General features: G+C 51.0%; 110 protein-coding genes and 3 tRNA genes. 52 read left to right on the forward strand and 61 right to left on the reverse strand.

Annotated features, from left to right (window positions below):
* Nucleotides 1–567 precede the first annotated feature (567 nt).
* Nucleotides 568–2,526 (forward strand): M23 family metallopeptidase, encoded by a 1,959-nt coding sequence (locus tag PsAD26_RS00005; RefSeq protein ID WP_063308777.1) that lies wholly within the window; start codon nt 568–570, stop codon nt 2,524–2,526.
* 44 nt (nt 2,527–2,570) lie between these two features.
* Here PsAD26_RS00005 and PsAD26_RS00010 read toward each other — a convergent pair whose 3' ends face one another.
* Together PsAD26_RS00010 and clpB are read right to left on the reverse strand one after the other, a co-directional pair.
* Nucleotides 2,571–3,173 (reverse strand): DUF998 domain-containing protein, encoded by a 603-nt coding sequence (locus tag PsAD26_RS00010; RefSeq protein ID WP_063308778.1) that lies wholly within the window; start codon nt 3,171–3,173, stop codon nt 2,571–2,573.
* A 146-nt stretch (nt 3,174–3,319) separates the two neighbouring features.
* Nucleotides 3,320–5,899, reverse strand: a complete 2,580-nt coding sequence (gene clpB, locus PsAD26_RS00015) for an ATP-dependent chaperone ClpB (protein ID WP_063308779.1) — start codon at nt 5,897–5,899, stop codon at nt 3,320–3,322.
* A gap of 207 nt (nt 5,900–6,106) precedes the next feature.
* On the opposite strand from clpB, the gene PsAD26_RS00020 reads away from it, so the two are divergent.
* On the forward strand, nt 6,107–6,877 hold the full coding sequence (locus PsAD26_RS00020; protein ID WP_063308780.1) for an MOSC domain-containing protein: 771 nt from the start codon (nt 6,107–6,109) through the stop codon (nt 6,875–6,877).
* 119 nt (nt 6,878–6,996) lie between these two features.
* Here the strand turns inward: PsAD26_RS00020 and PsAD26_RS00025 are convergent, their stop codons facing one another.
* From PsAD26_RS00025 to PsAD26_RS00045, 5 genes are all read right to left on the reverse strand, one after another.
* Entirely contained in the window at nt 6,997–7,743 is a 747-nt protein-coding gene (locus tag PsAD26_RS00025; protein WP_208985424.1) for a DUF4167 domain-containing protein, read from the reverse strand.
* Between the two features lie 410 nt (nt 7,744–8,153).
* Complete coding sequence (gene prmC, locus PsAD26_RS00030; RefSeq protein WP_063308781.1) at nt 8,154–9,038, reverse strand: peptide chain release factor N(5)-glutamine methyltransferase; 885 nt, start codon at nt 9,036–9,038, stop codon at nt 8,154–8,156.
* On the reverse strand, nt 9,038–10,111 hold the full coding sequence (gene prfA / locus PsAD26_RS00035) for a peptide chain release factor 1 (protein WP_057463460.1): 1,074 nt from the start codon (nt 10,109–10,111) through the stop codon (nt 9,038–9,040). The genes prmC and prfA overlap by 1 nt, the downstream gene beginning before the upstream one ends.
* An 84-nt stretch (nt 10,112–10,195) precedes the next feature.
* Nucleotides 10,196–12,460: a phosphoenolpyruvate--protein phosphotransferase gene (gene ptsP / locus PsAD26_RS00040; RefSeq protein WP_063286038.1), complete on the reverse strand. Its 2,265-nt coding sequence runs from the start codon at nt 12,458–12,460 to the stop codon at nt 10,196–10,198.
* 96 nt (nt 12,461–12,556) lie between these two features.
* A complete protein-coding gene (locus PsAD26_RS00045; protein ID WP_057463461.1) occupies nt 12,557–13,807 on the reverse strand; it encodes an aspartate kinase in 1,251 nt (416 codons plus the stop codon).
* A gap of 156 nt (nt 13,808–13,963) precedes the next feature.
* Here PsAD26_RS00045 and ubiG point away from each other — a divergent pair, with 156 nt between their 5' ends.
* The 3 genes from ubiG (at nt 13,964) to PsAD26_RS00060 (ending at nt 16,271) form a co-directional block, all read left to right on the forward strand.
* Entirely contained in the window at nt 13,964–14,740 is a 777-nt protein-coding gene (ubiG, locus tag PsAD26_RS00050) for a bifunctional 2-polyprenyl-6-hydroxyphenol methylase/3-demethylubiquinol 3-O-methyltransferase UbiG (protein ID WP_063308782.1), read from the forward strand.
* 32 nt (nt 14,741–14,772) lie between these two features.
* Nucleotides 14,773–15,480 carry an alpha/beta hydrolase gene (locus tag PsAD26_RS00055; RefSeq protein WP_208985425.1) on the forward strand — a complete coding sequence of 236 codons (708 nt, stop codon included), beginning with the start codon at nt 14,773–14,775 and terminating at the stop codon, nt 15,478–15,480.
* 221 nt (nt 15,481–15,701) lie between these two features.
* Nucleotides 15,702–16,271, forward strand: coding sequence for a phasin family protein (locus tag PsAD26_RS00060; RefSeq protein ID WP_063308784.1), 570 nt, complete (start codon nt 15,702–15,704; stop codon nt 16,269–16,271).
* A gap of 74 nt (nt 16,272–16,345) precedes the next feature.
* Here the strand turns inward: PsAD26_RS00060 and PsAD26_RS00065 are convergent, their stop codons facing one another.
* From PsAD26_RS00065 to PsAD26_RS00080, 4 genes are all read right to left on the reverse strand, one after another.
* Entirely contained in the window at nt 16,346–16,915 is a 570-nt protein-coding gene (locus tag PsAD26_RS00065) for a DUF1178 family protein (RefSeq protein WP_063308785.1), read from the reverse strand.
* Nucleotides 16,912–17,766 carry a carbon-nitrogen hydrolase family protein gene (locus PsAD26_RS00070; protein ID WP_063301622.1) on the reverse strand — a complete coding sequence of 285 codons (855 nt, stop codon included), beginning with the start codon at nt 17,764–17,766 and terminating at the stop codon, nt 16,912–16,914. The genes PsAD26_RS00065 and PsAD26_RS00070 overlap by 4 nt, the downstream gene beginning before the upstream one ends.
* A gap of 48 nt (nt 17,767–17,814) precedes the next feature.
* On the reverse strand, nt 17,815–18,078 hold the full coding sequence (grxC, locus tag PsAD26_RS00075; protein WP_057463560.1) for a glutaredoxin 3: 264 nt from the start codon (nt 18,076–18,078) through the stop codon (nt 17,815–17,817).
* A gap of 156 nt (nt 18,079–18,234) precedes the next feature.
* Nucleotides 18,235–19,080 (reverse strand): ComF family protein, encoded by an 846-nt coding sequence (locus PsAD26_RS00080; protein ID WP_063308786.1) that lies wholly within the window; start codon nt 19,078–19,080, stop codon nt 18,235–18,237.
* Between the two features lie 128 nt (nt 19,081–19,208).
* Here PsAD26_RS00080 and PsAD26_RS00085 point away from each other — a divergent pair, with 128 nt between their 5' ends.
* The gene (locus PsAD26_RS00085; protein ID WP_063308878.1) at nt 19,209–20,093 is read left to right on the forward strand and encodes a methyltransferase domain-containing protein; all 885 of its coding nucleotides are present in this window, start codon (nt 19,209–19,211) and stop codon (nt 20,091–20,093) included.
* On the opposite strand, the gene PsAD26_RS00090 is transcribed toward PsAD26_RS00085, so the two are convergent.
* The 5 genes from PsAD26_RS00090 to PsAD26_RS00110 form a co-directional block, all read right to left on the reverse strand.
* Nucleotides 20,094–20,309: a Flp family type IVb pilin gene (locus PsAD26_RS00090; protein WP_063308787.1), complete on the reverse strand. Its 216-nt coding sequence runs from the start codon at nt 20,307–20,309 to the stop codon at nt 20,094–20,096.
* A gap of 29 nt (nt 20,310–20,338) precedes the next feature.
* Complete coding sequence (mutT, locus tag PsAD26_RS00095) at nt 20,339–20,743, reverse strand: 8-oxo-dGTP diphosphatase MutT (RefSeq protein ID WP_063308788.1); 405 nt, start codon at nt 20,741–20,743, stop codon at nt 20,339–20,341.
* A gap of 84 nt (nt 20,744–20,827) precedes the next feature.
* Nucleotides 20,828–21,649 carry a GNAT family N-acetyltransferase gene (locus PsAD26_RS00100; protein ID WP_063308789.1) on the reverse strand — a complete coding sequence of 274 codons (822 nt, stop codon included), beginning with the start codon at nt 21,647–21,649 and terminating at the stop codon, nt 20,828–20,830.
* The gene (gene argJ / locus PsAD26_RS00105; RefSeq protein ID WP_063308790.1) at nt 21,630–22,862 is read right to left on the reverse strand and encodes a bifunctional glutamate N-acetyltransferase/amino-acid acetyltransferase ArgJ; all 1,233 of its coding nucleotides are present in this window, start codon (nt 22,860–22,862) and stop codon (nt 21,630–21,632) included. The genes PsAD26_RS00100 and argJ overlap by 20 nt, the downstream gene beginning before the upstream one ends.
* 127 nt (nt 22,863–22,989) lie before the next feature.
* Nucleotides 22,990–23,859 carry a peptidylprolyl isomerase gene (locus PsAD26_RS00110; protein WP_063308791.1) on the reverse strand — a complete coding sequence of 290 codons (870 nt, stop codon included), beginning with the start codon at nt 23,857–23,859 and terminating at the stop codon, nt 22,990–22,992.
* 266 nt (nt 23,860–24,125) lie between these two features.
* Between PsAD26_RS00110 and secA the strand changes: the two genes are divergently transcribed.
* The 5 genes from secA (at nt 24,126) to PsAD26_RS00135 (ending at nt 30,059) form a co-directional block, all read left to right on the forward strand.
* Entirely contained in the window at nt 24,126–26,918 is a 2,793-nt protein-coding gene (secA, locus tag PsAD26_RS00115) for a preprotein translocase subunit SecA (RefSeq protein ID WP_063308792.1), read from the forward strand.
* Between the two features lie 172 nt (nt 26,919–27,090).
* Nucleotides 27,091–27,858, forward strand: coding sequence for a class I SAM-dependent methyltransferase (locus tag PsAD26_RS00120; RefSeq protein ID WP_208985426.1), 768 nt, complete (start codon nt 27,091–27,093; stop codon nt 27,856–27,858).
* Nucleotides 27,859–27,956: 98 nt separating this feature from the next.
* A complete protein-coding gene (locus PsAD26_RS00125; protein ID WP_063308793.1) occupies nt 27,957–28,499 on the forward strand; it encodes a PadR family transcriptional regulator in 543 nt (180 codons plus the stop codon).
* 10 nt (nt 28,500–28,509) lie between these two features.
* Nucleotides 28,510–29,115, forward strand: coding sequence for a GyrI-like domain-containing protein (locus PsAD26_RS00130; RefSeq protein WP_063308794.1), 606 nt, complete (start codon nt 28,510–28,512; stop codon nt 29,113–29,115).
* Between the two features lie 251 nt (nt 29,116–29,366).
* On the forward strand, nt 29,367–30,059 hold the full coding sequence (locus tag PsAD26_RS00135; RefSeq protein ID WP_208985427.1) for a hypothetical protein: 693 nt from the start codon (nt 29,367–29,369) through the stop codon (nt 30,057–30,059).
* A 72-nt stretch (nt 30,060–30,131) separates the two neighbouring features.
* On the opposite strand, the gene PsAD26_RS00140 is transcribed toward PsAD26_RS00135, so the two are convergent.
* Nucleotides 30,132–30,743 carry a L,D-transpeptidase gene (locus PsAD26_RS00140; RefSeq protein ID WP_063308796.1) on the reverse strand — a complete coding sequence of 204 codons (612 nt, stop codon included), beginning with the start codon at nt 30,741–30,743 and terminating at the stop codon, nt 30,132–30,134.
* A 349-nt stretch (nt 30,744–31,092) separates the two neighbouring features.
* Here PsAD26_RS00140 and PsAD26_RS00145 point away from each other — a divergent pair, with 349 nt between their 5' ends.
* A complete protein-coding gene (locus PsAD26_RS00145; RefSeq protein ID WP_063308797.1) occupies nt 31,093–31,875 on the forward strand; it encodes an alpha/beta fold hydrolase in 783 nt (260 codons plus the stop codon).
* A gap of 82 nt (nt 31,876–31,957) precedes the next feature.
* Here PsAD26_RS00145 and PsAD26_RS00150 read toward each other — a convergent pair whose 3' ends face one another.
* On the reverse strand, nt 31,958–33,157 hold the full coding sequence (locus PsAD26_RS00150; RefSeq protein WP_063308798.1) for an FAD-dependent oxidoreductase: 1,200 nt from the start codon (nt 33,155–33,157) through the stop codon (nt 31,958–31,960).
* 250 nt (nt 33,158–33,407) lie between these two features.
* A complete protein-coding gene (locus PsAD26_RS00155) occupies nt 33,408–35,438 on the reverse strand; it encodes a HAMP domain-containing methyl-accepting chemotaxis protein (protein WP_063308799.1) in 2,031 nt (676 codons plus the stop codon).
* 165 nt (nt 35,439–35,603) lie between these two features.
* On the opposite strand from PsAD26_RS00155, the gene PsAD26_RS00160 reads away from it, so the two are divergent.
* Nucleotides 35,604–36,476, forward strand: a complete 873-nt coding sequence (locus tag PsAD26_RS00160; RefSeq protein ID WP_208985428.1) for a DMT family transporter — start codon at nt 35,604–35,606, stop codon at nt 36,474–36,476.
* 2 nt (nt 36,477–36,478) lie between these two features.
* Here PsAD26_RS00160 and PsAD26_RS00165 read toward each other — a convergent pair whose 3' ends face one another.
* Nucleotides 36,479–37,363, reverse strand: a complete 885-nt coding sequence (locus PsAD26_RS00165) for a YihY/virulence factor BrkB family protein (protein WP_063308800.1) — start codon at nt 37,361–37,363, stop codon at nt 36,479–36,481.
* 163 nt (nt 37,364–37,526) lie between these two features.
* Here PsAD26_RS00165 and PsAD26_RS00170 point away from each other — a divergent pair, with 163 nt between their 5' ends.
* Nucleotides 37,527–39,212: an acyl-CoA dehydrogenase family protein gene (locus tag PsAD26_RS00170; protein ID WP_206599978.1), complete on the forward strand. Its 1,686-nt coding sequence runs from the start codon at nt 37,527–37,529 to the stop codon at nt 39,210–39,212.
* 31 nt (nt 39,213–39,243) lie between these two features.
* Here the strand turns inward: PsAD26_RS00170 and PsAD26_RS28670 are convergent, their stop codons facing one another.
* Nucleotides 39,244–39,555 (reverse strand): DnaJ family domain-containing protein, encoded by a 312-nt coding sequence (locus PsAD26_RS28670; RefSeq protein WP_208985429.1) that lies wholly within the window; start codon nt 39,553–39,555, stop codon nt 39,244–39,246.
* 236 nt (nt 39,556–39,791) lie between these two features.
* Here PsAD26_RS28670 and PsAD26_RS00180 point away from each other — a divergent pair, with 236 nt between their 5' ends.
* Nucleotides 39,792–40,289 (forward strand): hypothetical protein, encoded by a 498-nt coding sequence (locus tag PsAD26_RS00180; RefSeq protein WP_063308801.1) that lies wholly within the window; start codon nt 39,792–39,794, stop codon nt 40,287–40,289.
* Between the two features lie 60 nt (nt 40,290–40,349).
* Here PsAD26_RS00180 and thpR read toward each other — a convergent pair whose 3' ends face one another.
* The 3 genes from thpR to PsAD26_RS00195 form a co-directional block, all read right to left on the reverse strand.
* Entirely contained in the window at nt 40,350–40,886 is a 537-nt protein-coding gene (gene thpR, locus PsAD26_RS00185; protein ID WP_063308802.1) for an RNA 2',3'-cyclic phosphodiesterase, read from the reverse strand.
* Nucleotides 40,887–41,072: 186 nt separating this feature from the next.
* Nucleotides 41,073–42,125 carry an aldo/keto reductase gene (locus PsAD26_RS00190; protein ID WP_063305058.1) on the reverse strand — a complete coding sequence of 351 codons (1,053 nt, stop codon included), beginning with the start codon at nt 42,123–42,125 and terminating at the stop codon, nt 41,073–41,075.
* A 278-nt stretch (nt 42,126–42,403) separates the two neighbouring features.
* A complete protein-coding gene (locus tag PsAD26_RS00195) occupies nt 42,404–42,982 on the reverse strand; it encodes an arylesterase (protein ID WP_208980975.1) in 579 nt (192 codons plus the stop codon).
* Between the two features lie 253 nt (nt 42,983–43,235).
* Here PsAD26_RS00195 and PsAD26_RS00200 point away from each other — a divergent pair, with 253 nt between their 5' ends.
* The 6 genes from PsAD26_RS00200 (at nt 43,236) to PsAD26_RS00230 (ending at nt 49,254) form a co-directional block, all read left to right on the forward strand.
* Entirely contained in the window at nt 43,236–43,943 is a 708-nt protein-coding gene (locus PsAD26_RS00200; protein WP_063308804.1) for an ABC transporter ATP-binding protein, read from the forward strand.
* Nucleotides 43,940–46,513: an ABC transporter permease gene (locus PsAD26_RS00205; RefSeq protein WP_063308805.1), complete on the forward strand. Its 2,574-nt coding sequence runs from the start codon at nt 43,940–43,942 to the stop codon at nt 46,511–46,513. The genes PsAD26_RS00200 and PsAD26_RS00205 overlap by 4 nt, the downstream gene beginning before the upstream one ends.
* A gap of 335 nt (nt 46,514–46,848) precedes the next feature.
* Entirely contained in the window at nt 46,849–47,631 is a 783-nt protein-coding gene (locus PsAD26_RS00215; protein WP_057463488.1) for a Bax inhibitor-1/YccA family protein, read from the forward strand.
* Nucleotides 47,632–47,765: 134 nt separating this feature from the next.
* Nucleotides 47,766–48,116, forward strand: a complete 351-nt coding sequence (locus PsAD26_RS00220; protein ID WP_063308807.1) for a hypothetical protein — start codon at nt 47,766–47,768, stop codon at nt 48,114–48,116.
* A gap of 177 nt (nt 48,117–48,293) precedes the next feature.
* Nucleotides 48,294–48,821, forward strand: a complete 528-nt coding sequence (locus PsAD26_RS00225) for a Panacea domain-containing protein (RefSeq protein WP_208859952.1) — start codon at nt 48,294–48,296, stop codon at nt 48,819–48,821.
* A complete protein-coding gene (locus PsAD26_RS00230; protein ID WP_063308809.1) occupies nt 48,811–49,254 on the forward strand; it encodes a hypothetical protein in 444 nt (147 codons plus the stop codon). Before PsAD26_RS00225 ends, PsAD26_RS00230 begins: the two co-directional genes overlap by 11 nt.
* A gap of 13 nt (nt 49,255–49,267) precedes the next feature.
* Here PsAD26_RS00230 and PsAD26_RS00235 read toward each other — a convergent pair whose 3' ends face one another.
* From PsAD26_RS00235 to PsAD26_RS00250, 4 genes are all read right to left on the reverse strand, one after another.
* Nucleotides 49,268–50,500 carry a biotin/lipoyl-binding protein gene (locus PsAD26_RS00235; RefSeq protein WP_063308810.1) on the reverse strand — a complete coding sequence of 411 codons (1,233 nt, stop codon included), beginning with the start codon at nt 50,498–50,500 and terminating at the stop codon, nt 49,268–49,270.
* A complete protein-coding gene (locus PsAD26_RS00240; protein ID WP_208985430.1) occupies nt 50,493–50,921 on the reverse strand; it encodes a hypothetical protein in 429 nt (142 codons plus the stop codon). The genes PsAD26_RS00235 and PsAD26_RS00240 overlap by 8 nt, the downstream gene beginning before the upstream one ends.
* Before the next feature lie 117 nt (nt 50,922–51,038).
* Entirely contained in the window at nt 51,039–51,533 is a 495-nt protein-coding gene (locus PsAD26_RS00245) for a GAF domain-containing protein (RefSeq protein ID WP_208985431.1), read from the reverse strand.
* Between the two features lie 91 nt (nt 51,534–51,624).
* Complete coding sequence (locus PsAD26_RS00250; protein ID WP_063308881.1) at nt 51,625–51,957, reverse strand: metalloregulator ArsR/SmtB family transcription factor; 333 nt, start codon at nt 51,955–51,957, stop codon at nt 51,625–51,627.
* Between the two features lie 113 nt (nt 51,958–52,070).
* Here PsAD26_RS00250 and PsAD26_RS00255 point away from each other — a divergent pair, with 113 nt between their 5' ends.
* Nucleotides 52,071–52,985, forward strand: a complete 915-nt coding sequence (locus PsAD26_RS00255; protein WP_063308813.1) for a permease — start codon at nt 52,071–52,073, stop codon at nt 52,983–52,985.
* Nucleotides 52,986–53,063: 78 nt separating this feature from the next.
* Here the strand turns inward: PsAD26_RS00255 and recQ are convergent, their stop codons facing one another.
* Nucleotides 53,064–54,890, reverse strand: a complete 1,827-nt coding sequence (gene recQ / locus PsAD26_RS00260; RefSeq protein ID WP_208985432.1) for a DNA helicase RecQ — start codon at nt 54,888–54,890, stop codon at nt 53,064–53,066.
* 113 nt (nt 54,891–55,003) lie between these two features.
* Nucleotides 55,004–55,474, reverse strand: a complete 471-nt coding sequence (locus PsAD26_RS00265; RefSeq protein ID WP_063308815.1) for a DM13 domain-containing protein — start codon at nt 55,472–55,474, stop codon at nt 55,004–55,006.
* Between the two features lie 371 nt (nt 55,475–55,845).
* On the opposite strand from PsAD26_RS00265, the gene PsAD26_RS00270 reads away from it, so the two are divergent.
* The 4 genes from PsAD26_RS00270 (at nt 55,846) to PsAD26_RS00285 (ending at nt 59,990) form a co-directional block, all read left to right on the forward strand.
* Entirely contained in the window at nt 55,846–56,214 is a 369-nt protein-coding gene (locus PsAD26_RS00270; RefSeq protein ID WP_063286064.1) for a group 1 truncated hemoglobin, read from the forward strand.
* A 183-nt stretch (nt 56,215–56,397) separates the two neighbouring features.
* Complete coding sequence (locus PsAD26_RS00275) at nt 56,398–57,255, forward strand: CPBP family intramembrane glutamic endopeptidase (RefSeq protein ID WP_063308816.1); 858 nt, start codon at nt 56,398–56,400, stop codon at nt 57,253–57,255.
* A gap of 109 nt (nt 57,256–57,364) precedes the next feature.
* A complete protein-coding gene (locus tag PsAD26_RS00280; RefSeq protein ID WP_063286066.1) occupies nt 57,365–58,645 on the forward strand; it encodes an MFS transporter in 1,281 nt (426 codons plus the stop codon).
* Between the two features lie 232 nt (nt 58,646–58,877).
* Nucleotides 58,878–59,990 carry a cystathionine gamma-lyase gene (locus PsAD26_RS00285; RefSeq protein ID WP_063308817.1) on the forward strand — a complete coding sequence of 371 codons (1,113 nt, stop codon included), beginning with the start codon at nt 58,878–58,880 and terminating at the stop codon, nt 59,988–59,990.
* A gap of 101 nt (nt 59,991–60,091) precedes the next feature.
* Here PsAD26_RS00285 and PsAD26_RS00290 read toward each other — a convergent pair whose 3' ends face one another.
* The 3 genes from PsAD26_RS00290 to PsAD26_RS00300 all read right to left on the reverse strand — a co-directional run bounded on the left by PsAD26_RS00290 (nt 60,092) and on the right by PsAD26_RS00300 (nt 62,899).
* A complete protein-coding gene (locus tag PsAD26_RS00290; protein WP_063308882.1) occupies nt 60,092–61,327 on the reverse strand; it encodes an MFS transporter in 1,236 nt (411 codons plus the stop codon).
* A 99-nt stretch (nt 61,328–61,426) separates the two neighbouring features.
* Nucleotides 61,427–61,831, reverse strand: a complete 405-nt coding sequence (locus PsAD26_RS00295; RefSeq protein ID WP_057463503.1) for a DUF2794 domain-containing protein — start codon at nt 61,829–61,831, stop codon at nt 61,427–61,429.
* 471 nt (nt 61,832–62,302) lie between these two features.
* On the reverse strand, nt 62,303–62,899 hold the full coding sequence (locus tag PsAD26_RS00300) for a hypothetical protein (protein ID WP_063308818.1): 597 nt from the start codon (nt 62,897–62,899) through the stop codon (nt 62,303–62,305).
* Between the two features lie 135 nt (nt 62,900–63,034).
* On the opposite strand from PsAD26_RS00300, the gene ppa reads away from it, so the two are divergent.
* Nucleotides 63,035–63,571, forward strand: coding sequence for an inorganic diphosphatase (ppa, locus tag PsAD26_RS00305; RefSeq protein ID WP_057463505.1), 537 nt, complete (start codon nt 63,035–63,037; stop codon nt 63,569–63,571).
* An 85-nt stretch (nt 63,572–63,656) separates the two neighbouring features.
* Here the strand turns inward: ppa and PsAD26_RS00310 are convergent, their stop codons facing one another.
* Both PsAD26_RS00310 and PsAD26_RS00315 read right to left on the reverse strand, forming a co-directional pair.
* Nucleotides 63,657–64,184, reverse strand: coding sequence for a disulfide bond formation protein B (locus tag PsAD26_RS00310; RefSeq protein WP_057463506.1), 528 nt, complete (start codon nt 64,182–64,184; stop codon nt 63,657–63,659).
* A gap of 113 nt (nt 64,185–64,297) precedes the next feature.
* Entirely contained in the window at nt 64,298–64,876 is a 579-nt protein-coding gene (locus PsAD26_RS00315; protein ID WP_057463507.1) for a VTT domain-containing protein, read from the reverse strand.
* A 263-nt stretch (nt 64,877–65,139) separates the two neighbouring features.
* Between PsAD26_RS00315 and PsAD26_RS00320 the strand changes: the two genes are divergently transcribed.
* Nucleotides 65,140–65,224 (forward strand) — tRNA-Leu (locus tag PsAD26_RS00320).
* A 69-nt stretch (nt 65,225–65,293) separates the two neighbouring features.
* Here the strand turns inward: PsAD26_RS00320 and PsAD26_RS00325 are convergent.
* Together PsAD26_RS00325 and PsAD26_RS29575 are read right to left on the reverse strand one after the other, a co-directional pair.
* On the reverse strand, nt 65,294–66,217 hold the full coding sequence (locus PsAD26_RS00325) for a site-specific tyrosine recombinase XerD (protein ID WP_057463508.1): 924 nt from the start codon (nt 66,215–66,217) through the stop codon (nt 65,294–65,296).
* 7 nt (nt 66,218–66,224) lie between these two features.
* On the reverse strand, nt 66,225–66,365 hold the full coding sequence (locus PsAD26_RS29575) for a hypothetical protein (RefSeq protein WP_167550253.1): 141 nt from the start codon (nt 66,363–66,365) through the stop codon (nt 66,225–66,227).
* Between the two features lie 299 nt (nt 66,366–66,664).
* On the opposite strand from PsAD26_RS29575, the gene PsAD26_RS00330 reads away from it, so the two are divergent.
* Genes PsAD26_RS00330 through PsAD26_RS00340 form a run of 3 tightly spaced genes read left to right on the forward strand, consistent with a single transcriptional unit; the run spans nt 66,665 to nt 69,704 of the window.
* Nucleotides 66,665–67,288 carry a shikimate kinase gene (locus tag PsAD26_RS00330; RefSeq protein WP_057463564.1) on the forward strand — a complete coding sequence of 208 codons (624 nt, stop codon included), beginning with the start codon at nt 66,665–66,667 and terminating at the stop codon, nt 67,286–67,288.
* A complete protein-coding gene (gene aroB / locus PsAD26_RS00335; protein ID WP_063308819.1) occupies nt 67,285–68,409 on the forward strand; it encodes a 3-dehydroquinate synthase in 1,125 nt (374 codons plus the stop codon). Before PsAD26_RS00330 ends, aroB begins: the two co-directional genes overlap by 4 nt.
* Nucleotides 68,406–69,704: an HlyC/CorC family transporter gene (locus tag PsAD26_RS00340; protein ID WP_057463510.1), complete on the forward strand. Its 1,299-nt coding sequence runs from the start codon at nt 68,406–68,408 to the stop codon at nt 69,702–69,704. Before aroB ends, PsAD26_RS00340 begins: the two co-directional genes overlap by 4 nt.
* A gap of 182 nt (nt 69,705–69,886) precedes the next feature.
* Here PsAD26_RS00340 and PsAD26_RS00345 read toward each other — a convergent pair whose 3' ends face one another.
* Nucleotides 69,887–70,150: a BolA family protein gene (locus tag PsAD26_RS00345; RefSeq protein WP_057463511.1), complete on the reverse strand. Its 264-nt coding sequence runs from the start codon at nt 70,148–70,150 to the stop codon at nt 69,887–69,889.
* 131 nt (nt 70,151–70,281) lie between these two features.
* Between PsAD26_RS00345 and PsAD26_RS00350 the strand changes: the two genes are divergently transcribed.
* The 4 genes from PsAD26_RS00350 to PsAD26_RS00365 all read left to right on the forward strand — a co-directional run bounded on the left by PsAD26_RS00350 (nt 70,282) and on the right by PsAD26_RS00365 (nt 74,992).
* Nucleotides 70,282–70,902 carry a DnaJ domain-containing protein gene (locus PsAD26_RS00350; RefSeq protein WP_063308820.1) on the forward strand — a complete coding sequence of 207 codons (621 nt, stop codon included), beginning with the start codon at nt 70,282–70,284 and terminating at the stop codon, nt 70,900–70,902.
* A gap of 85 nt (nt 70,903–70,987) precedes the next feature.
* Nucleotides 70,988–71,974 (forward strand): cobaltochelatase subunit CobS, encoded by a 987-nt coding sequence (gene cobS / locus PsAD26_RS00355; protein ID WP_063308821.1) that lies wholly within the window; start codon nt 70,988–70,990, stop codon nt 71,972–71,974.
* A 10-nt stretch (nt 71,975–71,984) separates the two neighbouring features.
* The gene (gene cobT, locus PsAD26_RS00360) at nt 71,985–73,874 is read left to right on the forward strand and encodes a cobaltochelatase subunit CobT (protein ID WP_063308822.1); all 1,890 of its coding nucleotides are present in this window, start codon (nt 71,985–71,987) and stop codon (nt 73,872–73,874) included.
* Nucleotides 73,871–74,992, forward strand: a complete 1,122-nt coding sequence (locus PsAD26_RS00365) for an esterase-like activity of phytase family protein (RefSeq protein ID WP_063308823.1) — start codon at nt 73,871–73,873, stop codon at nt 74,990–74,992. The genes cobT and PsAD26_RS00365 overlap by 4 nt, the downstream gene beginning before the upstream one ends.
* A gap of 105 nt (nt 74,993–75,097) precedes the next feature.
* Here the strand turns inward: PsAD26_RS00365 and PsAD26_RS00370 are convergent, their stop codons facing one another.
* Both PsAD26_RS00370 and rpmB read right to left on the reverse strand, forming a co-directional pair.
* Nucleotides 75,098–75,700, reverse strand: coding sequence for a VUT family protein (locus tag PsAD26_RS00370; protein WP_063308883.1), 603 nt, complete (start codon nt 75,698–75,700; stop codon nt 75,098–75,100).
* Nucleotides 75,701–75,769: 69 nt separating this feature from the next.
* Complete coding sequence (rpmB, locus tag PsAD26_RS00375; protein ID WP_057463517.1) at nt 75,770–76,057, reverse strand: 50S ribosomal protein L28; 288 nt, start codon at nt 76,055–76,057, stop codon at nt 75,770–75,772.
* Between the two features lie 339 nt (nt 76,058–76,396).
* Between rpmB and PsAD26_RS00380 the strand changes: the two genes are divergently transcribed.
* From PsAD26_RS00380 to PsAD26_RS00395, 4 genes are all read left to right on the forward strand, one after another.
* Nucleotides 76,397–77,260: a DUF3108 domain-containing protein gene (locus PsAD26_RS00380; RefSeq protein WP_084403514.1), complete on the forward strand. Its 864-nt coding sequence runs from the start codon at nt 76,397–76,399 to the stop codon at nt 77,258–77,260.
* 177 nt (nt 77,261–77,437) lie between these two features.
* Nucleotides 77,438–78,394: an acetyl-CoA carboxylase carboxyltransferase subunit alpha gene (locus PsAD26_RS00385; RefSeq protein WP_063308824.1), complete on the forward strand. Its 957-nt coding sequence runs from the start codon at nt 77,438–77,440 to the stop codon at nt 78,392–78,394.
* Nucleotides 78,395–78,637: 243 nt separating this feature from the next.
* Nucleotides 78,638–79,807 carry a murein L,D-transpeptidase family protein gene (locus tag PsAD26_RS00390; RefSeq protein WP_063308825.1) on the forward strand — a complete coding sequence of 390 codons (1,170 nt, stop codon included), beginning with the start codon at nt 78,638–78,640 and terminating at the stop codon, nt 79,805–79,807.
* Between the two features lie 74 nt (nt 79,808–79,881).
* A complete protein-coding gene (locus PsAD26_RS00395) occupies nt 79,882–80,706 on the forward strand; it encodes an FkbM family methyltransferase (RefSeq protein WP_063308826.1) in 825 nt (274 codons plus the stop codon).
* On the opposite strand, the gene PsAD26_RS00400 is transcribed toward PsAD26_RS00395, so the two are convergent.
* From PsAD26_RS00400 to ispG, 3 genes are read right to left on the reverse strand one after another with little or no spacing between them, the layout of a single operon-like run.
* Nucleotides 80,703–81,449 (reverse strand): DUF429 domain-containing protein, encoded by a 747-nt coding sequence (locus tag PsAD26_RS00400; RefSeq protein WP_063308827.1) that lies wholly within the window; start codon nt 81,447–81,449, stop codon nt 80,703–80,705. The two genes, PsAD26_RS00395 and PsAD26_RS00400, sit on opposite strands and share 4 nt — an antisense overlap.
* Nucleotides 81,442–82,359: a pyridoxal kinase gene (gene pdxY / locus PsAD26_RS00405; RefSeq protein ID WP_063308828.1), complete on the reverse strand. Its 918-nt coding sequence runs from the start codon at nt 82,357–82,359 to the stop codon at nt 81,442–81,444. Before pdxY ends, PsAD26_RS00400 begins: the two co-directional genes overlap by 8 nt.
* The gene (ispG, locus tag PsAD26_RS00410; RefSeq protein ID WP_193758227.1) at nt 82,360–83,631 is read right to left on the reverse strand and encodes a flavodoxin-dependent (E)-4-hydroxy-3-methylbut-2-enyl-diphosphate synthase; all 1,272 of its coding nucleotides are present in this window, start codon (nt 83,629–83,631) and stop codon (nt 82,360–82,362) included.
* A gap of 377 nt (nt 83,632–84,008) precedes the next feature.
* Between ispG and PsAD26_RS00415 the strand changes: the two genes are divergently transcribed.
* Nucleotides 84,009–84,791, forward strand: a complete 783-nt coding sequence (locus PsAD26_RS00415; RefSeq protein ID WP_063308830.1) for a 3-hydroxybutyrate dehydrogenase — start codon at nt 84,009–84,011, stop codon at nt 84,789–84,791.
* Between the two features lie 53 nt (nt 84,792–84,844).
* A complete protein-coding gene (locus PsAD26_RS00420) occupies nt 84,845–85,885 on the forward strand; it encodes a patatin-like phospholipase family protein (protein WP_063308831.1) in 1,041 nt (346 codons plus the stop codon).
* A 571-nt stretch (nt 85,886–86,456) separates the two neighbouring features.
* Here the strand turns inward: PsAD26_RS00420 and PsAD26_RS00430 are convergent.
* Together PsAD26_RS00430 and PsAD26_RS00435 are read right to left on the reverse strand one after the other, a co-directional pair.
* Complete coding sequence (locus PsAD26_RS00430; protein ID WP_057463526.1) at nt 86,457–86,891, reverse strand: L,D-transpeptidase; 435 nt, start codon at nt 86,889–86,891, stop codon at nt 86,457–86,459.
* A 312-nt stretch (nt 86,892–87,203) separates the two neighbouring features.
* Nucleotides 87,204–87,986, reverse strand: coding sequence for a MipA/OmpV family protein (locus PsAD26_RS00435; RefSeq protein WP_063308833.1), 783 nt, complete (start codon nt 87,984–87,986; stop codon nt 87,204–87,206).
* A gap of 441 nt (nt 87,987–88,427) precedes the next feature.
* Between PsAD26_RS00435 and PsAD26_RS00440 the strand changes: the two genes are divergently transcribed.
* A complete protein-coding gene (locus PsAD26_RS00440; protein WP_063308885.1) occupies nt 88,428–89,843 on the forward strand; it encodes an L-serine ammonia-lyase in 1,416 nt (471 codons plus the stop codon).
* Nucleotides 89,844–89,847: 4 nt separating this feature from the next.
* Here PsAD26_RS00440 and mnmD read toward each other — a convergent pair whose 3' ends face one another.
* Nucleotides 89,848–90,549 carry a tRNA (5-methylaminomethyl-2-thiouridine)(34)-methyltransferase MnmD gene (mnmD, locus tag PsAD26_RS00445; protein ID WP_063308834.1) on the reverse strand — a complete coding sequence of 234 codons (702 nt, stop codon included), beginning with the start codon at nt 90,547–90,549 and terminating at the stop codon, nt 89,848–89,850.
* Between the two features lie 69 nt (nt 90,550–90,618).
* Between mnmD and PsAD26_RS00450 the strand changes: the two genes are divergently transcribed.
* From PsAD26_RS00450 to PsAD26_RS00460, 3 genes are all read left to right on the forward strand, one after another.
* Nucleotides 90,619–91,737: an FAD-dependent oxidoreductase gene (locus PsAD26_RS00450; RefSeq protein WP_063308835.1), complete on the forward strand. Its 1,119-nt coding sequence runs from the start codon at nt 90,619–90,621 to the stop codon at nt 91,735–91,737.
* A gap of 245 nt (nt 91,738–91,982) precedes the next feature.
* Complete coding sequence (locus tag PsAD26_RS00455) at nt 91,983–92,273, forward strand: YggT family protein (protein WP_063308836.1); 291 nt, start codon at nt 91,983–91,985, stop codon at nt 92,271–92,273.
* A 3-nt stretch (nt 92,274–92,276) separates the two neighbouring features.
* Nucleotides 92,277–92,597 (forward strand): DUF167 family protein, encoded by a 321-nt coding sequence (locus tag PsAD26_RS00460; RefSeq protein ID WP_063308837.1) that lies wholly within the window; start codon nt 92,277–92,279, stop codon nt 92,595–92,597.
* Between the two features lie 65 nt (nt 92,598–92,662).
* On the opposite strand, the gene PsAD26_RS00465 is transcribed toward PsAD26_RS00460, so the two are convergent.
* From PsAD26_RS00465 to PsAD26_RS00485, 5 genes are all read right to left on the reverse strand, one after another.
* Complete coding sequence (locus PsAD26_RS00465) at nt 92,663–92,854, reverse strand: Trm112 family protein (RefSeq protein WP_057463533.1); 192 nt, start codon at nt 92,852–92,854, stop codon at nt 92,663–92,665.
* A gap of 33 nt (nt 92,855–92,887) precedes the next feature.
* A complete protein-coding gene (locus tag PsAD26_RS00470) occupies nt 92,888–93,568 on the reverse strand; it encodes an LON peptidase substrate-binding domain-containing protein (RefSeq protein WP_063308838.1) in 681 nt (226 codons plus the stop codon).
* A gap of 43 nt (nt 93,569–93,611) precedes the next feature.
* Complete coding sequence (gene trxA, locus PsAD26_RS00475) at nt 93,612–94,610, reverse strand: thioredoxin (protein WP_063308839.1); 999 nt, start codon at nt 94,608–94,610, stop codon at nt 93,612–93,614.
* Nucleotides 94,611–94,730: 120 nt separating this feature from the next.
* The gene (locus tag PsAD26_RS00480; RefSeq protein ID WP_063308840.1) at nt 94,731–95,258 is read right to left on the reverse strand and encodes a prolyl-tRNA synthetase associated domain-containing protein; all 528 of its coding nucleotides are present in this window, start codon (nt 95,256–95,258) and stop codon (nt 94,731–94,733) included.
* 141 nt (nt 95,259–95,399) lie between these two features.
* Nucleotides 95,400–96,419: a cytochrome-c peroxidase gene (locus PsAD26_RS00485; RefSeq protein ID WP_208860047.1), complete on the reverse strand. Its 1,020-nt coding sequence runs from the start codon at nt 96,417–96,419 to the stop codon at nt 95,400–95,402.
* Nucleotides 96,420–97,239: 820 nt separating this feature from the next.
* On the opposite strand from PsAD26_RS00485, the gene PsAD26_RS00490 reads away from it, so the two are divergent.
* A tRNA-Gly gene (locus tag PsAD26_RS00490) sits at nt 97,240–97,314 on the forward strand.
* A gap of 48 nt (nt 97,315–97,362) precedes the next feature.
* Nucleotides 97,363–97,437 (forward strand) — tRNA-Gly (locus PsAD26_RS00495).
* 77 nt (nt 97,438–97,514) lie between these two features.
* Here PsAD26_RS00495 and PsAD26_RS00500 read toward each other — a convergent pair.
* The gene (locus PsAD26_RS00500) at nt 97,515–98,627 is read right to left on the reverse strand and encodes an NAD(P)/FAD-dependent oxidoreductase (protein WP_063308886.1); all 1,113 of its coding nucleotides are present in this window, start codon (nt 98,625–98,627) and stop codon (nt 97,515–97,517) included.
* Nucleotides 98,628–98,801: 174 nt separating this feature from the next.
* Here PsAD26_RS00500 and PsAD26_RS00505 point away from each other — a divergent pair, with 174 nt between their 5' ends.
* Entirely contained in the window at nt 98,802–99,209 is a 408-nt protein-coding gene (locus tag PsAD26_RS00505; protein ID WP_063308842.1) for a YchJ family metal-binding protein, read from the forward strand.
* A 573-nt stretch (nt 99,210–99,782) separates the two neighbouring features.
* Entirely contained in the window at nt 99,783–100,211 is a 429-nt protein-coding gene (locus tag PsAD26_RS00515; protein ID WP_063308844.1) for a hypothetical protein, read from the forward strand.
* 77 nt (nt 100,212–100,288) lie between these two features.
* Here PsAD26_RS00515 and PsAD26_RS00520 read toward each other — a convergent pair whose 3' ends face one another.
* On the reverse strand, nt 100,289–100,648 hold the full coding sequence (locus PsAD26_RS00520) for a TfoX/Sxy family protein (protein ID WP_063308845.1): 360 nt from the start codon (nt 100,646–100,648) through the stop codon (nt 100,289–100,291).
* Entirely contained in the window at nt 100,638–100,865 is a 228-nt protein-coding gene (locus tag PsAD26_RS00525) for a hypothetical protein (RefSeq protein WP_063308846.1), read from the reverse strand. The genes PsAD26_RS00520 and PsAD26_RS00525 overlap by 11 nt, the downstream gene beginning before the upstream one ends.
* A gap of 224 nt (nt 100,866–101,089) precedes the next feature.
* Between PsAD26_RS00525 and PsAD26_RS00530 the strand changes: the two genes are divergently transcribed.
* Nucleotides 101,090–102,511, forward strand: coding sequence for a lipopolysaccharide biosynthesis protein (locus PsAD26_RS00530; RefSeq protein ID WP_063308847.1), 1,422 nt, complete (start codon nt 101,090–101,092; stop codon nt 102,509–102,511).
* A complete protein-coding gene (locus tag PsAD26_RS00535) occupies nt 102,498–103,625 on the forward strand; it encodes a GNAT family N-acetyltransferase (RefSeq protein WP_063308848.1) in 1,128 nt (375 codons plus the stop codon). Before PsAD26_RS00530 ends, PsAD26_RS00535 begins: the two co-directional genes overlap by 14 nt.
* Before the next feature lie 4 nt (nt 103,626–103,629).
* On the opposite strand, the gene PsAD26_RS00540 is transcribed toward PsAD26_RS00535, so the two are convergent.
* The 6 genes from PsAD26_RS00540 to ccrA form a co-directional block, all read right to left on the reverse strand.
* Nucleotides 103,630–105,273: an AMP-binding protein gene (locus PsAD26_RS00540; protein WP_063308849.1), complete on the reverse strand. Its 1,644-nt coding sequence runs from the start codon at nt 105,271–105,273 to the stop codon at nt 103,630–103,632.
* A 108-nt stretch (nt 105,274–105,381) separates the two neighbouring features.
* Entirely contained in the window at nt 105,382–105,894 is a 513-nt protein-coding gene (locus PsAD26_RS00545) for a CAP domain-containing protein (RefSeq protein ID WP_063308850.1), read from the reverse strand.
* Between the two features lie 144 nt (nt 105,895–106,038).
* On the reverse strand, nt 106,039–107,295 hold the full coding sequence (locus PsAD26_RS00550) for a glycine betaine/L-proline ABC transporter ATP-binding protein (RefSeq protein ID WP_063308851.1): 1,257 nt from the start codon (nt 107,293–107,295) through the stop codon (nt 106,039–106,041).
* A gap of 11 nt (nt 107,296–107,306) precedes the next feature.
* Complete coding sequence (locus PsAD26_RS00555) at nt 107,307–108,176, reverse strand: proline/glycine betaine ABC transporter permease (RefSeq protein WP_153041429.1); 870 nt, start codon at nt 108,174–108,176, stop codon at nt 107,307–107,309.
* 96 nt (nt 108,177–108,272) lie between these two features.
* Nucleotides 108,273–109,298 carry an ABC transporter substrate-binding protein gene (locus PsAD26_RS00560; protein ID WP_063308852.1) on the reverse strand — a complete coding sequence of 342 codons (1,026 nt, stop codon included), beginning with the start codon at nt 109,296–109,298 and terminating at the stop codon, nt 108,273–108,275.
* Between the two features lie 577 nt (nt 109,299–109,875).
* Nucleotides 109,876–111,171 (reverse strand): crotonyl-CoA carboxylase/reductase, encoded by a 1,296-nt coding sequence (ccrA, locus tag PsAD26_RS00565; protein WP_063308888.1) that lies wholly within the window; start codon nt 111,169–111,171, stop codon nt 109,876–109,878.
* A 299-nt stretch (nt 111,172–111,470) separates the two neighbouring features.
* On the opposite strand from ccrA, the gene PsAD26_RS00570 reads away from it, so the two are divergent.
* On the forward strand, nt 111,471–113,468 hold the full coding sequence (locus PsAD26_RS00570) for a protein meaA (protein ID WP_063308853.1): 1,998 nt from the start codon (nt 111,471–111,473) through the stop codon (nt 113,466–113,468).
* A gap of 11 nt (nt 113,469–113,479) precedes the next feature.
* Here PsAD26_RS00570 and PsAD26_RS00575 read toward each other — a convergent pair whose 3' ends face one another.
* Nucleotides 113,480–114,418, reverse strand: coding sequence for a LysR family transcriptional regulator (locus tag PsAD26_RS00575; protein ID WP_063308854.1), 939 nt, complete (start codon nt 114,416–114,418; stop codon nt 113,480–113,482).
* Between the last annotated feature and the right edge of the window lie 13 nt (nt 114,419–114,431).

Below are 114,431 nucleotides of genomic sequence, written 5' to 3' on the forward strand. Positions count from 1 at the left end.
CAATCTTTGGTGTTCTGAAAAACGTAAACTAAGTCAGTTATTCCGTAACAGTGGCTTGTTACCAAACCACTCGCGAATAACCGCCGTCCACGTTTCTCTTTCTTCTTCCGTATTCAATTGTCAATGAGCGGAGACTTGCGCCTCAATATCCAGACTTACCTGATCTCTTAAAAACCCCGTAAATCCTTCTGTTTTTGTGCCTCCGAACCGGCGCCTCACTGGCCCGCCCCGGTGGCGTGAAGCGGGTTATAGGGATATGAGCTGACCCTGTCAACGAGCCCTGAGAGAAAACTTCAAAATTTTCACAGGACTGGGGAAACTTTTTCAATAATCGCAAACCCTGTATTTATATGGTGCTTAAAATCGTGGTTTGCCAGCCAAATTCATTATTTTCTCGCCAAATCCATTTTTTCTATAATTTTTCATAGTATCAGCGACAAAATCCAGCCGTATTTGTCTTTCATCAGTTGTTCCCATCTTCAGCATTGTCTATCAATCGTAAACACGTGATGCAGAACTCTGCTGCAGATGGCATCTCTGCCGATTTGGGGAAAGATAAGTAGCTCGATGAATTCTGGTAGGTTCCATACTAATGGAAGGCCTTCCGTCAATCTTGGCAATGAACCTGCTTTGATGGTGGATAGCCTTGCAAGTTCGTCTGACCAGCCCGCACGGCTTAATGGCCGCTGGTTGATCGGGACGATCCTGACCGGCATGACCTCCATTGTATTAATGGGTGGTGCGTTGATGGCCGCGCTAGATGGCCAGTACACCTATAAGACAGCGAAAGCCCCCGCAAGCAATTCAGCAGACCTGGCACCACAGCGTAATTCCAGCGGAAAAGGTGACCGCCTGAGTTCCGCAACCGACGGCTTCTCCAACCGGCAGATCATTGAAGTGAATACAGTGACCCGCAGCGAAGGCCGTGACCACGTAAAAGCCAAGCCATATGCGCTCGTCAGCGCAAGCCTTGAGAACATCAAGAAACAGGAAACAGCTGCAGACATTCCACCGTTCGACCCGATCACTATGTATCAGGGAGAACAGGTCGCTCCGCTACAGGTCGCCAGTGATGCGATCTATGGTGCCGACATTGAAGGTGAAGTATCCATTTCTCAACGCGACTTCCCACTGGAAGCTATGAGCATGGTGGCCCTTCCTGATCATAAAGAAGAAGCTGTTCAGGAACAGGTTAAAAAAGCAGCGATGTTCATGTTGGACAATTCCACCGACATTGCAGCCATCCCGAGCCTCGAAGACTTCAATGCAGGCTTTGCTCCTCTTTCAGAACAGTCATTTGAAAACATCGAAGTCCGCATCACAGAAGAAAACGTTTCCTTCCAGCCCAAATCTCGTAAAATCTCTCAGGCCAATCAGATTGAAGAACGCATTGTTCCGATCCTGACTCAGACTGACTTTATTGACATTCTGCTGGATGGGGAGGCTTCAGAGAAAGAAGCAGAAGGCTATATCAAAGCGTTTACCGAAAACTTTGGTATCGACACGATCAAAGCTGGTCAGATTTTCCGCCTGTCCCTCAACACGGACAAAATTGAAGACGACGACGGAATCCTTGTCCGCGTTAGCATCTATGAAGATCAGCGCCATGTGGGAACCATCGCTCCAAACGATGAAGGCGAATTTGTTGTAGCACCAGAGCCATCTACGCAGATGGCCGCAGATGCATTCACATCACAGCAGCAGAATTCCGTTGGTCCTCGTGCCACCTATTATGACTCGATCTACCAGACTGGTCTTGATAACGACGTCCCAACATCTCTCATAAAAGAACTCGTTCGCATCTACTCTTATAGCGTTGACTTCAATGCCTCCGTAAAAAGCGGTGATGAGATGAGCGTCTTCTATGGCCTTGATGCAGACCAGACCACTGGCGCCTCCGAAATTCTTTATACATCCATCACCGTGAATGGTCGCTCTCACCGCTTCTACCGTTTCCGCACACCGGACGATGGTGTCGTCGATTATTATGATGAGAACGGCCAGAGCGCGAAGCAGTTCTTGCTCCGTAAACCAATCGCGGCAGGCCGCTTTACATCTGGCTTCGGCATGCGCCGCCATCCAGTGCTGAAAACCCGCCGTTTGCACACTGGCACAGACTGGGCAGCTCCTCGCGGCACCGCAATCTTTGCAGCTGGCGATGGTGTAATCCAAAAAGCAGCTTGGTCTGGCGGATACGGCAAACGCGTCGAGATCAAACACGCCAATGGCTATGTCACCACATATAACCACATGACCCGCTTTGGTTCTGGCATTCAAAAAGGCCAGAAGATCAGACAGGGTTCCGTTATTGGCTATGTAGGAACAACCGGTCTTTCAACGGGTAACCACCTCCACTATGAAGTGAAGGTGAATGGCCGCTTCGTGAACTCCCTGAAGATCAAAGTACCGCAAGGCCGCATCCTCGAAGCTCAGGTTCTTGAGAACTTCAAGCGCGAACGCGACCGCATCAATGCTCTGATGGAAACAGGCCGCCCAAGTCAACGCATCGCTTCACTACGGAACTGACTTCAGTTCACCAAAAGCCTCTCGCTATTAAAGAGCAAGTAACGTCAAGCTGCTTGCTCTTTTTTATGATGACGCTTGCGCATCAGGATCACGAAAAACCCAAGATAAATGCCAGTCTCCAACGCACGTTGCATGAGACCACTGAAAGCGGTTTCAATAGAGAGACTGAAGAGCATCGCCATTAAAATCAGGCAGGGCAAAATCCAAAAAGGCCTCTCGTAGACTGCTCCAGACAATATACTAAGACCAACAACAGCACAGAAGTAGGCGAAAAAACTAGCAGCCATGTGAATGAGCTGACTTTGGGTTGGATCAGCAGCACTGCATTCAAAATCACACGGAAAGAAAGCAGCAACAGCAATCAGTATTGGATAGCCCGCAAAAATCACCAAACCAAAACGTTCAGCGCGACAACGCATAAGGTGAGAAAAGCAAATCACAAGGCAGGGTAAAAGAAGCAGCTCAACCATCGCGAAACCCCAAAGGTTCACAGCAGCTCCAAAAGGAGCACCAGTTGCCCCAAGCTCACTCATGAACTGAGAACTATGGCTGTAATCTGGATAGGTTGCCCCGCCAATTGCAACGGCTGCCGCAAGCCAGAGATAGCTTAGGGCCACACACGAAATCGCAAAACCAGTTTTACTCATAGCCACCACCAACCAAGAAATTTAGTGCCCCAACTTCAATCTACAGAACTAAGCACAAAAAGCATGCGTTAGAAAAGCCTCTATGGAATGCCCAACAAAAAGGGCCGGAAAATCCGGCCCTCTTCTTTAACTCATGATCAAACCTGTCAGGCCGTTTCAAAAAGTAGCCTGTCTGTTCCTGCAGAGACTCTGATGCTCTGACCGTCAGAAATTGTACCAGCCAAAAGCATCTCTGCCAGCGGATCCTGAACCTGCTTTTGAATCACGCGCTTCAAGGGGCGTGCACCATAAGCCGGATCATACCCTTTTTCGGCAAGCCAACCCATAGCACCATCATCCAGTTCAAGTTCCATTTTCCGGTCGTCCAGCAACTTCTGCAAACGGGCCAGCTGAATTTCAACGATCCGGGACATCTGAGTCCGTTGCAAGCGATGGAACAGAATAATCTCATCCAGACGGTTCAGGAATTCAGGGCGGAAGTGCGCTTTCACGGCATCCATCACCGGACCACGAACAGCCTCAGCATCTTCACCTTCTCCCTGGGACGCCAAAAATTCTGAACCAAGGTTTGATGTCATGATGATCAGCGTATTGCGGAAGTCCACAGTACGGCCTTGCCCGTCCGTCAAACGGCCATCATCCAGTACCTGAAGCAGAACATTGAACACATCGCCATGTGCTTTTTCTACTTCATCAAACAGCACTACCTGATATGGCCGGCGGCGCACAGCTTCTGTCAGAACACCACCTTCCTCATAACCAACATAGCCCGGAGGCGCTCCGATCAAGCGAGCAACACTGTGCTTTTCCATGAACTCAGACATGTCCACGCGCACCATGGCTGTCTCATCATCAAAGAGATAGCTGGCAAGCGCTTTGGTCAGCTCGGTTTTACCAACACCAGTTGGGCCGAGGAACATGAAAGAGCCAATTGGCCTGTGCGGGTCTTGCAAACCGGCACGAGACCGGCGCACAGCAGTGGAAACTGCATGAACGGCTTCCTGCTGTCCAACAACACGTTTGGCCAACTCATCTTCCATACGAAGCAGCTTCTCTCGTTCGCCTTCCAGCATCTTATCGACGGGAATTCCGGTCCAGCGAGACACGATCTGGGCAATGCTTTCACTGCTTACAGTCTCGTTGAGTATGGTGTTGTCGACATCTTCAGCTGTCTGGGCATTCAAAAGCTTCTTTTCCAGATCAGGGATAACGCCGTAAGCAAGCTCGCCCGCTTTAGCCAGATTGCCAATACGCTGCGCCTGCTCCAGCTCCGTGCGCGCTTCATCTAGCTGCTCTTTGATTTTCTGCTCACCGCTCAGCTTATCTTTTTCAGATTGCCAGCGTTGTGTCAGCGCATTGGATTCCTCTTCCAGATCAACCAGTTCTTTTTCGAGACGCTGAAGCCGATCCTTCGTGGCATTATCATCTTCTTTCTTGAGTGCTTCCCGCTCGATTTTCAGCTGAATGATCCGGCGATCCAACTCATCCAGCTCTTCTGGCTTGGAATCCACCTGCATGCGCAAGCGACTGGCAGCTTCGTCAACAAGGTCAATTGCCTTATCCGGCAGGAAACGGTCCGTGATGTAACGGTTAGACAGCGTTGCCGCAGAAACAATCGCACTATCTGAAATGCGAACACCATGGTGAAGTTCATACTTCTCCTTGATGCCACGTAAAATAGAGATCGTATCTTCAACCGTTGGCTCACTTACAAACACAGGCTGGAACCGACGAGCCAACGCCGCGTCCTTTTCAACGTGCTTGCGGTATTCATCAAGCGTAGTCGCACCAACACAGTGCAGCTCACCACGCGCCAGCGCAGGTTTGAGAAGGTTGGAAGCATCCATCGCTCCATCTGTCTTCCCTGCCCCAACCAGCGTATGCATTTCATCAATAAAGAGGATCACACCACCCGCAGCGGCTTGCACCTCATTCAAAACACCCTTCAGGCGTTCTTCAAATTCACCGCGATATTTCGCGCCAGCGATCAATGCGCCCATATCAAGAGCAAGTAGCTCTTTGTCTTTCAGGCTTTCCGGGACGTCGCCATTGACGATGCGCAGTGCAAGACCTTCAGCAATTGCGGTTTTACCAACGCCCGGTTCACCAATCAGAACCGGATTGTTCTTGGTACGGCGGGAAAGAACCTGAATGGCACGGCGGATTTCTTCATCACGCCCAATCACAGGGTCGAGCTTACCTTCACGGGCAGCTTCAGTCAGATCCTGAGCAAATTTCTTCAAAGCGTCATACTGGTTTTCAGCGGATGCAGAATCCGCAGTCCGGCCCTTGCGTACTTCGTTGACAGCCTCGTTCAGTGCGTTTGGCGTGACGCCACCTTGCGCAAGTGCCTTCCCTGCTTTGCTGTCTTTATCCATGGCAAGCGCAAGCAGCAGCCGCTCAACAGTGACATAACTGTCGCCTGCTTTCTCCGCTATTTTCTGAGCTTGCTCAAAAAGACGGGCCGTTTCAGGCGCCAGGTACAGCTGCCCGTTACCACCACTCACTTTAGGAAGCGCGGCGAGATCAGTCTCAATCTGTAGACGGACATCCTGCACACGTCCTCCGGCCCGTTCAATAAGACCAGCAGACATGCCCTCACTGTCATCCAGTAAGACCTTTAAAATATGTGCGGGAGTAAACTGTTGATGCCCTTGTCCTAGAGCGTATGTTTGCGCAGACTGAATGAACCCACGCGCACGGTCGGTGTATTTCTCAAAGTCCATATATAACTCCTATGTGCCGTGTCACCCGAAGCATGACGAAGCATTTTGGGAGGATCCGAGCCTCATAAAGAGCACCCGAAGCAGGAGACTTCCCCCTGCACTCTTCATATAGTAGTTCAAACTGCCGACAAAAGAGGGTCCTCGCAAGATCTTGCCACAATCCTTTGTTCCTCATAGTTTCGAATAGCTTAAACAACGGAATTTAATATGACTTTTTCGCCTGCGCATATCACCGCACTCGCAACACATCCAGTTAAAGGCCTTACGGCTCATCCACTTCAGACCACCACAGTAGAAGCCGGAGCTGTCTTCCCGCTGGATCGTGCCTATGCGATTGAAAATGGTCCATGCGGTTTCGATCCAGCAGCTCCTCAGCACATTTCAAAGAGCAAATTTCTAGTGCTGGTTCGTTATGAAGACGTGGCGCAGGTCAAATGCACATACGATCTGGAAAACAAAAGCATCACTCTGTCCAAGCCAGAGAGTGAAGACATCACGTTACCGCTGGAAACAGCTGAAGGACAGGATGCACTCGCAGCCTACTTCACAGCACACATGGGTGAAAAAGCCACTGGCCCGCTCAAAGTCCGCCACGCAGACGACCATGCTTTCACGGATACCGCTGAGAATTTCGTACATGTCGTGAATTTGGCCAGCGTGAAAGCGCTTTCTGAGACTTTGGGCGTGGAGATTGATCCAAGACGCTTCCGCGCAAACATCTATGTTGAAGGCTTGGCAGCCTATGAGGAGTTTGACTGGGCCGACAAGAAAATCCGTTCCAGTTCAGGCGTAGAGTTCAAATTCGCGAAACGCACCCGCCGCTGCGCTGCCGTAGATGTAAATCCAGTCACAGCCGAGCGCGACACCAACATCAACAAGGCGCTTCATGGTTCACTGGGGCATATGGATGTTGGTATTTATCTGGAAGTGCTCAACAACGGCACACTTTCCGTCGGTGACACACTCATCATTGAGTAAGCCAGCACCCACAACGAACTATTTGCCAGTCAGCAAAAAAGAAAACCCCGCCTTTTGAGCGGGGTTTTTCATAGATCTCCGGCAAACCAGTGAGCCAGCAAGCACATCATCAGACGTGCTTAGCTTTCACCGTCTCCGGTTGTTTCCAAAGCCGCAGGTGCTGGTGCAGATGCAGGTGCATCCTCAGCAGGAACACGAGCTGTACGGGTACGCTGTGAACGAGCTGCACGAGGTGTGCGAGCACGAGGCGTACGACGTGGCTTCGTAGAAGCTGCATCATCTTCACCACCTTCAGGTGCCTCAGCTGGCGCTGCTGCACTTGCGGAGGATGAGGAAGGTGTACGACGAACACCACGACCACGAGTGCCACGAACACGACGGCGTGCTTTGCCATCATCTTCGTCAGCTGGTGCAGATGCGTCTCCCGAAGCCTCTGCATTCTCGTCAGCCGCTGGAGCTGTTTCGATAAACGGCTGAGGCGTATCCAGACCGATCACAGGCTGAGGGGTTGCAACCGCAACCTCTTGCTCTTCAGTCGCTGCCACAGCGTTTGGTGTTTCAACAGCAGCAGGTGCAGCTTCATCTTCTGTACGCGCAGAAGGAGCAGCAGTCTGTGTGCTTTGGGGTTGAGCCGCAGCGACGATGCGCTGGTAATGCTCTGCATGCTGATAGTAGTTCTCGGAGGTTACACGGTCCCCGGAGGCCTGAGCATCACGCGCAAGTTGCTGATACTTTTCAGCAACATGCAATGCGGTACCTCGGATCTTAACGTCCGGTCCATTTGACTCAAAAGTACGTGTCAATGGATTTGGAGCTTTACGCCCCCGTCCACGCATGCGCTTGTTATTCTGATTTCCTGGTCTCATTCTGCCGTTAACTTTCCGGAATAGCAATCGAACCTAACTGTGAGGTTCATGGGAGTAAGATCTCCCGGATTCCAAATGCCGTTAATAAGCCTGCGTGTTGATGAGCACAAAGGCTATCAACATCGAAATGCAATCGCATTCGATCGTATAACTGCTTCAATGCGATATCCGACATCTGATCGCAGCAATACAAATGCATTGCTCTCTCAGTTCAACGATACGAGGGGTTGCTCAACTATCTGCTTTGAAACTATCAACCGACGTCTCTGCCAGGCTCGTCTCACAGTCAGTGAGTGCCCATCCCCATCGTTTTCAGCTTTTAGCTGGTATCGCTTGTCGGCGAGATGAAACTATCTCGTTCCGACGTATTTTCCAAGGGCTTTTTTCCAGATAATTGAATTCTTCGCCAATCATGGAAAAACTACAACAATCACCCTTGGTTGACCGGCCAGATCATGTTCACAACAAGCCTCCAATCCTACGAGTTCCCTCGCAAGAGTTGAAAGTTCATCGGCTTGATCAAACCCGATCTCCATAAGAAGTCCACTATTTCTCTTAAGAACTCGTTTAGCGTTGCCTATCAATTCTTTATAGGCAGTAAGACCATCCACTCCACCATCAAGCGCCAACATAGGGTCGTGCTGCTTAACTTCATGGCTTAGTCCTTCAATAACAGAGCTGCGAATGTACGGCGGGTTACTCACAACAAAATCATAAGATCCACTCAACGCATCCAGATATGAACCGCGAACTGGGATAAAGCGGTCACGAACCTTGTTGTTTGCTGCGTTTCGTTGCGCAGTCTCCAAAGCCTCTTCACTGATATCAACAGCAAGACAAATTGCATTGGGCAATTCAGTCAGGAGCGCAATCGCAACCGCTCCTGTGCCAGTTCCAATATCTGCAAAAACCCATTCTTTTTCCAAGTCGCCATGGGCCTGACAAAACGCAATCGCAGTTTCAACCAGCGTTTCCGTGTCCGGCCGCGGCTCCAATGTTGCCGAAGACAACGAAAACTCCAGCCCCCAAAACTCCCGCTTCCCTAGAACACGTCCTACCGGCTTTCCAGCAAGGCGTTCTTCCACATATCGGGAAACAACCACCAGCGTCTCAGGCTTGATCACCTGATCATATTCCAGAATCAGGTTTCTCGGCTCAATTCTAAGGGCTTCTGCAACAAGGACACGTGCATCCAGATCAGCTTCAATCAGACCTGCATCACGAAACAGGCTCCGCACCGCTAGATACAAAGCCTGCACATTTTTGAGGTCGAAATTATCGAAGAGGCCGGACATTAAAGTCCTTCATCGGCGAGCAAGTTCGCTTGATGATCCATAATCAGAGCATCAATCACTTCACCCGTAGCTTCGCCTGCGATCATCTGGTCAAGCTTATACAGCGTCAAACCAATACGATGATCAGTCACACGACCCTGAGGGAAGTTGTAGGTACGGATACGCTCAGAACGATCACCGGAACCAACCTGAACACGGCGGGCCTCGGTCCGCTCATTCGCAGCACGCTCACGCTCAACATCGTAGATCTTCGCCCGCAGCAACTTCATCGCGCGGTCTTTGTTCTTATGCTGAGAGCGCTCATCCTGCACGGCAACCACAATCCCGGTTGGATTGTGCACAATACGAACAGCGGAGTCAGTCGTGTTCACGTGCTGACCACCTGCACCAGATGCACGGTATGTATCGATGCGCAAATCAGCAGGGTTGATCTCAACGTCCACTTCTTCAGCCTGCGGAAGAACAGCAACGGTCGCCGCGGACGTATGAATACGACCACCAGATTCGGTCTCAGGCACTCGCTGTACACGGTGAACGCCAGACTCAAACTTCAGCTTACCAAACACTTCCTGACCAGTCACAGCAGCAACGATTTCTTTGAAACCGCCCATGTCCCCCTCAGAAGAGGACATCACTTCAACTTTCCAGCCATTATTGTCTGCAAAGCGCTGATACATACGGAAAAGATCACCCGCAAACAGCGCAGCCTCGTCACCACCTGTACCGGCACGCACTTCAAGAATAACATCGTGAGAGTCAGCTTTGTCTTTTGGCAAAAGCCCAATGCGAACTTGCTGGGTTAGCTCTTCAACAACACCAGTCAGCTCATCACGCTCAAGCTGTGCAAGCTCTTTCATCTCCGCATCGCTTTCAGGGTCTGCCAACAGTGCTTCCGCACCTTCCAGATCACCCTCGGCTTTGCGAAGTTCACGAATGGATTTCACAATTGGATCGAGTTCCGCATAATCCCTTGAAAGCTTGATATATACATCCGGCGCAGGACCAGATGCCATCTCGGCCTCAATACCTTCAAAGCGTGCTAGCAGTGTGTCTAGTTTTTCTGGTGCCAGCATTTCGCGGCAACTCCTCAAGCGTTAGGCAGCTAATCTAAAAGCGCGACAGCCTCTCGGGTCTGCGGCAATCGAAATATACGCTGCTTATACCGGAATATTATTTTCGGATGCAAAGTTCGCCAGGAACTCGCGAATGTCGTCCGTCCCTTTACCCGCTTCCAATTGTTTCAGCAACTCTTCTGAAAGTGCTGATAGATCCAAAGAGCGTAACATCGCCTTAACAGGACCAATAGAAGCCGGAGACATAGAGAGATTTCTATATCCGATCGCCAGCAAAGCCATCGCAGCAAGAGGTTGGCCGCCAAGCTCACCGCAAAGGGTGACGGGCGTATCCATCTTATCGCCAATAACAACGATCTTACGCAATGCGCGTAGGAAACTAGGAGACAGAGCTTCAAATCGCTCCGCAACCAGCGTGTTGCCTCGATCAACCGCATAGAAGAACTGGAACAGATCGTTGGAGCCAACAGAGACGAAATCCACTTCCTTGTAGATCTCTTCAAGCTGGTAAAGCAGCGCCGGAACTTCCAGCATAACACCAAGTTTCAGCTCTTTAGGCGTATCATGACCGTGCTGGCGCAGATGCTTTAGTTCGCGCTCAACATAATCCTTCGCCTGCTGAAATTCAGAAACATCTGCCACCATCGGGAACATGATGCGCAAGGAGCGCCCTGCCCCTGCATGCAACATTGCTCTGATCTGAGTACGCAGCAAACCCGGACGATCAAGCCCAAAGCGGATCGCGCGCCAGCCCATGGCCGGGTTCTCTTCCTGTGCCAGACGCAAGTAAGGCAGAACTTTATCACCGCCAATATCCAGAGAGCGGAAGGTAACTGGCTTGTCACCAGCTGCATCCAGCACCTTGGAATACAGTGTGTGCTGTTCCTGCATTCTTGGGAAAGCAGAAGCCACCATAAATTGCAGTTCAGTACGGAAAAGCCCAACACCATCAGCGCCAGCATCTTCCATACTTGGCAAATCAACCAGCAGACCTGCATTCAGCTGAAGCTTAACGTCCACACCGTCTTTGGTAACGGTCGGCTCATCACGAAGTTGGCGATAAATTTCCTGACGCTTGGAACGTAGACGCACCTTGTCTGCAAAAGCTTGTTCAACATCATTGGCTGGACGAAGGAAGATCTGACCGATCTCACCATCCACAATGATGGCATCAGTCGCTTCCACCAGAGAAACAATGTCTTCAACCTGCCCAACTGTCGGAATGCCAAGCGCGCGTGCAACAATGGTGACGTGGCTTGTCGGGCCACTTTCTTCCAGAACGAGGCCGCGAATACGATCCCGGTCATAATCCAGCAGTTCAGCAGCGCCCATGTTACGCGCAATGATGATGGCGTCTTTCGGTAGATCATCTTCGCCGCTGTGGTTCTTGCCCATCAGCTCGCGAATGAGGCGGTGCGCCAGATCATCAAGATCATGCAGGCGCTCACGCAAATACGGATCTGTCTGCCGGAGCATCTGAGCGCGCGTATCGCTCTGAACTTTCTCAACAGCAGCTTCAGCCGTCAAACCATTGCGGATCGCTTCATCAATCTTCCGGATCCATCCGCGGTCATAGGCAAACATCCGGTAAGCTTCCAGAACTTCACGGTGTTCGCCGTGCTGGGAAAACTCACCGCTTGCCAGCATATGATCAAGCGACTGACGCAAGCGCGTGACAGATTCTTCGAGGCGCTTCTTTTCAGTGTCCGCATCCTCGGCAATCAGATTGGTGATAACCACACGCGGTTCATGCAGAACAACGTGGCCAAGACCAATACCATCAGCAAGGGCGACACCCTTCAGATGCATCGGACGGATCACATCAATCGTTGTGCCTTGCTGCGCAATCGCTTCCAGCTCACCCGCCGCGACCATTTCTGCGATTACCATCGCAGTTGTCTGCAGGGCTTCTACTTCGTCTTCAAAGTAGGTCCGGTGGTCTTTGTTCTGAACAACAAGCACGCCAAGCGTACGTCCTGCACGCAGGATCGGCACACCAAGGAAGGAGTTATAATTCTCTTCGCCCGTTTCCGGACGATAGGCAAACGCCGGGTGCGCCTGCGCATTTGGTAGGTTCAGCGGTCTGGCATCAGAGGAAATCAAGCCAACAAGACCCTCACCAACCTTCAGAGAAGTATGGTGAACCGCATCCTTATTGAGGCCCTCTGTCGCATACAGCTCAAGAACCCCATCCGCGCGCAAAATGTACACGGAACACACTTCCGCAACCACGTTTGCCGCGATCAGACGTACAATCTTGTCGAGCCGTTCCTGCGCATTAATCGGCTCCGCCATCACTTCACGAAGCTTACGGAGGAGTACGCGCGGTCCGGCCAAGCTGCTGCGCATGCTCCGCCCTACCTATAATTCTGCTGGCCTTTTAACAGGCCACGTTGTGCCTTGGAAGGTGTCCAAGACACAACAATATTCTCGACAGCAGGATACCTAGCCGTCAAGTCCGTATAGCGAATGGAGAGTACGAACCGCAAGTTCCGTATACGCGGAATCGATCAGAACAGAGATTTTAATCTCAGATGTCGTAATCGCGCGGATGTTAATCCCCTTCTCAGCCAGGCCTTCAAAACACTGGGCTGCAACACCGGCATGCGAACGCATACCCATGCCGATTACGGAAACTTTTACAACATCAGTAGCGCCTTCGATATTCTCGAAGCCAATTTCCTCGACGTTCTCCTCAATTACCTTGCGCGCACGCTCGTAATCGCTCTCTGGAACGGTAAAGGTGATATCGGTCGTCTTTCCATCTGGGGAGATGTTCTGGACGATCATGTCTACGTTGATGTTGCCTTCTGCCAACGGGCCAAACACTCTGGACGCAATGCCAGGTTTGTCAGCAACGTTGCGGATAGAAATCTGTGCTTCGTCTTTTGAGTAAGCGATGCCAGTGACGACTTGTTGTTCCAAAATCTCGTCCTCGTCGCAAATAAGTGTACCTACAGGTGTTCCATCAGCGCTAATCTGCGGGGCATCCGGATCATCAAAGCTGGAACGTACAAACGTACGAACGCCGTGAACCATCGCCATCTCAACAGAACGGACCTGCAAAACCTTTGCACCAAGAGAAGCCATTTCCAGCATCTCTTCAAACGCAACACGTTCCAAACGGGTTGCCTTGGCCACCACACGCGGGTCGGTCGTATAAACACCGTCCACATCCGTGTAGATATCACAGCGGTCTGCCTGAATGGCAGCAGCAATTGCCACTGCACTGGTATCAGAACCACCACGTCCAAGTGTCGCAAGCCTGTTGTCCGGGGCAACGCCCTGGAAACCGGCACAAACAGCAACCTGTCCACGCTCCAGGCGTTCAATGAGAGTTTGACCTTCAATACTCTCAATACGCGCTGCGCCATGGGCTTCATTCGTACGGATAGGAATCTGCCATCCTTGCCAGGACCGCGCTTCCACACCCATGTCTTGCAGCACAATCGCCAACAAGCCAGAAGTTACCTGCTCACCAGAGGCAACAACCGCATCGTACTCACGCGCATCATGCAGCGCTGCAGCATCTCTTGTATAACCGACCAAGGTATTCGTCACGCCAGCCATAGCGGACACGACAACAGCAACCTGGTTGCCTGCTTCCACTTCACGCTTTACATGCCGCGCAACATTTCTAATACGCTCTAGGTCGGCAACGGAGGTGCCGCCAAACTTCATAACCAAACGGGCCATCGCTTCCCAAATTCCTCCGAGGGCCTTTGTGATGAACCGATCATCACTACAAACGGCGCTAATCCATACAACTAGCGCCCTTCTATCGCAACCAGCGGCTTGACAAAAACCGCGATTAGACCCACCAGTACCGGGATGAAAGTGGAGAGTTGAGCTATGAGCACCGCGCAAAAACCAAGCAACGCCGCCAAAAACCCGGCACAAACCACAATCGACCCGGCGGAAGTTGCGCATTTCTCATCAATTGCATCGGAATGGTGGGATCCGACTGGAAAATTTCGCCCTCTCCACAAATTCAGCCCAGTTCGCATCTCCTATATCAAAGAATACGCTTGTGACCATTTTGGTCGGGATGAAACATGCCCTAAGGCATTAGAAGGTCTACGGATTTTAGATATCGGCTGCGGCGGTGGCCTACTCGCTGAGCCAATGGCTCGCATGGGAGCAACCGTTGTTGGAGCAGATGCATCTGAAACCAACATCAAAGTAGCCACACTTCATGCACAGCAATCCGACCTCAACATCGACTATCGCGCACAAACCGCTGAATCTCTAGTTGAGGCAGGCGAACAGTTCGATATCGTGCTCAACATGGAAGTCGTGGAGCATGTTGCAGACGTTCCATTGTTCATGAATTCCTGTGCAGATCTTGTGCGTCCCGGTGGAATGATGTTCGTTGCAACTATCAACAGAACTCTGAAAGCCTATGCCCTCGCGATTGTCGCAGCAGAACGCGTGCTCCGCTGGTTGCCAAAAGGCACCCACCAATATGAGAAGCTGGTTCGCCCGGAAGAACTGGAAGCCCCCCTCAATGAATCCGGCATGAACATTTACGAGCGCTGCGGTGTGAGCTTCAATCCACTGACAGACAGCTGGTCCAGAACAACCGATCTGGATGTAAACTACATGGTAATAGCTCGGAAGCCAGAGTAACAGCTGGCATCCAATGACTAAGGAGAATGAAAATGCCAGAAACAGCACCTGCAGAAACTGTCGTTTTCATTCCCGGCCTTACCAGCACCGGCACTTTGTTCGGCCCTCAGATCAACTCTCTGAAAGAGCGCCCAATCATCATTGCCGAAACCTGCGACATGGACTCCATAGAGGCCATGGCACAAAGGCTGCTGGATCACGCCCCAGAAAAATTCGCTCTCCTCGGCATGTCCATGGGTGGTTACGTCGCTCTGGAGGTGATTCGACTGGCGCCTGAACGTATCAGCCGTCTTGCACTTATAAACACCAACGCCAGAGATGATACTGCCGCCCAGACGCAACTTCGCCATACGCAGATGGAGATTGCGACGAAGGGAGGCTTCCACAAAATCGCTTCCATGCAGTACCCTCAACTTGTCCACCCTGCCCGCCACGACGACACAGCGCTTCGACAAGTGGTTTTCGATATGGCTGCTGACATTGGTGCTGATAATTTCCTGAAGCAGCAAAACGCTATCATCAACCGCCGAGACCAAAGAGCAGACCTCCCGGCAATTCAGTGCCCGACGATGATCGTTGCAGGCGAAGAAGACAGTTTGCTTCCGCTGGATAGATGCCGCGAAATGCATGACGCAATACCAAACAGCAAGCTACACATCATCCCGGATTGCGGTCATCTGTCTACACTGGAACACCCGGTCCATACCAGCGAACTCATTCAAGACTGGTTGGATGCGTAGCTACGCCTGCAAATTTAACTAGTTCTTCAGAAAAAAGCCGCTGAAATCCCTTAGAATCCAGAATATCATTTTGCCAATATTAGCGCCTATAAACAGGAGGGTGTACGCGGCGTAAGTTACCGGCAAACGAGCTTCTTCCAACTTCCCTGATCGCTCGAAAGATATTGTCTCAAGACCTAGATCGCCGCCCGAGAACTTGATCAAAGTCCGGAGGAGACACGATGTTAAACATCGACAAAGAAATGAAGGAAGCAATGGACCGCTGGACCGTTGCGACAGATGGGCTGCCTTGGCAAGGCTGGTTTTGGGCGCAGGGTGGAGACCAACTTTCCAACACAGCGTTGGAGCACGCAATTTCCAACAACAAGTCCATGCTTGAGAACTATCAGGCAATCATGCATGCAAACATGTCTTTCTTTAACAAGCGCATGAAAGCCAACACAGATTTCGTTCAGGAAATCTGGGATTGCCCAACTGGCATTGAGTTCTCAAAACTTGCCAGCGACTTCATGCAGGAAGCTTTTGAAGATTGTCGGCAGGAAGGTGCCCGCCAGATGAACCAGATGTCCTCCACAATGAAGGGCACGGTTTCCAAAACGCAGAAGGCAACATCAGAAGCTTTGACAAGCATTGATGATCTGAAAGCAATGGCACAGGCCGCTCCAACAAAAGTACCGGCTAAACCTCGCCGCAGAGTGCCTCGCAAATCAACAAGCACACGCAGCCGGACAAAGAGCGCGGATAAACCGTCCTCCCCCCGAGCCCCGGGTAGAAAAGACGTGTCAGCCTGATTGAGTGACAGAACAAAAAAGGCGCCCTGCTAAACGAGGCGCCTTTCGTTTTACCATCATAACAACATAAGAAATCAGTTGCGGTCTTCTGGCAGCACTGGCAGCGGCATCAGTTCAATACCCTCTTCCAAAAGCTCCTGAGCATCATCGGGAGTAGTTTCTCCATAGATACCGCGCTCTTCGGTTTCGCCGTAGTGGATCTTGCGTGCTTCCTCGGCAAACTTATCGCCAACATATTCTGAGTTGGTCACAACCTGCTTGCGAAACTCTCGCAGTGCCTCCACCAGTTCCTTGGCTTTCTCAGGAACTTTTTGCAGATCAACAGCTGGGGTTGCCGTAGCAATAGGCTGCTCAGAACTCGCTCGGACAGTTCCACCACCTACCTTCTGTTCACTCGCAGCCTTTTCTGTAGCTTTAGCCTGCGCGGCAGCAACGGCTTTTGAAACCTGATGTTCGACCTGCGCCTTCTTCCGACTTCTCGAAGTAGAAACATTCGGCGCCATCAAGCGTTTATGGATCGATGCACTATCACAAAACGGGCACGTGACCAGCCCCAATTCTTTTTGCTTATCGTAGTCGCCAGAATTCCGGAACCATCCGTCAAATTCATGCCCGTCGTCGCAGGCAAGTGAGTAGTTAATCAACTAACCATCTCCCCATTGAGGGAAACAGTCACAACGGAAAACTCACGTGCATTTTCGATGGCAGGAATACGTCGACGTGCTTCATCCACTTTTGCCATTTCAAGTTCACCCAGCAAAACGCCCGGTTCATCATGATCAAGCTCTGCAATCACTTTGCCCCAAGGGTCAACCATCAAGCTATGACCATAGGTCTGGCGATCATCTTCATGTGTTCCACCTTGTGCAGCTGTCACAACAAAGGCACCGTTTTCAATCGCCCGCGCGCGTTGCAATACATGCCAATGCGCTTCACCAGTTTGCTTGGTGAAAGCAGCCGGACCAGTCAAAACCTGCGCGCCAGCCTTGGATTGCTCGCGGAACAGCGCTGGCTGACGGATATCGTAGCAAATCGCCATGCCAAGCTTGGCCACACCAAGATCAATAACAGGAGACACATTGCCTGCGCTGTAGCTTTCAGACTCGCGCCAGCTTTCTCCGTTTGGCAGATCCACATCGAACATATGGATTTTGTCATAACGAGCGGAGATCTCCCCTTGAGGAGAAATCATAAAACCGCGGTTGGCCAGCTTGTCATCTTCAAGCCGGATTGCCAGAGATCCGATATGGACCCAGATATTCAACTCACCAGCAAGCAAACCCAGTTGCTTCAAAAATGGATCATCACTTTCAAAACTGGAGGCAGCAAGTTGCGCTTTGCGGCTACGTTCCAGCACATTAGTCATCTCAGGCGTTTGCACATAAACCGCGCCTTCAGCAGCAGCTTCTCTTATCAACGCCTCACAGACATCAAGATTTTCGAGCGGGTTTCGTCCCGTTCTCATCTGGACACATGCAGCCACAAAACTTGTCATCAACTCTCACTTTCAAAGCGTAGTTTGCAATACGCTTCCTAAGCTTCTTTAAAGACCAACGCTCAGCAGACCATCGAGGTGTCCGCGACGCTCCAATGCAAACAGGTCATCACAACCGCCAATATGCTCAGATCCGATAAAGATCTGCGGGAATGTGTTTGCACCATTTGCTTTGGCAATCATTTCCTTACGGATCGTTGGATCTTCGCTGTAGTTAAATTCTTTATAATCAACACCCTTCTCATCAAGAAGTCTTTTTGCGCGAGCACAGAAACCGCACATATCACGGGTGTAGATAGTAACTTGAGCCATATTCTTGTCCTTTGGATACACAGCGAAGGCCAATAGAAATTCAGCCATCAAAACTGAAGTCTATATGGCTCACGTCCAAGTAAACCGCAAGTCCACCTCAACTCAAGTTGATCACTTCGTTATATCGCATAGGCTAAGACAGCCCCTCAACAACACTCAACCACTATCATCAGACATATTTTCAGGATCGACCAGAGCAAAAACAAGTACATCAACCTGTTCCGCACCCGCAGCTTTCAAAACCCGAGCACATTCTTCAACAGTTGCCCCTGTCGTCAGCACATCATCAACCAGCACCATATGAGCACCAGATACCTCTGACAGGAAATGATCCGCAACTGCAAAGGCACCTTTCACATTAGCTGTCCGTGCCCCTCGCTTGAGGCCGACTTGCTGGTTGGTACGCCGTGTTCGAACCAAGCCATCAAGAAGCACTTGACCCTCTAAATGACGCCCGACGTCCTTCGCCAGCAAAGCAGACTGATTATAGGTGCGCTCACGTAAGCGCGACTTGTGGAGAGGAACTGGAATAAGAAAACTCTCAGAAGCGACAAGTTCTGCCGCTGCATTAAGCATGCACCTGGCAAGAAACTTCGATAACCGGATCTCTCCATAAAACTTAAACCGCTTCACCAACTCTCGAGCAGGCCCATTGTACAAAGCAGCAGCCCGGGCTCGGTCATAATCAGGCGGATTAACAAGAGCAGCAGCGCTCCAGGCATTCGGACCCAACTCATAATGCAACGGAACACCAAGCCGCTCACAATAAGGCGCCGATATCAGTTCCAGTGTCTGCCAACAAGGCAGACACAAACCACCTTCACCTTGAACTAAATCATTACAAATCGGACAGCTATGAGGAAACAGTGCATCCAGAGCAAAGTTCAGTCCTCGGTTTAAATGAGAGGCCACCTTCATATCAAGAAAGCTGGGTTTGAGAGGTTGCTCAGCTCTATCCACTGCATCAGGCAACCACTCCAGAGAAGAAAACTTGTCGCTCATCTGTGCTCACCGTATATATCTGCAGAAGAATTAAGCTAACAAAGCCTCCGTCGAACATCACTCCATGTTCAATGGGGTTATAATTTCCAATAGTGCACACACAGCACAGTCTGGCCAAAGGCGCCCTCATGAGCGAACACACTCTCTTTGATCGTAAACTCATTGCACAACGTCGCAAGACTGCATTGAAGAGAGCGCAAGACGGCGCTGATTTCCTAATGAAGGCAGCTGCCGCAGATTTGCAAGATCGTCTGGAATTCATCAGCAGAGAGTTTGACTGCGGAGTAGATCTCGGCGGTCACACCGGCCACATTTTTGAAGCACTAAAGGCGTCAGGAAAAGTCAAACACCTGCTGCGAGCCGATCTGTTCGGTGCAGACCCAAACCTGTCTGATCCTGATTTGATTGTAGATGATGCCGTCCTGCCTTTCGCGCCGGAAAGTCTGGACCTGATTGTCTCTTCACTTAACTTACAGATGCTCGATGATCTTCCAGGAACACTTGTCCAGATCAAACGTGCCTTGAAACCAGATGGCCTTTTCCTCGGCCTCTTATTGGGAACTGACACCCTTGCGGAGTTACGAGACTGTCTGATGCGCGCCGAGATGGAAGTTAGTGAAGGCGTATCACCACGTGTTATCCCATTTGCAGATACCAGAGATCTCGGCGGCCTTCTCCAACGCGCAGGTTTCGCACTCCCAGTAACCGACATAGATCGGTTAACCGTCAGATACGACACCATGTTTGACTTGACCAGAGATCTGCGCGCAATGGGCGCAACGAACCCTTTGAAAGAACGCTTGAAGTCGCCGACAAGCAAGAAGGTCTTCATGAAAGCGGCAGAGATCTATGCGCAGGATTACTCAGATGCAGATGGACGCATCCGTGCAACCTTTACTTTCGCATCCCTGTCCGGCTGGGCACCACATGAATCGCAGCAAAAACCACTAAAGCCCGGCTCTGCAAAGCACAGCCTAGCCGAAGCTCTTGGTACAAAAGAGATAAAGTCCTGATTAGTTGGAAACTACCGAAGCGATTGTGTCAGCCAAAAATTGGAAATTATCAGTAATCGTTGCCCCAATTGCTGTAGCAGCTGCAACAATAGCAAGAACAATCAAACCAGCAAGAATGGCGTATTCAACTGCAGCGGCTCCGCGCTCGTCTTCGGTCATATGAGCAATCGTAAATCCACATTTTTGATTGTGATACGCTTTCTCATTCAACGCCATTACTGCCTCTTGTTCTCCGTGATCTCCCGCTAATAAGACACAAGGTCGATTAGATGCGGGATCAGCGGCTCATCTGCTGGTGGCATGTCATAATCACGTAAACGCACTGCCCGTACCCATTTCAGGTTTTGCCCCTCTGCCCCGTGAGGTGTGCCCGACCAGCGCCTACAAACGTAAAGTGGCATCAGCAGATGAAAATCTTCGTAAGTGTGGCTAGCGAAACTTAGGGGAGCAAGGCACTCTTTTTTAACTGTAATTCCCAGTTCTTCAGATAATTCACGGATCAAACAGTCCTCTGGTGTCTCACCAGCTTCGATCTTCCCACCCGGAAACTCCCAGAAACCTGCCATTGATTTGCCCTCAGGGCGCTGAGCAAGCAGAATGCGGTTATCAGCATCAATCAAGGCGCACGCCGCAACCATCACAATTTTCATTTATTTTCCCGTTTCACAAAGGACCACTCTGAAAACCTTTTGGAAACCATACCAAAGGTCCCGAGTGAAATTTTACTGATTTTCTTAAGGCTGGGCATCTTTGCAATAGTGATAAGCATAGGCTTCTCGATACCCGAGGGAATCGTAGAGCTCCACCGCTGCAACATTATCTGCCACCACTTGCAGCCAAGCTGTTTCCGCACCGCGCTCAGCACCAAGACGTTGCACTTCGCACATCAAAGTGTAAGCCAGCCCCTGACGACGAAACACTTCTGCCGTCATCACGCTAAAGATCCCTAATAGATCGCCATCAACCACACCAAGCAGAACAGCTGCAGGAACACCGTCTTCGGTTTCCAGCACCAACCCAATCAATTCAACAGTCACTCTGGAAAGCACATCATGAAGTGCCTGCACGGTTTCGCTCAAAGGCTCTCCACGCTTAGCGCCCGAAACTTGCGCGTAATTAGAAATCCACTCACCTAATGAAACCTCGGCAAGCTTGTACTCTGCAGGCACCTCAGCATCGCCAAGCCCCCAGATGGATCGTGACAGCACCAGAGTTTCATCAACGCGAGCATAATTCTGAGAAGTCAGCACCTGATCCACATCTGTTGGAACCAAAGGCGTCCAGCGAACATGGAATGTCGTCTCAAGTCGCTTGAAGCGCGCGCGCGCAGCATCCAGACGGCTCTCGGCTTCATCACCATCTTGGGCATCATAGAAGTTCAGAGAGTTGTTACGACGTGCACTACCACCTGGTGAGAGACGGGAGATCCAGCTCCCGTCATGATGCGCCATGAGGCTGGGAAAGCAATTCAGATTTGCCTGCTCCAGCTTCAAGACTGTTTCCAGATTGCAGTTCGGTTGGCGAGGTTGAACCCGCTTAACTTCTGTAGTCACCATTAATTGCCACATATTCCTTGGTGAGATCACATGTCCAGACAGTCGCACCGCCATTTCCAATACCAAGATCAACCTTCAGGATGATCTCGTCTTCTTTCATGACAGCAGACGCTTCTTCTTCGCTGTAGTCTGGGTCACGCTCTCCTTCAACCGCAACACGAATGTCGCCAAACCAGATCGCCAGCTTATCACGGTCAGCAGGCTCACCAGCTTTGCCAACAGCCATCACGACACGGCCCCAGTTCGCATCTTCACCAGCAAATGCAGTTTTCATCAAAGGAGAGTTTGCAATCGCCATAGCAATCCGCTTTGCAGAAGTTGCACTCTCTGCACCTTCCACCCGCACTTCAACAAACTTGGTCGCACCTTCCCCATCACGAACGATCATCTGAGCCAGCTCAAGCATCATGCTGGAGAGAGCCTCACGGAACTCCACAAGGTGTGGATCCGCAGCATCTTCAATCCAGTCACCTCCGGCAGAACCAGTAGCTGCCAACAGCACAGTATCAGAGGTGGAGGTATCACTATCAACCGTAATAGAGTTAAAGGAGCCGCCCACACACTCAGAAAGCAAGCTCTGCAAGGCAGACGCTTTAATCGGAGCATCAGTGAACAGGAAGCCAAGCATAGTCGCCATATCAGGCGCAATCATACCGGCGCCTTTGGCAATACCGTTCAACATAACAGTCGCCTCACCCAGCTTCACACGACGAGTGCTCATCTTAGGGTAAGTGTCCGTGGTCATGATCGCCTTAGCCGCATCCATCCACTTGTTGGCAACAGCATCAGCCACCAGACCATCCGCCACACCAGCAAACTTCTCAGCCGGCAGCGGCTCACCAATCACACCAGTGGACGCCAGATACAGCTCATCTGCGGCAAACCCGGACACCTTTGAAAGGATGTCCGCAGAAAGCTCAACAGATGCGAGCCCCTTCTTGCCCGTAAACGCATTCGCATTCCCGGAATTGACCATGATCGCCCGCGCAACGCCTTTGGAAAGGTTCTGCTTGCACCAGTCAACCGGAGCACTCGTGCATTTAGATGTCGTGAACACGCCCGCAATCTGCGCAGGCTCGTCAAACACAGCAAGAAAAACATCGGTACGTCCTTCATACTTCAAACCGGCAGCAGCTGTTGCCAGTCGAACACCTCTAACCTCCGGAAGGTCAGGATAGGACGTGGGTGCGAGTGGAGAAATGGTCGCGGACATGAAAACCTCCCGAAGAAAACAGTGCCTTTACAGCAAAAAAGTAGCCCCGGAAGGCCTAAGCCATCCGGGGCTACAAAAACAAGATGTTTTATTTCAATAATCAGCAGAGCTAATAAGCACAGGCCTATTATTTGCTTTCTTCAGCTTTTGGCTCATCAGCATCCGCACCGATGATTTCCACAGTGTTCTTGGCTTTCAGCTCTTCAAGCACCTCACGGAATTTCGTCAGAACCAGCTCCTGGCGGATCTGACCCTCAGCTGTTTCAAAGGCTGGAGCAGACTGTGTACGTGCTTCCTTGTTCAGGATTACGTGGTAACCGAACTGTGTTTGCACAGGCTCTTTTGTGAACTCACCCGGTTTCAGAGCAAAAGCAGCTGTTTCAAACTCAGGAACCATCTGGCCTTTTCCGAAGAAACCAAGATCACCACCGTTAGGGCCGGAAGGACCAGTGGACTTTTCCTTTGCAAGCTCAGCAAAGTCTGCACCACCTTCTAGCTGCTTAATGATGTCCTTCGCCTCATCTTCCTTTTCTACAAGGATGTGCGCTGCGTTGATCTCTGGAGCACCCTGATAGTTGGCATACTCAGTATCGTAAGCAGCCTTAACTTCGTCTTCGGTGATAGCGCTCTGAATGTACTTCTGGAAATATGCATTGCGAAGTGCACGCGTGCGTTCAAATGCCATTAAGCGTTTAAAATCATCAGTTTCTGCAAGTTTTTCTTCTGCGCCAGCTTCTGCAAGCAGGTTCATCTCAACCAGCACATCGGTCAATACCTTGCGCCATTCGGTTGGTGGAACACGCTGCAGCTGCTGCGCGTAATCTTGAGCTGCATAAGCAAGATCAGCTTCGGTAATAACGCTCTGGCCAACCTTCGCAACTGGCTTGTCCAGATCTGGAGCCGCATCAGCATCCTGTGCCTGCGCAGCACTCAGCCCAATAACCAGAGCAGCAACAGCAACTGAACTACCTAGGATCCCTGTAAATTTACGAAGCATAAGATCACTTTCTTTCCTGTTTATGGAGAGTTTAAAAAGAGTTGCAAAACAACAAAGCACTATATTGCGACAGCAACTGCCGTTGACAACCTTTCGGCCCACTCTTATCTCTCTGTCGCCTGCTTTTTTACTCGCAGGTGTTTAATATGCTGTGACCCAGATCAGACTCACAGAGTTTTGACTGGTTAGATCACGAATGTGAAGATTTTTAGGGCCCGACCGCGACGTGAAAAAACCGGCGCGCCCAAAGTAGGAAGGACCGCCACATGGTGGGGCTCGGCGCACTCGCTCGTAAGATATTTGGTTCAGCTAATGACCGTCGGATTAAGACACTTAAGCCCACAGTGGACGCTATTTCTGCTTTGGAGCCGGAAATGGAAGCTCTGACAGATGAACAGCTGAGAGCCAAAACTGACGAGTTCCGCGAGCAACTGGCAAACGGCGCAAAGCTGGACGACCTCTTGGTCCCGGCATTTGCAGTCGTGCGGGAAGCTTCCCGCCGCGTCCTTGGTCTTCGTCACTACGACGTGCAGCTCATCGGTGGTATGGTTCTCCATGCTGGAGAAATCACCGAAATGCGCACCGGTGAAGGTAAGACCCTTGTTGCGACTGCTCCAGTATACCTTAACGCATTGACAAGTAAGGGCGTTCACGTTGTGACTGTGAACGATTACCTGGCAACGCGTGATATCGAATGGATGGGTCAGGTTTACCGGTTCCTAGGTCTGACGACTGGTTTGATCGTCCATGGTATTTCTGATGAAGAGCGCAAAGCCGCTTATGCAGCAGACGTCACATACGGCACCAACAACGAATTCGGCTTCGATTATCTTCGTGACAACATGAAGTATGATCGCGAGTCCATGTGCCAGCGCCCGCATCATTATGCAATCGTGGATGAAGTCGACTCCATTCTCGTGGATGAAGCTCGTACCCCTCTGATTATTTCCGGCCCGCTGGAAGATCGCACAGACTTCTACAATCTCATCGATACATTTATTCCTCAATTGACTGAAGAGGACTTTGAACTCGACGAGAAAGCTCGCTCCGCAACCTTCACCGAAGCAGGTAACGAGAAGCTTGAGCAACTCTTGACAGAAGCAGATCTTTTAAAGGGCGAATCGCTTTATGACGTGGAGAACGTGACAGCTGTTCACCATCTGCAGCAGGGTTTGAAAGCGCATAAGCTTTTCCAACGCGATAAAGATTACATCGTCCGCAACGACGAAGTCGTTATTATTGACGAGTTCACTGGCCGCATGATGCCAGGCCGTCGTTTCTCTGAGGGCCTCCACCAGGCTTTGGAAGCAAAAGAAAAAGCTGCTATCCAGCCAGAGAACCAGACACTCGCATCCATCACATTCCAGAACTACTTCCGCATGTACGACAAGCTGGCTGGTATGACCGGTACAGCAATGACGGAAGCTGAAGAATTCATGGACATCTACAGCCTAGACGTGGTGGACATTCCAACCAACGTTGCTGTTCAGCGTGTCGATGACGACGATGAAGTGTACCGCACAGTTGCCGAAAAATACGACGCTATTCAGGTGCTCGTAGATGACTGTCATGAACGCGGTCAGCCTGTTCTTGTAGGCACGACATCCATTGAAAAGTCCGAGATGCTCGCCGAGCTGCTCGTAAAGAACGGCTACACTCAGATCGATGTGTCAGACCCTCTCGGCTTTGCAAGCATGTACACTGGTAAAGATGCAGGCAAAAAGAAAGTCTTTGCCGTTCTGAACGCTCGCTACCATGAACAAGAAGCAACCATCATCGCACAGGCTGGCGTGCCCGGCGCTGTAACCATCGCAACCAACATGGCTGGCCGTGGTACTGATATTCAGCTTGGTGGTAACGTTGAAATGCGTATCTCCACCGAACTCGGCGATATGGAAGCTGGCCCAGAGCGCACAGCGAAAGAAGCGGAAATCAAAGCTGAGATCGAGCAACTGAAGCAACGGGCATTGAATGCTGGTGGCCTTTACGTTGTTGCAACTGAGCGCCATGAAAGCCGCCGCATTGATAACCAGCTGCGCGGTCGTTCTGGTCGTCAGGGTGATCCTGGACACTCCAAATTCTTCCTGTCTCTGCAGGATGATCTGATGCGCATCTTTGGTTCTGAGCGTATGGACTCCATGCTTCAGAAACTCGGTCTGCAGGATGGCGAAGCAATCGTTCACCCTTGGATCAACAAGGCGCTGGAAAAAGCACAGCAGAAAGTGGAAGCCCGCAACTTCGACATTCGTAAAAACCTGCTGAAATTCGATGACGTTATGAACGACCAGCGTAAAGTGGTCTTCGATCAGCGCCTCGAAATGATGGACCCTGAAGTCACTCAGGAAGCTGTGGCAGAAATGCGCGAAGAGTTCGTTGAAGACCTCGTCGCAGCACACATTCCAGAGCGTGCTTACCCTGAGCAGTGGGATACTGAAGGCCTTCAGGAAGAAGCACGCACAAAGCTTAACCTCGACCTGCCAATTATTGAATGGGCAAACGAGGAAGGCATTGCAGACGAAGAAGTCACCGCTCGCCTGAAGAAGGAAGCCAACCAAGTGATGGCGGGTAAGGCTGCAAACTACGGTCCTGACGTTATGCGTCAGATCGAGCGCGCAGTTCTCCTGCAAACCATCGACAACTTGTGGCGTGAGCATCTGGCAAACCTTGATCACCTGCGCTCCGCAGTTGGTCTGCGTGGCTACGCACAGCGTGATCCACTTCAGGAATACAAAACAGAGTCCTTTACTCTCTTTGAAAACATGCTGAGCACTCTGCGCCAGACAACCACATCACAGCTGATGATGGTTGAGTTGGTTCAGCAACAGGCTCCGGAAACACCGCAGATGCCTTCCCACATGGAAGCTCATCACACCAATCCTTTGACTGGTGAAGACGAGATGATTGAAGCGGACCGCCAACTGGCTGAAGCACGTGCAGCATCTGCACCAGACGGTCGTGAATCCGATGACCCTGAAACATGGGGCCGTGTAGGTCGTAATGAGCCTTGCCCATGTGGATCTGGCAAAAAGTACAAGCATTGCCACGGCGCACTTGTCTGATCCGGCATTAATCAAGTTCAAGAAAGGGCTGCTTCGGCAGCCCTTTTTTATTACAGGCTAGCCTCCCACTTCACACCAAGGAAATCTGCACCAGAAAGGCGGGAGTATTCCTAAAGCCTGAGAATGCTAATCTACGCTTCTTTCAGCTCCAATTTGTAAGAAGCGGCAAAACATGAACACTTCAAGCACGCTCGATTTTAACAAGGTCCTTCGACAGCTCACCCCAAAAACCAAACTGGAAAGAACACGAGCATCCGTCGAAGAGCATCTCGGACAGCGTATCGAAGCGTTCTACGCACCTGCAAGAAACAGCTATCTGGCTCAACTCTGCGACGTGTACGGCAGTGACAAAGGCACCAACTGCCCGGAAACCACCCAGTTCAACTGGGAGCCTCACACCTACACCGATTTCTACAGCATGATTTTCGATCATTGCCGCGACAAGATCACAAACGTACTTGAATGCGGTATCGGCACAAACGATACCAGTTGCCTTTCTAACATGGGTACAGAGGGCAAACCCGGTGCCTCCCTTCGTGTCTGGAGAGACTATTTCCCTCACGCAGAGATTACGGGCCTCGACATCGACGAGAAATGCCTGTTTTCCGATACACGCATTCAGACCTTTCAGGTCGATCAGACCAGCCCGGAAAGCATAGCGAGCTTCAAAAGCAACGCACAACCAGAGCCCTACGACTTGATCATTGATGATGGTTTGCATCATTATGAGGCGGGGATTGTCTTCTTCGAGAACGTTAAAGACCTGCTTGCAGACCATGGCGTCTACATGATCGAGGATGTGAACCGCCACGACATTCATCGCTATGCGGAGTACTTCCAAAAGCGTGAAAGCAAATTTAACTGTCGCTGCCTCCTACTCTACCGGCAACATGTGAGCCTGCGCGACAACATGCTGGTTATGGTAACACGCAAGCATTAGCCTCACTCCGCACATAGCCCTCTGAAAAGCCAGATATTGACGACTCAACACCATTATTCTAGTGCTAGAATATAATCTTATTCTAAGGCTAGAATAGCATGTCTGAGAGCCTCACTGACAGCGAACTCCTCGTCCTCGGTCTTGTCTCCGAGATGCCCCGCCATGGCTATGAGCTGGAACAGGTCATCGAGCAGCGCGGGATGCGCGAGTGGACGCAAATCGGCTTCTCTTCCATTTACTTCGTATTGGGTAAGCTTGAGAAGAAGGGCCTCGTCACCTCAGAGAAGCCCACTGGTGCCAAAGCTAAGAAGAGCTTCATCATGACCGAGGCTGGTCAAGAAGCACTCGTTACACAGACGCTCTCAGCCATCACCACAGTTCGCCCAACATATTCATCGCTACTCATGGGCATGATCCACTGGCCAGCACTGCAACGAGAACAGGCCCTAGATGCATTAAGCCAGCGTAGCAAAGCAATCCAAATAGAACTCATCCGAATTGAAGGCATCCAATTAGACCAGCAGCCTTTACCTGATCACGTAGAAGCCCTCTTTGACTACTCCATCGCTCAACTCAAATCAGAGGCAGACTGGCTGCAGAAAACTCTGGACTACATGACCTGCAAACCATGGAACACATGAGGACACAACGATGACCACGATCGATTTCAGAGACAGACTGTATGACCTATACCGCCCGCCAAGCGACCATTTTTCGTTTGTCGATGTTCCTGATATGCAGTTCGCTGTGATCGATGGCAACGGGAACCCTGAAGGGGCATCCTTCGCTCAAGCGATCAAATGGCTTTTCACCGTGATCTATCCCATCAAACGTGATGCGAAGAAGCGGATGGGAAAACGCTTTGCGGAACCACCTCTGGAATGCCTGTGGTGGGCCGACGATATGAATGACCTCATCACCGGTAATAGAGACAAGTTGAAATGGCGTTTGATGATCGTTCTGCCTCATTGGACCGATGACGCCCTTTTCGCTCAAGGCGTAGAAACTGCAGTCGGGCGGCTTGGAGAGAAACCCACAACGCTGCGCAGAGAAATTATGACAGAAGGTCGCTCAGTCCAGATCCTTCACAAAGGCCCTTATGAAGGCCTACGCAACACCAGCGCAAAACTCTATCAGGAATTCCTGCCGGAAAATGGCCTGAAACCAAACGGACACCATCATGAGATCTACCTTGATGATGCAACACGAACAGCACCGGAAAAGAGAAAAACAATCATCAGACAACCTGTGATCTAAATACTCTTTCAGAGCCTTGAGTCTGGCTCTCCAGAGCACAAACAACTAGCTGAATTAAAAATAACAATAAATACCATAGCCTTACAGCTTAATATTTCCTAGGCGATACTCCGCTACAATCCTGAGAAAACAAAAACCGTGTGGTAGCGGGGTTCTCAACCTCCGCGTCTCAGGAGCAAAAGATGGCCTCAGATATCTTGGGGAATGCATTTTATAGGTTTCTAACATTGATGTTAGTGAGCGGTATGTTGATGGGAGTACTCTCACGACCAACTGCAGCACAGTCAGAAACGCCCCCTTCTCCACAACAAGATCAGGCACCAGTCTCAGATGCGGCCTCTGAACAACCAACGACCAGCCAATCCTCCGAAGTGAAACCGGGCTACTACAGTCAGGTAGACCAAAGCCTCGGCGTCCTACTCTCCATCTACGATGCACCATCAGACGATGCTGCTGTTATTGTTCAACTGCCCGGAGATACAATCCTCAACTCCGACGGTGAACAAAAGCAGGTTGACGATCTGCGCTGGCAACATGTCAGCCTCGGAGAGATAGAAGGTTGGGTTGAAGCCCAAAAGCTGAAAGCCGCTATACCCGTCCCATTCGCCGGGACCGATCTTCCGGTTCTGGGCGTCTGCGGAGGAACTGAGCCGTCTTGGAGCATTGAATGGAACTCCAGCGTAGTAACTTACTCGAACATCACCGGACTGCTCCATCGCGTCCCGTTTCAGTCAGTAAAAGCAGAAACAGACAAGAACACCACATTGCTTCAGGCAGGTAATGAAAGCATCGATCTACAAATGACCATCTCCGAGAAGCAATGCACCTTCACCCCACTGGACTCTTTCGTTTGGGGAGAGGCTGTCGCCACCATCACACAGCCTGGGCAAAAACCAGTAACACTCAAAGGGTGCTGCAGACCAGTCTCAGATGGCTACCGCTGAACCGCATCCAACTGCCCAATAAAAAAACCCGGGTCGCCCCGGGTTTAATTCTCTTAGCCCGTCATTCGTGACTTAGTTCACGACAACCTTGGCACCAATATCGACATTGTCATAAAGATAGGAAACATCTTCGTTGAACATGCGGATACATCCGGATGAAACAGCACGACCGATGCTCCAGTCCTCAGTGGTACCGTGGATACGGTAGATGGTAGCACCCAAATACAGCGCACGAGCGCCCAATGGGTTGTCTGGACCACCCTTCATGTAACGTGGAAGAGTACGGCCTTTTTTCGCTTCGCGACGGCGCATTTCTTCCGGCGGTGTCCAACCCGGCCATTTTGCTTTGCGGGTGATACGCTCGGTACCATTCCACTCAAAACCGTCACGGCCAACGCCGATGCCATAACGCATCGCTTTGCCGCTTTCCTGCACGTGATAGAGATAGCGCTTTTCGGTATCAATGATGATGGTACCTGGCTTCTCATTAGTACGGTACGTGATCAGCTTACGCTTGAACTTACGGCGAGCTGAGCTGGATGCCATGGCAGGAGAATCTGGGAAGATGTCCCATTGGCGTGTGTCTGGATTCCACAGCTTGCCCGCGCTTGCTGGTGCTACAAACACAAAGCTAACCAACGTACAAATGACAGCAAATATTCCCTTGCGAAGATGTCCTCGCATCGTCACCCCCTGAAATTGGCGATAGCCCCTGACCCTGCGGGGCCTGTCGAATTTTAAAAATAAATCAGCACCGAGAAAGAACAAACTCTACCAAAAAAAATTCTCGGACCTCTGAGTTTCCATATGTTTCAAATTGAGACTGATTATCAACATCTGATAATCGATATCCAAGCAAAACCTCACTTTCGCGGGTCATTTGTTTCACTTTTTTCAATTTTCCTCATGCCAAGCGAAATTTTCACTCAATTCTATCGGTTCATCTGCTGATAAAAAAATCCTGCCTTAGCCTAAGTCACAGGTAAACCTCTGAATGAAAGGGGCATATAATACGGCCAATGGGAGGCCTTATATGAATATCGATAGTATCCAAGATGTAACCTGCCTGCCTTTCACCGCCTTTGGCCCTGAAAGTGCAGAACCAATTATTTTCATCCATGGTTTTGGTGGCGACGCCAGCACATGGCGCAATATTCAAGTTCAGCTAGAAAACAAACGTCGCACAATCGCATTTGATCTTCCTGCGCACGGACGTGCACTGGCCGATTTTGAACCATGCAACGCAGTGGGCTCGGCAAAAGCCGTCGTGAAATCTCTCGATGCGCTGAAGCTCGACCGCGTCCACCTAGTCGGTCACAGCATGGGCGGTGCAATTGCAACACTGATCGCCATGCGCAGCTCAGAACGCATCGCAAGCCTCACTTTGCTTGCTCCGGGCGGATTTGGCCCTGAGATCAACGCAAAGCTTCTGCGCCGATACGCAGTTGGCCAAACAGAAGCAGAACAACAAGTGCTGCTGGAACAGTTTGTCGGCCTTGACTTCGAACTTCCGAAGAAACTGGCAGACTATGTGGCCACGCAGCGTTCCACTCCGGGCGCTGCTGAAGCACTCAAAGCTGTATCGGGCCTTATTCTGGAAGGTGAAAGTCAGGGCGTACTGCCAACTGGTAAACTCGGCGAACTGCCAATGCCAATCAAGGTGGTCTGGGGCACGCAGGACAAGATCTTGCCAACCCGCCAATGCCATAAACTGCCAGGACCAATCGCCTGCCACGTTTTCGATCGTGTCGGCCACATGGTTCACATGGAGATCCCGCAGGAAGTGATCCGGCTAATTCTGGAGAACACCCGTTAAAGCCAACATCCCACCTTAGTGCTGGGATTTGACAAAAAGAGCGTGCCGGAGATCTCTCTGGCACGCTTTTAAAATCACTGGATTAAGCAGGTGGAAGCAGTCCGTCTTTCCACTCCTGCCCAATCACCCGACGCGCCATCATGTGAGAACGCGGATGGTTGATACTATCAACCGCAATCAGCTTGCCCTTTTCCAGATACGCGACATAGAAGCTGTCGGAACTTGTATCCCCAACAAGCACAGCCTCATCGTATCCATTAGACAAACCGGCAATCTGCAGTTTGATATGATGCTGGTCAGACCAGAACCACGGCAGAGGATCATAATCATGACTGTGATCATGATCTGGATCAGTCAATGCAACAGCGACTGCCTTTGCCTGATCAATCGCATTCTGAACGCTCTCCAGACGAATGCTGCGGCCATAGCGCTCTGAGAAGAAGCGAACACAATCACCACAGGCATAAACATCCTCGTGAGAGGTCTGTCCCGCTCCATCAACCAGAATTCCGTCATCCACATCCAGACCAGCAGCCTCAGCAAGCTCCGCATTCGGCACGGCACCAACAGCAGAAAGCACCAGATCACACGGAATTTCACTGCCATCAGCAAGTTTCACGGAAGAAACCTTGCCGTCAGTCCCTTCAATGCTAGTCACACCGGTTCCGCAAAAAAGTTCCGCGCCGTTGCCGGAATGCAAACCATGGAAGAATGATGAGATGTCAGGCGAAACCACACGTTTCAGCAGGCGTTCCTGCGCTTCCAGCACAACAACATCAAGCCCCATGCTTTTTGCAACAGCCGTCACTTCCAGACCGATATAACCACCACCGATAACGACCAGTTTCTTGTCAGGCACAAAGAGTTGCTTGATGAGCTCAACATCACCAATGGATCGAAGCGTCACAACGCCTTCTAGCTCCGCACCTGGCAATGGTAAGTCGCGAGCGCGGGTTCCGGTTGCAAGCAGCAACTTGTCCCAACTCACCTCTTCACCGCTTGCCAGCCTGACACTCTTCTTCTCCAAATCGATGCTATCAACATGCGCATTGACCTTCAGATCGATATTGTTGGTTTCATAAAACGCTTCTGGACGAATAAACAGCGCATCCGGCGCCACATCTCCACTCAGAAACTTCTTGGAGAGCGGAGGGCGTTGATAAGGCGGCTGAGGCTCGTTTCCAAGCATCACAAGCTCACCTTCATATCCCTTTTGTCGAAGAGTTTGCGCGGCCTGTACACCTGCTTGTCCAGCACCCACCACAACAATCTTATTAATCATTCTCAAAACCCGTATTAGTCGCAGTCAAACAACACAGCAGATCCGTATTGTCTGCTTTGCTCAACAAACCCGTACCGCAAAAGCAATGTGGCGCTTAGCCCTGATAAAAACCAGAGCAAGCGCCACATTTAAAATGAAAATTTGTGAAGATCTTAAGGTCGTATCTCTGAAAAGTGCCTTGTGGTTTTCAGAGATACGCTATTCAAATCCCTAAAGCAGTTTGAAGTCGTCGAAACGAAAGCAAACTGCTTTAGGCAGCGCGCACTTTTTCAAGGAATGCACCAACAGTATTGTTGATGTGATCCGCCTGACGAGAAAGCGCGTCGGCAAGATCAGACACAGTCCCGCCAGTGCTACGTGCATTGCTGGATGCATTTTCAACCATTTGCATTGCGCTCGCCCCTTCCTGAGAGCTCTGCGTCGCATTCGCTACATTCTCAGTAATCGACTGAATGGCTGCGTTCTGCTGCTCAACAGATGCCGCAACAGCCGCTGCGATCTGGCTCATTTCGTGAATAACATCACTCACATCACCAATAGCACCAACCGCTTCCGCTGAGGCCTCCTGAATGGAACCAACCTGTTGTGCAATTTCTTCGGTTGCCTGAGAAGTCTGGTTTGCCAGCATCTTCACTTCCGATGCCACCACAGCAAAGCCTTTGCCGTGCTCACCTGCACGGGCCGCTTCAATGGTCGCGTTCAAAGCAAGCAGGTTGGTCTGGTTCGCAATATCACGAATGAGCCCAACAGCTTCACCAATACGGTTTGCGGCATCACTTAACAGATTCATGGTTTCAGCAGTTGCCTTGGAACCTTCAACCGCACGGTCTGCAACACTCGTTGATTGCTCAGCCTGTCCAGCAATCTCGTTGATAGACATGGCCAGTTCTTCCGTAGCGGCAGATGCACTGGAGACATTCTCAGCAGCACTCTCAACGGCACGACCTGCGGATACGGCCTCTTTCGATACGTTGTCTGCAGCAGAGCCCACATCATTAGACGCCTCACCAAGCCCATCCGCAGCGCTGTGCAGACTACTCAGCGCTTCAGCAACGGTTTGCTCGAATCCAACAATGAGATTATCGACTTGCTCGGCACGGGCCTGTTTCTCAGCATTTTCATTATCTTGATGATCCTGCAGCTTGCGCCGCTCCTCAATATTGTCGCGGAACACCTGCAGCGTCTGCGCCATGGCGGAGATTTCCCTACCGCCTTTATTGAGAGGAATAACGGCTGACAAATCATTCTTAGCAAGCAACGCCATAGCATTACGCAGTGCATTCAGATTACGCAAAATACCGAAAATCAGCAGCGAACCAAGGATGAAGAGGGTCAGCGCAATGCCACCAACTGCAATGCCCAGATAAAGATTGGTTTGCTGAGTTGTCGCTGTCAGACGTGCCTGCGCATCATTTGCGCCCTGCACAGCAGCGCTCTTCAAGTCATCCAGACGTGGTGGCAAAAGGTCAAATAGGTTCGCAAGCAACTCAGAACTTGTTGCTCGCTTATCATAGGCCTTTGAGTAAGCCTCAAATGCTTTCTGATAGGCCAGCATATTGGTTTTAACCTTCTCAGCAACAGCCGGGTCAATCTGCGCTCGAGGAATGGTGCGTTCATAACGGGAGAAGGCCACTTCAAACGCGCCGAGAGAGTTTTGACTACCGGTCAACGCATAATCCAACTGAGCCCGCGACAGGTCACTAAACGTGTGCATCAGCTTCAGAGTATTGGGGTCTTTGCTGCGTCTATGCTTTTGTTTAACGGCGGCTTCTGCCTGAGAAAGCGTGGCTGATAATTCTTTCTGCAAACCACGGTCAGCATCATATCCAAGCGTTGACTGATAGCCGTGCAACATCTCAAAGGCACCACTGATTGCATCAACGGTATCCCGCGCATCGGAAATTTCGAGGAAGTAATCCATGGCAACCGGAAGAGTACTCAGTTCCTGCAACTCAGTCTGCGCTTCACCAACCAACGTGTCGAATCGACTTTTCAGGCTGTCGCTCGGCACATTTTCATAATCTTTTTGTGTCGATTGTAGCACACCTGCGGTAATTGCAATCGTCTGGCTCAGCTCAGCAAGTTCGGTGTATTCTTTCGACTGCAGAAAAGCAGCCTCCGTTTGCTGCTGGCTCCAAAGATAAACAAAGCCAACACCACCAAATCCGATAAGTGTCAGAATACCAAGAGCAATTGCCCGAAACCGAATACTTACATTTCGAGTTAACGAGAAAACTTTATTTCCCGTAGAAGAAATAGCCCGCGTCCAATTTACTCGCATCGGAGACCCCTAGACCGATAAAATTACTAATAGTATTTTTAATTATTCCTCACAGGTATAAGTTCAAATCGTTTAAAGATTACAAATAATGCATCGCACAAATGATTTTGTTGCTCACCCCACCCAGCGTCATGTGCTAAAGACGCATAAAAATAAGACACACCATTGCTCTCGCTTACCAAACTAGTTCCCATTATTTTCGTTTTGCTCTGGTCTACCGGCTTCATCGGTGCCCGCCTCGGAGCGCCTTATTCAGAACCTTTCGCGTTCTTGAGTCTCCGCTTTCTGCTCGTCCTGCCGCTGATGGGCATGATTGTCTGGTTATCTGGCAGAAGCTTTGCACTAACGCGTAAACAGGTCCTCCACGCTGTCGTTACCGGCATGCTGGTACATGGCATCTATCTCGCTGGAGTATTCTGGGCCATCGACAACGGTATGCCAGCAGGCGTAACTGCTCTTATCACCGGTCTGCAGCCCTTCATCACCGGCACTCTCGCCTATTTCCTACTGAAGGAAGATGTGACGCCACGCCAATGGATCGGCCTTGCTGCCGGATTTGTCGGCATTGTACTGGTGATCTTACCCAAAATGGGAAGTGGCGTTGCGCAGATCCCTCTTTGGACTGTGGCAGCTGCCTTTGTGGCAACCCTTGGCATCGCCTTCGGCACCACATGGCAAAAGCGTCAGCCAACGAATACAGATCTGATCACAGGCATCTTCTACCAGTATTTCGGCGCCCTGCTCATAACTCTACCACTGTCCATGACTGAAAGCTGGGTCATCACCTGGTCCGGTGATCTGATCTTCGCATTGGCATGGTTGGTCATTGTGCTGTCAGTGGGTGCTGTCCTGCTGCTCATGTACCTGCTCCAGCACGGAGCCGCATCAACGACAGCAACGCTGTTCTACCTGACACCAGTCGCCGCAGCCGTTGCAAGCTATTTCCTTTTCGGAGAGACGCTCAACATCATCCAGTTGATTGGCATGGCCATCGTTGTCGTTGCAATCGCTGTCTGCCGACCAAAGCAGAAGGCTTAAGCTCAGCCCTCGGTATCAGAACAAGGGCCAGCCTCAACACGCTGGTTCACACGGCGCACACGCATCAGCGCTGCATTAAACTCGCCACCCAGAATAAAGATGACGGCTGTCAGATACATAAAGATGATAGCCGTCATGATACCAGCAAGACCAGCATACAAAGACACATAGTTCGCCCACCGCGCCAAATAAGCACCAAAGGCTGTACCAGCGATAATCCAGAGGATCATTGTCAGTATAATACCGGGCAACACTTCAAAGAAGCTACGACGGCCAGCCGGCAGATACATATGAGCTGCCAGCAGAGCAAACATCAGCAACAAAGATGTGATGCCATAACGGACAATATTCGCCTTGTAGCTAAACTGCTCCATAACCGGTGCCAGATGAACAGCCCATTCCCAAGCCAGCGGACCAAACACGATCAGGAACGTTGAAACCATCAAAACAGCAGTTCCAATCAGAACCGCCAGAATGGATTGTGTTCGGCAGAAGAACCAACTGCGATTATCTCGAACACGATAAGCACGGTTCAACCCGACTCGCATGGCCTCAACGCCATTGGACGAGAACCACAGCGTGACGACCACACCAAAGGTCAGCAAATCACCACGTGGCTGAGTGAGAACGGCTTTGATTTCACCGGAAACAGGGCCAGCCACACGTTCGGGCCAGACATCAAAGATCAACTCCGTCGCACTTTGTGCAACCGAGTTCAGACCAAGAAAACCTGAGAACGCCGCCACAAATATCAAAAATGGAAACAGAGCCATCAACGATGACAAAGCCACATGGCTCGCCACAGCATAACCATCATCAGAGTTGAAATGCCCGAGAGCATCTGCAAGCACCTGATACAATTTTCCCCAAAGGCCACGTTTCTTCATAAAACTGATCTGGTCTGTCTCTCTGTAAGTTTCAAGTTAGATAATAGACGGGACTTCAAGAAATATTCATGAAGAAAGCTCCCACCTTTAGGGCATTGCACAAATACACATCCCATTTAAGTTTGCAGTGCACAATGACCGAGTGGATTGAGGGAGGCAAGCCGTGTCGGAAACGGTGAATACAATAGAACAAGCAGTCGCACCATCGAAAGAAACACGTGCTCAGGCGCTAAAATCTCTTGAAGCTCTGCTTGGCATCGCGCGCAAAAACGTAAAACTGCGCGTATTGAAAGATGGCCGCATCGCCTCCGCTCTCATGGAGCAGGAACAGCGCGCCACCCATGGTCTTGCCTGGCTTGCAACTTATGTGGAAGCCCTCAAGCAGCTGAACGCATACGGCGAACGGCTGGAAACCGAAGGCACCTTCGGCGAAGTGGAAAGCCTGATCCTGCGCATAGGCCTTGCAGAATACACCGCACAAGTCTTTGGCGGCCTACCAATGAGTCAGGGCGAAACCCTTCGCCTCTCTGATCTGGGCATCAGCCGCAGTGAAGCAAACAGCCATCACACAGAAGCTGTTGAAGCAATCATTGCAGACGGCACTCAACCAGCCTTGCGCACGCGTCTTGCAGAACTCATGCAGCACGCAGAAGGTCAATCCACCATCGGCGCAACGGGACTGGACGAGACCTACGAGCAAATTCGCGAAGAGATGCGAAAGTTTGCCGAAGCAAAGGTCACTCCGTTTGCTCACGAATGGCACCTGAAAAACGAATACATCCCTCTTGAGATCATCAATGAGATGGCAGAGATGGGCGTATTCGGCCTGACGATTCCGGAAGAATTCGGCGGCATGGGTCTTGGCAAAGAATCCATGTGCGTGGTCTCAGAGGAACTCTCCCGCGCCTACATCGGTGTTGGCTCCCTTGGCACCCGCTCCGAAATTGCAGCAGAGCTCATTCTCGGCGGCGGTACGGAAGAGCAGAAAGCCAAGTGGCTCCCACGCATCGCCTCTGGCGAAACTCTGCCAACCGCAGTCTTCACCGAACCAAACACCGGCTCAGACCTCGCATCGTTGAAAACACGCGCAGTTAAAGACGGCGACACATGGAAGGTCTCCGGCAACAAAACATGGATCACCCACCCGGTCCGTGCCGACATCATGACCTTGCTCACCCGCACCAAGCCGGAAGAGCCTGGTTACAAAGGCCTGTCCATGTTCATCGCGGAAAAGCCTCGCGGAACAGATGAAGACCCATTCCCGGCTGAAGGCATGTCAGGTGGCGAGATTGAAGTTCTCGGCTATCGCGGAATGAAGGAATACGAAATCGCGTTTGACGGTTTTGAAGTCAAAGACGAGAACCTGCTGGGTCAGGTGGAAGGTCAGGGCTTCAAACAACTCATGCAAACCTTCGAGTCCGCCCGCATTCAAACTGCCGCCCGTGCAATCGGCGTCGCTCAATGCGCTCTGGATCTCGGCCTGCGCTATGCGCAAGAGCGTGTCCAGTTTGGCAAATCACTGATCAACTTCCCACGCGTATCCGACAAACTCGCCATCATCGCCTGCGAAACCATGATCGCCCGCCAGCTCACCTATTTCTCTGCTTGGGAGAAAGACAGTGGCCGACGTTGTGATCTGGAAGCAGGCATGGCGAAACTACTGGGCGCACGCGTGGCCTGGGCTGCAGCAGACAACGCATTGCAGATCCATGGCGGCAACGGCTTTGCACAGGAATACCCGATCTCTCGCGTACTCTGCGATGCACGTATTCTCTCAATCTTTGAGGGCGCAGCAGAAATTCAGGCGCAGGTTATCGCACGCCGTTTGCTGGATGAAACCGAGCTGTAAAGCGTTTTCCCGAAAAGAACAGGAAGCGCGACTATTTCCGTCGCGCTTCTTCATAAACTGAGAGTTCAAGGCGCTTATCCATAAGCGTCTTTCTTATTTCAAATCGCTCATCAGTCTTGGTCGCAGCTTTAAGCTGATCTTCCAATGTGGAGATCTCACGGCGCAGTTTCAGTTCTCCCTGAATGCTACCACCAGCTCCATTCACCACACTCATTTGTGCACTTTGAGCGAAATTTGTCCCGGACCTTCTGGGAATAGGTTTTCCCGCGCCTTCAAGGCGATCCATAGAACCATTCATCTGTGATCGGCGAATTTGTTGCTCGATTAGTCGATCCATTCCCATAAACAGACCTCTATCCTTTGTTTTTCTTAGATCAATTTCTCTGATGACTGTGGCTGCAACATGTTCATTCACAATTTTTCTAATTATTTTTGCTGAATTCAATTAACTTACAATCGCACCAAATTATCGATTTTAACTTTACGCTAATAAATTCACCATCTCCGGTTGCATTATGCAATTTACACGGTACATTTTAGTTAAATTTTTATTTAATTTATATTGAACTGGAGAGCGCGATGTTGCGGCCTCTTATTTTTGCAAGTCTTATCGCGGGCTCAGCACTGGTATTAGCTGGCAGCACATGGGCATTGACGCAGACCCGCGCCATTGGTCCTGGTCTCACCCAAATCAGCGCACCTTCTAACAATGCATTGAAACCAATTTCCGCCGATAGCAAACTCATCCGCTATCCAGCAAAGTCCGCTCTGAAACCGCTAAAAGCAAAATCAAGGCTTGTTCGGCTTGAACCCAAATCAAAGCTGATCCGGTATCGAGTAAAAACAGCCGATACTACAATTCCAGCTAAGCCAGCCTCATTGACTTACGCGCATGTAACCGGAGTCCTCAGTTATGTCCCACGTCAGGAACTGGACGAACTGCTCGCCTTCCTGAACAAGGACATCTATCTGCTGACAGGAACCCACTCAGCAGCAGGCTTAGTACACCAAACCTCATGGCGGCTGGAGAGACAGAGCAGTCAGATAATGGAGAACGTCTCCTCCTACCTGCCCTAAGCGGTTCTACTCGTAGAAACGCGTGCACCAGTACGCCTCTCTCCCAATCAACCCATCACGTCAGGCAGCCAGCGGATAGCTTTCTTCCACCAGATACGGCCCGCCACCCACTGCCGCTTTTGCTGAGAAGAGCACAAACCGCCCAGCGGTGAATGCAGGCGCTGAGAATTCACCACGTATCTCGAGCCAATGTGCCAACTCTGCAGGGGATGTTCCCCTCAACCGAGCCAATGTCACATGCGGCGTATATTTGCGCCGAGCGGCTTGCAGGCCGAGCCGCTGCAAGATGCGTTCTTGCTCAGCCTGAAGCTCCGCCAGCTCCTGAGTGGGCTCAACACGTGCCCAAAGCGCATGTGGTTTGGCTCCCCCAAACGATCCCAGCCCGGTCAGCTTGATCGTCAACGGAGCACGATTCACCCGTGCCAGCTCATAGGCAACTTCGTCAGCAACGCGATCGTCAATATCGCCTATAAACCGTAATGTGATGTGGTAGTTTTCTGGGTCGATCCATCGAGCACCGCGCAGTCCTCCGCGCATAAGGCTCAACATCATCCCTGTGCCCGAAGGCAGCTCTAGGCCAGTGAAAAGGCGAGGCATATCAGGACCCTCCGCTAATGCAGATGATAAATTAGCTCACGTTTAACGCCAGAGTACAAGCAGAAAATCACAGCTCTACGAACATCTGGGGATTTTCTTTCCATCCCTTAAAACAAAAAATGCCGAAGCCCACACAAGGCTCCGGCACAATTCTGTCTCTGCAGACAAAAGCAAATTATCTGCCAATCACGGGCATGGATTGGAGTACTGCAGATGGATATCGTTAATCCGTGCCACAACCTCGTCAGTCATCTCAAAGTCTGTCGCACGAATATCTGTCGCCAGCTGCTCCATATTCGTCGCACCAATGATCACAGAGGTCACGAATGAACGGGAATGAGCAAACGACAGCGCCATAACTGCTGGATCAACACCCAGCTCTTCTGCCAGGTCGCAATACGCATCAATAGCTTTCTGACCAAACGGGTTCTCATAACGGCCAAGGCGCTTGAACAGTGTTTTACGCGCACCAGCTGGCAACGCACCATTCCGGTACTTACCAGTCAGATACCCCTGTGCCAGAGAAGAGTATGCCAGCAGACCAACATTCTCCCGCTGTGCAATCTCGGCGCCACCCACTTCAAACAAGCGGTTCACCAGAGAGTAAGCATTCTGGATAGACTGAACCCGTGGCAATCCACGCGCTTCAGATTCCTGCACAAATTTCATGGTGCCCCAAGGGCTTTCGTTGGAAAGACCGAAATGACGGATTTTGCCTGCTTTCACGAGCTCCTGCATAACTTCAAGAGTCTCATGGATCGCATTTTCGTCTTCTGCCGGGTCCGCATCCTGCCAGATGGTGCTGACAGAACCAAAGCCGGACACATTACGATCTGGCCAATGCAACTGGTAAAGGTCGATATAGTCTGTCTGCAAACGCTTCAGGCTGGCATCCACTGCTTCCATGATCTGCGCACGAGAAAGCTGGCTTGTGGAACCATCTTCACGATGCCAGTCCTGAGCAGAACGGCCAACAACCTTGGTTGCCAGAACAACCTTGTCGCGGTTACCGGATTTCTTGAACCATGTTCCGATAATTTCTTCAGTACGGCCTTTGGTCTCTGGCTTCGGCGGCACAGCATAAAGCTCTGCAGTATCGAAGAAGTTGATGCCCTGCTCTAAGGAATAATCCATTTGAGCATGGCCTTCAGCTTCGGTATTTTGTTCACCCCATGTCATCGTACCAAGACAGATGCTGGAAACGTTGAGGTCTGTACGCCCCAATTTACGAAATTCCATGTATTCCCCATTTGCAGCCCCAAGCTGCTTTTCATTCTCACGCCCTAATTGGACATAAAGGACAAAGATCCAGCCTCGTCCAAAGACAACGGATCATGCCCCGAATTCTGTTTTGCTAAATCTGCCTCATGGATGGAGGTCGGCAGAGGAAGTGGTCTGGTAAGCATACCAAGCACATCTTCGAAAAGTAGGATGTGTTTTTCCGACAGGAAGGCGCAGTAAGTCAATACTTTAAAGCAGACTCTGCGTTCCAGCCTGAAAAGGAAGAGTATCAGCTCTTATGATTTAGCCTGTTCGATGAGCAGTTCAACAGAAGGCAGAATTTTTTCGACAATGATCGAAACACCTTTACCCGTTGGATGCATGCCATCACCAAGGTTTAGCTCAGGTTCCGCTGCCACACCGTCCAGAAAAAACGGATAAAGCAACGCATCATGCTTCTGCGCAAGATCACCATAGATGGAGTTGAACTCCTGACCATACTGATCACCCAGATTAGGCGGTGCCATCATGCCAGCCAACAGCACCGGAATATCGCGAGATCCCAACCGTTCCAGCATTGCATCCAGGTTTTTGCGCGTTATTGACGGATCCAGCCCGCGCAACGCATCGTTGGCACCCAGTTCAAGGATCACTCCGTCTACGTCATCGCCCACAGACCAGTCGAGCCGTGAAAGGCCACCTGAGCTGGTATCACCAGATACGCCAGCATTGACCACGGTGATGTTATAGCCCCGCTCTTGCAAAGCCTTCTCCAGCTTTACAGGAAAGGCGTCTTCAGGTGGCAATTGATAACCAGCCGTCAGGCTATCGCCAAAGGCAACCAGCTTCACCGGCTCGGCTCCATCCTGCGCCATTCCGGTTGAAGCACCTGCGAATGCAAGGCCCAGCGCAACGACAGCACCACTGAAAAAACGCAGCACACCAGATTTAGCTTCAACTTTTCGTGATCCAGACATTCAAATACCTTAGATTTTTTCAAACCGAGCTGGACGATGCAATCCACCCTACCCATATGCTTCCCAAGTGCGGCTGCGACAAGAGCCGCCAACAAATTTATTATAAGATGTAATTCAGAGATTTGCATCGCCTGCACATCAAGGTAGAAGAATGACAGGTAATCCCGCATTAGACTTAAACGGCGTTCACCTCAGCCTGGGCCATGGCGCAGGCCGCACCCATATTCTCAAAGGTATTGATCTTTCAATCAGCACCGGCGAAAGCGTTGGCCTCGTTGGACCATCCGGCTCAGGCAAATCTACTTTGCTCATGGTGATGGCAGGTCTGGAACGCGCAGACAAAGGCACCGTCAAAGCTGCAGGGCAAGAACTCGGCGCAATGAGCGAGGATCAACTCGCCCGTTTCCGTGGTCAGAACGTCGGCATCATTTTCCAGTCCTTCCACCTGGTCCCAAACATGACCGCTCTGGAAAATGTCGCTGTACCTCTTGAGCTTTCTGGTGACCTCAAAGCATTTGATCGTGCGAAGGAAGAACTGGAAGCCGTCGGCCTTGGCCACCGCCTCAATCACTACCCAACCCAGCTTTCTGGCGGTGAACAGCAACGCGTTGCCGTCGCCCGTGCCCTCGTCACCAACCCTGAAATTCTGATCGCAGATGAGCCAACAGGCAATCTGGACGAAACTACTGGTGAGCAAATCATCGAGCTGATGTTTAATGCGCAGGAGCGCAAGAACACCACACTGGTTCTCGTCACCCACGATCCGTCTCTGGCAGACCGTTGTCAACGCAAGATCCGGGTGCATTCCGGCACCGTTGAGGAAGAAACACCTGCAGTGCATGAGGTGCGCGCCCGATGAGCCACCCCAACTCAAACGGTTACCAACCCGGCTTTGGCCTTGCAGCCCGCTTTGCCCTGCGCGAAATGCGGGGCGGCCTTAGAGGGTTTTACGTTTTCATCGCTTGTATCGCACTGGGTGTTGCTGCCATCGCTGGCGTTGCCTCCTTCTCCCGTGCGCTGACAGAGGGGATCTCAGCGGAAGGTCAGGCTATTCTTGGCGGCGACCTCGCATTCTCTCTCATCCACCGCGAAGCAACTCCAGACCAACTTGCTCATCTGCAAAGCATGGGCGACATCTCTAGAATCTCCAGCCTCCGCTCCATGGCCCGTACGGACACCGCAGGCAATCAGACACTGGTTGAGCTGAAGGCGGTTGATAATCCCTATCCGTTGATCGGCGATTTCGACCTCTCTTCTGGCAAGGACCTACAAGCGACCATCAACGGCAGAACAGAGGGCCTGCGTAATGCTGTGGCTGAAGTTGCCCTGCTGGTACGCCTTGGTCTGGAAGTTGGCGACCAGATTGCCGTCGGCAAAACCGAGTTCCGCATCGCCGACACAATTGAGTTGGAACCGGACAAACTCTCCTCAGGCATGACAGTCGGCCCGCGCCTCCTCATCTCTCAGGAAGCATTGCAAGACACTGGCCTGATCCAACCAGGCTCTTTGATCCGCTATATCTACCGCGTTCGAATGGGCAACAACGTGCCGGAAGATCAGCTCCAGCAAGCCATTGATCAGACAAACCGTCAATTCCCTGATGCTGGTTGGCGCATCCGCTCCAAGCTGGAAGCCGCTCCAAGCCTGCAACGGAACATCCAGCGCTTCGCCCAGTTCCTCACGCTCATCGGCATCACGTCCCTCGTGGTTGGCGGTGTTGGCGTGGCCAACGCTGTGCGCAGCTACATGGATACCCGCCGTGAAGTCATTGCCAGCTTTAAATGCCTCGGCGCATCTGGTGGCTTTGTCTTCAAGGTCTATCTCATTCAGATGATGGTGCTCGCCACTATCGGCATTATCATCGGCATGGCACTGGGCGCCTTGATCCCACTAGTCGCCATGGCAGCCTTACAATCCATTTTGCCAATCAACGCTGTTCAGGCGGTCTACCCGCTTCAGCTTCTGCTAGGCATGGCGTACGGCTATCTCACCGCTCTCGCCTTTGCCTTGTGGCCACTTGGCAGAGCACACGATATCGCACCAACCGTACTGTTCCGGGATGAAGTTAGCACCCGCAGCCGCTATCCAAAGCCGCTGTATATCGCAGGTGCTGCGGTAACGCTGGTTCTGCTGGCTGGCCTTGCCCTTGTCATGGCTTACGACAAAACCATCGCAATCATCTTCATCGGCGCATGTACCGGCACATACTTGCTCTTGCTCGTCGTTGCCCGCCTCATAATGGCCGCAGCGCGGAAGGTGCCAACAGTCCGCTCCACAGAGCTGCGTCTGGCGATCACCAACATCTACCGCCCCGGCGCACTGACACCATCCGTCGTGCTGTCACTCGGCCTCGGCTTGTCACTGCTGGTTGCTTTGGCACTGATTGATGGCAATCTACGCCGTGAGCTCAATCAGGCCGCTCAGGAACAGGCTCCAAGCTTCTTCTTCGTGGATATTCAAAACCACGAAAAAGACGCCTTCGAAGCTCTCGTCACTGAAAAAGCAGCAGGCACAGAGTTCAACGCAGTCCCAATGCTACGCGGAAACATCGTCGAGCTGAAAGGCATCCCCTCCTCAGACTATCCCGCTCCACCAGAAGCGGAGTGGATCTTGCGTGGTGACCGCGGCATCACATATTCCGAAACTCTGCCAGAAAACTCCGTCGTAACAGCAGGCAAATGGTGGCCAAAGGATTACACTGGCGAGCCACTCGTCTCCTTCTCTGACGACAACGCCCGCGAATTGGGCCTGAGTGTCGGTGATAAGATCACCGTCAATGTGCTTGGACGCCAGATCTCTGCGAAAATTGCAAACTTCCGCACGGTGGACTGGGAAAGCATGTCCATCAACTTCGTAATGATTTTCTCACCAAACACTTTCGCAGGCGCACCTCATACCCATCTGGCAACCGTAGGCTGGCCGGGCGAAGCAACTTTGCAGCAAGAGCTTGATCTGCTGAAGGAGGTCACACAAGCCTTCCCAACCATCACCTCAATCAGAGTGAAAGATGCCATCGCACAGGTAAATGACCTTGTCGGTCAGCTGGCATGGGCCATCCGTGGAGCTTCCTCCATCACGCTCCTCGCAAGTGTGCTGGTTCTGGCAGGTGCATTGGCAGCAGGCCATCAAAGCCGCATTTACGATGCAGTGATCTTGAAAACACTGGGCGCCACACGCGGACGCCTCATCAAGGCATACATTATAGAATACCTGATCCTTGGTGGAACCACCGCAGTCTTCGCTCTGTTTACAGGCTCACTGGCGGCCTACTTCATCATCACAGGTGTGATGGACGGCAGCTTCACCCTCCTGCCCGTAACGGCCATCACCGCCATCATCGGTGCTCTCATTTTCACAGTAGGCTTCGGTTTGCTGGGTACCTGGAGAGTGTTGGGAGAAAAACCTGCACCCGTTTTACGAAATCTGTAAAACTCCGTGGACTGCATCAAGTAAAAAAACGTTGATCGACGCAGATGCAGTCCACATCTCTCAGAATTATGAGTTAACAGACCAACTCTTCTATTTTCCGGCTAAGGTCTTGGACCGCCAGCAACATTACAACTGGTTAATAATAGGGTCCGGTTTTACCAAGTTTATACCAAAAGACCTTGCTTTAAGGGGCGATTTTACAAAAATCGGCAGGGTGCACTCTTGTCTTACGCCCTTTTTCCCACCATATTTGCTGATATGTAACTCGGGTCAATCACCCGTGCTGTTCGGTATGCCCAACAGCGAATACGTGTTTAACAAGAGAGAGGATCCACATGGCGACCTTCGACCGCAATAATTCTACGCGGTATGGAATGGCTGGCTCTCATGCCAATGCAGCCGCATTTGACGCTGGTCTGCGCGCCTACATGCTTCGCGTTTACAACTACATGGCAGTCGGTGTTGCAATCACCGGTGTGCTCGCACTGCTCACCTCAATGATGGCGACGACGACTGATCCATCTATGGCAGCAGCTCAGATGGGTAATACTTTGCTCACCAGCCTTGGTGTTGCACTGTATGGTAGCCCGCTGAAGTGGGTTGTTATGCTTGCTCCACTTGGTTTCGTGTTCTTCCTGAGCGCACGGATCAATAAAATGAGCGCATCCGCCGCACAAATGACCTTCTGGGCATTTGCAGCATTGATGGGTGTTTCTCTCTCATCGATCTTCATCGTTTACACCGGCAACTCCATTGCTCGTGTATTCTTCATCTCTGCAGCTTCCTTTGGCGCGCTGAGCCTGTTCGGCTACACCACCAAGAAAGACCTCTCCGCTTGGGGTTCCTTCTTGTTCATGGGCCTGATCGGCATCATCATCGCGTCTGTGGTCAACCTCTTCCTTGCGTCTTCTGCTCTGCAGTTCGCAATCTCCGTGGTTGGCGTTCTGGTATTCGCAGGCCTCACCGCCTACGACACCCAGCAGATCAAGGAAATGTATGCAGCTGTTGATGACAGCGAAGTAGCAGGCAAGAAAGCCATTATGGGCGCGCTGCGTCTGTACCTGGACTTCATCAACCTGTTCATGATGCTTCTGTCCCTGTTCGGCAACCGCGAGTAATCGCAGCAGCCATCAGGCGTGCAAATCAGAAAAAGCCCGAGGCACCCGCCCCGGGCTTTTTTCTTGGCCAAGTGACACTGCAGATATAGGCTTCAAGCTGGCATCAGAAACATACCCAGACTGCAGGACACCAAATGTACAGACCGCTCTCACTGTTCCATTGGTATGAACGCAAGGTTTTTCAGTTCAGAGATTTTCACAAAACCAACCCAACGAAGGCCGAACGCTACCATATGAGCGCAAGCATTGTGGCTGTCATCGCCACCATCGCTGCCGCCATCTACCTGCCAGTTTTACTGATACCTGCAGTAATTGCCTATGTTTTGCAGTCACCATTTAGCTACATAATCAATCGGGCCAGAGAGAAACGAAACAACGTTTACAACTCCACATTCCCGAATAAGCGCTGGTACGCCGACTCAAATCTCTGGAAACATAACCAGCTACAATCCGCAGTCGTAAAAGCTGTATTCCCTGATTTATAGCCAGTTAAATGCATCCAACACGCACAGATAACCACAACGTAACCGCTTAGTTTTCAGGGGTACAACCAAATTTCACTAGCCAAGATCAATAAGAGGTTTTATTTTCTTAACGTAGCGTACCATATGTTTTTCTAAGCAATTTTCTGCTTGTTCCAACAGCATTTGTAGGGGCAAAAAATGCCAAGACACTCGCCTTGTGCCATCGCCAATGAATTTCTGAGACGCCGAGGCAGCTCTGAATACCCATCTCAGATGTACATTCAAAAGCTCGTTGCCATCGCAAACGGGTGGAACCTTGCTATCAATGGTGAGCCATTGGTGAACTCAGCTCCACAAGCTTGGAAAAATGGCCCAGTGTTTCGGCAGATATGGGATTTCATAAAGGAAGGCGGGCACAAAGGCCCCAATTGTGAAATCGCTGATCCCGTCACCGGTCAGATCGTTACGGGTCGGGTCAGCGGCAGCGAGCAGGACATCATCGATCACGTTTGGAAGAAGTACCGCAACTACACACCACAACAACTGTCAGATCTCACCCATCAAGCGAACTCTCCGTGGGCTCATGCCTACTTTGAAAAAGGGAGAAACGCAGAAATTGATACAGAACGCACCCGGCAATATTACATCAAACTCGCCTTAGCGGGCCGCTCTCATGCAGAAGAAGAGCAGTCCATACAAACAGCGGGTCGGATCAATGCCGCCTAATGATGTATTCGATGAAACACTCGAAAAACCGCTCACCGTCGATGACATCGACGCAGCAGTCTCCAAGCTGCCTATTGAGGTGGATCCTCCCGCCAAGATCGGGTTCGAGCAGCTGCTGAAAGACCGTCAGGCTCTGTCTGACGACAACACCCTGCTTCAGAACGAGCTGATGGAGCTCAAGTCACGGCTCGCGACCAAGCAGGAGCTGGACGCCCTCATCAAACCCTACGCAGGCAAAGCCTACTGGTTCATGTGCGTGTATTGCGGCACAGTGGCCCTCATTCTCGTGCTGGCAGGCTTCAAGAACGTCTATGGCAACTCGTTCAATCTGGCCGACAGCGTGCTGGAATTCCTCGTTGGCAGCACTGCAACCACCGTCATAGGCCTGGTCGGCATGGTACTCACCGGCATCTTTGTGGGCGCTCGAAAATAGCGCCCCACATGCTCTAATGACCGGATAGCACCAGCACCTTAACTGGGAAGGCCAACGCCTGGAACCGCAAGATCAATGCATGCATGATCGAGGTCGCATCCACCATGTGATAGTAAAGGCCACCCCAGAACCCAAACTCACCCGCAGCAATCTGCTCACCATAATTGCTGTAGGCATTGGCAATGCACTTGCTGCCGGGAGGAATACCATTCGTATCACCGGGATAAAGCGGCTCCATGATCACCAGCAAGGTTCCCGGACGCGCAACATCCTGCGCATCCACCAGCTGATCCGTCGGACGGAATTGACCCGAGGAGATAAAGTCCTGCGTGTCCACCACAACCATCGGAATAACCTCAAACGGACGCGAGGCGCAGGTAATCTCTGCCGCCATACCAACCTTGATCACAGAAGCAGTAATCTGCCCAAAGCCCGCCTGAAACCGCCCATACCCAGTCGTAGAAGGCACGAGAATACCTGCAGGACGCAGGATCGGGCTTACAATATCACCCGGCTGAAGAATGAACTGCGTGATCACACCATCAACGCCAGCATAAACGAACTTCTTATTGTAGGCAGACTCCGCCTGATGCAGCCGCGCAATCGCACTGGTCCGCCGTGCAGGTAGGGAAACACTGATCTTCGTCTGCACGATATCCCGGTTCGCAACAGCTGCATCCAGCTGCCCTTTCCGCACAACCACCTGATTTTCGCGCGTATCAATTTCTTTCTGCGTCACCACATCAGAATTGCGTCGCTGCAAATCCAGTGTCCGCTCCAGCTCGCTGACGGCCTGATTATAAGCACCCTGCGCCTGAGAGATCATAGCTTCCGCACTGATCAGCTCAGAATTTGCCAGCTGGATCTCAGCATCAATCTCATCCACCTCACTCTGCGCCGTATCCACCTGCGCCTTCTCAGTGGAAGAATCTAGCGTAAACAGCAGCTGTCCGGCCTTCACATGCTCGTTGTTCTCCACCACCACCAAATCCACGCGCCCTGCGGTTTCCGGCAGGATGGAAACAGTACGGTAAAGCGACAGAACGTTGGAAGTCGTCGGGTGGTAGAAGAACACCAGAGTAATCAGCGCAATGGTCAGCATCAACGCAGATGTAATTCCCCAGCGCAACTCGTACCAAACCGTAAAAAACGTAATCTCATGCCCAAATCGCTTACCCTGCTTGTAGCGACGAAACAGATAGTCCGGCAGGATCGTCACAAGCGAACAAAGAAGAAACTCAATCATTCTGTTTCTTCCCCTTTATCGTCTTACGCAAGGTTTGGGCGATTGTATTAAGCGGCGTCTCATAATCCGGCAGGTTAATCGCAGCCAGCAACAACGCTGCAATCCAAAAATAGTTGTTGTGCGTGAACAGCGCGAGGACCGCCAATATGGCCACGATCTGCATGTGCGACCGCCCATATTTGTGCGCCATCTTCTCTGGCAAAGCATGCAAGGAGAAGTAAAAGACACCCGCCAGCAACACCGCACCAATGGCAATGAAGATGGTAACCACCATCAAAACATCTGTACTGCCCGGTGCAGTGATGAAGATAGGAAGGTGCCCAGCGAATTGCTCATGTTCGCCACCAGAAGCCATAGCTTGTACCGCTCGTCTCTCAGGGGTTGCATGGTGCCAGCGCAGAACGCGGACGAAATGGAGCATCTTTCATGCCCCATTCATGGTTACCCTGAGAGAAACAAATCGGGAGAAACTCGGTAAAAATGGAAGGTTTCGGGCCTTAAGGTAAAGGCCCACTAAGCGAAAACAGATGAATTGAAATCAAACGGCAGTCAGCTCTTCCCGCGCTTTCTTAAAGAGCGGCGCCAATGCCTGCGACAACGCAAAGCTCTTCTCCGCATCTGCTTCAGTGTAAGCATGGTCCGCGTCCAGCAGGTTCACCGTGCCAATCACCTCGCCAGATGCCACCACTGGCAAATTCAGAGTTGCCCCCAGCCCCATGGCAGCAATCTTCTCATGGTCAGGAAAGTAGTCTTTCACATCTTCGATGGTGTAGCCAAGAAACGGCTTCTGCTGCACAAGCACGCGCTCATACCAGCCACCTTCTTTTTCAACCGGCTTGGTGCCGGAGGTACCATAAGAGCCTTCCGCGCTGGAAAACAATCGTACCACATGGCTCCCGTCAGGATGCGTCACCGTAAGCGTAAACAGCTTGTATCCGGGAAACTTGGAGAACAACGCACCAGCTTTCTGCGCCGCTTCCTGCAAGCTGGAGCTCTCTGCCACAGCTTGCACAAACTCATTCTGATCAACCACTTCAAATACCTGTAATTGTGAAATGCAGATACTGTAACTCCTCGGTGCCGACCATCAAGTCAGAGAAACTCAACAAAGCCTCTTTCACAGATCAACCACGCTTCAGCTCTTTGAAGTCATTGTCGTCCGTATAGAACTTGTCATCGATACAGCACTCAGCACGTAAAAACTGCAGGACCTCATCCAGCTGCTCAAACTGAGCAACACAGTAAAGCACCCGCCCCTCTCGCCGCTGTTTGATCAAGCCTGCAGAGGCCAAACCAGACAGATGATGCGACAGTGTGGAGCCTGGAATCTCCAGTTCTTCCTGCAATGTGCCCACGGCGAGGCCTTTATAGCCAGCTTTTACAAGCCGTTTGTAAATTGCAAGACGCGTTACATGTCCAAGTTCTTTCAAGGCCTTAGCGGTTTTCTCGATATCCATCTCATTCACCAGAATTTCTTATATTTCGATATTACTAGAAATATCTTGACATGAAAACCTATTATTCTATTATTTCGACAAATCCGGAAATATCGTAATAAGGATCACACCCAATGTCACTGTCCTCTGAAATGCTCATAAGCAGCCTGGAAATGTTCGCATTCCTTGCTGTGGAACTGACAATCCTCTTTCTGGCAATCAGCTACTTCGTCGGCATCTTGCAGGAATACATTCCGCCAAGCCGCGTGCAGAAGATCCTCAGCAGCCAGAACGGCAAAGGCTATGTCACAGCAGCAGCGCTGGGTGTCATCACCCCATTCTGCTCCTGTTCAACCATCCCTTTCCTCAAAGGTCTGCTCAGAGCACAAGCCGGCTTTGGCACCATGATGGTGTTCCTGTTTGCCAGCCCACTGCTGAACCCGATTATCATCGGCCTGTTCGCGGTGACCTTCGGTCTGGAAGTTACAGTGTTCTACTTCGCCATCGCATTGGCAGTCTCCATCATCGCAGGCTACACGCTTGAGAAACTCGGCTTCGAAAAATTCGTGAAACCAGAAGCATACGCAGCCCCATCCACCTCTTCATGCGGAAGCAGCTGTGGCGGCAGTGCGCCAGTTCAAAGCAAATGGGCAAGGGTATGGAAATCAACATGGGTAGACTTCAAGAAGGTCCTGCCATACCTGATCGGCGGCATTGCCATCGGCTCAGTGATCTATGGCTTCATGCCAACAGATCTGGTGTCCTCTTGGGCAGGTGAAGACAACCCACTCGCAATCCCTGTGGCCGCTGTCATCGGCATCCCGCTCTACATCAGAGCAGAAGCCGTCATCCCCCTCGCTGCAGCATTGGCAGGCAAAGGCATGGGACTAGGCGCAATCATGGCCCTCATCATCGGCAGCGCAGGCGCCAGCCTGACAGAGGTAATCTTGCTCAAATCCCTCTTCAAAAACCAGATGATCGCCGCTTTCCTCGTCGTCATCCTCGGAATGGCCGTCAGCGCAGGCGTACTGTATTCGCTGATCTTTTGATCCTAAAAAACATCATAAAACCAACAACTCATGCAAATCAGACCCTGCTAACATCCAAGTTAGCGGGGTTTGATTTTTCTAGTCACGAATGATCTCCAGGAAGTCTGGACCAAAGCGTTCCAGTTTGGATTCTCCGACACCGGAAATCTCCAGCATCTCTTCCAACCGCTGCGGGCGTTCTACTGCCATTTCAATCAGGGTCTTATCATTGAAGATCACATAAGGAGGCACATTCCGCTCTCGCGCCAACTCCATCCGCCGTGCCCGAAGTTTCTCGAACAGCTCCTGATCCGCAATGTCTTCAATCTGAGCCTTTGCCGGTGCTTTCGCCCGCCGCTCCATCTTGGCTGAGTTGGCAAGCTGATCCACTTTCAGCTCAATGGTCCGGCGTTCCTTCAAGAACTCCATGCCCAGCGCTGTCATCTTCAAAGCCCCATGCGCCTCATGATCAGCATAGATCAGGCCAGCAGCTAGCAGTTGCCGCGCAATGGCATTCCACTTGATCTTGTCGAACTCACCGCCAATGTTGAACGTCGACAGCTGGTCATGTCCACGTGAGATGATCCGTTCACTCGCATTGCCAAGCAGAACATCAATCACATAGTTCGCGCCAAAGCTCTGCCCAGTGCGCAAAATGCAGGACAACAGCTTCTGCGCGGCAATAGTGCCATCCATAGTCTTCGGCGGGTTCAAACAGGTATCGCAATTGCCACAAGGCTCACACTCATCACCAAAGTAGCGCAGCAGAACAGAGCGCCGGCAGGTCGCCGTCTCACAGTATGCCAGGAAAGATCGCAGCTTCTGCCGTTCAATCTGCTTCTGGCTCTCTGGCGCTTCACTGCGGTCAATCATCTGGTTCAGGAACACAACATCCTGCATGCCATAGACCAGCCACGCCTCAGACGGCAGGCCATCACGCCCAGCGCGGCCCGTCTCCTGATAATAAGCCTCAATGTTCTTGGGAAGGTCCAGATGCGCCACAAACCGCACGTTGGGCTTATCAATGCCCATACCAAACGCGACCGTGGCAACCATGATCATGCCTTCTTCTTTGATGAAGCGATCCTGATTGGCCTCGCGCACGGAACTATCAAAGCCCGCATGATAAGGCAGCGCATCAAAGCCCTCATCAACCAGCCAAGCAGCCGTCTCCTCCACCTTCTTGCGCGACAGGCAGTAAATGATGCCACTCTCGCCAGCTGGCCGATCCTTCAGGAAACGTCGCAACTGCTGCTTCGGATTACTCTTGATGCCCACGGTGTAGGTGATGTTAGGCCGGTCAAACCCGGAGGAAATCAGGCGCGGCAGATCAAGACGCTCTTGAATATCCTTCCGCGTCGGTTCATCCGCCGTTGCTGTCACTGCCAGACAAGGCACACCCTCAAGCTTCGCCCGCACATTGGTCAGTTCACGATACTCAGGGCGGAAATCATGGCCCCACTGGCTGATACAGTGCGCTTCATCAATCGCCAGCAGCGCAATCAATCCGCGCTGGTTCAGTTCTTCCAGCAAACCAACAAACTCAGGCCGCACCAACCGTTCCGGCGCCACATAAAGCAGATCCAGCTCGCCAGCCCGTAAATCCCGATAAGCGGTCTGAATGTCCTCACGAGAAAGCGCTGAGTTGATGGACGTCGCCCGCACCCCAAGCTCGCGCAGCGTCGCAATTTGGTCCTGCATCAGCGCAATCAGCGGAGAAACGACAACACCCACCCCACGGCGGCACAAGGCAGGCAACTGATAGCACAGCGACTTACCGGCCCCTGTCGGCATAAGAACACAGCAGCTCTCACCAGCCATTACGCTATCAATCACAACCTGTTGATTGCCGCGAAACGCGTCATAGCCAAATACTTTTTTCAGAACATCATGTGGCGAGGCAACAATATCTTGCGCGAGGGTCATGAGCAGCAGCACTTACCTAAAGGGATTTGAAGGGCGTTTCCTAACGTCTACCCGTCTGCCCCAAGTGCGCAAGGTTTATCTGCCACTCGGGCACATAAACTTCGAGCAGCCGATCACCGATACTTCGCAGCAGAAATAAACTCACCAAAGGTTTCGCACCACACCAGCACGGTGTTGTAGGTCTCAATATCAACGCCCTCAGGCACATTCAGCAGGAAGCCGTCGAAGGTTTTGACATCACCAATCAGCACAGAGTTGTCCTTGATTGGCAGGAACTCATCTTCATGCTCAACGAACTCAGAGACCAGATAAACCTTGTAATCCGGCCCCGGTGCAAGACGCCCCTGATGAACGATCATCTCTGGAGAGATACTCACCTTGCCCTCACCCCAATGCAGGAAGTCACTGCCACGCAGGTCGCGGTTAAACTCCGCAGAATATTGCGCGTTCTGAGCTTTCTGCTCCAGTACGGCGGTCTCAGGAGAATCCGGTGCAGTCAGGATAGGCAGGAAGTAGATCCCAAGCGCAAAGCCAACAACAAGCACTATGGTGTGCGAAACGAGCAATGCAACAAAACGGATCATAGGAGTTCTCTCGGTTTACATGGTCAATATCATTATGATCATAAAAGCGATCACATCAAAGTGCCTAGCAACCACGTATGAGGATGGCAACAAAGCTACCTCATTGTAATCAATCCCAAAATCTCAAAACACTGTGAAATACCGTGAAGAGCCCACTGTTTCTAAATTGGTGCTCATATCACCTCAAAATACCCTTCTCTCACACACAAAATATTATCAATTTCAACAGGTTAACACTATCCACTCTAACAAAATGAGTGACCTCAGCCTGTTCATCCATGAAATATGCAGACTTAACATTCATGAAGTAGATTTACCTAAATGCTGTTTAGCCTCAGCCCTTTAACCCCCTAGGACAAAAGGTCTGAATTATGAGCGAAAAAACTTTATACGAACGCCTCGGCGGCTATGACGCGATCTCTGCAGTCGTCAATAATCTCCTCCCACGCCTACAGAGCGATGAGCTGCTTGGACGCTTCTGGCAGAACCGCGGTGATGATGGGATCGCCAGAGAAAAGCAGCTCCTGATTGATTATCTGGCAAACAGCGCGGGCGGACCTTTGTACTACACAGGCCGCGACATGGTGATCACACACACTGGCATGGGCATCACCGAAGCAGATTGGGACGTATTTTTAGCCCACCTGAAAGCCACTCTGGAAGCTTTCAGCCTGCCAGAAGCTGAGTTCAACGACACCGTTGGTTTCGTGAGCAGCCTGAAAGAGGAAATTCTGGTTTAACTCCCTGATTATTTTCCAGAGCATTTAAACGCGCATCCCCCGGTATCTGGCCGCTGAGTTCAGGCCGGGCGATGCTTCCTTCCACGCAACCCAACCATTGCACATTTGACTTAGCGGCAGCTTTACCTCACAGTTTCAGAGAGTTCATTTTTCCGCCCATTGCGACACCCACAAAGTTTCATCATGCCGCTTTCATTGAGTGCCTATCTTAGTCTCGGGTTAGCTATTGCAAGCGTCCCGCTCATCACACAGCGATGGGTGCCGCTCACCTTATTCGCACTCTCGCTGGTCCTTGCAGTCACCGCAGGCGTACTGAATGCAACCGGGCTCCTGCTCGTTCTCAGCTGGGCTGTGGTCTGTGCTGTCCTCTTCCAGCAAAAGCACCCTGTCTGGCTCTATTATGTGATGGTTGGTCTGCTGTTGCTGGCAGGGCATCTGGTGATGACGCATGAAGCTCCCGGCTTTCACAATCTTCAGGTCCTGTCTGGTGCAAAAACCAGCCCGGATGCCGTGCCATACTCGCTCTACCTCAATTTCGATAAGGCAGCTCTGGGCTTCCTGCTGTTTCTCTTTGCAGCACCCCGTATCCGCACAGCCAAAGACTGGCTCCGCAGCCTGCGTATAACACTGCTGTTCTTCATCCCGGCAGCAGCAGTGTTGATCGGCGCAACCTACACCGCAGGGCTGGTGGTGTTCGACCCGAAACTGGTGCCCTTCTTACCAATCTGGATCTTTGCAAACCTGCTGTTCACCTGTGTGGCAGAAGAGGTCTTCTTTCGCCAGTTCATCATGGGCCAGCTGATGGAAAAGCTTGGGCGCAGTTTTTGGGCAGGCACCGCGGCACTCGTGATCTCCTCACTCCACTTCGCCTACTACCATCTGGATGGAGGCCTGCCTTATGCAGCCTTTGCCTTCGTCGCCGGGCTGTTCTACGGCGCCACCTTCTGGAAATCAGGGCGTGTAGAAGCTGCCATAGGCGTCCACTTCCTCGTCAACCTCACCCACATCCTCTTCTTCACCTACCCCATGCTGGCGAAGTAAGGCAGGCAACCATCCACGATACCTTTTCCGTAAGGGAATGCTGCTAATCATTGCTTTGTAACGTGCTCGCACTTCAAGGCCTCGAGCTCTCGGAACAAAGGGTGGCTGAATGTCCAGATCGCAAACGAGGCTAACACCACGTTCAATCATCGCTGCGACGAGTGGAAACGTTCTGGAATGGTATGACTTCACCGTTTACAGCTTTCTCACGGCAACAATTGCCACCCAATTTTTCCCGTTAGAAAACAGAGTGGCTTCACTGCTTTCTGCATTCGCCGTGCTGGCTGTCGGCTATGCAGCGCGCCCTATCGGCAGTGTAATCTTTGGTCATATTGGAGATCGTGTGGGCCGCAAGGCCGCCATGATGATCTCCGTCCTCTTGATGGGCGGAGGCTCTCTCGCGATTGCCCTGCTACCCACATATGGTCAGATTGGGATCGCCGCAGCCATACTTCTGGTTCTGGTACGGATCATTCAGGGTATTGCTGTCGCCGGAGAATACACCGCCTCCGGTGTCCTCCTGGTGGAGCAAGCAGAGCCGGAACGCCGGGCATTAACGGGAGCATGGATTGCATGCGCCATGATATCCGGCTGCCTCGTCGGCTCGGCTGTTCCAGCCGGTATCAGCCTCCTTCTTTCAGCTGAACAGATGGCGGATTGGGGATGGCGTCTGGCTTTCGGTTTCGGCACGCTGGTCGCAATCTTCAGCGCAGTCATCAGGCGAAACATCACCGATACAGTGCTGGACGAAGACCCGGCAGATAACTCATCACCTGTCTGGCAAAGCCTGCGGGATCATTCTGGTTTGATCGGGCAAATGATTTTGCTGCTCATTCCAACCGCTGTGATTTACTTTGTAATTTACGTCTATGCGGTCTCATATTTAAGTGCAGAGCCAGGTTTTGGCGCATCCACGGCTCTCAATGTCACAACACTCAACCTGATTGTTATGGCTCTGTTTATTCCGGTTTGCGGACTAGCTGCGGACCGGTTTGGGTTGCGGCCAGCTTTTCTCGCAGGGGCTTTGGCAACCTTCATCCTCGCGGGCCCTTGCTGGTGGCTTATGCTCCAGGAGGACATCACATCCGTTTTTCTTGGACAGTTCGGTCTCACCTTAACAAGCACAGTCGGGTGGGCACTCTCCATCACAGCCCTCACCCTAATGGCACCGGACCATCTGCGCTGCAGCGTTGTCGCGCTCGGATACAATCTAAGCATGGCCCTCTTCGGCGGCACCACCCCAATCGTCGCCACATATCTGGTAACCCAGACCGGCAAGGACTACGCCCCCGTCTACTACATCCTCATCGCAGTCCTCATCTCCCTCCCAATCATCTGGCGTCTGCCCAAACTGATCGCCACAACACGGCTGCAAAACGCTTTGGCATAACGTTCAGCACCTCGTGTTTAAGCGAGCCCTCTAATGCAAAAAGTAATGTGTTAAGCTGAAAATGCGCCGCTCATCAAAAGGATACTTTCTCCTATTTGATAGGAAGATAGACATCTCCGTTACGCGTACATTACCATCACTGTAATGACCGTTGAGCCCCCCTCATAAAGGCCAGCATAAACAACATCTCGGTGCGGAGCGCGCGCTGATACGATCCAATGGGAGATTCCGCATGACACAACGCACTTCACCAAACATGGGCGAGTTCCTGCATCTACGTGGTCAGAACCTGTCTAAGGGTGAGCCGATTGCGTTACCTCTGGTACAAAGCTCAATGTACCATCTTCCAGGATTACCGGAGGACTTCCCAAATTATGGTCGTGTCAGCAACCCGACATGGACCCAGCTTGAACATGCGCTCGCTCATCTCGAAGCAGCACCTTGCCTATGTTTTCCTTCTGGAATGGCGGCAATTTCAGCAGCCCTCTTCGCAACGCTCAAAGCAGGAGATCGGCTACTGGTCCCGGCAGATGGGTATTATGTAACCCGCATCCTCTCCAGCCAGTTTCTGGCTAAGTTCGGCGTTGAAGTCGTTGAGCGCGACACCGCTGAGTTTACCACAGGCGGCTTTGATGGTTTCAACGTTGTGTTTCTGGAAACGCCTTCAAATCCCGGCCTCGATCTACTGGATATGAGGGCAATAGCCTCTGCTGTGCAGGCTGCGGGTGGCATCACAATCTGCGACAACACAACCCTGACACCGCTTGGTCAGCGTCCATTAGATTTTGGTGTAGACCTCGTCGTCTCCTCAGATACCAAATCCATGGCAGGCCATTCCGACGCCCTGATGGGTCATGTCGCCAGCCGAAACGCTGAGATCCTAAAGGCTGTTGAAGAGTGGCGAAAGTTTTCCGGCTGCATCCCCGGCCCGCAAGAAGCATGGCTGTTGCATCGAGGCCTCGAAACGCTGGATGTGCGCTATGATCGAATGTGTACGTCTGCAGCCCTGCTCGCAGAGCGTCTTGCAAATCATCCAGCCGTAAAGTCTATTCGTTTCCCTGGTTTGGAAACGGACCCAGCCCACGCATTGGCCAAAGCGCAGCAAACACGGTTTGGATTCTTGATATCCCTCACGCTTGAAACAGAAGCCCAGGCTGAACAGTTCATCAATTCATGCACCCTCTTGCGCCCTGCCACCTCATTTGGCGGCGTTCACAGCTCGGCAGAACGCCGCGCCCGCTGGGGAGACGCAGTAGATCCCGCCTTCATCCGCTTATCCGTGGGATGCGAGCCGGTAGAGGAACTTTGGCAGGCCTTCTCAGAAGCCCTGGAGCAAGTCTCTTAAGAGACGAATTCAACCCACGACGGGCAGTTTCTCAGACTGTCCGTCTCCCCCATCCTCATCACAGTCCTCGCCTCCCTCTCAATCCATTCCAACATCTATCCCTAATCCAAAGCTCGAATATCCGGTTGGCGCCACAGAACGAAAATAAGCCCCAACGCAATGGCAAAGCAGACGATGCCCGCGATAAACACGCCATGAATGTTAGCGGTCATTAAAGAGGCACCAGCAATAGCAAGCAGGAACTGACCTCCCGTCGAGCTCGATATGGTGATCCCCATGATCCAGCCTTGTTCGCTCTCATCAACAGCAGCAGAAAACAAGGAAAACATGAGAGGCAGGGTAAGCGCAAAGGCCGCTACAATTGGCACTGTCAGGAGATAAGAGAGCCAGGCCACATCATTCACAGTAAAGGCCAGGAGCCCAACTCCCATCACAGTCACACTCACAGCAATCGTCGCCACCTTAGAAAATCGTTGGGATATTGGCCCCACCAGAAGCGCACTTACAAGAGCCAGAACCGATCCAAAAATGATCAGGAGAATGCTGTTTTGAAGCGTATCGAACCCAAAGCGCAACACCATGTAGTTATTGAGATAAATATAAAAGGCGCTCAGCCCGACCTCTATAAAGAGGAAAACAGCGCACAGTTTCAAAATTGTAGGCCTTGAATGTGCCCGCCAAAGAACGAGAAAAACCTCTGACAGGCCAAAATCTATCTTGCGGCGTGTCTGGTTCGTTTCCTCAAAGAAAATAATGATCAAGACAATGTTGATCAGGATCAGCACCAGCGCTGCATAAAAAGGCAGTTCAAGCGAAGCATAACTGCCCATGATGGAGGGATCACTGAGCACTCCCGCAAATAACGGCCCCACAATCAGGCCAATGGCAATGGCTGCTGTCACATACCCCATATTCCGGTTTCTTTCTGCGCCCGTACAGCTGAGATCAACAAGAGCAGCTTGTGCGATTGGCTGATTGCCTGCAGCGAACCCGGTAATTGCACGCGCAAGCACCAGCAAAGCCAGATTTGACCAAAGCAGCGCAACAACTGCCAGCCCATATCCGAACAAGGCACCAAACAGACAAATAAGAATGGCCTTCTTACGCCCGATATAATCTGAAAGCTTGGAGATATAGGCACCACCAAAAAACCAGCTGATGTAGAACGCTCCAGTCAAGAGGCTGAAATCAATCTCCCGGATTGCAAGAGAATCTCCAAGCGGAACAAAGGTGCTGCCAGGCACCATCACAAGGCTATTGACGATCGGAAAAATCAGCCCTTGCCCCATAACATCCACAAGGACAAGGAGAAGCAACGCAATTCGAGACCACCCCATCGCTTCACGCCTTTCGCGCTTCACATCAGCAAAGCATCATTCTGAAAATCGACAGATGCTCACCAGAGCTATCCGGTAGCGGACCAACCGTCCGCCAACTCACTCCACCACGCGCAGGTGCTTCTTCTTTTCAAGCACCTTCAGCACGTTGGCTAGGTCGTGGCCGCGTTTGAGGATCATGCCGCCGGTGCCAACAACGCAGTAGGCACCTTGTTTGCGGGCAAGCTTGGGGTCTTTTTCAATACGGTAGAGCGGCATTTCGCTGGCACGGCGGAAAATGGCAAAGATCGCCTTGTCTGTTCCGTGGCCGATGGCGTAATCACGCCACTCGCCGCTGGCAACCATACGTCCGTACAGCCTGAGGATCTGATCGAGTTCCGTTCGATGAAAAGCAACTATCGGTTTCGGGAGGTTCGGTTTTTGTTGAACGGCTGCGCTGTTGGCGCCACCATCAAGAGAGCGAACGCTCCCGGACACTATTGCAATATCATCCCCTTCACTCATGAAGGCCTCCTGCGTTCAGATCCTGTGGTTGGGCATCCCGGAGAAAGCAGAATATCGGCTCTCGCATCGCGGATGCGCCGAGGCAATCTGGTTGAGCACGCAGCGTGAATTTGAAAATCCGCGACGCACGCTAAGCCATCGGCAACCCCATTTTACCACATAATCCGCCCATCCTGCGGCAAAGCCTGAAAGAACGCAAGGGAACCTCCTTTTGCTGCCCGGCAAAGGACCCCGTGAGAATTCAGAGTACACGCTAAAATTGTCACAGTAGTTTCTCTATTTCGCCCCAATTGGGTCATTGAGGAGCCACGAATGCCAGCCAAATTATCGTTGTTGCCCAAGCAGGTTCGGTTCTGTGGAGCTGTGGTGAAGACTCTCACCCCTACCCCCCGTTGACCCACTCGTCACAGTGCTGAAGGAGAACCGAACCGCTTCCCCCTACAACTTATCGCTGCGATAAACCGCTGACTCTTAATCAGTGAGGCCAAGGGACAGGCCACCACCCCCAAGTAGTTTCGGCTGACTGGTACAATCCCAAATCCCAGCCAACAGCCCGGCAGCATCCCGCGCCAGCTTATTGGCATTCTTGGTCGCACGGGCATCCACGTAACCGATGTGACAGGTCTTGCCCTGCCCCAGCTGAGTGATCACCAGCACCTGCCCGCGATAATACCCATCCGCATCCGCTTTATCATCCCCCGCAACATCCGCCGGAATGTCCGTATGCCACCGCAGAATGGTCGCCACAGGCTCACCACCTTCCAGCACCCACTCAATAGTGGAGCCAAGCCGGTTCCACGGACTCAGGCCTTGCGTCGCCGCAGGTTCATCGCGCGCCTGCTCGCCATAACTGACGAAGAACCGCAAATCACCCTCAGCCACGTAAACGGGGATACCGTTATACCCCTGACACATCCACACAGCAGAGCCCACTGCATTTTCGGGGGTGTCTTGCAGCTCGCATGTCTCGTTTAAATCCAGCGTGGAATAAACACTCTCGGCCAACGCGGTGGTGCAAACAAAAATTCCGGTCATGGCAACAATGAGGAACTGAAAATTCTTCAACATTAAGCACCCACTTATCCCAGAGTTATCCGACAGGAATTACTTGAACGAAATACGCAAGCTCGACTGCGAAATATATCTTGCAACAGGCCGATGCCCCTGTAATACAGGCAGCAAATGAAATTGGAGTATACATAAATGCGTATCGATCGTATTCCTGTCGGTAAGAACCCACCTGAGGACGTCAATGTCATTATTGAAGTTCCAGTTGGCGGTGAGCCGATCAAATACGAGATGGAAAAAGAATCCGGCGCAATGTACGTCGATCGCTTCCTCTACACCCCTATGCGTTACCCGGGCAACTACGGCTTCGTTCCACACACCCTGTGCGGTGATGGCGACCCAATCGACGTAGTTGTTGTGAACCAGCGCCCAATCGTTCCAGGCGCCGTCATGAGCTGCCGTCCGATCGGCGTTCTGGTCATGGAAGACGAGTCCGGTCAGGATGAGAAAATCATCGCTGTCCCAAGCAGCAAGCTGACCCGTCGTTACGAATCCGTACACAACATCGAAGACCTGCCTGAAATCACCATCAAGCAGATTGAGCACTTCTTCGAGCACTACAAAGATCTTGAGCCAAACAAATGGGTGAAGATCACCGGCATTCACGGTGCGGACGAAGCAAAGCGTCTGATCGTAGAAAGCATCGAACGTTACAACAAAGAAGAAGGCTAAGCCCTCTCTTTGTGACTGACACAAAAAAGCCCGGAGCTGCGTAGAGCCCCGGGCTTTTTTCATATCAAAACAAAGCTCTGGAACCTCAGCTCTTGCGGGGAAGCACCAGACCGCACAGTGTAATGAAGACCATCACTGTGGCATAAATCGCATTCAGACCAGCAAACGACAGACCGAAGATGCGGAACTGCGCTACGGAGCAGCTCACAACCTTAGTGGTCGCAAGGCTCTGCAGCATGTTGGAAGCAGATCCCAACTCCATGCTGCCACCAGCGGCACAATCATTCGGCCCAAGCCAGAGTTCCCACTCTGCGCCAGCCTGATAGATGCCAACACCGCCGCCATACAGAAAACCACCAGCCGCACCCAGCAGCGCCAGCACAGAAACCCAGCGCAGCTTCTCGGTCCGGGTAAAGATCAGCGCCAGAATACCCAGCACCAGACCAGCGTAGTACGGATTACGCTGAATGAGACACAGCGGGCATGGCTTGAAACCACCAATAAGCTCAAAACCCCACGCGGTCGCCAACGCTGTGGCACTACCCAGTGTCACCAGCGCAGCACCAGAGGTGAGCGGATCTTTCAGAAGCAGCGCAAAAAAGCGTCCTAGCATTTCCAGTTAACCTCTCCTGCGCATTCCCGAGGCTCCAAACCAGCACTCCAAAGAACACGCGCCACAAAACAGATTAAAGCAACTGTCCCATTCTCAAAGAAACGACAGCCGCTTTAAAGAAACTTGATCAGAGCGAAACCACCAACCAGCAGCACCACAAACACAGTGAACACCAGCCCCAGCCGCTTTTCGATGAAATCCCGAATTGCTGGTCCAAACAGGTACAAAAGCCCTGCGACCGCAAAAAACCGAATTCCACGAGAGACAATGCTCGCCGCAATGAATACTGGGAGATTCAGAGCAAAAACACCACTCGCAATAGTTATTACTTTGTACGGAAATGGCGTCAAACCAGCGATAAACACAAACCACCAGCCCCAGTCCTCAAAGATTTGCTTAAACTGGTCAAACTTATCCATGTAACCGTAAAACGCGAGGATTGGTTTCGCCACTTCCTCAAACAAGACAGCACCAATGAGATACCCCAGCAAACCACCCAGAACAGAAGCCACAGTACACAGCGCAGCATAAAACCAGGATCGCTGACGTTTGCTCACACACATCGGGATGAGAAGCAGGTCAGGCGGAAGCGGAAAGACAGAGCTTTCCACAAAGGCGACAGCGCTCAGCGCATGGGGTGCACGTGGTCCCGCAGCAAGGGAAAGTGTCCAGTCATAAAGGCGACGCAACATAAGTCAGCGATGCTCCAAACAATCATTCATTCAAGCGAAGAATATGGTTCATTTCGCAATGCGGTAACATTCAATAACAGCCCCACGCTGGAGTCCTACCTCAATCATCAGCAGCAATCACAGGATTATGGCCGGAAATATGACCTCACCCCCCTTATCCCCCGTAAATATATATAAGTATGGGCTGACAAATGCTGTGGTTAGCTGAATCAAAATATTGACGTCGCACCCCATCTCGATATATTCCGCCCTTACCAACCGTTGCCCCCGTGGCGGAACTGGTAGACGCGCCGGATTCAAAATCCGGTTTCTTCGGAAGTGCCAGTTCGAGTCTGGCCGGGGGCACCACTCTTCTCTTCCCCAAAATTTAAGCGCTTTCATCCAAGGCCATACATGCGTCTTGAGTTCTCTGCGACCTCACGCCAGCGGGTGATGGTCTTCTACCAGCTTCTGCAGACGCTCTTCCAACACGTGGGTATAAATCTGTGTTGTTGAGATATCCGCATGCCCAAGCAGTTGTTGCACCACGCGCAGGTCAGCGCCGTTCTGCAACAGGTGCGAGGCGAAGGCATGGCGGAGCACGTGCGGAGAAACCTTGTTGCGGTCAATATCCGCTTCCAACGCAAGCGCTTTCAAGTCCCGCCCAAATGCCTGACGCGTAAAGTGCCCGCTCTCACCGTGAGAGGGAAACAGCCAAACACTGTCCGCATAAGCCCCTAAAGATGCACGCAGCCGCACATACTCAACCATGGCCTTCTGTGAGCGGGGAGACAGCGGAACAGCCCGTTCCTTACCGCCCTTTCCTTTCACGGTGATAAGACGGCTGTCACGAATAGCCGCTGACACTGGTAGGGAAACAAGTTCGGAAACACGCAGACCCGTCGCATAAAGCACTTCCAGCAATGTATAGACACGCGCAGCTCTGATCTGCTTTGCATCACTATCATGCGTGATAGTAGCCAACTGCTCTGCTTTGCCGATCAGCCGATCCACCTCTTCCTCACTCAACACACCGGGAAGAGTTGAGGCTTTACGCGGAGAAGCAACGGTTCGGGTTGGATCATCATCACGAATATCCTCGGCATAACAGAACTGGTAGAACTGCCGAAGAGCCGAAAGACGCCGCGCCTGAGAGGAGGCCGCAAACCCGCGGTCAGTAAGGTCAGAGAGGTAGGCACGGACATCCGTGACCTGCACAGCAAGCAGATCCACACCTTGCGTACTCAGGAAACTATCAAAATCTTCCAGGTCAGTTCGGTAGCTTTCCAACGTATTGAACGCACTGACGCGCTCAACGCTTAACATTTCAAAAAAGCGTTCAGTCTCAAGAGTTCGACGCATAAAAAGCCTATTCGAAGCCTTCCTTTTGGATTTCGACGATAATTTCACGTGGCTCCGGCTCAACGTAGCTGACAAGCAGATACATGCTCAGCACAGCGCCAGTAACGATCAAACCTATGATAGACAGCAATCGCATCAATGTTGGCATGGCAGAACCGGATGCTCCCGTATAAATCTGGATACCCCTAAATCACCCGCAGATGGTGGGGTGTAGCAGTATACTTCACAATCAAAAATAGACCGTTTCACTGTGAAGGTTCAACCCGAAGGCACCCAGTGTACCGCGTATTTTGCGATATCCTCCAGGCCTGTGAAGGGGCACCTACGGTTTCTGTAGAAAATTAGCAGTTAAATGCTGGCAAACACTCTTGGTCTAGAACCTTGACAGGACAAGGTGTGATAATGTCAAAGCGTAAGTAAGAGTAGATGAATCGGCGAGGGCGTGGCGTGACTGCAAACGACACAAAGTCAGACAAAAAACGTCAACGACAGCAAGATATTTTGAAGCGCCTCGGCACTAAGCCAATTGTACTTGTTGGCATTATGGGCTGTGGCAAATCCACAGTAGGTCGCCGTTTGGCTCAATATCTCGCTCTCAATTTTATTGATGCAGACTCAGAGATTGAAAAAGCAGCAGATCGTTCTATCTCAGAGATATTCGCTGAACACGGTGAAAGCTATTTCCGGCAAGGTGAAAAGCGTGTCATTGCACGCCTGTTAGACGAAGGACCACAAGTCCTCGCAACAGGTGGCGGTGCCTTCATCAATGAAGAGACACGCTCCCGCATCAAGGAAAAGGGCATCTCCATCTGGATGAAGGCTGAGCTGTCTGTCATCATGACCCGCGTGCGCAAGCGCCCTACCCGGCCATTGCTGCAGACTGCGGATCCTGAGGCAACCATGCAAAAGCTGATGGATGAGCGCTATCCGATCTATGAAGAAGCGGACATGGCAATCTGGTCGCGTGATGTGACCCATGAAGCAGTTATGGAAGAAATCCTGATCGCTCTGGAAAAAGGACTACCGCCTCTCTCTGATGAGGCATCTGAAAATAACGAGGTTGGAAAGTGACAGAAGAAAATAACGCCACGCTCGTCAATGTCGATCTGGGCGACCGTAGCTATCCAATCCTCATTGGCCGCAACCTGATCAAACGCGCTGGAGAAGAAGTCTCCACCCGCCTCCCAGGTGCCAAAACAGTCATCATCACAGATGAGACCGTCAAGAAACTCCACTTGAAGGCACTGGAAGAAAGCTTCCAGTCCGCAGGTGTTGAGTTCAGCACACTTGTTGTGCCAGCAGGCGAAAAAACCAAACGTTTTGAGATCTTCGAGCGCCTCTGCGATGATATCCTCGCCCTGCGCCTTGAGCGCGGCGATGCTGTTGTCGCCTTAGGTGGCGGCGTTGTTGGCGATCTTTCCGGCTTCGTCTCCGGTGTTGTTCGCCGTGGCATGAAGTTCGTTCAGATCCCGACCACCCTGCTCGCTCAGGTCGACAGCTCTGTCGGCGGCAAAACCGGCATCAACTCCCGCCATGGCAAAAACCTGCTCGGTGTGTTTCATCAGCCTGCTTTGGTACTGGCAGATACATCCGTTCTGGATACGCTCAGCCAGCGTGACTTCCGCGCTGGCTATGCAGAAGTTGCCAAATACGGCCTGATCAATGATCCGGACTTCTTCGAATGGCTGGAAGCCAATTGGGAAGGTATCTTCGCTGGCGGGCCTGAACGAGAACACGCAGTCGCCCATTCCTGTCGTGCCAAAGCAGCTGTTGTTGCTGCGGACGAGCTGGAATCCGGCAACCGCGCACTGCTCAATCTCGGTCACACCTTCGGTCATTCGCTGGAAGGTGCCGTTGCCTACGAGACCGAACGACTGGTGCACGGAGAAGGCGTTTCCATTGGCATGGTATTAGCCCATGAGTTTTCTGAGCAACTTGGCCTGTGCCCGGCAGAAGACACCAAGCGTGTCATAACGCATTTGGAAGCCGTCGGCCTGCCAACGCGCATTGATCAGATCCCCGGTCAGCTACCACCAATCGACACTTTTATGGACTTGATTGCACAGGACAAAAAAGTAAGTCGTGGTCAGCTCACTTTTATCCTTACAAAAGGCATCGGCACTTCCTATGTCGATAAAACTGTAAGCGCGGAACCCCTCCGCGCGTTTCTTGAGGAGAAACTCGGCAAATGACGGACTACGCTTTCTGGGCTTCCGTTGTCGCTATTGTAATTTTGCTCGTTCTTTCGGGCTTTTTTTCCGGGTCGGAGACTGCCCTGACAGCAGCATCACGCGCCCGTATGCATGCGCTGGTCAAATCCGGTAATAAAAGAGCGCTTATTGTTGCAAGACTGATCGAGTTCAGAGAGCGCCTCATCGGCGCACTGCTGCTCGGCAATAACCTTGTCAACATTCTGGCCTCTGCACTCGCAACATCCTTGTTCCTGAAGCTCTTCGGAGACGCAGGCGTCGCCTACGCAACACTGGTCATGACGCTTCTGGTCCTGATCTTCTCTGAAGTGCTGCCAAAAACATGGGCGATCGCAAACGCAGAAAAATTCGCACTCAGCGTTGCACCTGTTGTTCGCGTGCTGGTGATTGTCTTTGGACCGATCGTTGCCGCCATCGAGGTAATCGTACGCCTCGTCCTGCGCATCTTCGGCATTCGCATTGATGATTCCACAGCCGTCCTGTCAGCACACGAAGAGCTGCGCGGCACACTGGACCTTCAACATAAAGAAGGCGGCCTGATCAAAGCGGATAAAGACCGTATTGGCGGCCTGCTGGATCTGGTTGAGCTTGAAGTGTCTGACGTGATGGTTCATCGCACCAAGCTGTTCGCACTCAATGCCGACCTGCCACCGGAAGAGCTGGTGGAAGAAGTGCTGGCCAGCCCGTTCACCCGTATTCCGTTATGGCGTGATGATCCCGACAATATGGTCGGCCTGCTCCACGCCAAGGATGTTCTGCGCGCAATCGCAAACCTCAAAGGCGATATGGAGAAGTTCGAGCTGGATAAGGTTATGAGCCCGCTTTGGTTCGTACCGGACACCACCAGCCTTCAGAACCAGCTCAATGCCTTCCTGAAGCGCAAAACCCACTTCGCTCTCGTCGTAGACGAATACGGCGAAGTGATGGGCCTCGTCACGCTGGAGGATATTCTGGAAGAGATCGTCGGTGAGATCGCAGACGAACACGACATCGAACTGCCCGGCCTCAAACCACAGGCAGATGGTTCCGTGATCGTCGAAGGCTCCGTACCGATTCGCGACCTCAACAGAGCGACTGATTGGAACCTGCCAGACGACGAAGCGACAACCATCGCCGGTCTCGTTATTCACGAAGCAAAAATGATCCCCGAGGAACGTCAGATCTTCACCTTCCACGGATTCCGCTTCACAGTCCTGAGCCGGGAAAAGAACCGCATCACGCGCCTGCGCATGATGGCGCTCAGCCCGCTTCAGGATGCGAAAAAAGCCAGCAAATAAAAATGGGCCCAGCCGGGCCCATTTCCTTTTCTGCAGTCCCTTAAAGAACGCAAAATTATCGTAAAGCGCTCAAATCAACGCACATAACAACGCAAACGAGTAAAACACGTGCACCTGCAACGTACTAGCCATTTGCCGCATTGATTTAGCTGTGCCAATGTACCAATTACTGTAAGAACCAATTACGTGTGAGATTTGGCTTCAATGGCAAGCGCGTGAATGCCTCCGGCGATCTCTTCAGCCACGCATTCGTTTACTGCACGATGCATAGCGACGCGGGACATACCCTCAAAGGCTGTGGATATGATCTTGATCCGGAAGTGGGTTTGTCCACCCTCGCGCCAGCCGCCGTGACCGCGGTGACTCTCGGATTCGTCGGTTACTTCAAGAAGCTGCGGCTTAAACGCGGCTTCCAGTTTAGTGATCATGATGTCTCTTGTGCTCATGTTTTCTATATCTCTCACGTAGGAAACCGTCGTCAAGGCCTTGCCTAACAGGGTCACTTTTTTCTATCTATGTCGGCTACCTGCTTTATGGCAGGTGCTAACCCAATCGCAAGGCAACTGAAAACCGAAAAATGAAGCAAGCATCCTCCATTTTCGACAGCATTCGCGTAAAACCCGGCAAAGAACGCACAACAAGCTCAAAAGGCCCAAAGTGCGAATGGGACGGTTGCGACCAGCCTGGCACCCATAAAGCACCGAAAGGTCGCGATCGGGAAGGCCAGTACTTTCATTTTTGCGTAGACCACGTAAAGGCCTACAACAAATCGTATAATTATTTTTCCGGCATGGACGATGACAGTGTTCGCAGCTACCAGCGCGACAGCATGACAGGACATCGCCCAACCTGGAAAATGGGCGTAAACTCGCAGGCAGACGCCGCGAATGCCCGCGATGGAAACCGCACAAACATCGGTGGCGAAGACGTTAACGATCCGCACAACTTCTTCGCTGGCGCCACCGGAGCACGCAACCAACCTCAGGAACCACAACGTAAGGTGCTGGCACTTGAGAAAAGGTCATTTGAAACATTGAACCTTCGGGTAACCGCCCGTGGCGCCGAGATAAAAACTCGCTATAAAGAGCTGGTAAAGATTCATCACCCTGATGCCAATGGTGGCGACCGCTCTTCGGAAGACCGCTTGCGCGAGATTATTCAGGCCTACAACGTGCTCAAGAAATCCGGTTATTGCTAGGTCATACGTTTGACCAGTTCCCGGATCTCTTAGAATTTTTTAGATTTTCATTACCCCGATTTCGACGTGGGGCCGCGGAGGAAAAATGATAGATACGATGCAAACCGCTCAAACCCTGCCGACCGAAACAATCTCTGTACGTGAAGTATTTGGCATCGACAGCGACATGGAAGTGCAAGCCTTCGCTGAACCAAACGAACATGTTCCAGACGTAGATCCAGACTATCTGTTTGATCGCGCAACAACTCTCGCAATCCTCGCAGGTTTTGCCAAGAACCGCCGTGTGATGGTCTCCGGTTACCATGGGACTGGTAAATCAACCCACATCGAGCAAGTCGCAGCCCGCCTGAACTGGCCTTGTGTGCGCGTAAACCTCGACAGCCACATCTCTCGTATCGACCTTGTTGGTAAAGACGCAATTGTTGTGAAGGACGGTCACACCGTCACGGAGTTCAAGGACGGCATTCTTCCTTGGGCGCTTCAAAACAACGTAGCGCTTGTATTCGATGAATACGACGCAGGCCGTCCAGACGTGATGTTCGTGATCCAGCGTGTTCTTGAGGTTTCCGGGCGCTTGACCCTCCTTGATCAGAACCGCGTGATCAATCCGCACCCGGCGTTCCGCCTGTTCGCAACCGCGAATACCGTCGGTCTTGGTGATACATCCGGCCTTTACCACGGTACACAACAGATCAACCAGGGCCAGATGGACCGCTGGTCTATCGTGACCACACTGAACTACTTGCCTCATGACAATGAGGTAGAGATCGTTCTGGCGAAGTCTCCGCACTACAGTGGTGCAGAAGGCCGTTCCATCGTCTCCAAGATGGTTCGTGTCGCAGACATGACCCGAAGCGCTTTCATGAACGGCGAGCTCTCCACTGTGATGAGCCCACGTACAGTGATCACATGGTCAGAAAATGCTGAAATCTTTGGTGATATCGGCTTCTCATTCCGCCTGACCTTCTTGAACAAGTGTGACGATACCGAGCAAGCGCTGGTCTCTGAGTTCTACCAGCGTTGCTTCGGGGAAGATCTTCCTGAATCAGCGGCAAACATCGTCATGAGTTAAGGGGAGTTACATGGCAGGTACCAGCAACTCCTCAGCCAAGAACAAACCTGCCAGCCAGCCATTCAAGCAAGCGATGGGCTCTACAGTCAGAGCCATCGCAGGCGAGCCTGAGCTGGAGGTTGTTTTTTCGCCGGATAAACCGGGAATGACCAGCGGGCGCATACGCCTGCCGGAACCTTCCCGCACGATGACAAAGGAAGAAGTCGCCGTTACTCGCGGTTTGGGCGACTCCATGGCTCTGCGCCTTGCTTGTCATGATCCTGCTGTTCACACCAAGCACATTCCGCAAGGCGAAAACGCACGCGCTATCTTTAACTCGGTCGAACAAGCCCGCGTTGAAGCCCTTGGCGCTGTCCGTATGCCAGGCGCTGGTGACAACATCGACGCCATGCTCGAGGACCGTTACTTCAAAGCCAACTTCGCGGAAGTAACCACCAAAGACGAAGCTCCGATGCAGGACGCTATCGCTTTGTTGGTACGCGAACGCCTGACGGGCCGCGAGATTCCCAAAAGCGCACAGCGCATGGTGGATCTCTGGAGACCTTTCGTTGAAGAAAAAGCTGATCATGATCTGAACAAACTCGTCACCCGCATGGATGACCAGATCGCATTTGCCAAGCAGATGCGTGATCTTCTCACCTCGCTCGATATGGCTGACGAGCTGGGAGAAGAGCCAGAGGACGACGACGAGAACAACGACGAAAGTCAGCAGGATCAAGAGGATCGCTCCGATACCTCTGGTGACATGCAGGAAGATCAGGGTGATCAGGAAGGCGCTCCTGAAGAGATGGAGCTTTCCGGCGAAGAGCAGGAAAGTGGCGAAACCGAAGGCGTCGACAGTGAGATGCAGGATATTTCCGAAGAGGATATGTCCGATCAGGCTGAAGACCCGGGCGAACAGGAACGCCGGGACCATCCTTTCAGCAATCAGCCGTCTGCTGATGCCTATCACATCTTCACACAAGCTTTCGACGAGATCATTGCAGCAGAAGACCTCTGCGATCAGGAAGAACTGGATCGTCTCCGCGGCTTCCTCGACAAGCAGCTGGCCTCTCTATCTGGCGCAGTATCCCGTCTAGCCAACCGCCTGCAGCGTAAGCTGATGGCGCAGCAGAGCCGATCATGGGACTTCGATCTGGAAGAAGGCATCATTGACAGTGCCCGTCTCCATCGCGTGGTCATAGATCCACTGCAGCCGCTTGCGTTCAAATGGGAAAACGACACCGAGTTCCGCGATACCGTAGTCACTCTGGTGATCGACAATTCTGGCTCTATGCGCGGTCGTCCGATCACCGTAGCAGCCACATGTGCCGACATTCTGGCACGTACACTTGAGCGTTGCGGCGTAAAGGTGGAGATCCTCGGATTTACTACCAAAGCGTGGAAAGGCGGTCAGTCCCGCGAAGCATGGCTCAAGGATGGCAAACCGTCTAATCCGGGACGCCTGAACGATCTACGCCACATCATCTACAAGTCCGCAGATGCCCCTTGGCGCCGCGCCAAACGCAATCTCGGCCTGATGATGCGCGAAGGCCTGCTGAAGGAAAACATCGACGGAGAGGCTCTGGACTGGGCACACAAGCGTTTGCTTGCACGCCCGGAACGCCGCCGCATTCTGATGATGATCTCCGATGGTGCACCGGTAGATGACTGCACGCTTTCAGTGAACCCAGGCAATTATCTAGAGAAACATCTGCGCAGCGTGATTGCTGAGATCGAAAACAGATCGCCGGTCGAGCTGATCGCAATTGGTATCGGCCACGACGTGACCCGCTACTATAAACGTGCGGTAACAATTGTGGATGCAGAAGAACTGGCTGGCGCGATGACTGATCAGCTTGCTGATTTGTTTGATGAAAACAGCGGTCAGGATCGCGGTAGACGTCACGGACGCCGATGAAATTAACACGACGCATTTTGCTAACAGGAGCAGCGGCAGCGGTAACAACCGCAGTCGCTGCTTCTTTGCCTTTCAGCGAGAGCACCGCACAGCAGAGCGGCTTTCAGCCAATGAAAGTCCGCTCCAAGGAAATCAACCGCTTCAAGTTCTCTGGTACCCGAGCAGAGCAATACGGCCCCCTCATGTTTCTCGGAGGTCTTGAGCTAAGCAGCTCAAACAGTCGCTTCGGCGGCTATTCCGGCTTGCTAACGCTCAACAATGGCTCAGACATCATTACTGTCTCAGATCGCGGCCACTGGCTGCGCGGCGAACTATCCCAGACCAGCCGAGGAAAGCCTCTCAAGCTGCTGGGTGCGGAAACAGCAACCCTGCTGGACAGCAAGGGCAGAAAGCTCAAACGCACCTACAGGGCCGACACAGAAGGTCTGAGCATTGGCGGCTCAGCCAACACACCTCGTATTTTCGTCAGCCATGAAGGAAAAGGCGGGATCATGACATACCCGCTTAACCTGGAAACAGGCGAAGAACGCGCCAAGCACCTGTTGATTCCCAAAGAGATCCGAGGTTTAGCAAAGAACAAGAGCCTTGAATCTGTTGCTGTTGCCCCTCCCAATTCTCCACTTTCGGGCGCGATCATAACGATCGCCGAACGCGGGAAGTCTCTGAAGCACAACAGACCAGCGTGGATCATCGGAGGTCCGCGTCCGGGGAAGTTCTGGATAGGAAAACAAGGCAATTACGATGTTACGGATGCTGCCTTCCTTCCCAATGGCGACCTCTTGATTCTGGAGCGTTTATTCAACCTCTCAGAAGGTCTTGGGATGCGCATCAGGCAGCTGGATGGTTCCAACCTGCGGCCAGACCATCTCCATACAGGTAAAACGCTCCTGACCGCTGATTTCAGTTATCAGATTGATAATATGGAAGCTCTGAGCGTTCACATGAACGCTTTTGGAGAAACAGTCCTGTCCCTCATGTCAGATGATAACCGCTCATTCCTACAGCGCACCTTGCTACTGCGCTTCATTCTGACAGACAACGAACCTTTCAGAGAGCCATTCGTTCGCGCGCCCAAAGAGGCAAAGATCGTCCCAGTGCCAAAACCGAAGCCTCGGTAAACGACTACTGTCTTTGTGAGTTGCGCCGACATTCAATCCCAAAAACAAAAAAAAGGCACCGGAACCAAATCCGATGCCTCTTTAAATTCTTTTCAAACGAACAGCTTATCCGCGCTGCGAAGCAGGTACCGCGCCGATTACTCCCAATACGATGCGGTATGGAACAAGCATGCTCATCGCGACGATGATCTTTACGCTGAAATCACCAATCGCCCAGGAAACCCAACGAGGAACTTCCAGAGCAAACACACCAAACAATGGTGCAACTTCTACCGCAAACGCATCGTGATAACCCAAGAACGCAAACTGTGTAGCAAAAGCAAGGCTAAAGAATAGCGCGGTATCGAGCATGGTGCCGAGTGTAGAAGAGACGACAGGCGCCTTCCACCAACGACCATCACGAAGACGATGGAACACAGTCACGTCCAGCAACTGAGCAATCAGAAATGCACTTCCTGACGCAATTGCGATGCGTGGTGTTGCCAAAACAATAGAAAGAGCAACTGCAACAGCAAAGCCAGCGTACACGACTTTGCGTGCAGCAGCAGGACCAAACTGTCGGTTAATCAAATCAGTTACAAGAAATGCCACTGGATAAGTGAATGCACCCCAAGTAAGCAGGTCTGCTAGATTAACAGCCCCGAACATTCCCTGAACAGGGAATTGAACAAGGTAATTCGAAGCAACGACCACTGTGGTCATTGCCATAATGGCAAGAGCCAGTGGTCGAGCAGTATTCGACTTAGTCACGTTCAATCCCTTTCAAGAATGATGTGATTAAGCAGCTGCCTGACGACGCTTGATTTCGGTCTTCAGCAAACGCGCTTTAGGAGAAAGCTCAGCTTCAACTGCTTTCGCCAAGAATGCGTCCAAACCACCGCGGTGCTCAACAGAACGCAGAGCGTGTGCAGAGATACGCAGTTTGTAAGTTTCGCCGAGAGTTTCACTCATCAGGGAAACATTACAAAGGTTTGGCAAGAACCGACGACGGCTCCTGTTTTTTGCGTGAGACACGTTGTTGCCGGTCATCACGTCTTTACCGGTAAGTTCGCAGCGGCGTGCCATGAGGGTCACCCTTTTAATTTGTAGGCGCCCTCATTTTTGGGCGCATTCTGTTAAAACCGGCAGGTCGCGGACACCACGGTCACGCGGAACCACCTCCGGCCCTGTACGGAAAAGTTGGCTTGCTATAATTAGTACAGCAGAATTCGTCAAGGCTTTGCTGCCTATTTGCCTGTTCGAAGCCCATATTTCAATCAAAACTCGAACAAACTCACATCTCTTAACCACCGTGTTACCATGTTTAGGTAGTTTCATATTTCAATGAGTTTGAATTTTTTGTTCAGTTTCCTGAGTTCTCAGGCTGTCAGGCGCGAATGTCTGCGGCTGCGGAGGTACAGTATCGTGCGAGTAACAGTTTCTAAGGTTTGCAATTTTCTTGGCAAATCGAGCGTAATAGCCGTCGCAGCACTTTCATTTAGCACACTATCCACAGCTGCGCTGGGGAAAACAGAGCGCCTCGGCGGTGTCTACAATATTTCTTATGCAGGCTTCACTGTGGCAAAAGGCTCCTTATCGCTTATCCTCAGAGAGAACGCCTATTCCGCAAAAGTGGGTATAGAGCCAGCTGGCATTGGAACCCTCTTCTCCACAGGCAAAGGCGGCGCACACGCGACCGGGTGGATGAAAGGCGCAAAAGTCCTTCCAAGCACCTACACAATGGCCTCTCGTGCATCCAACCGAGACTTCTATGTCAATCTAGGTCAGGGGTCTGGCCATGTCCGTACAACTCAGGTCACGCCAAAATACAAACCGTCCAAGACCCGCGTTAAGGTCACTGGCAAGCACAAGCTCAATGCGATGGACCCATTAAGTGCAGCGATTGTACGCGCACCGTCCCGCTCAAAAGTGCTTGATCCATCAGTATGTAATCGCAAACTGCCAATCTATGACGGCTGGGCGCGCTTCAATATCAATATGAGGTTCAAAGAAGTGCGCGAAGTCTCAGGTAAAGGCTACAACGGTCCGGTTGTCGTCTGTTCCGCACGCTGGGAGCCCGTTGCTGGACATCGTCCAGAGAAAAAGGCTGTTCAGTATCTGGCCAAAAACGCAAATATTGAGACATGGCTCGCACCGATCGGAAACACCCGTATTCTTATTCCTTACAAGGTCTCCATTCCGACATCGACAGGTACACTTGTCCTGGAAGCAGCAGAACTCAATATGCCGCAAACGTCAGGACTTCGCAAAAAAACAGCTTCCAGATAGGATTTGCACTTTAATCCCAAACCTTCTTGTCTGAAGGGGTTCAAACACCCACATTTGTGATGCAAAGCCTTGACAGATGACCCAGCTGTCGCCAGTGTCGCGCCAAAATTATAGCGCGGTCCAACACCTTTTAATCGGTGGGTCAAGCCCGCTGATTGTTACGAGTGAATATCCAATATGCGCAGTTACCTCGAATTCGAAAAACCAGTTGCTGACCTTGAAGGTAAAGTACAGGAATTGAAAATCCTGGCTGAAGGTGGGGAAGCGGTTGATGTGGAAGACGAGATTGCTCGTCTTCAGGAAAAAGCAGATCAGGCACTCAGCGACATCTATTCCCGCTTGACGCCTTGGCAAAAAACTCTGGTGGCTCGCCATCCAGATCGCCCGCATGCGCTGGACTACATCGGCACTTTGATCTCAGATTTCACACCTCTTGCTGGTGACCGTAAATTCTCCGAGGATTGCGCAATTATTGCAGGCTTTGGTCGTTTTCGTGGACAATCAGTCGCTATTCTTGGCCAGGAAAAAGGTAACAACACCGAAAGCCGTCTGAAGCATAACTTCGGCATGGCACGTCCGGAAGGTTATCGTAAAGCCGTCCGCATCATGGAACTGGCAGACCGTTTCAACATCCCTGTTGTCTCTTTCGTGGACACTGCAGGTGCGTACCCAGGGATCGGCGCTGAAGAGCGCGGTCAGGCAGAAGCGATCGCACGCTCAACTGACATGTGCCTCGGCCTTGGTGTTCCAAACATCTCCATCGTCATTGGTGAAGGTGGCTCTGGCGGTGCGATTGCAATTGCAACCACCAACCACGTAGCAATGATGGAACACTCCATCTATTCCGTGATCTCTCCGGAAGCAGGCGCATCCATTCTGTGGCGCGACAGCACCCGTGCACAAGACGCGGCAACCAACATGAAGATCACTGCAGAAGATCTTTCCAGCTTCCGCGTCATTGATGAGATCATCAAAGAGCCAATCGGTGGTGCTCACCGCGCAAAAGAGATCGTAATTGATCGCGCTGGTAACTCGATTGAAACCGCTTTGAGTAAGATGGCCGGCCAGTCTGCAGACGAGCTCAAGAAACAGCGTCGCGAGAAGTTCTTACGCATAGGTCGTGAACTCGGCTGATTCGAACCTAGGATTTATTGTGGGTATCCACTAAATTTTTTATAAAAGGCATCAGAAGTATATCTGATGCCTTTTTTTGTTTGATCCAATCAAACTCGGGGGAAAGTGCATCTTGGGGAATACCCCACAATCTCAGAGAGAATGATCTGTGGTAAGATTCGATCAACCTTAACCCAGATAGTCTTAGTATCGAGTCGAGATTGGGGTTTGGGCAAACTAGCCCCAGCATGGTGGGTCAAGCACATGATTAAAGTGTTTCAGGGAGAGACTGGCAAGAACGTAAAGCGTGCTGCAGCGCTTGCGCTGGCTTTAACGCTAGCAGCTTGTCAGGGAACAGAGTTTGGCGCTGAGAAGCACCAACAACCTGTGAGCAAAAGCCTTTCCAACAGAATGAAATCCAAGGACATGGAGCTCAAGTCTCCAATCATGATTCGTCTGTTTAAGCAGGAGTCTGAATTAGAGATCTGGAAACAGACCAAATCAGGCCAGTATGCTTTGCTAGAAACTTACGAGATCTGCAAATGGTCTGGCAAACTCGGCCCAAAGTTTAAGGAAGGCGACCGACAGGCACCAGAAGGCTTCTACGAGATCACTCCGGGCCTGATGAATCCGTTTTCCTCTTACTATCTCGCATTCAACCTTGGTTTCCCAAACAAGTTTGACCGTGCTCATGATCGCACCGGCTCAAATTTGATGGTCCATGGCGCCTGCTCTTCTCGTGGGTGTTACGCCATGACGGATGAACAGATTGCAGATATCTACTCTCTTGGCCGTGATAGCTTCCTTGGTGGTCAGAGAAAATTTCAGGTCCAGGCCTTCCCATTCCGCATGACACCGGACAACATGGCGAAGAACGCCAGTTCCGAGCATTATGAATTCTGGCGGATGCTGAAGCGTGGTTATGACCACTTTGAAGTCACCAAACGCCCTCCATCCATTGAAGTCTGCGAAAAGGAATATGTCTTCAACGCGAAGGCAGATGCGCGTGGCACCAAATTCAACGCACGGGGTGCTTGCCCTGCCTACACAGTGCCTGAGCACATCGCAGTGGCTGTAGCAGAAAAGCAAACTCGGGATGCACGCGAGACTGCTGAGATCCAGATCGCTATGGAAAACAGTAAAATTCGCAAAGAAAAGATTGCAGCATTCTTTGGTGGCACCTCAACAACTGATGTCGCAAAAGCAGAGGCACCAAACGCAACACCTGTAAATGTAGAAGCAGCAAAAGTTCTGGCACTGGCAGCTGAAGAGCCATCCCCAGCACCACAGAAAGCCTCTGAATCAGAACGCGCTTTCAGCTACTTCACATCCCTGTTCTCTAACAGCCGTATCGGCGAAGAGAAAAAAGTCGTTGCAGAGGTCATAAATCCATACCCAGCCGCCCCTGCACCACGCATCAAACCGCAATTGTGACGTTGTGTTAATCGAAACCTAGCCTGACTTATGTACGCTGGTCTCAACGAAGATCAACAAGTCAGGTTAGGCAAATGCCAGGCTCAAAAACCTTCTTTGGAAAGTACCACAGCAAAGCGTACATCAACGAACGGCGCCATCTGCGCGGCCTCCTAGGCTACTACATTAAGTACATTCCAATGTCTTGGGGCGTGCGACTAGGCCTCTCTTCCGGCGTCCTAACGAGGTATGGCGTAGAACTTACACCCAATGTCTTCGATGCCACATTCCGCACTTGCTGCGAAGGTGGCTATGGCACATTCCTCACCAGCTATCTCGTCGACTATGAAAAGCCCTTCATCATGCTGGATATCGGCGCAAATCAAGGCCTCTTTAGCCTGCTTGCCGCTCAAAATACAAACTGCCAGCAAGTCATAGCTTTCGAGCCTGTTGCCAGCACATTCCAACTGCTTGTGCAAAACATCGAGCTTAACCTTGCCGCATCTCGCATAAAGACAGTGCAAGCAGCAGTGTCTGATCACACAGGCCAAGCTAAGATCTTCCTCAGTAAAACCCATAGCGGCGGCGCATCCCTCAGCCAAAACACCGTGCATTCAGACGAAAAAACCGAAGAGATTCAAACTATCTCTACCCAGCAGTTAGACGAGATGATCACTGATGAAATCGACATCGTGGTCAAACTCAATGCTGAAGGGCACGAAGAGACCGTGATAAAAGAGCTCATCAAGACAAGCTTCTTTCCTCGAGTTCAGTCAATTTTCTATGAGAGAGATGTCAGATGGTCCGATCCAAACATGCTCAAAAATCTTCTGGAAGAGCAAGGCTTCAAAAGCTTCAAGAGAGTTGGTCATGAACCACGCTTAGATGTACTGGCAAGCCGTGAGCCTGACGAGACCTAAGCCCATATTGCCATACGCAAACCACGTTCATCTCGCCCAAAGTCAGCTGGGAAAGGCTCCGCATGGCCATTCAATAGCCGCTCCGCGATAACGGCATTCACAGCAGCATCCATCAAGTCATCCCGAGCAGCACCTTTGGGTGGTTTCTGGTCCAGAAAGTTCGCCACAAAGCCAAACTGCACAAGCAAGTCCCTACGCGCATCCAAGCCCGCAGGATAGCTGCTTCCCTTGACCTTCTTAGGAATAGCAATGGGCTCCTGCCCGTTTAAGCGCCAGAATGCAACCTCAGGATGAACTTCATACACCAGTGCTTCCAACTCAAGTGTCATGAGCTGATCAATCTCTCTAATTTTTGGGAAGATATGAAACGCTTGCTTGGATACTTTTTTGGGTGGTGTTGAATCTGCCAGCGCAGCAGAACAAGCCTCGCGATAGTCCTCACAATAAATCGCTGCTCGTGCAGGAATGGAAAACACCGTTGACTGTCGCATACCTAAAAGAGGTCGAACCGCCTTCTCAGGTCCACGACCATTGCTGCCAATCCTCTGCGGCAACCCAATCGGCATATCAACTGCAATCTTATGCGGTTCATGTTCAGAGGCCAGCAAATCTGCAAAATGAGGAAAGATCTGCACTTCAGGTGCACGGGTTGAGCCAACCCAGCGAAAAACAGCAACCCAACCTGCTTTGCAACCGTCAACCCCAGCCACACAGACCGGATCAACAGCCACTGCTTCAGGCACGTTCAGGTGCCTCAACTACCCGGCGGGTATTCACAAGCGCCATCGGCTGGATAAGCGGATCTTGGTGCTCAGCATAAAGCAAATCATCCGAACCAACTTTAACAGAGCGCGCAACCAGCTCAAACGTTGAAGCTGTTGCTTTCTTCAATGCCTCTTCATCGCTTTGTCCACTCAAGCGGCGAGCCAGATAAAGCGCTGCCAACAAGTCACCAGTGCCATGCGGTGCGCCCTGCACTTCAGCGTGCTCAATCGCGAGGCTACCACGCGGTCCAACCAGCAAATTGGAGATGGAATTGCGTCGGATTGCTGGCGACGATGTAATGATCGTCCGCTCCACTTGCAGCGTCCGCGCTGCCGCAACGGCTTCATTTTCCATTTCAGTACCAAAACCGCTGAGCCAAGCGAGCTCAAAACGATTTGGCGTAATCACGTCAGCAAGCGGCAACAGTTGGTCACGAATAGCTTCAGCAATCGGCTCGGCAACATAAAGGCCGCCTTTGTCACCAATTACCGGATCGCACAGATAGACCGCATCATCATTGCGAGCCTTCACTTCCTGCACAATCTTCGCAACATCAGAAACCTGAGCCGCATTTGCCATGTAGCCAGAGATAACGCCCTTCACAGTATTCAACCGATCACTGGCGCAAATCTGCTCAACGATATGCTTAAAGGCTTCTTCACTGGCCGAGATACGTTCACCAGCACCTTGTCCCGGATGCCATGGCAGAACAATAGTTGGCAGCATCCAGACATTAAAGCCCATGCGCTCCAGTGCAAAAACAGCACTACGCATGCCAACGCAACCGCTGACAACCTGCGAAGAGATCACCAAAACCGAAGGCTTCTCCTTCGGAGCGTTTTCTCTGATTTTATGTTCTACTTTTTTGACAAACCGCTCAAGCGACATCTAGGAAATCTCGTGTTCAGATGAAACGCCAGTACCAAAACGTTTCTCGATATAATCAAGAACCATCACTTTAAACTCGTCAGCGATGTTCGGCCCGCGCAGAGTAACAGTTTTAGCACCATCAACAAACACAGGTGCAGCAGGTGTTTCACCGGTACCAGGCAAAGATATACCAATGTCAGCATGCTTGGATTCACCTGGGCCATTCACGATGCAGCCCATGACGGCAACGTTGAGTTCCTCAACACCCGGATATTGCTCACGCCACTTCGGCATACTTTCGCGGATATGCGCCTGAATGTCCTGAGCCAACTCCTGAAAGACTGTAGAGGTCGTGCGTCCACACCCCGGACATGCAGCAACAATCGGCACAAAACTGCGGAAACCCATCGTCTGAAGCAGCTCCTGAGAAACTTGAACTTCACGCGTACGGTCTCCACCCGGTTCAGGTGTCAACGAAATACGAATGGTATCGCCAATGCCCTGCTGAAGCAGAATACCCATGGAAGCAGAGGACGCCACGATGCCCTTTGTACCCATACCAGCTTCAGTCAAACCAAGGTGAAGAGCATAATCGCAACGCTGTGCCAGATCCGTATATACGGCAATCAAATCCTGAACCTGAGAAACTTTCGCAGACAAAATGATCTTGTCGCGACCAAGCCCCAACTCTTCAGCACGCTGAGCAGACAACAGACCAGATTGGCAAATCGCTTCGCGCATCACTTGTTGCGCTGTCAGCGGAGAGCCTTCCTCCTGGTTTTTATCCATCAGATGCGTCAGCAGCTCTTGGTCAAGCGATCCCCAGTTCACACCAATTCGAACCGGTTTGCTGTGCTTCATCGCCATTTCGATGATCTGACCAAACTGTTTGTCTTTTTTGGTCTTGAAGCCAACATTCCCCGGATTGATCCGATACTTATCAAGCGCCTCAGCACAATCAGGATGATCTGCCAGCAGCTTGTGTCCGATGTAGTGGAAGTCTCCAACCAGCGGAACGGTGACCCCAATCCGGTCCAGACGCTCTTTGATACGCGGAACGGCCGCAGCAGCTTCATCGCGATCAACAGTAATACGAACCAGCTCAGACCCGGCACGCGCCAAAGCAGAAACCTGCGCAACCGTTGAATCTATGTCTGCGGTATCGGTGTTCGTCATGGACTGAACAACGACAGGCGCTTCTCCGCCAACAATAACCCCACCAACGTCTACAGCCACAGAACGACGGCGCGGAAACGGGGAAGAAATATAGGTTTGGCTCTTGTCAGTCATGATCATTCCACTGGGATAAATCTTTAGGCAAGCAAGTGCAGCATGCAGCCCGCGCTGTCAACTTTTTAGCGCAAGCTCAACTCAGTTTGATGTCATCGCCAGACGCCATCATGCACCCCAAGATTTCACAGTAAACCTCTCCTCAGAATGATGCTAGGTCCACTCCATCATCAGCCTACTGAAAATAGCCATCAACTTTTGATGCGATGCACTCATCACTAACCTTCCATTAAGGACAAAAGACAGATCAGTAGTCAGTTTTGGCCTTTTTGCACTGCACGCTAAACAACTATGCTTTTTGCTAATGCAACCAGATTAAAAAGTGGCGCAAGCTCACACCAACACTTTTTTCAATACATTTGGGCAGGAGACACGAAATGCTCTCAGGAAAAACCGCTGTAATCACTGGGTCCACATCAGGCATCGGCCTTGCTTATGCCCGCGCAATGGCAGAGCAAGGTGCCAACATCATGATCAACGGGTTTGGTGATGTTGATGCCATCGAGAAAGAGCGCGCTGCGATCGAAGCCGACTTCGGCGTAAAATGCGTGTACTCATCAGCCGACATGACCAAGCCTGATGAAATTCACGCAATGATTCATGATGCGGTTAAATCCCTCGGTTCCGTCGATGTCCTCGTCAACAATGCAGGCATTCAGCATGTTGAAGCTATTGAGCATTTCCCCGTCGACAAATGGGATGCCATCATAGCAATCAACCTGTCCTCCGCATTCCACACGATCCGCACCGCCGTACCTTACATGCGCAAAGCAGGTTGGGGCCGCATCATCAACACTGCATCCGCTCACGCACTGGTCGCATCTCCATTCAAGTCAGCATACGTTTCTGCAAAGCACGGCATCGCTGGTTTAACCAAAACCGTCGCACTGGAAGTTGCAGAAAACAACATCACCGCGAACGCAATTTGCCCCGGCTACGTTTGGACACCGCTCGTCGAAAAGCAAATCCCGGATACCATGAAGGCCCGTAACATGACTGAGGAGCAGGTGAAAAAAGAGGTTCTGCTCGCAGCTCAGCCAACCAAAGAGTTCGTAACTGTTGATCAGGTTGCTGGCCTTGCTGTGTTCTTGTGCTCGGATACAGCTGCTTCAATTACCGGCACTCTGTTGCCAATAGACGGCGGCTGGACAGCACAATAACGCTCAAATGATTTCCCGGAGTTTTCTTTTCCAAGCGACCCATGGAGGTCCATATGGCAACTACTCGGAAGACCGCGAAAAAAGAACGAAAGAAAATCAATCTGGCCTTACAAGGTGGAGGCGCCCATGGCGCCTTTACCTGGGGCGTTCTGGATTGGCTCCTTGAAAACGAAGATTGGGAGATTACCGCTATCTCAGGCACAAGCGCAGGTGCCATGAATGCAGCGGTTATGGCCGATGGCCTCGTTGAAGGCGGGCAGCAAGGCGCAAGAGATGCCCTCGCCCGCTTTTGGAAGTCCGTAAGCGCGGCAGCAGAAACCAGTCCATTCCAACGCAGCCCAATGGATGTCTATTGTGGCAATTGGAGCATGGATAATACTCCGACATATCTGGCATGGGACCTGCTTTCCCGCATCATGTCCCCCTACCAGCTAAATCCGATCAACTACAATCCACTCCGCGACCTCGTTGCTGAGCAAATCAACTTCGAACGCGTACGAAGTTGTGACCAGATGCAGGTCTATGTTGCCGCGACCAATGTTCGAACCGGAAAAATCAAAGTTTTCGCAAAAGAAGAGCTTACCCTTGATTCACTCATGGCGTCCGGTTGCTTGCCTCACATGTACCAAGCAGTAGAGATTGGAGACGAGGCCTATTGGGACGGTGGCTTTATGGGCAACCCACCCTTGTTCCCACTATTCCAACACGGAGGCTCGACTGATGTACTTCTTATTCAGGTCAATCCAGTTGAGAGAGTTGAACTTCCGCACACCGCTCAGGAAATCTCAGAGCGCATGAATGAGATTACCTTCAACTCAACATTGTTGCGCGAGCTTCGCGCGATTGAGTTTGTGACACGGCTTATTGACGAAGGTCGCCTTGATTCGAACGAATACACCCGCGTTTACATGCACAGAATAGAAGCAACAAAAGATCTCGCTCCTTTCGGAGCTTCATCCAAGGTAAACGCTCAGTGGGAATTTGTAGAACTTTTGCACGACATCGGCCGTCAAGCTGCAAAAAAGTGGGCGCACGATAATTACGACAGCATAGGCAAACGCAGTACGCTAAATCTGGATCATGAGTTTAACTAGACCTGAACGCAAAAGTTAACACTCCCAAACCGCATTGCAAATTGCGACGCAGCATAGGTAAGCAATCTGTTAAATTAACCCGCATTTTGGATAGAAGAAGCGCCGCCACCCTAGATATTGTGCTAAAAATTTATCGTAAAACTGGCACAGCTTTTGCTTTTAAATAGGCAGCTGATATCAAGGTACTGCGTAATCAGCTTTAGAGAATATAAAGAGGGTTTTTGAGCGTGTATTCAAAGCCCTCTTTTTCTTTGGGCAATGCATCCTCGCTACACACAGCTCTCAGAAAAAATCGTTTTATCCCTAAAAAAGTCTTTCAAAAAAATCAGCGTGCCAACCTTTTGGCAAGATTTTAGCGTTAGGAAAGACACGCTGATTGTTGAGTTATGCGTATTCAGCGCTACAGCGGAAGGAGCAGGCGTTTGCGACCCGACTTGCTTCTTCCGCTCACAAGCCTTCAAGCACATCTCTTAGCCCTTGATTTAGTAAGGAACCCACGCGCTCGCAAGGGTAAAGGGCTTTATTTGACCGATATCACATCATGTTCAGCCCTGCACGTAAAGCGTGTTCACTATTTAACTATTACAATCTTTGCGTTTGATCGACCATTTGCCTGAATCAAACTGAACAATCGCTTTGCGTTTTTCGGATGCAGCCGCACACAGCCATGTGAAGCAGGCGCACCTAAACGCTTAACCACATCCGTTCCATGAATGGCATAACCCTTATAAAAAAACACAGAATAAGGCATAGGCGCCCCGTTATACTTGCGAGAGAAATACCGCTTGTGCATCCGCGTTGGTTTAAAGGTGCCCACTGGCGTTCTGTAGCCACGCCGGGCCGTCGAAACAGGCCACGAATGTTGAACCTTCCCATCCACGAAGATCCGCATCCTTTGTTCGGAAATATCGATCTTAGCCAGCACTTTAGTGGAGGATGCTTTTGCTGGAACCATAAGCAACAAACAGATAAACAAAAGTCCTGATATAGTAATTATTGTACGCATACTGAAGCCCCCTCACTCAACGCAACACTCGAAGTGAATTAGCACGCGCATCATCAGGAGTCTTTCAACGACATATTCTAAGGGTATTATTAACGATCTATCAGAAGAGATACTTCAATACTGAGGTAATATAACTCTCAATACCAATACACTACGCATACTTTGTTCTTCATGAATATACACAAAGCTTCACTTCAAACATTGCTTTACTCACGACACATTCAATGAGAACTCACAGTGCATGCGGCAAATAAAAAAGCCCGGAAATCCTTCCGGGCTTCATTCATCAAATCCATCCAACACTCTGTTTGCCTAGAACATATCCCAGGCAAACCGGTAAGTCGCACCAAAACCGACAGACCACATATTATCATTTTGCGTGATCGGACTATCTGCAGCGTCACCAATCAAACGGTCATACCCACCTTGGAGGTGCAACCCAATATGATCTGTAAGCGCATAGCTTGCACGCATAACACCACCAACGCTCTTGAAACCGCCTTCTGCGGTGTATGGGCCGGATGGAGTACCTGCAGCAACGCTGAAGTAAGTGTTCATGTATGAACCATCAGCAGCATCAACGCGTGGACCAAATACAAACGTCAACCGATCTGTAACTTCAGTGATCACATCAATTCCGGCACGCCCGACAAAGCCGCGGTGACCGTTAAAGCCGTGGCGCACTTCAATGAATGCACGGAACCAATCATGACGGAAGCCACCGCCAAGCCCGACCTCACCAGCCCAAGGCACGCGAGTTGTCCCTGTCAATGAAGAGGAATCGGAAGGATTACGCTCCCCCACAAACCCAAAAGACGGGTAGATGAAGAGTCCTTGGGTCTCTCCTTCTTTCACCTGACCGAAGCCCGGCAGGTAAAACCGCGAAAACGCGATCAACGGTAGCGGATAGATGATGTATTCATCCGCGCCATCATACTTGGGGTTCACAAAACCAGCCACGCCAATATCAACGACGTACCTCTTACTGGCTTGCTCGTCAGTCAAATCACCAGGCGTAAAGTTATCTTCTGCCAGTGCATGACTGGAAACGGAAGCAAGCGCTAAGCCTGCAAGAATACGAAGAGAGGCGGTCATAGGTGCAGCCTTGATCGGAAAAGTAAGTACCACCTATGATATACGTTTTAAGTCACTTTGAAGACCTGCAGTTTCAGGAGTTTTCTACAGACTGTTGCCCATAGGCATCATAAAACTGAACAAGTGGTAGTTTTTTCATCTCAATTCACATTGACTGAGTAAAACAAGTCCATCAATTCCCCGTGAAACCAAAGCGTTTTCTTCAATCCTTTCAGTAAATCGGCACTCAAAAAATCTTTTTGAATCAACAAGCGTCCGATCAGAACAGATAAATTCTGCGGCATCTGGACAAACGCAACGTCAATTTCAAATATCCGGAAAAATAATCCTCTTGGTTTCAGAGGCTATGACGATTATTCCTAGAAAATTCAGTGATAGTGGCTGTTCTCTATCCTAATGAAACAAAAACAACGCCCCAGCCATCTGAAAGGTGCCAAACACATGTTTCTCAGCGTCTTTGAAATTTTCAAGATCGGTATAGGTCCGTCTTCGTCCCACACAATGGGACCGATGACCGCCGCCGCACGTTTCCTGGATGAATTGAGAGACGGCCGGCGCATATGGCCCGGCGCAGGTGCACCTAAGAGATTGCGCTGCACTCTTCATGGCTCACTCGCCTGGACAGGCAAAGGCCATGCCACAGACAGAGCTGTTATTCTGGGACTTGCAGGCTGCACGCCTGAAACTCTGGACCCGGATGAAGCAGAGGCGCTCGAAAAACAGATCGCAACAGAAAAGAAGCTCCATCTTCCTGACCTGCCAGAGTTGGATTTCGATCCCGATAAAGACGTTATCTTCGATTTCGAGAAAAACCTGCCAGGCCACGCAAATGGTATGGTGATAGAAGCTTACGATGCCCAAGACCGCCTGCACCTTCAGGAAACATTCTATTCCATCGGCGGCGGGTTCGTGCTGACCGAGGAGGAACTGGATCGCTTGAAAGCTGCGGAAGCATCAGGTGATCAAGCCCCCGATGAAATTAAAGGCATGCCTTATCCATTCGCCACAGCGCAAGAAATGCTGGAGATGGGACAAAAATCTGGCAAAACCATTGCTGAGATGAAGCGCGCCAATGAGATCACCTCTCTGGATCCGCAAGAACTGGACACCAAGCTCTGGAAAATCTGGGATGTGATGAACGCCTGTATGGAACGCGGTCTAAATACAGAAGGCGAACTACCGGGCGGCCTTACAGTGAAGCGTCGTGCAGCCGCAATCAAACAACAGCTGGAAGATGAGCGCGGCAACAACATGAGCATGCCTCATGTTGCCAACGACTGGCTCTCTGTCTACGCAATGGCGGTGAACGAAGAAAACGCTGCTGGCGGCAAGGTCGTCACCGCACCAACAAACGGCGCGGCAGGCGTTATCCCGGCAACCGTCAAGTATTACCGCGAGCATTGCCCAGGCAGTAACGATGAAGGCATAAAAACCTTCCTCCTCACATCAGCAGCTGTTGGTGGCATCATCAAACACAACGCATCTATTTCGGGTGCTGAAGTTGGTTGTCAGGGCGAAGTTGGCTCCGCCGCTGCAATGGCAGCCGCAGGTCTTTGCGCAGCTCTTGGCGGCACGAACGAGCAGATTGAGAACGCCGCTGAAATCGCTCTGGAGCATCACCTTGGCATGACCTGTGATCCGGTCGGAGGTCTCGTTCAGGTGCCATGCATCGAGCGCAACGGCCTCGGCGCCATCAAGGCAGTCTCAGCAGCTTCTCTGGCTCTGCGTGGAGATGGCTCTCACTACATGCCGCTGGACAACTGCGTTGAGGCCATGCGCCAGACTGGTGTTGAGATGAACGATAAATACAAAGAAACCAGCAAGGGCGGTCTGGCAGTCAACCTGCCAGAATGCTGATTGATCAAGCTTCGGTGGTGGCAGTCTTCTGCCCCACCATCATCTGGCGCTTCGTGCCATAGCCTTTGATGCGCTCCACCTCAAAACCTGCTGTTTGCAGGTTTCGGCGCACCCACCCTGCAGCCGTGTAGGTGCCAAAGGTTCCGCCAATAGCGGTTTTCTCTCCGACAGCAAGCATAAGATCCCGCCCCCACAGCTCTGGGTTCCGTGCCGGATTAAAGCCATCAAGGAACCAGGCATCAACGGGTATGGACAGGGTTGGCAGCATCTCACGAGCATCCCCAACACCAAGCAGCAGTCGCACACCATCAATGGTGATTGGATTCCAACCCGGCTGAGGCTTCCATGCAGCCAGCAGCTTGTCTTTAAGCTCTTTGATCTCGGGCCATTGCGACAGAGCTTTCTCAATCTCCGCCGCTTCCATAGGATACAGCTCAAACGAAACATAAGTCAGCTTGGCCCGCTCAGCTTCTGGCAAACTCAGAAGCAACTCCAACGTGGCGAGAAAATTAAGCCCGGTTCCAAATCCCAGTTCAGCAATAGTAAAAGACTGTGCATCCACCCAGCGTTCAGGGAGTTGATTACCCTGCAGAAATACGTAGCGCGTTTCGCCTAATCCACCGGCTTTGGAGTAATAAGTATCTCCAAACTGCGACGCATAAGGCACATTCGCATCATCCCATTCCAATTTTGGGCGCTCTGTCATATGTCTAAGCCAAATCTCTAACGTAAAAATCGGTCTGGGCTTATACCCCAACCTGGGAAATAAAAAAACATGACCTACGATATAGTTGTTGTTGGAGGGGGAATTTTCGGACTTAGCGTCGCCAAAGCCGCACTCGGAAAAGGCTTGAAAGTCGCTCTTCTGGAAAAAAACACCATCGCATCAGGCGCCAGCGCTGGCCTTGTTGGTGCGTTGATGCCTCACGTACCAAGTAAATGGAACGACAAAAAGCAATTCCAGCTGGATGCGCTGATCGAACTCTCCGATATCGTGGAGGAGCTGGAAGAAGCCACCGGCCTTTCTGTCGGCTATAGCCGTGCAGGTCGTCTGATTCCGCTTTACACTGAACCCAAGCTCGAACATGCCCTCTCTCGCGTTGAAGAAAGCAAGCAACGCTGGAGAAGTGATGAAACTGGCTTCACTTTCAATGTGGTGAAAGAAACGCCGTTCAATGACTGGCTCACACCAGAAGCCGCCCCACTTGGCATCATTTGGGATACCTTGGCAGCACGTGCCAATCCGCGCCTTGTGTCTGCAGGCCTCAAAGCTCTGTTGGAAACCCGCATCGATATCATGGAGCACACTGAGTACCTAGGCTTTGACGAAGCTACAGGCACCGTTGCACTCGGCAATGGCGAGAGCCTGAGTGCTGACCGTGTTGTCTTATCTGCGGGTTATGAAGGGTTTGAACCACTCAGCAAGATTGCAGGCAAACCCATCGGCATGGGTGTGAAAGGTCAATCCCTTTTGCTTGAATACAAAGCCGACAAGCCTCTTCCAGTAATTTATGACAACGGAATTTATGTTGTCTCACATGCCAACGGTACTGTCGCCGTCGGCTCCACCTCTGAGCAGGAGTGGACCAGCAAAGAGCCTGTAGAAACAGATATTCAGACCATGCTCTCCAAGGCCGTCGGCTTTTGTCCTTCATTGAAAGGCGCGCCGATCCTCACCCGTTGGGCAGGTATCCGACCAAAATGTAAGAAACGGGATCCTTTGGTCGGCCTCATTCCAGGCAAAGACAATACATGGGTGGCAACTGGTGGCTTCAAAATTTCCTATGCTATTTCTCATCGCATAGCAGCCTGCCTCATGCAGGAAATGTTCCCTGAACAGGATCAGGCAATCCACTTGCCAGAGAGCTTCAAGCCAGCCTTCCATTTTGGATAAAGACTGCACGAAGAGAACCAAAATCGTTTGCCCTTTCAGTTTCAGGGCAAACGACCTCAGCTAATTGGTACTTTTTCAGGTACACCTTCGGGAAATTAGCTCAAAATATAGAAAAATGAGGCATGCTGGACCTTGCAGGTGCCTCAGTTCAAAGTTACATGAGGAACAACTCTGTTTCCCAAGCTCTGTCTTAAGGGAAGCAATTCAGCTAGTTCATCTTCGCAAACTTGGAGTTTAACCAGTCCATGCGCGCTATTCTTGATGTCGTTTTCATCATCCTAAATCTTTACACGTGGGTCATTATTGCGAATGTGATCTTCTCCTGGCTCTATGCGTTCAACGTGGTGAACTCAAGCAATCAGTTCATCGCAATGATCGGGCAGACACTTTACAATCTAACCGAACCGCTCCTACGCCCTATCCGACGGTTCCTGCCAGCAATGGGTGGATTGGATCTTTCTCCGATTGTTCTGCTACTCGGTATTTTCCTTATTGAGCGCGTCATCGGCCTCTACGTTTATCCCTACGTATTTTAAGTAGTGGCTGAACAAGAACGCCCTTGGAAACTGCAGGCTGACGGAATTCTAATCACCGTCCGCCTCACCCCCAGATCCTCGAAGGATCAAGTTGAAAAGATAGGCGAGCAGTCCGATAGCCGACCGCTCGTATTGGCACGTGTTCGCGCAGTGCCAGAAAAAGGCGCTGCAAACAAAGCTGTTGCAAACCTTTTTGCGAAAGTACTCTCAGTTCCCAAATCATCGGCAGAAGTGATTGCAGGCTCCACCGCCCGCATAAAAACACTGCGCGTCTACGGCGAACCACAAGAGCTGCAAAAAAGGCTAGAAGATCATCTCTCCTAGCCTTCAAAGATAAATTCTGCACGTACTCTGATCAGAAAACCAAAGTCAGTTCTCAAGGATACGTTTTAGTCTTCAAGCTTGCGCGCTTCTTCTTCCAACATAATCGGAATACCATTCCGGATTGGATAGGCCAGCTTCGCAGCGCGTGAGACCAGCTCCTGGTTCTCAGGATTGTACTCAAGCGTCGTCTTCGTCACAGGACAAACCAACAGCTCCAAAAGCCGACGGTCCAGCTGTGGCGCTTCAAATTCGCTCATAGAGCCCTCATTCATCTTTTGTCGTTACCTGCATTACTGAAGCGTGCTGCCAGTACCACCATTGCCACGTGCCAGCTCAACTTCAGCCAGCGCAATGAGCGTATCCGCACGCACTTTCAGATTCTCCGTTTCCAACAGAGCCTGCTTCTCTTTCGGTCCATAAGGACTCATCATGCACAATGCATTGACCAAAACCTCGGTCGAGGCAGAATTGACGCTATCCCAGTCCGCTTCAAGGTCATTCACACTCAAATATTCTTTGAGCGTGGAAAGCAACAGATCTCGATCAACATCATCTTCCCCGATGCCGGTCGTCAAATCACCAGCAAAGCGGGTCGCATCAACATGACCACGACGGAATGGGGCACGCTCTTCCAGCTCGCCACGAAGCTCAAAGCGGGAGACGCCAGACAACGTGATCAGATAGCGGCCATCGCCACTTTCCTGAAACCCTGTAATGCGCCCCATGCAGCCAACAGTGCAGAGCTTTGGCCTACCGGCCAATTCTTCATCACTTGTTTCAAACTGCGGCTGAATTACCCCAATCATGCGATCAGTACGCAAAGCACTGTCGATCATCGACGTATAGCGCGGCTCAAATACATTGAGAGGCATATGGGAGCGCGGGAGCAAGATAGCTCCCGGCAAAACAAACAACGGCACAACCTGCGGCAGGTCATCCAGACCTGCATAGGTCGCATTTCCAACAGTCATCGAGGCCACTTAAGTGCTCTCCGCTCTTATCATTAGGCCTAGATTACGAGAATAAAATTGAGGAGAGTTTACGGCGACCATAAGCAGAACCCGCATCTTTAAAGCCCCAGGCTTCAAAAAACTGCAGCAACTGCTTGCGCGCGCCATCTTCATTCCACTCACGGTCACGGCGAATAATCTCAATCAGCTCATCAACAGCACCAGTCTTGTCCCCTTTACCGCCCAAAGCGAGCGCAAGGTCAAAACGAGCCTGATGATCATCTGCATTCGCTTCTACACGCTCACGCAACTCTGCAAGGTCATCAAGCCCCTCAGATTGCTCGGCGAGCTCAAGCGCGGCCTTAGCGGCGGCAAAATGCTGGGAGCCCTGCTCATCTTCCGGGATCATATCGAGCATCTGTTTTGCATGGTCTTTCTCACCAAGCGCCAGATAGCACATAGCAAGCCCACACAACGCCTGCACGTTACCAGCGTCGATAGAAAGCGCGCTACCGTAAAGCTGCGCAGCTTCTGGATACCCTTCTGCGTCACGAAGCTCATCAGCCTTCTCAAGCATCACTTCCAGATCACTTGGACCAATGTTTACGCCAATCCGATCGAGAAACTTTTTAATTTCACCTTCGGTCTGCGCACCCATAAACCCGTCAACAGGCTGACCACCTTTAAACGCAAACACTGCCGGGATCGACTGAACACCCATCTGACCCGCAACTTCCGGGTAATCTTCGATGTTCATCTTCACCAGCTTGAGAGCACCATTCGCTTCCTTGACGACTTTTTCAAGCGTCGGCGTAAGCTGCTTACAAGGACCACACCATGGCGCCCAGAAGTCAACAAGAACCACCTGATTGCGGGAGCCCTCAATAACGTCCTGCACAAAGGTCTGAGTGGTCGTATCAACAATCAAGTCAGCCGCATTAACTGCTGGAGCAGCGGATGGAGATGCCGCACCAGCCTGTGTGTTGGTCTGGTAACCGCCGCCATATCCACCGCCAAGGGAGCCACCAAAGCTGCCACCTACGGAATAACCGGATCCACTCATTATTTTGACCCTTTACTGAATTGGGAGCTGCTCATATCAGCGCTCCGCATATCAAAATCTCTAACTGCTGCCTAAAATGGTCTTAGATGAGGCCAATTACAATTGGCGATCACCCAGTTTTTATAGATCTTCAGTGACTTTCTGCGCCTCAGCAGAAACCGCAAGCACTTTGGCATCATGCCCACATGCCTTGGCAAACACCATCAGACCTTCCGCTGAAATCGCCGTGGAAGCATTATTTAGTAACGGGTGAAAGTTCAAAACTTCCTGCTCCATCATATCTGCATCAAACACCACGGATACACGTTGCGCTCCCCGATCATTAATCAAAGAGAATGGCGTGACAGATCCTGGAGTAACACCCAGCACCTCTTCAAGCAGATCAGCCTTGCCAAATGAAACACGACCAGATGCGCCAATAATGCTCGAAATTTTCTTCAGATCTATCGTAGCATCATGAAGGGCCACGACCAAAAAGAGATTTCCCTTTTTGTCTTTAAGGAAGAGATTCTTAGTGTGCCCGCCTGGAATGCGGTCATGCAGATCAGCCGATTCAGCAACCGTAAAAACCGGTTCATGATCAATTGTAGAAACCGGTATGTTCAAGTCTTCCAAAAAAGATATCAGTTGCGAACGGCTTGCTGGCATGTAGAACGACCTCTCCCAAGTCTCTGAGACAAACCAAGTGTTTGCCACATAAATGCTGCACCGTTTTAAGCCACCTATAGAAAAAGGCAAGCGGTCCATAAGAACCGCCTGCCTCTAGCAAACCGGGGGCGAATAGTTTGCTTAGTGAGCCGTCATGACTGACGGATCAGGGAGTGGTGTTGAATCTGTTCGAACTGGCAGAATCGGATATTCAACGCTCGGCTGCTCTCCTGTAAGGGTCTTCAGGAAAATAGTAATTGCATCAATATCTTCTTCACTCAGTTCAGCACCAAGCTGAGAGCTGGCCATAATAGCAACTGCCTGCTTCAAATCCCAAACCTTGCCGGAATGGAAGTAAGGCGCTGTCAGATCGATGTTGCGCAGCGGAGAAGCACGGAAAACGTATTCTTCCTCGGCAGTTTGAGTGACAGCAAAGCGACCTTTGTCGTTGACTGGAAGAACATCTGCACCCGGTTTTTCAACCACACCGAATGGATAGTAGCCTTCACCACCAATGTTCACACCGCCATGACAAGCCGCACACCCGGTGTCCATAAACACCTGCAGCCCCTGCTTTTCCTGTGCATTGAGAGCGTTTTCATTACCCTCAAGAAACAGATCAAACTTGGAAGCAGGCGTAATCAAAGTAGCCTCATACGCTTCAATTGCCTTCGCCATATTGTCGAAGTTCGCTGGTAACTCCTCACCTGGGAATGCTCTTGAAAACTGCTCGGTATATCCAGGCATACTGTTCAGAACAGCTTCAACCCGCTCAGGCGTACTCGCCATTTCAACACCAGCTTGCACTGGGCCTTTAGCCTGCTCTTTCAGGTCTTCAGCACGACCATCCCAAAACTGGGCAAGGTTGAATACGGCATTCAATACAGTCGGTGCATTACGAGGCCCCTTTTGCCATCCATGGCCAATGGATGTCTCCAGATTATCATCCCCACCCATGCCAAGGTTGTGGCAGCTGTTGCACGACAACAATCCCGAAAGCGATAATCGCGGATCAAAGAAGAGCTGACGCCCGAGATCAATTTTTTCGCGGGTAATCGTGTTGCCTTTAACACTAGGTACAGCGTGCGGGATCGGCTTGAAGTAAGAGCGCGCCTCTTCCAGCAACTCAGACTGAGCAAAAGCCCCTCCCTGAGCAGCCATGCCGAAAACAGATGCGCCAATCAATGTCTTAATTATTGCTCGCATGAATTCCTCCATCATCACGAGATAACTGAGTTTAGAATCACTACAAACAAAAGCACATTGATGCAACCGCTTGACATTTACTATGGTAATATCAAAAATTTCATCAGCTTAAAATGCAAAGCCATCATCGAATATATTGAGATATACAAAAAATACTTGAAATATGAATTCCACCAATACTTATTAATACTACAAATATCGAGAATTATAATCACAAGACATACACGAAGCGCCCCTCCCTACACTTAGAATAACTCTAATATAGACAAAAAATTGAGAGCTTTGACCGCGTGCAACTTACGTTTCTCAAGGGCATGTACTTCACCCTCAAAACGTTATCTTAGAATATACTAATACACGGCTGCGACATACTGCCCCCAATTACAAATCGTGATCCTGACGACGTCTGGATGTTGTTCTTAGCCACGCTCGCTAATGCTCATTCTGAATGTGACTAAAAAAATTCCTGATCTTATTGAGATATATGAGGGAACCTGTTTCTTTTTCATGCAGCCCATCCACGACCTCGGACGAAATCACATAGGTTATTTTACTCGAGTGCAATTATTTCCACAACGATCAAACAACTCTAAAAAACTATCTATCTTGTTGTTATATAATATTTTTTATGAGGCACTTCACGACCTCCACATCCACAAGCTCTGAGAAACCCCACAATGAATTTCAAATTCCTTGTTGCATTCACCCCGAGCTTTTGTCATATAGCTCCCACCTCACCGACGGGGCCACAACAAACGGCTCTAGCGAAACAGATGCGGGCGTAGCTCAGGGGTAGAGCATAACCTTGCCAAGGTTAGGGTCGTGAGTTCGAATCTCATCGCCCGCTCCAGTTTCTCTAAGAAACTGAGTTTTCGCGAAGTTGGAATTTTTTGGATATGCGGGCGTAGCTCAGGGGTAGAGCATAACCTTGCCAAGGTTAGGGTCGGGCGTTCGAATCGCCTCGCCCGCTCCAAAAAAAAACAAAACAACCGCCGCAAGGCGGTTTTTTGTTATCTGCACTTCTCCATCCCTTTCAAAGCCTTAAGCAAATTATTCCTCTTCAAGCCAAGGAGGAAATGGTGTGTTCTCAGCAGACATTATATTCATGAACCGGGCCTGGAAATAATCTGTGCGTCCCAACACCGGTAGAAACTTTTGCCTGAACAGACGGATCGCTGTGTTGTTTGACGCCAAAAACCGTGTGCCGGTATCAACCGTCTTCAAAACCTCCGCGGCAACAGGTCGTCGATCCAACATATATTGATGCGTATGCCCGGTAGAAACTTGCCACGCCAGCCACGCAGCATCCTCAATCCCTAAGTTCATCCCTCTGCCTCCAAAGGGAGAGTGCACATGCGCAGCATCTCCCACCAGAAAGACCCGCCCTTTCTGATAGAGATTGGCCAATCGGTGAGAGATCCGGAAAGAAGACTTCCAATTGACTTTGATAACTTTCAAAATCGGCGGCATAGTCTCAAGTGGATCAGAGTGATCGGCAACAATGCGCGCCCGTGTCGCAGAAAAGGGAATGACACCGAAGATATTTGGTGACCTGTCAAACATCGTCGGCCCATCCATCGTCAGCGTCGGTTCCAACTCCACATCTGCCAGCCCCCAATCTTGCGGATACGAACTGCCTGAAAAGGTGAACCCCATTTGCGAACGCACAATTGAGTATGCACCATCTGCCCCAATCACCATGGGTGGGTGAAGTACCTCCTCGTCACCGCTACTGGTTTGTATAACTGCAGTGACGACCTCATCCTTCTGCTCCAGCTTGACTAGTTCACACTCCCGCTCGACAGGTATTCCCAGCTCTGTCAGATGTCGTTCAAGAACAGTTTCAGTCTCATATTGCGGCAGGGCCAGCATAAAATTAAATGGCCCATCTAAATCTGAGAGATCAACTTCCAAAAGCTCATCACTTGGCCCACGAAAGTGGACATAGTTCATCCGCCATCCCTTTTGCAGCAATTTGTCTGTCACACCAGATGGCCGCAGGACTTGGAGAGTTCGAGGATTAATGGCAAGGGCACGAGATTGAGCGTGAGGGCGCAAGTTCTTATCAATGATACGAGGCGTAAAGCCGCGCCGCTTCAGCTCAATTGCGGCAGTCAGCCCACTGGGCCCTGCCCCAACAATCAGAATGCGTCCTCTTTGCATTGCCATCCTACCGTATACAGGGCTTGCTGTTGCAAGCTTATGCAAAAGACGCTGTTGGAGCGTTGAACCAGTAAGGCGAACTTTAATCACTCTTGGAGGAGCTTGTTTGCCCTTCTTGACCTGACTTCAAAATTGTCGTTTAGCTGCCTTCCAAGCTCTATAGGATGGTATTCGATGACAACACCTTGCCCTTGCAAGTCAGGAAAAGACTTTGAAATCTGTTGCCAGCCTTTTCTGGAAGGCAAGGCTCTACCCGAAACTGCAGAGCAGCTCATGCGCTCACGTTACAGCGCTTATGCCACAAAAAGCATTGATTACCTGAAAGACACATTGTGGCCGCGCTACCAAAAAACTTTCAACTCAATTGAGGTCGCAGAATATGCTGCTCAAACTCAATGGATAGGGCTCGAGATTCTGGACACTGATAAGGGGCAGCTAGGCGATGCAAAAGGCAGCGTCCTCTTTTGCGCCAAATACCTTGCGCATAGCCAAATCGGAGAACAGAGAGAACTGAGCCTCTTCAAAAAACGTAAAGGCCGTTGGTATTACGTTGAACCAATGGAAGAAGGCGCCCGCCTCTGAACCTTACAGCCTAATCCAGAAAAGGCCGATCATAAAAACGGGCTCGCGATAAGAGCCACTGTCAACTTCTCTGCGCCTCCATCGGCAGCGACCATATCCACGATGCAAACAAGGGCGCAAGCTCAGCCCTGCAAGCCAACTCCAATACCCACCCAAGTCTGCAAATTTCTCTGCCAAAGTCTGAAAACAGCGGTCTCGGACCGCTCATCTTCAGACGCGCACAAGCCTTCCTTCAGCTCATTATACCAATGACTGAACCTAAACTGAGGCTTACCAAGATATTTTACAACAGTTGGCAGCATAAGATGCCAACAAATAAAAACGTCGTTTCCCTATATTTCCGCGACGTTCCCAGTACACCAGCACGAGTTTCCCACACCTTTAGGTTGCTTCATTAATAGCCGTATTCCGCAGGGAAAAGGCCCTTTGCATAACGGTTTAGTCAAATACCGACAAGGTTCAGACAAGTCTCGTTACATTCAAACTTATTAAAATTAGAAAAAAAACTATTTCAAAGTATCTACACATATGTGTATGTCACACAAATATGAGTATCGACTAGGAAATAACTAAATGAACGTAGTTCACGCAAACAGAATGGAGTTTATGAAGTGGCGATCACTAATACAGAACACACCTAATACTGTAGGATCTGGTTGTGAAATTTATGAGTCTACTAAAGAGCTTCACCTAAATGATGGATCTTTAGTATTAATTAGCAAACCCAACCAAGATTGCACAACAATATTACAAAATTTCTCTAAGAAAGATCTTTCAGAAATACAATACTTGCAGTTCCGTGCCTACAAACTCGTTGAACCAGGCTTTGGAGGACGGCGATACTGGGCAGTTAAAGTCATCGCTGGCAAACACCCTAAGAATCCCGGGTTACGGTTACTGGTCGTCGGCTGGGTCAAGGGCACAACCATGAAACGAGCCTTCAACGAAATAAAAAAAGTACTAAAGGGCGACGCTCAAATCTGCAAAGATCCACGTCTATAAGAATAGCAAACGATAAAGCAGTAATGCTCATATGAAGGCGCTGACATTAAATGCGATCAGATTAAGAGCAACCCGCGTCAGCTTTTTCCTTTCAATTGTTTGGCTGGCAGTCCAGCGACAAAACTCATACTGAGCGAAATCCATTCTCGAAGCGCCGCCTGATCACACATCTCAGCAGCTACAAACACCAATCCCCCCATACGGCGCCCACCAAGCTCAACAATCTCGGCACCATCTCGACCGAGCGCTTCAGCCTCATTGACTTTTCCAACCCGAAACATAAAGCGTGCCTCCTCACTCTTAATACGGTGCGCTCCGGCCAGCATGTTCCCATCCAGAAAAAAGCACAGGCCACCCATCATCCGCTTCTCCGAAATCCCCATAATGCCTTCCAACTCCTCACGAAGCCGATCACTAAGTTCCTCATCATAAGCCACTTGAATACCCTTCCAGTGTGATTGTCTTAGCCATTTTACAGACTAAGACAGTCAGCACCTCACCAAGAGGAGCCGGTCCCTGCTCAGTTTGGGCGGATGCAGGGACCGGCGCAAGCTGCACGGCTGAAGGGAGGCGTCCCTCTAGCACTGCGAGGCGGTCGCGCAGCTCTGCAATTTGCGATGTTTTCGCGTTCATATCACTCTCGATAAATTTCATTTTGTTCTCTATATGTTCTTATATTGATTCCGTCAAATCGCACGGGAGTCAAGCATCAAAAACTGCGAGAGTATCAAAACAAGAATTTCAAAAACTTCAAGATCCAGCTAAGCCTCTGTTTTAACTCAGGGACCAATCAACACGACAACACCACAGAACAGCATTCCGAAAATGTTAATTTTCATACTAGTAATAATTGACCAGAAATAATTAAGGCGTATCGCGTGCAAGAACTCCTCCTCAAATGGTCAGCAGTGCTTTTGCCCTACAGCACCCATGCAAAACTGCTGCCGATTTTGGAAAAACTATTCAGTATTCTCTTCAACAAAGGCGAAGCTGGAGGAGCGCAGCGCTCTGCGCTAATTGTTTTTGCAGTACGCATCGGAAGCGCGGCACTCGCCTACATCATGCAGGTCTTTTTAGCCCGCTGGATGGGCGCCTCTGAATACGGCATCTTCATTGTTGTCTGGACGGTCATCATCATACTGAGCGTTTTCTCAGGGCTTGGGTTTTCCGTTTCCCTTCTGCGTTTCATTCCAGAGTATCTGGAGAAGAAGCAATATGAGCTCCTCAATGGCTTGCTCTTCAGCGCCCGTTTCCTTGTATTGCTTAGCTCAACAACAATTGCAGTAATCGGTGTAGCCATTGCCTGGACTTTCTCTGATTTCATTGGCAATGCATACATCCTGCCGATTTATCTCATCGCAATCTGCCTGCCCATGCACACCTACACGGGCATGCTGGAAGGCATTGCCCGTGCGCAAGACTGGCAGCTCAAAGCAATGCTGCCAGATTTTATAGGCCGCCCTCTTCTAGTGCTCGCATTCATGTTGATTGCGCTGATGCTGGGCTATCCGCCAACAGCCGTCACAGCTTGCATCGTCACCATCGCAGCCGTCTGGACGATCACCTTCTTTCAGACAATCATGATGGAAGTCTCGCTGAACAAAGTCCGCCACGCTGCTCCACGTAAACTGCAAATAAAGTCATGGCTGCTTGTATCGGTTCCCATGTTGGCAGTTGATGGTTTCTTCCAGCTCATCACCAGCTCTGATGTCATCTTAATCGGCCTTTGGCTCCCGCCAGATCAAGTCGGAATTTATTTCGCAGCATCACGCACCCTCGCACTGATGCATTTTGTTTATTACGCGGTACGCGCCGCAAGCGCACCGCGGATGGCCCGCCTCTATCATTCTGGAGACAGCGATGGGCTCAAGGATTTTGTAGCCAGCGCTGCTAAAATGACCTTCTGGCCAACACTGCTCATGGCCGGTTTTGTTATGGCAGTTGGACCATTCCTGCTCTCGTTGTTTGGAGAGGACTTTGCTCACGGCACACCAATCCTCTACATCCTTGTCGTTGGTGTATTGGCACGCGCATCCGTTGGCCCGGTTGACGCATTGCTCAGCCTCTCTGGACATCAAAACACCTGCGCCAAGATCTATGCCAGTGTCTTTGTGGTGAACCTTATTCTCAACACAGCACTTATTCCAACACTGGGCCTGTATGGAGCCGCTCTGGCGACCACATTGGTCATATTTTTTGAAGCATGCATTCTTTACCGCGTTGCCTACAAACGCCTTCGATTGCACACATTCATTTTGCCATTGAAGAGACGGGAAACTCCAGTCAATGAAGCAGGATAGCACCACGATAAAGCTGCTGACACCCGGCAAAGATAAGGCAGCTGAGCACCTGTGGCAGCAACTCTCTCAGCATGCACTGGAGCCCAACCCGTTCTTCTCCAGCAGTTTCGTAAGTGCATTCAACGCACACAAAGCAAATGGTTCAATCAAACTGTTACTGGCACTTGATCCTTCCGGAACAAGTGCTCTCGCAGCTATGCCCGTCGTAATGGTAAGACGTGGCCTCCTCTTCAAACTACCAAGCACATTAGCTGGTGATTATGGGCCACTCGGCACCCTGCTGCTTTCTGAGGAAGCGACGCCAGCGGCACTCAGCAAACTGCTGGAAACTGCCTGCAACTTGAGCTGGACTAAAACACTAATCCTCCCCTTCCATGGAACCGACGGCCCCGTCTATAAATATCTGGAGAGCACACTTAAGGTGCACGGATGGGACTATCAAGTTTCCCCAAAAGAAGATCGCGCCTTCCAACTATCTGGCAATGAAGGTCATGCCAACTTTGACGCCCTTAAAAAGCGATCCTCATGGAAAGGTGCCTTTAAAAACCAGCGCCGGCTAGAGAAGGAAGGGTCGCTTTCCTTTAGTATGCTGGAAACCTCAGATGACATTCAAGCAGGACTCGAAGATTTCCTAAAGCTCGAGGCAGCTGGCTGGAAAGGCAAGCAAGGCACCGCGCTCCTTTCCAGAGCGCCAGACGCCGCCTTCACACATGAGCTAGTCTCAAAGTCAGGCGAAGCAGATAACATTCGTGTTGGTCAGTTGCGACTCGACGATAAGCTGATTGCGACCAACATCCTACTGCGTGAGCAAGGCCGCATATTTGGCTGGAAAACAACCTTCGATGAGAGCTTCGCAAAGTTCTCACCGGGACAACTGCTCATCTATTTCAGTACTCAAAAACTTCTCGAAGATCCCGAGTTCTCAGGGGCCGACTCCCTCTCCACACCGGATAATCAGATGGCAAACAAGGCCTGGACCTCAAGGTTTACATATGCCAAGCTTTTTATTGGCAAAGGCCCAATAGCGCGCTTTGCAATGTGGGAGGCGCAAGCAGGAGCTCGTGCAAAGTTGGCGTTAAAGGGCAAAATTAAGAAACTGCTTGGTCGAAAATAGAAGCTTAGCCTTCAACCAGTTCTGCCTCTTCCTGCGCTCTATTCCGTAAAATCCGGCGAATAACCTTTCCGCTGGTCGTCAAAGGCATCTCAGAGACAAACTCAATCTCCCGCGGATATTCATGAGCAGAAAGCCCCACCCGCACATATTGGCGAATGTCATCAACCAAGCCTTCACTTGGTTCAAAACCATCTTTCAGAACAACATAAGCCTTCACAATCTCCGTCCGTATCGGATCTGGCTTACCGACCACAGCAGCCAGTCCAACCGCCTCATGTTTGATCAAGCAATCCTCAATCTCAGTCGGCCCAATGCGATAACCAGCTGAAGTAATGACATCATCATTACGGCCGACGAAGTGGACATATGCATCCATATCAACAACACCTTGGTCGCCTGTCAGCATCCAATCACCAAGGAATTTGCTCTGATCTGCCTCAGGCTTTCGCCAATACCCCAGGAACATAACAGGCGTACCGCGCCGAACTGCAATCTCGCCTTGCTCTTCTGGTTCGCAAACAGATCCATCTGGACGGATAACAGCAACATCATGTCCCGGCACAGCTTTACCAATTGCGCCCGCACGTGAAACTCCTATCCCCGCCCCAGACCCCAGCACGAGATTGCACTCAGTCTGACCGTACATCTCGTTTGGCGCAACACCGAGCGCTTCATGACACCAAGCAAATGCTTCACGTCCCAATGCTTCTCCCGCTGAGCAAACAGAACGTAGCTGGAGTTTTTCAGAATACTTACGATGGTCAACACTTCGCATCATCTTGAGTGCGGTAGGCGGAATGAACGCGTTACGAACGCCATGTCGAGCCATCAAGTCAAATGCACCTTCCGGATCAAACTTGTCGATCCGGGCAGTTACCACTGGCACCCCGAACTTCAGCGAAGGCAGCAATGCATTCAGCAAACCTCCCGCCCAAGCCCAGTCAGCAGGTGTCCAGAATGCATCTCCAGCCTGCGGCAACATCTCATGTGCCATTTGTATACCCGGCAAATGCCCAAGCAACACGCGGTGCGCCAGCAGCGCGCCTTTAGGCTGTCCTGTTGTGCCTGAGGTGTAAATCATCAAAGCTGGATCATCAGGGCTAGTCGCATAGCTCTCAAAGCTGTCAGAGCCTTGTTCAAGCAAGTTCCAAAAACCAACAGCTCTATCCCCAGCACCGTCGACACAAATGACATGCTCAAGAAGCGGGAGCTGCTCACGAAGTGCAGAAAGTTTCTCAAGTCCTGCCTGATTGGTAATCACCACTTTCGCACCAGCGTTCTCCAGCCGATACCGCAGTGCATCTGGGCCGAACAAAGCAGCTAATGGAACAGCGACAGCTCCCAGCCGATAAATTGCAAGATGAGAGATGGCAGTTTCAGGTGCTTGCGGTAGCAGCAAGGCCACACGATCACGTGGAGCGACACCCAGATACTGCAGCGAGTTTGCAAGCTGGCAGGAGTTTCCTTTGAGCTGACCATAGCTCCACGCTTCAACACCGCCGGAAGACAACACATGCAGCAAAGCCGTGCGCTTAGGCTCAACATCCGCCCAACGATCACAAGCATCATGAGAAATGTTGTAGCGCGTAGGAATATTCCAGCGAAACTCAGCTCGCAATTCCTCGTATGAAGTCAGTGGTGGCAGCACACCAAAAGTCCCCTAAACCCAAATTCGTTAGTGAAGAGAGTTTATCGCTGCAGCGCACAACGAGATACTGGCCTTTGGTCGCTCTTTTAGCCCCAAAAGGAAACTGGGTTAGCGCGGTCCAGCCACGACAAGGCTCCAGAAAACCTTATATTTTGACCGAGGAGCATAAGCTGTTGCAATTCCAATGCGCGTTCCGTTTGCATCCAGCATCACCGCATTATGCTTCGGCGAGTCACGCCATCCCGAAAAGGCCTCTGCCCACCGGCGATAACCAGCACTGAGGTTGCCTACTGCATGAATATCGCCCTGCCCGGCGCCCTTCATCAGGACGGCGAGCTTGAGATCGCCTTTGCGCGCGGCATTGACATCCTCTGCACGAGCCATTCCATCCGCCTGTGCCTGAGCAACACGCATCAAAGCTGGATCCACCGTAACCGCCGGCAAATTTGTTTGAGAGCGATAGCTGGAGATCATTGAAGCCACAACACTCGCATCAATCTGCGCAGAATGGCTCTCTAAGTTCTGATAGTAGCTTGGCGTTTCCTCGGTGCTGACACAACCAGTGAGCATCAGTCCAACAGCAAGAACCAGAGCAACACTCCCACCACGAAACGTCTTCATACAAAATCACTTTTCGGCAAATTTCGAATCTTATGGACACACTACCGACTAAATGAGGCAAACCAAGCTCAAACTAAAAGCACACGTATAAGTGAATAAAAAAAGCCGGGCAAAGCCGGCCTTTCAAACTTCTTAGATGAAACGCTAGGATGCTTCTTTCAAAGCATGAGGCTTGGCTGTCACAGCCTTTTCCTCAGCACCTTCAGCTTCAGCATCGGTTTGCTCTTCTGGAGGTGTCAGCACACTGCCCATCTCTTCAGGGCTCAATACGCCCATAAGCCTTCCGTCCTCACAAACAACTGGAACCGGATAATCCGCTTCCAATGTTGTTGGGAGAGCTTCTTCCAGAGTGCTTTCCAGTTCCACTGCATTGCTGTCATCAGCAAAAGCATAAAGGGATGGACTATCACCTGGTTTAGCAACTTCCTCAGCAAGGCCCTCTTGCGTAACGATGCCGCGGAATTCTTTGTCTTCAACCACATAACCGAAATCTTCGTCATGACGACGCATATCGGCCAACGCTTTTTCCATGTTATCATGGGTAATACGCACAGCCGGTGGCTGCATAACGGTATCAACGGTCAAAACGCGAGCACGGTTCACATCGCGTACAAACGCCCGCACATAATCATCAGCTGGCTCAAGCAGGATTTCTGGCGGTGTACCGACTTGTGACAGAACACCATCCTTAAGGATCGCAATCTTGTCACCAATACGCAAAGCTTCATCCAGATCATGCGTGATAAAAACGATGGTCTTATGCAGCTTCTCCTGCAACTCCACCAATTGATCCTGCATCTGAGAGCGGATCAACGGATCAAGTGCAGAAAACGCTTCATCCATCAGCAGAATGTCAGCATCTGTTGCAAGCGCACGGGCAAGACCAACACGCTGCTGCATGCCGCCAGAAAGCTGGCTCGGATACTGGTGCTCAAAACCACCAAGTCCAACCGTCTCAATCCACTCACGAGCAGTGGTTTCGCGGTCTGCTTTTGCAATGCCCTGAACTTCAAGACCGTAAGCAACGTTTTGCAGCACTGTCCGATGCGGCATCAGGCCAAAGCGTTGAAACACCATCGACATACGATGACGGCGGAAGTCTTCCAGCTCTTTATCGGAAAGAGCCATAACATCCTCACCATCAACCAGAATGTGCCCGTCTGTTGGGTCAATCAAGCGGTTGAAGTGACGAATAAGCGTGGACTTACCAGAACCGGAAAGGCCCATGATCACGAAGATCTCGCCCTTCTCGATGCTAAGAGAGACATCATGCAGGCCAAGAGTATGGTCAGTCTCAGCAAGCAGCTGATCCTTGCCCATACCATTTTTGACCTTGGCAAGTTCCTTATCAGGCGTCTTGCCAAAAATCTTGGTAATGTTTTGTACTTCAATCAATGCCATGTGTTAGCGCCTCACCCTGTTACCTTGCGATGCGCCTGCATCCGTTGTCCGGCTGATTGTGTGATACGGTCAAACACAACGGCAAGAACAACAATCGCTAAGCCGCCGAGCAAACCTTGTCCTGCATCATTACGCTGCAACCCAAGCAGAACGGTTTCACCCACGCCGCGAGCACCAATCATGGACGCAATCACCACCATAGCCAACGCCATCATCATAGTCTGGTTAATACCCTGCATGATGGAAGGCAGCGCAAGTGGGATTTGAACCCCCTTAAGGATTTGCCAGCGCGTCGCACCAAAGGCCCGGCTCGCCTCAACAACCTCTTCGTCCACATAACGGATGCCGAGATCCGTCAGGCGAATAAGCGGAGGTGCAGCATAAATCACAGTCGCCAGAATAGCTGGCACCTTACCCAGACCAAACAGCATGGCCGCAGGAATAAGATAAACAAAGCTTGGAATAGTCTGCATCAAATCCAATACCGGATTGAGCAAAGCTCTGAAACGGTTTGAACGAGCAGAAATAACGCCAAGCGGCACGCCAATCACAACGGAGATCAGCACAGCAACGAGCAAGATCGCCACTGTTTGCATAGACTTTTCCCAAAGCCCCAATGTGCCGATGAACCACATGGCCCCCATCATAACCAGGCTAAGCCCCCACCGGCGGCTTGCAGCAAAGGTAATCAGGCCAATGCAGATCAGAATAACGATAGGGTCGGCGCCTCGGAGAAGCCGCTCTAACCGCACAAGCAAAAATAGGATGGAGTTGGAAAAGGCCTCAAATCCATCGCCGTAATTCACGACGAGAAAGTCAACCAGATCGTTTGTGGAAGTCCGGATAGGTTTCCCAAAGTTGGGAAACACGTCGAAAGCCATGTGATCCTCTTATTCTTCTTAGCAAGGATCACGGAAACAAGTTCCGTGATCACCTTTCATTCGCTAATTTTCAAAAACAGTCAGCTGTCTTTGATATTACAGAGCAGATTTCACACGCTCAGCGACATCAGCTGGAACCCAACCGGTCCAGAGTTCTTCGTTGTTTTTCAGGAACTCAGCAGCAGCATCATCTGTGGTTCCGCCAGTGTCCTGCATGTAAGCAAGAGCTTTGGAAACGTCATTACTGGTGGTTTCATAAGCCGTCAGGAACTCAACCAGTTTAGGCGCAGAAGTATGGAACTCTGTGTTGACGAAGACGTGCGTCGCAGACAGAGGATACGCAACTGCCTCGGTCACTTTGGATGGATCTGTCTCTGCAGACAGCTTGTCCCAAGCTTCTTTGCTGTAAGCAGGCTCTTCCAGTTGAATCAGATCATCAGCAACCTTACCCATGACCCAGGTTGGACCCCAGTAATAAAATACGATTGGCTTTTTACGACGAATGTTAGATTCAATCGCAGCAGACAGTGCAGCACCTGTACCAGGACGGAAGTTCACAAAGCTATCAAGCAAGCCATAAGCATTGAGCTTCTTGGAGTTGATGACCTCACAGCCCCAACCAGCGATACAGTTATAGAAGCGACCTTTTTCTGGCTCTTCCGGATCAGAAAACACGTCTTTATATTTTGGCAAGTCAGAAACGGACTTCAGACCTTTTGCAGGCGCATCATCACCTTCAACCAGGTATTTTGGAATAAACCAAGCCTGGGTCGCATCAGGGAAGTTCACACCAAGATCAACAAACTGGTTCTTCTCTTTGCCTTCAGCAAGAGCTTCAGTCACGTTGTCTGGCCAGATTTCCATGGTCACATCAATATCGCCACGTGCCATACCGTTCAGAAGCGGAATAGTGGAGCCCGGAATAACATCCGTTTCACAACCGTACCCTTTTTCTGCGATGAACTGAGCTACAGAATTGTGAAAAGCATTGGAGTCCCAATCCAGACCGGCAAACACGATAGGACGGTCAATTTCACAAACAGGATCTGCAGCTTCTGCCGTAGACACAGCAAAAGGTAATGCAACTACGCACGCAGCGAGAGCAGATTTAAAATTCAACACGGATGCCTCCAAACAACCAAAACATACTTTTTTGTTCGGTCAGAGAGAAAAGCCGCCAAGGACAGCTTGTCGTTCTGGCCGTAATGCTAAGTCAAAAACTCAGCAATTGCAGGACACACTAGGTTGAGCACATCAACTGCACCGTTAAAAATAGATATATTCAATTTTCTGTCAACTTAGACATCTGCTCAAGATATTTTTGGAAAATAAATATAAAAAGATATACTTCATGAATACACTGAATATGAAGTTATAAAACTTTCACAACTCCCTAGTACCACCATTTAAAACGCAAAATAAGAGAAAAAAAATTTACTGAAGCAAAACAACTATTTTAAACTTTCTTTTACAGGTAATCCCCACGGAAAATTCAGGTAATTTCACAGTAAATTGAAATAAAAAAACTACGCCAAATAATGTCGAATAATCACGTAGATTACAAAAAGAAAAGCGCAGAGAAAATCTGCGCTCATTTGATAATATTGAATCACCGTTCAATAAAAAATTATGCGTGAGAAACTTAAGGAAAATGGGAAGTTGGCCGCAGAAATGCACCAACTTCCTTTAGTGAGCCTAATTAATTTTCGGTAGCCTCAATAACATCCTCAAGTGAGCGCAAACCAGTCTTTGGTGCGCACACCAAAACCGCCATGTTTCCTGGGGCATGTTGGTTCTTCCACATCTTCATATGAGCCTGCGGAATCTGATCCCATGAGAACACTTCACTCATACAAGGGTCGATACGGCGATCAATCACGAACTTATTCGCCTCACTCGCCTGCTTCAAATGCGCAAAATGCGAGCCCTGAATACGCTTCTGACGCATCCATACGTAGCGAGCATCCATGGTCAGGTTGAAGCCGGAGGTACCCGCACAAAACACAACCATACCACCGCGTTTGGCAACCAGTGTTGATACCGGGAACGTTGCTTCACCAGGGTGCTCAAACACCATATCAACGTCATTACCCTTACCGGTAATGTTCCAAATTGCCTTACCGAACTTACGCGCTTCCTTGGTCCAGTTATCATACTCAGGCGAGTTCACTTTCGGCAGCTGACCCCAACAATCGAAGTCTTTTCGATTGATAACGGCCTTCGCCCCAAGTGACATCACGTATTCACGCTTGCTCTCGTCTGAGATAACACCAATCGCATTCGCACCGGCAGCCGCAATCAGCTGAACCCCAAACACGCCAAGGCCACCAGAAGCCCCCCAAACCAGAACGTTCTGCCCCGGCTTCAAATCATGCGGCGCATGACCAAACAGCATACGGAACGCAGTCGCCAAAGTAAGCGTGTAGCAAGCGCTCTCTTCCCAAGTCAGATGCTTGGGGCGAGCCATCAGCTGCTGTGACTGAACACGAGCGAACTGCGCAAATGACCCATCAGGTGTCTCATAACCCCAGATCCGCTGGGAGTTAGAGAACATCGGATCACCGCCGTTACACTCCTCATCATCCCCGTCATCCTGGTTACAGTGTACGACAACTTCGTCGCCAACCTTCCAGCGAGTAACTTTAGAACCAACCGCCCAAACGATACCTGAGGCGTCAGAGCCAGCGATATGATAGGGCTGTTTATGAACCTTAAAAACGGAAATCGGCTCGCCAAGGGCAGCCCAAACGCCGTTGTAGTTCACACCTGCTGCCATAACCAGAATGAGCACTTCATGGCTGTCCAACTCCCACGTTGGCACCACTTCTTTGACCATCGCTGTATCAGGGGAACCATGACGCTCTTGGCGAATGGTCCACGCCCACATGTTCTTTGGAACATGTCCCAGCGGTGGAATCTCACCAATCTCATATAGGTCCTTGAACTCAGGGCCTCCCTCTGACCCAGCTTCGACAACCCGTGCAACGGAACTCATGATATTCTCCTCCAAGTTTGCGTTGCGCCCTTCCCTCATGAGAGTGAAAGCAAGTCCTCTGCTAACGCTTCCAATCCACTATTTGCTGCAACGCAAAACAATACAACCTGTCAATATCGGCTATTTGAGAATTATCATTACAAAGAACTCATAAAATATATACAACTATTGCTTAACTTGCGAAGAATACTTCTTCTAATGTTGCATTGCACCAACCACTAAAACCTATGCAAAGGTGTAGGCAGAATTGAGATCTTGTCCCTTATAAAATGCTGGGAGGATCAGGGAGGCAATAGACTATGAGTACCGGTTCACCTAAAGGCGCAACTAAAGACCGTCCGTGGATGTTCCGCACATATGCAGGACATTCCAACGCTGCAGACAGCAACCGGCTCTACCGCACGAACCTCGCAAAGGGTCAGACGGGCCTTTCTGTCGCGTTCGATCTCCCAACCCAAACGGGGTACGACCCGGACCATCCGCTCTCGCGCGGTGAGGTTGGCAAGGTTGGAGTACCCATCTCTCATCTGGGAGACATGCGTACCCTCTTCAACGAAATCCCGCTGGAGCGCATGAACACCTCCATGACGATCAACGCAACAGCCCCGTGGCTGCTTGCGCTCTATGTGGCTGCTGCTGATGAGCAAGGCGCAGACCGCTCGCTGCTGGCTGGCACCACACAGAATGATCTAATCAAGGAGTACTTGTCACGCGGCACCTACGTCTTCCCACCAGCACCATCCATGCGTCTCACAACCGACGTGATTTCATGGACCTACACCAACATGCCCAAATGGAACCCGATGAACGTGTGTTCCTACCATCTGCAGGAAGCAGGCGCGACACCAGTGCAGGAACTCTCCTTCGCGCTCGCGACTGCTATCGCAATTCTGGACAATGTCCGCGCTTCTGGTGTCATTTCCGAAAGCGATTTCCCGAAACTCGTGGGCCGGATTTCCTTCTTCGTAAATGCAGGCATGCGCTTCATCACCGAGATGTGCAAAATGCGAGCATTTACAGAGCTATGGGATGAAATTTGTCGCGATCGTTATGGCGTTGAAGAAGAGCGTTACCGTCGCTTCCGGTATGGCGTTCAGGTCAACTCACTCGGCTTGACAGAACCGCAACCAGAAAACAACGTATACCGCATTCTCGTTGAGATGCTGGCTGTTGTTCTCTCTAAAAACGCGCGCGCTCGTGCCGTTCAGCTACCAGCATGGAACGAAGCTCTTGGCCTCCCGCGACCGTTCGACCAGCAATGGTCTCTGCGCATGCAGCAAATCATGGCCTATGAGACGGACCTGTTGGAATATGCAGATATCTTCGATGGCTCCAAAGAGATTGAAACCAAGGTCGAAGCGCTCAAAGAACAAGCAAGAGAAGAACTTGCCCGCATCGCAGAAATGGGTGGTGCAGTTGCAGCCGTTGAATCCAGCTATATGAAGCAGAAGCTCGTGGAGTCCAACTCCAAGCGTCTGGCAGGCATTGAATCTGGCGATCAGATCGTCGTCGGCGTCAACAAATGGACTGAAACTGAACCATCTCCACTGGCATCAGATGAAGACGGCGGCATCCTCACGGTTCCTGAGCATGTTGAAGAAGAAGCCATCCAGCGCATTCAGGCCTGGCGAGCTGAACGTGACGAGAACGCTGTTAAATCCGCTCTACTGGAGCTCCGCGCGGCAGCTTCTTCTGACAACAACATTATGGAAGCATCCATCAAAGCAGCTCAGGCAGGTGCGACGACTGGAGAATGGGGCGCTGCCCTGCGTGAAGTCTTCGGCGAATATCGTGCTCCAACTGGCGTCGGCAAAGCGGTACCAGACGACAACGAGAGCCTTGCAGAGGTGCAGCAAAAAGTCTCCGAGCTTTCAGAGAAGCTGGGTCGACGCCTTAAATTCCTCGTTGGCAAACCGGGGCTGGATGGCCACTCCAATGGCGCAGAGCAGATCGCAGTGCGTGCCCGTGATTGCGGCATGGAAGTTGTTTACGAAGGCATTCGCTTGACCCCTGCCCAAATCGTCAACGCCGCTCTTGAAGAAGGCGTCCACGTCGTCGGCCTGTCGATCCTGTCTGGCTCACATTTGGCACTGGTCCATGATGTGCTCGACAAAATGAAAGAAAACGGCTTGGAGGACATTCCGATTATTATTGGCGGCATTATACCGTCAGAGGATGCCGAAGAACTGAAAAAAGCAGGTGTTGCAGCCGTTTACACACCAAAGGACTTCCACCTGACAGAAATCATGTCAGACATTGTCCGCATTGTGGATGAGCAGGTCAACGAGACTGTCTAAGACCTATAAAATTAGGCAGGTTGGGCAATTTGAACAGGCTTCTGCCCAACCAACCGTATGCCCGGAGCATCCCGGAATCGTTCAATCATTGCATCAATGAAGATCTCGGTTTTACGTGTCACCGCATCGCGTGAAGGGTAGACAAGGTAGACCGGTTTCTCCTCGCACTGATAGTCAGGAAGTAGCCGTTGTAATTGCCCGTTTGCCTCAAAATCTCGCATCATAAACAACGGCATGCGCGTAAATCCAACTGAGTTCAACAAGGCCTGCACCATCACCTGGGGGTGCCCAGCGACAAACTCAGACTTCAAAGCAACCACCTGCTTTTGCCCATGTCGGAACATATCCAGCGAACTAACCAACTTCTCGTATCTGTATTGAATGTAGTTGAGGTCAGACAGCGCTTCGGGAGTTTGCGGCATACCATGCTTTGCAAGATAGTCCGGGCTGGCTGCCAAACAGGTTTCAACAATCGCAATTTTTCTGGAAATCCCAGAGGTATCTCCGGTGATGCCTGTACGGATCGCTAAATCGATACCGGTTTGCACAACATCAATCAGATCATCATCCATTTTAATTGAGACTGAAAGATCTGGGTATTGCTTTCGAAGGTCGAAGATAAGCGGAGTGATTATGTCAGCTCCCATAGCCTGAGAAACAGAAACAACCAGTGAACCACTCTCTGCTGCTGCTTGGTCCTGTACCTCTTCAAACATCAGAGCGCTCTGGCGCAGCATCTTTTGAGCATGCTCATAAACGATCTTTCCAGCAACTGTCGGCTTAACGCCTTTGTTAGTTCGGAAAACAAGCTCTTGCCCGACCTGCGCTTCAAGCAGGTTCAGTTGCTGGCTCATAGCGGGCTGACTGATATGGCGTTGACGCGCACCACCACTCAACGACCCGTTGTCAATGACGCGAACAAAACTCTCCAGCAAATTCAGAAGATCCATAACTGCTCCATAA

This window comes from Pseudovibrio sp. Ad26 (assembly GCF_001623285.1).
Classification (GTDB): Bacteria; Pseudomonadota; Alphaproteobacteria; order Rhizobiales; family Stappiaceae; genus Pseudovibrio; species Pseudovibrio ascidiaceicola.

Excerpts from the sequence above, each read along its gene's own strand:
- trxA (WP_063308839.1), bottom strand. The coding sequence starts at position 94,610 with ATGAGTGGATCCGGTTATTCCGTAGGTGGCAGCTTTGGTGGCTCCCTT.
- PsAD26_RS00575 (WP_063308854.1), bottom strand. The coding sequence starts at position 114,418 with ATGGATCTTCTGAATTTGCTGGAGAGTTTTGTTCGCGTCATTGACAAC.
- secA (WP_063308792.1), top strand. The coding sequence starts at position 24,126 with ATGGTGGGGCTCGGCGCACTCGCTCGTAAGATATTTGGTTCAGCTAAT.
- pdxY (WP_063308828.1), bottom strand. The coding sequence starts at position 82,359 with ATGTCGCTTGAGCGGTTTGTCAAAAAAGTAGAACATAAAATCAGAGAA.
- cobS (WP_063308821.1), top strand. The coding sequence starts at position 70,988 with ATGATAGATACGATGCAAACCGCTCAAACCCTGCCGACCGAAACAATC.
- ubiG (WP_063308782.1), top strand. The coding sequence starts at position 13,964 with ATGAGCACCGCGCAAAAACCAAGCAACGCCGCCAAAAACCCGGCACAA.
- PsAD26_RS00205 (WP_063308805.1), top strand. The coding sequence starts at position 43,940 with ATGAGCCACCCCAACTCAAACGGTTACCAACCCGGCTTTGGCCTTGCA.
- PsAD26_RS00545 (WP_063308850.1), bottom strand. The coding sequence starts at position 105,894 with ATGAAGACGTTTCGTGGTGGGAGTGTTGCTCTGGTTCTTGCTGTTGGA.
- PsAD26_RS00125 (WP_063308793.1), top strand. The coding sequence starts at position 27,957 with ATGTCTGAGAGCCTCACTGACAGCGAACTCCTCGTCCTCGGTCTTGTC.
- PsAD26_RS00085 (WP_063308878.1), top strand. The coding sequence starts at position 19,209 with ATGAGCGAACACACTCTCTTTGATCGTAAACTCATTGCACAACGTCGC.
- PsAD26_RS00350 (WP_063308820.1), top strand. The coding sequence starts at position 70,282 with ATGAAGCAAGCATCCTCCATTTTCGACAGCATTCGCGTAAAACCCGGC.
- PsAD26_RS00180 (WP_063308801.1), top strand. The coding sequence starts at position 39,792 with ATGTTGCGGCCTCTTATTTTTGCAAGTCTTATCGCGGGCTCAGCACTG.
- PsAD26_RS00525 (WP_063308846.1), bottom strand. The coding sequence starts at position 100,865 with ATGAAATTTATCGAGAGTGATATGAACGCGAAAACATCGCAAATTGCA.
- PsAD26_RS00100 (WP_063308789.1), bottom strand. The coding sequence starts at position 21,649 with ATGGTGACTACAGAAGTTAAGCGGGTTCAACCTCGCCAACCGAACTGC.
- PsAD26_RS00150 (WP_063308798.1), bottom strand. The coding sequence starts at position 33,157 with ATGATTAATAAGATTGTTGTGGTGGGTGCTGGACAAGCAGGTGTACAG.
- PsAD26_RS00070 (WP_063301622.1), bottom strand. The coding sequence starts at position 17,766 with ATGACAAGTTTTGTGGCTGCATGTGTCCAGATGAGAACGGGACGAAAC.
- PsAD26_RS28670 (WP_208985429.1), bottom strand. The coding sequence starts at position 39,555 with ATGGGAATGGATCGACTAATCGAGCAACAAATTCGCCGATCACAGATG.
- mnmD (WP_063308834.1), bottom strand. The coding sequence starts at position 90,549 with ATGACAGAGCGCCCAAAATTGGAATGGGATGATGCGAATGTGCCTTAT.
- PsAD26_RS00165 (WP_063308800.1), bottom strand. The coding sequence starts at position 37,363 with ATGAAGAAACGTGGCCTTTGGGGAAAATTGTATCAGGTGCTTGCAGAT.
- PsAD26_RS00505 (WP_063308842.1), top strand. The coding sequence starts at position 98,802 with ATGACAACACCTTGCCCTTGCAAGTCAGGAAAAGACTTTGAAATCTGT.
- mutT (WP_063308788.1), bottom strand. The coding sequence starts at position 20,743 with ATGAAAATTGTGATGGTTGCGGCGTGCGCCTTGATTGATGCTGATAAC.
- PsAD26_RS00480 (WP_063308840.1), bottom strand. The coding sequence starts at position 95,258 with ATGCCAGCAAGCCGTTCGCAACTGATATCTTTTTTGGAAGACTTGAAC.
- PsAD26_RS00455 (WP_063308836.1), top strand. The coding sequence starts at position 91,983 with ATGCGCGCTATTCTTGATGTCGTTTTCATCATCCTAAATCTTTACACG.
- grxC (WP_057463560.1), bottom strand. The coding sequence starts at position 18,078 with ATGGCTCAAGTTACTATCTACACCCGTGATATGTGCGGTTTCTGTGCT.
- PsAD26_RS00190 (WP_063305058.1), bottom strand. The coding sequence starts at position 42,125 with ATGGAATTTCGTAAATTGGGGCGTACAGACCTCAACGTTTCCAGCATC.
- PsAD26_RS00295 (WP_057463503.1), bottom strand. The coding sequence starts at position 61,831 with ATGAGTGAAGGGGATGATATTGCAATAGTGTCCGGGAGCGTTCGCTCT.
- ispG (WP_193758227.1), bottom strand. The coding sequence starts at position 83,631 with ATGACTGACAAGAGCCAAACCTATATTTCTTCCCCGTTTCCGCGCCGT.
- PsAD26_RS00235 (WP_063308810.1), bottom strand. The coding sequence starts at position 50,500 with ATGATTGAGTTTCTTCTTTGTTCGCTTGTGACGATCCTGCCGGACTAT.
- PsAD26_RS00225 (WP_208859952.1), top strand. The coding sequence starts at position 48,294 with ATGCCAAGACACTCGCCTTGTGCCATCGCCAATGAATTTCTGAGACGC.
- PsAD26_RS00045 (WP_057463461.1), bottom strand. The coding sequence starts at position 13,807 with ATGGCCCGTTTGGTTATGAAGTTTGGCGGCACCTCCGTTGCCGACCTA.
- PsAD26_RS00110 (WP_063308791.1), bottom strand. The coding sequence starts at position 23,859 with ATGCTTCGTAAATTTACAGGGATCCTAGGTAGTTCAGTTGCTGTTGCT.
- PsAD26_RS00145 (WP_063308797.1), top strand. The coding sequence starts at position 31,093 with ATGAATATCGATAGTATCCAAGATGTAACCTGCCTGCCTTTCACCGCC.
- PsAD26_RS00485 (WP_208860047.1), bottom strand. The coding sequence starts at position 96,419 with ATGGCTGCTCAGGGAGGGGCTTTTGCTCAGTCTGAGTTGCTGGAAGAG.
- PsAD26_RS00465 (WP_057463533.1), bottom strand. The coding sequence starts at position 92,854 with ATGAGCGAATTTGAAGCGCCACAGCTGGACCGTCGGCTTTTGGAGCTG.
- prfA (WP_057463460.1), bottom strand. The coding sequence starts at position 10,111 with ATGCTGGCACCAGAAAAACTAGACACACTGCTAGCACGCTTTGAAGGT.
- prmC (WP_063308781.1), bottom strand. The coding sequence starts at position 9,038 with ATGTCCGGCCTCTTCGATAATTTCGACCTCAAAAATGTGCAGGCTTTG.
- PsAD26_RS00155 (WP_063308799.1), bottom strand. The coding sequence starts at position 35,438 with ATGCGAGTAAATTGGACGCGGGCTATTTCTTCTACGGGAAATAAAGTT.
- PsAD26_RS29575 (WP_167550253.1), bottom strand. The coding sequence starts at position 66,365 with ATGCCAACATTGATGCGATTGCTGTCTATCATAGGTTTGATCGTTACT.
- PsAD26_RS00135 (WP_208985427.1), top strand. The coding sequence starts at position 29,367 with ATGGGAGTACTCTCACGACCAACTGCAGCACAGTCAGAAACGCCCCCT.
- PsAD26_RS00345 (WP_057463511.1), bottom strand. The coding sequence starts at position 70,150 with ATGAGCACAAGAGACATCATGATCACTAAACTGGAAGCCGCGTTTAAG.
- PsAD26_RS00555 (WP_153041429.1), bottom strand. The coding sequence starts at position 108,176 with ATGGCTTTCGACGTGTTTCCCAACTTTGGGAAACCTATCCGGACTTCC.
- PsAD26_RS00340 (WP_057463510.1), top strand. The coding sequence starts at position 68,406 with ATGACGGACTACGCTTTCTGGGCTTCCGTTGTCGCTATTGTAATTTTG.
- PsAD26_RS00430 (WP_057463526.1), bottom strand. The coding sequence starts at position 86,891 with ATGCGTACAATAATTACTATATCAGGACTTTTGTTTATCTGTTTGTTG.
- PsAD26_RS00420 (WP_063308831.1), top strand. The coding sequence starts at position 84,845 with ATGGCAACTACTCGGAAGACCGCGAAAAAAGAACGAAAGAAAATCAAT.
- rpmB (WP_057463517.1), bottom strand. The coding sequence starts at position 76,057 with ATGGCACGCCGCTGCGAACTTACCGGTAAAGACGTGATGACCGGCAAC.
- PsAD26_RS00310 (WP_057463506.1), bottom strand. The coding sequence starts at position 64,184 with ATGCTAGGACGCTTTTTTGCGCTGCTTCTGAAAGATCCGCTCACCTCT.
- PsAD26_RS00300 (WP_063308818.1), bottom strand. The coding sequence starts at position 62,899 with ATGTTGAAGAATTTTCAGTTCCTCATTGTTGCCATGACCGGAATTTTT.
- PsAD26_RS00315 (WP_057463507.1), bottom strand. The coding sequence starts at position 64,876 with ATGTTGCGTCGCCTTTATGACTGGACACTTTCCCTTGCTGCGGGACCA.
- PsAD26_RS00215 (WP_057463488.1), top strand. The coding sequence starts at position 46,849 with ATGGCGACCTTCGACCGCAATAATTCTACGCGGTATGGAATGGCTGGC.
- PsAD26_RS00415 (WP_063308830.1), top strand. The coding sequence starts at position 84,009 with ATGCTCTCAGGAAAAACCGCTGTAATCACTGGGTCCACATCAGGCATC.
- PsAD26_RS00325 (WP_057463508.1), bottom strand. The coding sequence starts at position 66,217 with ATGCGTCGAACTCTTGAGACTGAACGCTTTTTTGAAATGTTAAGCGTT.
- PsAD26_RS00010 (WP_063308778.1), bottom strand. The coding sequence starts at position 3,173 with ATGAGTAAAACTGGTTTTGCGATTTCGTGTGTGGCCCTAAGCTATCTC.
- PsAD26_RS00250 (WP_063308881.1), bottom strand. The coding sequence starts at position 51,957 with ATGGATATCGAGAAAACCGCTAAGGCCTTGAAAGAACTTGGACATGTA.
- PsAD26_RS00025 (WP_208985424.1), bottom strand. The coding sequence starts at position 7,743 with ATGAGACCAGGAAATCAGAATAACAAGCGCATGCGTGGACGGGGGCGT.
- PsAD26_RS00230 (WP_063308809.1), top strand. The coding sequence starts at position 48,811 with ATGCCGCCTAATGATGTATTCGATGAAACACTCGAAAAACCGCTCACC.
- PsAD26_RS00200 (WP_063308804.1), top strand. The coding sequence starts at position 43,236 with ATGACAGGTAATCCCGCATTAGACTTAAACGGCGTTCACCTCAGCCTG.
- PsAD26_RS00440 (WP_063308885.1), top strand. The coding sequence starts at position 88,428 with ATGTTTCTCAGCGTCTTTGAAATTTTCAAGATCGGTATAGGTCCGTCT.
- PsAD26_RS00080 (WP_063308786.1), bottom strand. The coding sequence starts at position 19,080 with ATGAGCGACAAGTTTTCTTCTCTGGAGTGGTTGCCTGATGCAGTGGAT.
- PsAD26_RS00265 (WP_063308815.1), bottom strand. The coding sequence starts at position 55,474 with ATGATCCGTTTTGTTGCATTGCTCGTTTCGCACACCATAGTGCTTGTT.
- PsAD26_RS00550 (WP_063308851.1), bottom strand. The coding sequence starts at position 107,295 with ATGGCATTGATTGAAGTACAAAACATTACCAAGATTTTTGGCAAGACG.
- PsAD26_RS00450 (WP_063308835.1), top strand. The coding sequence starts at position 90,619 with ATGACCTACGATATAGTTGTTGTTGGAGGGGGAATTTTCGGACTTAGC.
- PsAD26_RS00255 (WP_063308813.1), top strand. The coding sequence starts at position 52,071 with ATGTCACTGTCCTCTGAAATGCTCATAAGCAGCCTGGAAATGTTCGCA.
- PsAD26_RS00515 (WP_063308844.1), top strand. The coding sequence starts at position 99,783 with ATGAACGTAGTTCACGCAAACAGAATGGAGTTTATGAAGTGGCGATCA.
- PsAD26_RS00275 (WP_063308816.1), top strand. The coding sequence starts at position 56,398 with ATGCCGCTTTCATTGAGTGCCTATCTTAGTCTCGGGTTAGCTATTGCA.
- PsAD26_RS00005 (WP_063308777.1), top strand. The coding sequence starts at position 568 with ATGAATTCTGGTAGGTTCCATACTAATGGAAGGCCTTCCGTCAATCTT.
- PsAD26_RS00390 (WP_063308825.1), top strand. The coding sequence starts at position 78,638 with ATGATTAAAGTGTTTCAGGGAGAGACTGGCAAGAACGTAAAGCGTGCT.
- PsAD26_RS00140 (WP_063308796.1), bottom strand. The coding sequence starts at position 30,743 with ATGCGAGGACATCTTCGCAAGGGAATATTTGCTGTCATTTGTACGTTG.
- PsAD26_RS00370 (WP_063308883.1), bottom strand. The coding sequence starts at position 75,700 with ATGGCAATGACCACAGTGGTCGTTGCTTCGAATTACCTTGTTCAATTC.
- PsAD26_RS00270 (WP_063286064.1), top strand. The coding sequence starts at position 55,846 with ATGAGCGAAAAAACTTTATACGAACGCCTCGGCGGCTATGACGCGATC.
- ppa (WP_057463505.1), top strand. The coding sequence starts at position 63,035 with ATGCGTATCGATCGTATTCCTGTCGGTAAGAACCCACCTGAGGACGTC.
- PsAD26_RS00435 (WP_063308833.1), bottom strand. The coding sequence starts at position 87,986 with ATGACCGCCTCTCTTCGTATTCTTGCAGGCTTAGCGCTTGCTTCCGTT.
- PsAD26_RS00090 (WP_063308787.1), bottom strand. The coding sequence starts at position 20,309 with ATGGCGTTGAATGAGAAAGCGTATCACAATCAAAAATGTGGATTTACG.
- PsAD26_RS00195 (WP_208980975.1), bottom strand. The coding sequence starts at position 42,982 with ATGGCGCAGGATGGAGCCGAGCCGGTGAAGCTGGTTGCCTTTGGCGAT.
- PsAD26_RS00285 (WP_063308817.1), top strand. The coding sequence starts at position 58,878 with ATGACACAACGCACTTCACCAAACATGGGCGAGTTCCTGCATCTACGT.
- argJ (WP_063308790.1), bottom strand. The coding sequence starts at position 22,862 with ATGTCCGCGACCATTTCTCCACTCGCACCCACGTCCTATCCTGACCTT.
- PsAD26_RS00395 (WP_063308826.1), top strand. The coding sequence starts at position 79,882 with ATGCCAGGCTCAAAAACCTTCTTTGGAAAGTACCACAGCAAAGCGTAC.
- PsAD26_RS00130 (WP_063308794.1), top strand. The coding sequence starts at position 28,510 with ATGACCACGATCGATTTCAGAGACAGACTGTATGACCTATACCGCCCG.
- PsAD26_RS00020 (WP_063308780.1), top strand. The coding sequence starts at position 6,107 with ATGACTTTTTCGCCTGCGCATATCACCGCACTCGCAACACATCCAGTT.
- PsAD26_RS00120 (WP_208985426.1), top strand. The coding sequence starts at position 27,091 with ATGAACACTTCAAGCACGCTCGATTTTAACAAGGTCCTTCGACAGCTC.
- clpB (WP_063308779.1), bottom strand. The coding sequence starts at position 5,899 with ATGGACTTTGAGAAATACACCGACCGTGCGCGTGGGTTCATTCAGTCT.
- PsAD26_RS00365 (WP_063308823.1), top strand. The coding sequence starts at position 73,871 with ATGAAATTAACACGACGCATTTTGCTAACAGGAGCAGCGGCAGCGGTA.
- PsAD26_RS00220 (WP_063308807.1), top strand. The coding sequence starts at position 47,766 with ATGTACAGACCGCTCTCACTGTTCCATTGGTATGAACGCAAGGTTTTT.
- PsAD26_RS00060 (WP_063308784.1), top strand. The coding sequence starts at position 15,702 with ATGTTAAACATCGACAAAGAAATGAAGGAAGCAATGGACCGCTGGACC.
- PsAD26_RS00290 (WP_063308882.1), bottom strand. The coding sequence starts at position 61,327 with ATGGGGTGGTCTCGAATTGCGTTGCTTCTCCTTGTCCTTGTGGATGTT.
- PsAD26_RS00470 (WP_063308838.1), bottom strand. The coding sequence starts at position 93,568 with ATGACTGTTGGAAATGCGACCTATGCAGGTCTGGATGACCTGCCGCAG.
- PsAD26_RS00240 (WP_208985430.1), bottom strand. The coding sequence starts at position 50,921 with ATGCTCCATTTCGTCCGCGTTCTGCGCTGGCACCATGCAACCCCTGAG.
- PsAD26_RS00280 (WP_063286066.1), top strand. The coding sequence starts at position 57,365 with ATGTCCAGATCGCAAACGAGGCTAACACCACGTTCAATCATCGCTGCG.
- cobT (WP_063308822.1), top strand. The coding sequence starts at position 71,985 with ATGGCAGGTACCAGCAACTCCTCAGCCAAGAACAAACCTGCCAGCCAG.
- thpR (WP_063308802.1), bottom strand. The coding sequence starts at position 40,886 with ATGCCTCGCCTTTTCACTGGCCTAGAGCTGCCTTCGGGCACAGGGATG.
- PsAD26_RS00570 (WP_063308853.1), top strand. The coding sequence starts at position 111,471 with ATGAGTACCGGTTCACCTAAAGGCGCAACTAAAGACCGTCCGTGGATG.
- ptsP (WP_063286038.1), bottom strand. The coding sequence starts at position 12,460 with ATGCGCAGCAGCTTGGCCGGACCGCGCGTACTCCTCCGTAAGCTTCGT.
- PsAD26_RS00535 (WP_063308848.1), top strand. The coding sequence starts at position 102,498 with ATGAAGCAGGATAGCACCACGATAAAGCTGCTGACACCCGGCAAAGAT.
- PsAD26_RS00055 (WP_208985425.1), top strand. The coding sequence starts at position 14,773 with ATGCCAGAAACAGCACCTGCAGAAACTGTCGTTTTCATTCCCGGCCTT.
- PsAD26_RS00500 (WP_063308886.1), bottom strand. The coding sequence starts at position 98,627 with ATGCAAAGAGGACGCATTCTGATTGTTGGGGCAGGGCCCAGTGGGCTG.
- recQ (WP_208985432.1), bottom strand. The coding sequence starts at position 54,890 with ATGACCCTCGCGCAAGATATTGTTGCCTCGCCACATGATGTTCTGAAA.
- ccrA (WP_063308888.1), bottom strand. The coding sequence starts at position 111,171 with ATGAGTTCCGTTGCACGGGTTGTCGAAGCTGGGTCAGAGGGAGGCCCT.
- PsAD26_RS00385 (WP_063308824.1), top strand. The coding sequence starts at position 77,438 with ATGCGCAGTTACCTCGAATTCGAAAAACCAGTTGCTGACCTTGAAGGT.